Source organism: Bradyrhizobium sp. 604_D8_N2_3, from assembly GCF_051810765.1.
GTDB classification, from domain to species: Bacteria; Pseudomonadota; Alphaproteobacteria; order Rhizobiales; family Xanthobacteraceae; genus Bradyrhizobium; species Bradyrhizobium barranii.
The window spans coordinates 7387849-7503191 of the sequence record NZ_JBPWPM010000001.1 but is presented as its reverse complement, the minus strand read 5'-3'; the positions used below and the strand labels follow the sequence as shown (position 1 = coordinate 7503191).

The 115343-nt window shown below is 64.1% G+C and carries 98 protein-coding genes and 1 pseudogene (2 of these 99 only partly in view); 49 read left to right on the top strand and 50 right to left on the bottom strand.

Annotated features, from left to right (window positions below; translation table 11 throughout):
- The 4 genes in view from glgX to AB7245_RS35940 are tightly spaced (at most 10 nt apart) and all read right to left on the bottom strand, a layout consistent with a single transcriptional unit that may run on beyond the window.
- A protein-coding gene (gene glgX / locus AB7245_RS35955; protein WP_085405232.1) for a glycogen debranching protein GlgX crosses the window boundary here: on the bottom strand, nt 1-1764 show its 5' portion. The gene continues 315 nt to the left of window position 1, outside the view; only the first 1764 of its 2079 coding nucleotides appear in the window; its start codon is at nt 1762-1764; its stop codon lies beyond the left edge, outside the window.
- Nucleotides 1765-1767: 3 nt separating this feature from the next.
- Complete coding sequence (gene glgB / locus AB7245_RS35950; RefSeq protein ID WP_085405231.1) at nt 1768-3915, bottom strand: 1,4-alpha-glucan branching protein GlgB; 2148 nt, start codon at nt 3913-3915, stop codon at nt 1768-1770.
- Nucleotides 3908-7198 carry a maltose alpha-D-glucosyltransferase gene (gene treS, locus AB7245_RS35945; RefSeq protein WP_085405230.1) on the bottom strand — a complete coding sequence of 1097 codons (3291 nt, stop codon included), beginning with the start codon at nt 7196-7198 and terminating at the stop codon, nt 3908-3910. Before treS ends, glgB begins: the two co-directional genes overlap by 8 nt.
- A 10-nt stretch (nt 7199-7208) precedes the next feature.
- Nucleotides 7209-9155, bottom strand: coding sequence for a maltotransferase domain-containing protein (locus AB7245_RS35940; protein WP_085405229.1), 1947 nt, complete (start codon nt 9153-9155; stop codon nt 7209-7211).
- A 204-nt stretch (nt 9156-9359) separates the two neighbouring features.
- Between AB7245_RS35940 and malQ the strand changes: the two genes are divergently transcribed.
- On the top strand, nt 9360-11321 hold the full coding sequence (gene malQ / locus AB7245_RS35935; protein WP_439035491.1) for a 4-alpha-glucanotransferase: 1962 nt from the start codon (nt 9360-9362) through the stop codon (nt 11319-11321).
- A gap of 30 nt (nt 11322-11351) precedes the next feature.
- Nucleotides 11352-13154, top strand: a complete 1803-nt coding sequence (locus tag AB7245_RS35930) for a glycoside hydrolase family 15 protein (protein WP_135214831.1) — start codon at nt 11352-11354, stop codon at nt 13152-13154.
- A 56-nt stretch (nt 13155-13210) separates the two neighbouring features.
- Here the strand turns inward: AB7245_RS35930 and AB7245_RS35925 are convergent, their stop codons facing one another.
- Genes AB7245_RS35925 through AB7245_RS35900 form a run of 6 tightly spaced genes read right to left on the bottom strand, consistent with a single transcriptional unit; the run spans nt 13211 to nt 20727 of the window.
- The gene (locus AB7245_RS35925; RefSeq protein ID WP_085405226.1) at nt 13211-14023 is read right to left on the bottom strand and encodes a Cof-type HAD-IIB family hydrolase; all 813 of its coding nucleotides are present in this window, start codon (nt 14021-14023) and stop codon (nt 13211-13213) included.
- A gap of 25 nt (nt 14024-14048) precedes the next feature.
- Entirely contained in the window at nt 14049-14579 is a 531-nt protein-coding gene (locus tag AB7245_RS35920) for a gluconokinase (protein WP_014492792.1), read from the bottom strand.
- Nucleotides 14566-15315, bottom strand: a complete 750-nt coding sequence (gene pgl, locus AB7245_RS35915; RefSeq protein ID WP_085405225.1) for a 6-phosphogluconolactonase — start codon at nt 15313-15315, stop codon at nt 14566-14568. The genes AB7245_RS35920 and pgl overlap by 14 nt, the downstream gene beginning before the upstream one ends.
- On the bottom strand, nt 15315-16826 hold the full coding sequence (gene zwf, locus AB7245_RS35910) for a glucose-6-phosphate dehydrogenase (RefSeq protein WP_085405224.1): 1512 nt from the start codon (nt 16824-16826) through the stop codon (nt 15315-15317). The genes pgl and zwf overlap by 1 nt, the downstream gene beginning before the upstream one ends.
- Nucleotides 16827-16866: 40 nt before the next feature.
- On the bottom strand, nt 16867-17865 hold the full coding sequence (gnd, locus tag AB7245_RS35905) for a phosphogluconate dehydrogenase (NAD(+)-dependent, decarboxylating) (RefSeq protein ID WP_085405223.1): 999 nt from the start codon (nt 17863-17865) through the stop codon (nt 16867-16869).
- Between the two features lie 12 nt (nt 17866-17877).
- On the bottom strand, nt 17878-20727 hold the full coding sequence (locus tag AB7245_RS35900) for a bifunctional transaldolase/phosoglucose isomerase (protein WP_439035490.1): 2850 nt from the start codon (nt 20725-20727) through the stop codon (nt 17878-17880).
- A gap of 303 nt (nt 20728-21030) precedes the next feature.
- Between AB7245_RS35900 and AB7245_RS35895 the strand changes: the two genes are divergently transcribed.
- From AB7245_RS35895 to AB7245_RS35880, 4 genes are all read left to right on the top strand, one after another.
- Entirely contained in the window at nt 21031-21693 is a 663-nt protein-coding gene (locus tag AB7245_RS35895) for an STM3941 family protein (protein ID WP_085405221.1), read from the top strand.
- A gap of 299 nt (nt 21694-21992) precedes the next feature.
- Nucleotides 21993-23936 carry a PrkA family serine protein kinase gene (locus AB7245_RS35890; protein WP_063981411.1) on the top strand — a complete coding sequence of 648 codons (1944 nt, stop codon included), beginning with the start codon at nt 21993-21995 and terminating at the stop codon, nt 23934-23936.
- A gap of 28 nt (nt 23937-23964) precedes the next feature.
- Nucleotides 23965-25242 (top strand): YeaH/YhbH family protein, encoded by a 1278-nt coding sequence (locus tag AB7245_RS35885; protein ID WP_193560884.1) that lies wholly within the window; start codon nt 23965-23967, stop codon nt 25240-25242.
- Entirely contained in the window at nt 25239-26774 is a 1536-nt protein-coding gene (locus tag AB7245_RS35880) for a SpoVR family protein (protein WP_028147051.1), read from the top strand. The genes AB7245_RS35885 and AB7245_RS35880 overlap by 4 nt, the downstream gene beginning before the upstream one ends.
- Nucleotides 26775-27004: 230 nt before the next feature.
- Here the strand turns inward: AB7245_RS35880 and AB7245_RS35875 are convergent, their stop codons facing one another.
- The 5 genes from AB7245_RS35875 to AB7245_RS35855 all read right to left on the bottom strand — a co-directional run bounded on the left by AB7245_RS35875 (nt 27005) and on the right by AB7245_RS35855 (nt 29152).
- A complete protein-coding gene (locus AB7245_RS35875; protein WP_085405219.1) occupies nt 27005-27445 on the bottom strand; it encodes a DUF1801 domain-containing protein in 441 nt (146 codons plus the stop codon).
- Between the two features lie 2 nt (nt 27446-27447).
- Complete coding sequence (locus tag AB7245_RS35870; RefSeq protein WP_085405218.1) at nt 27448-27666, bottom strand: hypothetical protein; 219 nt, start codon at nt 27664-27666, stop codon at nt 27448-27450.
- Between the two features lie 44 nt (nt 27667-27710).
- On the bottom strand, nt 27711-28142 hold the full coding sequence (locus tag AB7245_RS35865) for an SRPBCC family protein (protein ID WP_085405217.1): 432 nt from the start codon (nt 28140-28142) through the stop codon (nt 27711-27713).
- Complete coding sequence (locus AB7245_RS35860) at nt 28139-28462, bottom strand: ArsR/SmtB family transcription factor (protein ID WP_028147048.1); 324 nt, start codon at nt 28460-28462, stop codon at nt 28139-28141. The genes AB7245_RS35865 and AB7245_RS35860 overlap by 4 nt, the downstream gene beginning before the upstream one ends.
- Before the next feature lie 255 nt (nt 28463-28717).
- Nucleotides 28718-29152: a DsrE family protein gene (locus AB7245_RS35855; protein WP_085405320.1), complete on the bottom strand. Its 435-nt coding sequence runs from the start codon at nt 29150-29152 to the stop codon at nt 28718-28720.
- Between the two features lie 226 nt (nt 29153-29378).
- Here AB7245_RS35855 and AB7245_RS35850 point away from each other — a divergent pair, with 226 nt between their 5' ends.
- The 3 genes from AB7245_RS35850 to AB7245_RS35840 all read left to right on the top strand — a co-directional run bounded on the left by AB7245_RS35850 (nt 29379) and on the right by AB7245_RS35840 (nt 32306).
- Nucleotides 29379-29963 (top strand): STM3941 family protein, encoded by a 585-nt coding sequence (locus AB7245_RS35850; protein ID WP_085405216.1) that lies wholly within the window; start codon nt 29379-29381, stop codon nt 29961-29963.
- Between the two features lie 262 nt (nt 29964-30225).
- Entirely contained in the window at nt 30226-31842 is a 1617-nt protein-coding gene (locus AB7245_RS35845; RefSeq protein WP_085405214.1) for an SUMF1/EgtB/PvdO family nonheme iron enzyme, read from the top strand.
- A 17-nt stretch (nt 31843-31859) separates the two neighbouring features.
- On the top strand, nt 31860-32306 hold the full coding sequence (locus tag AB7245_RS35840) for a DUF4399 domain-containing protein (protein WP_063981418.1): 447 nt from the start codon (nt 31860-31862) through the stop codon (nt 32304-32306).
- Here AB7245_RS35840 and AB7245_RS35835 read toward each other — a convergent pair whose 3' ends face one another.
- From AB7245_RS35835 to pqqA, 10 genes are all read right to left on the bottom strand, one after another.
- Nucleotides 32307-33362 (bottom strand): 2-oxoacid:ferredoxin oxidoreductase subunit beta, encoded by a 1056-nt coding sequence (locus AB7245_RS35835; RefSeq protein ID WP_063981419.1) that lies wholly within the window; start codon nt 33360-33362, stop codon nt 32307-32309.
- Nucleotides 33363-33492: 130 nt separating this feature from the next.
- Complete coding sequence (locus AB7245_RS35830) at nt 33493-35340, bottom strand: 2-oxoacid:acceptor oxidoreductase subunit alpha (protein WP_071910167.1); 1848 nt, start codon at nt 35338-35340, stop codon at nt 33493-33495.
- A complete protein-coding gene (locus AB7245_RS35825) occupies nt 35310-37109 on the bottom strand; it encodes an FAD-dependent oxidoreductase (RefSeq protein ID WP_085405212.1) in 1800 nt (599 codons plus the stop codon). The genes AB7245_RS35830 and AB7245_RS35825 overlap by 31 nt, the downstream gene beginning before the upstream one ends.
- Nucleotides 37110-37344: 235 nt before the next feature.
- A complete protein-coding gene (locus AB7245_RS35820; protein WP_135214843.1) occupies nt 37345-38022 on the bottom strand; it encodes a DUF4286 family protein in 678 nt (225 codons plus the stop codon).
- 143 nt (nt 38023-38165) lie between these two features.
- A complete protein-coding gene (gene pip, locus AB7245_RS35815) occupies nt 38166-39152 on the bottom strand; it encodes a prolyl aminopeptidase (RefSeq protein ID WP_085405210.1) in 987 nt (328 codons plus the stop codon).
- Nucleotides 39142-40335: a pyrroloquinoline quinone biosynthesis protein PqqE gene (gene pqqE, locus AB7245_RS35810; RefSeq protein ID WP_085405209.1), complete on the bottom strand. Its 1194-nt coding sequence runs from the start codon at nt 40333-40335 to the stop codon at nt 39142-39144. Before pqqE ends, pip begins: the two co-directional genes overlap by 11 nt.
- Nucleotides 40332-40643 (bottom strand): pyrroloquinoline quinone biosynthesis peptide chaperone PqqD, encoded by a 312-nt coding sequence (gene pqqD / locus AB7245_RS35805; RefSeq protein WP_085405208.1) that lies wholly within the window; start codon nt 40641-40643, stop codon nt 40332-40334. Before pqqD ends, pqqE begins: the two co-directional genes overlap by 4 nt.
- Before the next feature lie 12 nt (nt 40644-40655).
- On the bottom strand, nt 40656-41411 hold the full coding sequence (pqqC, locus tag AB7245_RS35800; protein ID WP_175618535.1) for a pyrroloquinoline-quinone synthase PqqC: 756 nt from the start codon (nt 41409-41411) through the stop codon (nt 40656-40658).
- 20 nt (nt 41412-41431) lie between these two features.
- Nucleotides 41432-42361: a pyrroloquinoline quinone biosynthesis protein PqqB gene (gene pqqB / locus AB7245_RS35795; RefSeq protein WP_085405207.1), complete on the bottom strand. Its 930-nt coding sequence runs from the start codon at nt 42359-42361 to the stop codon at nt 41432-41434.
- Nucleotides 42362-42485: 124 nt separating this feature from the next.
- Entirely contained in the window at nt 42486-42566 is an 81-nt protein-coding gene (gene pqqA / locus AB7245_RS35790) for a pyrroloquinoline quinone precursor peptide PqqA (RefSeq protein ID WP_007595659.1), read from the bottom strand.
- Nucleotides 42567-42814: 248 nt separating this feature from the next.
- Here pqqA and AB7245_RS35785 point away from each other — a divergent pair, with 248 nt between their 5' ends.
- The 6 genes from AB7245_RS35785 to AB7245_RS35760 all read left to right on the top strand — a co-directional run bounded on the left by AB7245_RS35785 (nt 42815) and on the right by AB7245_RS35760 (nt 47229).
- Nucleotides 42815-43072, top strand: a complete 258-nt coding sequence (locus AB7245_RS35785) for a DUF6894 family protein (protein WP_063981427.1) — start codon at nt 42815-42817, stop codon at nt 43070-43072.
- A gap of 212 nt (nt 43073-43284) precedes the next feature.
- Nucleotides 43285-44685, top strand: a complete 1401-nt coding sequence (locus AB7245_RS35780; protein ID WP_439035489.1) for an amidase family protein — start codon at nt 43285-43287, stop codon at nt 44683-44685.
- 2 nt (nt 44686-44687) lie between these two features.
- Entirely contained in the window at nt 44688-45164 is a 477-nt protein-coding gene (locus AB7245_RS35775; RefSeq protein WP_085405205.1) for a glutathione peroxidase, read from the top strand.
- On the top strand, nt 45161-45418 hold the full coding sequence (locus AB7245_RS35770) for a DUF3297 family protein (RefSeq protein WP_015684132.1): 258 nt from the start codon (nt 45161-45163) through the stop codon (nt 45416-45418). Before AB7245_RS35775 ends, AB7245_RS35770 begins: the two co-directional genes overlap by 4 nt.
- Before the next feature lie 138 nt (nt 45419-45556).
- Nucleotides 45557-46726, top strand: a complete 1170-nt coding sequence (gene tarD / locus AB7245_RS35765; RefSeq protein ID WP_071910182.1) for a D(-)-tartrate dehydratase — start codon at nt 45557-45559, stop codon at nt 46724-46726.
- A 215-nt stretch (nt 46727-46941) separates the two neighbouring features.
- Nucleotides 46942-47229: a GIY-YIG nuclease family protein gene (locus AB7245_RS35760; protein ID WP_085405204.1), complete on the top strand. Its 288-nt coding sequence runs from the start codon at nt 46942-46944 to the stop codon at nt 47227-47229.
- A gap of 148 nt (nt 47230-47377) precedes the next feature.
- Here AB7245_RS35760 and AB7245_RS35755 read toward each other — a convergent pair whose 3' ends face one another.
- The 4 genes from AB7245_RS35755 to AB7245_RS35740 all read right to left on the bottom strand — a co-directional run bounded on the left by AB7245_RS35755 (nt 47378) and on the right by AB7245_RS35740 (nt 52798).
- A complete protein-coding gene (locus tag AB7245_RS35755) occupies nt 47378-48523 on the bottom strand; it encodes a DUF418 domain-containing protein (RefSeq protein WP_085405202.1) in 1146 nt (381 codons plus the stop codon).
- A gap of 189 nt (nt 48524-48712) precedes the next feature.
- Entirely contained in the window at nt 48713-50161 is a 1449-nt protein-coding gene (locus tag AB7245_RS35750) for an MmgE/PrpD family protein (protein WP_135214825.1), read from the bottom strand.
- 220 nt (nt 50162-50381) lie between these two features.
- Nucleotides 50382-51734, bottom strand: coding sequence for a malonyl-CoA decarboxylase (locus tag AB7245_RS35745; RefSeq protein ID WP_085405200.1), 1353 nt, complete (start codon nt 51732-51734; stop codon nt 50382-50384).
- Nucleotides 51735-52000: 266 nt separating this feature from the next.
- Nucleotides 52001-52798 carry an AraC family transcriptional regulator gene (locus AB7245_RS35740; RefSeq protein ID WP_167768049.1) on the bottom strand — a complete coding sequence of 266 codons (798 nt, stop codon included), beginning with the start codon at nt 52796-52798 and terminating at the stop codon, nt 52001-52003.
- Nucleotides 52799-52858: 60 nt separating this feature from the next.
- Between AB7245_RS35740 and AB7245_RS35735 the strand changes: the two genes are divergently transcribed.
- Nucleotides 52859-54031 (top strand): MFS transporter, encoded by a 1173-nt coding sequence (locus tag AB7245_RS35735; RefSeq protein ID WP_085405199.1) that lies wholly within the window; start codon nt 52859-52861, stop codon nt 54029-54031.
- 280 nt (nt 54032-54311) lie between these two features.
- Here AB7245_RS35735 and AB7245_RS35730 read toward each other — a convergent pair whose 3' ends face one another.
- Complete coding sequence (locus AB7245_RS35730; protein WP_085405198.1) at nt 54312-57470, bottom strand: efflux RND transporter permease subunit; 3159 nt, start codon at nt 57468-57470, stop codon at nt 54312-54314.
- Nucleotides 57471-57483: 13 nt separating this feature from the next.
- Entirely contained in the window at nt 57484-58677 is a 1194-nt protein-coding gene (locus AB7245_RS35725) for an efflux RND transporter periplasmic adaptor subunit (protein ID WP_085405197.1), read from the bottom strand.
- 238 nt (nt 58678-58915) lie between these two features.
- Between AB7245_RS35725 and AB7245_RS35720 the strand changes: the two genes are divergently transcribed.
- Together AB7245_RS35720 and AB7245_RS35715 are read left to right on the top strand one after the other, a co-directional pair.
- Nucleotides 58916-59707, top strand: coding sequence for an ABC transporter substrate-binding protein (locus AB7245_RS35720; RefSeq protein WP_085405196.1), 792 nt, complete (start codon nt 58916-58918; stop codon nt 59705-59707).
- Nucleotides 59708-59720: 13 nt separating this feature from the next.
- The gene (locus tag AB7245_RS35715; protein ID WP_085405195.1) at nt 59721-60239 is read left to right on the top strand and encodes a GNAT family N-acetyltransferase; all 519 of its coding nucleotides are present in this window, start codon (nt 59721-59723) and stop codon (nt 60237-60239) included.
- Between the two features lie 38 nt (nt 60240-60277).
- On the opposite strand, the gene AB7245_RS35710 is transcribed toward AB7245_RS35715, so the two are convergent.
- Entirely contained in the window at nt 60278-61453 is a 1176-nt protein-coding gene (locus AB7245_RS35710; protein ID WP_085405194.1) for a mandelate racemase, read from the bottom strand.
- A gap of 268 nt (nt 61454-61721) precedes the next feature.
- Between AB7245_RS35710 and AB7245_RS35705 the strand changes: the two genes are divergently transcribed.
- Both AB7245_RS35705 and AB7245_RS35700 read left to right on the top strand, forming a co-directional pair.
- Nucleotides 61722-63461, top strand: coding sequence for a phospholipase C (locus AB7245_RS35705; protein WP_085405193.1), 1740 nt, complete (start codon nt 61722-61724; stop codon nt 63459-63461).
- A gap of 16 nt (nt 63462-63477) precedes the next feature.
- Nucleotides 63478-64821: a cytochrome-c peroxidase gene (locus tag AB7245_RS35700; RefSeq protein WP_439035488.1), complete on the top strand. Its 1344-nt coding sequence runs from the start codon at nt 63478-63480 to the stop codon at nt 64819-64821.
- A gap of 116 nt (nt 64822-64937) precedes the next feature.
- Here AB7245_RS35700 and AB7245_RS35695 read toward each other — a convergent pair whose 3' ends face one another.
- The 4 genes from AB7245_RS35695 to AB7245_RS35680 form a co-directional block, all read right to left on the bottom strand.
- A complete protein-coding gene (locus AB7245_RS35695; protein WP_085405191.1) occupies nt 64938-65720 on the bottom strand; it encodes a hypothetical protein in 783 nt (260 codons plus the stop codon).
- 319 nt (nt 65721-66039) lie between these two features.
- Nucleotides 66040-67113, bottom strand: coding sequence for a hypothetical protein (locus AB7245_RS35690; protein WP_085405190.1), 1074 nt, complete (start codon nt 67111-67113; stop codon nt 66040-66042).
- Between the two features lie 102 nt (nt 67114-67215).
- Complete coding sequence (locus AB7245_RS35685; protein WP_434057413.1) at nt 67216-68727, bottom strand: flavin-containing monooxygenase; 1512 nt, start codon at nt 68725-68727, stop codon at nt 67216-67218.
- Between the two features lie 89 nt (nt 68728-68816).
- Nucleotides 68817-69266: a cupin domain-containing protein gene (locus tag AB7245_RS35680; protein WP_085405188.1), complete on the bottom strand. Its 450-nt coding sequence runs from the start codon at nt 69264-69266 to the stop codon at nt 68817-68819.
- Nucleotides 69267-69452: 186 nt separating this feature from the next.
- Between AB7245_RS35680 and AB7245_RS35675 the strand changes: the two genes are divergently transcribed.
- Nucleotides 69453-70478, top strand: a complete 1026-nt coding sequence (locus tag AB7245_RS35675; protein ID WP_085405319.1) for an AraC family transcriptional regulator — start codon at nt 69453-69455, stop codon at nt 70476-70478.
- Nucleotides 70479-70489: 11 nt separating this feature from the next.
- Here AB7245_RS35675 and AB7245_RS35670 read toward each other — a convergent pair whose 3' ends face one another.
- Both AB7245_RS35670 and AB7245_RS35665 read right to left on the bottom strand, forming a co-directional pair.
- Nucleotides 70490-72346 carry an ATP-binding protein gene (locus AB7245_RS35670; RefSeq protein ID WP_135214824.1) on the bottom strand — a complete coding sequence of 619 codons (1857 nt, stop codon included), beginning with the start codon at nt 72344-72346 and terminating at the stop codon, nt 70490-70492.
- Nucleotides 72347-72480: 134 nt separating this feature from the next.
- Nucleotides 72481-73113 carry a cupin domain-containing protein gene (locus AB7245_RS35665; protein ID WP_085405186.1) on the bottom strand — a complete coding sequence of 211 codons (633 nt, stop codon included), beginning with the start codon at nt 73111-73113 and terminating at the stop codon, nt 72481-72483.
- 203 nt (nt 73114-73316) lie between these two features.
- Here AB7245_RS35665 and AB7245_RS35660 point away from each other — a divergent pair, with 203 nt between their 5' ends.
- The 10 genes from AB7245_RS35660 (at nt 73317) to AB7245_RS35615 (ending at nt 87205) form a co-directional block, all read left to right on the top strand.
- Complete coding sequence (locus AB7245_RS35660; RefSeq protein ID WP_085405185.1) at nt 73317-75008, top strand: peptide ABC transporter substrate-binding protein; 1692 nt, start codon at nt 73317-73319, stop codon at nt 75006-75008.
- 27 nt (nt 75009-75035) lie between these two features.
- A complete protein-coding gene (locus tag AB7245_RS35655; RefSeq protein WP_028147015.1) occupies nt 75036-75986 on the top strand; it encodes an ABC transporter permease in 951 nt (316 codons plus the stop codon).
- Nucleotides 75987-75988: 2 nt separating this feature from the next.
- Nucleotides 75989-76864 carry an ABC transporter permease gene (locus tag AB7245_RS35650; RefSeq protein WP_085405184.1) on the top strand — a complete coding sequence of 292 codons (876 nt, stop codon included), beginning with the start codon at nt 75989-75991 and terminating at the stop codon, nt 76862-76864.
- A 43-nt stretch (nt 76865-76907) separates the two neighbouring features.
- Nucleotides 76908-78236 (top strand): NAD(P)/FAD-dependent oxidoreductase, encoded by a 1329-nt coding sequence (locus AB7245_RS35645; protein WP_085405183.1) that lies wholly within the window; start codon nt 76908-76910, stop codon nt 78234-78236.
- Between the two features lie 13 nt (nt 78237-78249).
- Nucleotides 78250-79176 carry a 2-hydroxyacid dehydrogenase gene (locus AB7245_RS35640; RefSeq protein ID WP_085405182.1) on the top strand — a complete coding sequence of 309 codons (927 nt, stop codon included), beginning with the start codon at nt 78250-78252 and terminating at the stop codon, nt 79174-79176.
- Between the two features lie 9 nt (nt 79177-79185).
- The gene (locus AB7245_RS35635; protein WP_094184520.1) at nt 79186-81054 is read left to right on the top strand and encodes an ABC transporter ATP-binding protein; all 1869 of its coding nucleotides are present in this window, start codon (nt 79186-79188) and stop codon (nt 81052-81054) included.
- Between the two features lie 272 nt (nt 81055-81326).
- Nucleotides 81327-82250, top strand: coding sequence for a helix-turn-helix domain-containing protein (locus tag AB7245_RS35630; RefSeq protein WP_085405181.1), 924 nt, complete (start codon nt 81327-81329; stop codon nt 82248-82250).
- 160 nt (nt 82251-82410) lie between these two features.
- A complete protein-coding gene (locus tag AB7245_RS35625; protein ID WP_244623163.1) occupies nt 82411-82848 on the top strand; it encodes a hypothetical protein in 438 nt (145 codons plus the stop codon).
- Nucleotides 82849-83045: 197 nt separating this feature from the next.
- Entirely contained in the window at nt 83046-83561 is a 516-nt protein-coding gene (locus tag AB7245_RS35620; protein ID WP_063981455.1) for a hypothetical protein, read from the top strand.
- A 314-nt stretch (nt 83562-83875) separates the two neighbouring features.
- Nucleotides 83876-87205: an adenylate/guanylate cyclase domain-containing protein gene (locus tag AB7245_RS35615; RefSeq protein WP_085405180.1), complete on the top strand. Its 3330-nt coding sequence runs from the start codon at nt 83876-83878 to the stop codon at nt 87203-87205.
- 42 nt (nt 87206-87247) lie between these two features.
- On the opposite strand, the gene AB7245_RS35610 is transcribed toward AB7245_RS35615, so the two are convergent.
- Nucleotides 87248-88471, bottom strand: coding sequence for a polyhydroxyalkanoate depolymerase (locus tag AB7245_RS35610; RefSeq protein WP_094184518.1), 1224 nt, complete (start codon nt 88469-88471; stop codon nt 87248-87250).
- A 169-nt stretch (nt 88472-88640) separates the two neighbouring features.
- On the opposite strand from AB7245_RS35610, the gene AB7245_RS35605 reads away from it, so the two are divergent.
- The gene (locus AB7245_RS35605) at nt 88641-89297 is read left to right on the top strand and encodes a glutathione S-transferase family protein (protein ID WP_085405179.1); all 657 of its coding nucleotides are present in this window, start codon (nt 88641-88643) and stop codon (nt 89295-89297) included.
- 280 nt (nt 89298-89577) lie between these two features.
- Here AB7245_RS35605 and AB7245_RS35600 read toward each other — a convergent pair whose 3' ends face one another.
- Nucleotides 89578-89802: a hypothetical protein gene (locus AB7245_RS35600; RefSeq protein WP_041953164.1), complete on the bottom strand. Its 225-nt coding sequence runs from the start codon at nt 89800-89802 to the stop codon at nt 89578-89580.
- A 185-nt stretch (nt 89803-89987) separates the two neighbouring features.
- Between AB7245_RS35600 and AB7245_RS35595 the strand changes: the two genes are divergently transcribed.
- Nucleotides 89988-90344, top strand: coding sequence for a hypothetical protein (locus AB7245_RS35595; RefSeq protein ID WP_085405178.1), 357 nt, complete (start codon nt 89988-89990; stop codon nt 90342-90344).
- A 9-nt stretch (nt 90345-90353) separates the two neighbouring features.
- On the opposite strand, the gene AB7245_RS35590 is transcribed toward AB7245_RS35595, so the two are convergent.
- Nucleotides 90354-91457: a mandelate racemase/muconate lactonizing enzyme family protein gene (locus AB7245_RS35590; protein ID WP_085405177.1), complete on the bottom strand. Its 1104-nt coding sequence runs from the start codon at nt 91455-91457 to the stop codon at nt 90354-90356.
- A 170-nt stretch (nt 91458-91627) separates the two neighbouring features.
- Here AB7245_RS35590 and AB7245_RS35585 point away from each other — a divergent pair.
- The 5 genes and pseudogenes from AB7245_RS35585 (at nt 91628) to AB7245_RS35565 (ending at nt 99135) form a co-directional block, all read left to right on the top strand.
- Nucleotides 91628-92472: pseudogene (locus AB7245_RS35585) on the top strand (AraC family transcriptional regulator).
- A gap of 240 nt (nt 92473-92712) precedes the next feature.
- Nucleotides 92713-93639: an SMP-30/gluconolactonase/LRE family protein gene (locus AB7245_RS35580; protein WP_085405175.1), complete on the top strand. Its 927-nt coding sequence runs from the start codon at nt 92713-92715 to the stop codon at nt 93637-93639.
- A 157-nt stretch (nt 93640-93796) separates the two neighbouring features.
- Nucleotides 93797-94390 carry a GNAT family N-acetyltransferase gene (locus AB7245_RS35575; protein WP_028147003.1) on the top strand — a complete coding sequence of 198 codons (594 nt, stop codon included), beginning with the start codon at nt 93797-93799 and terminating at the stop codon, nt 94388-94390.
- Between the two features lie 14 nt (nt 94391-94404).
- On the top strand, nt 94405-96051 hold the full coding sequence (locus AB7245_RS35570; RefSeq protein WP_085405174.1) for a GMC family oxidoreductase: 1647 nt from the start codon (nt 94405-94407) through the stop codon (nt 96049-96051).
- Nucleotides 96052-97044: 993 nt separating this feature from the next.
- Nucleotides 97045-99135: a hypothetical protein gene (locus AB7245_RS35565; RefSeq protein WP_135214820.1), complete on the top strand. Its 2091-nt coding sequence runs from the start codon at nt 97045-97047 to the stop codon at nt 99133-99135.
- Nucleotides 99136-99201: 66 nt separating this feature from the next.
- Here AB7245_RS35565 and AB7245_RS35560 read toward each other — a convergent pair whose 3' ends face one another.
- Together AB7245_RS35560 and AB7245_RS35555 are read right to left on the bottom strand one after the other, a co-directional pair.
- Nucleotides 99202-100044 (bottom strand): AAA family ATPase, encoded by an 843-nt coding sequence (locus AB7245_RS35560; protein WP_085405171.1) that lies wholly within the window; start codon nt 100042-100044, stop codon nt 99202-99204.
- 92 nt (nt 100045-100136) lie between these two features.
- Nucleotides 100137-100382: a GlsB/YeaQ/YmgE family stress response membrane protein gene (locus AB7245_RS35555; protein WP_028152331.1), complete on the bottom strand. Its 246-nt coding sequence runs from the start codon at nt 100380-100382 to the stop codon at nt 100137-100139.
- Nucleotides 100383-100505: 123 nt separating this feature from the next.
- Between AB7245_RS35555 and AB7245_RS35550 the strand changes: the two genes are divergently transcribed.
- The 3 genes from AB7245_RS35550 (at nt 100506) to sseA (ending at nt 103192) form a co-directional block, all read left to right on the top strand.
- The gene (locus tag AB7245_RS35550; protein ID WP_028156289.1) at nt 100506-101681 is read left to right on the top strand and encodes a vWA domain-containing protein; all 1176 of its coding nucleotides are present in this window, start codon (nt 100506-100508) and stop codon (nt 101679-101681) included.
- A gap of 56 nt (nt 101682-101737) precedes the next feature.
- Nucleotides 101738-102151 carry a rhodanese-like domain-containing protein gene (locus tag AB7245_RS35545; RefSeq protein WP_085405170.1) on the top strand — a complete coding sequence of 138 codons (414 nt, stop codon included), beginning with the start codon at nt 101738-101740 and terminating at the stop codon, nt 102149-102151.
- Nucleotides 102152-102337: 186 nt separating this feature from the next.
- A complete protein-coding gene (sseA, locus tag AB7245_RS35540; RefSeq protein WP_085405169.1) occupies nt 102338-103192 on the top strand; it encodes a 3-mercaptopyruvate sulfurtransferase in 855 nt (284 codons plus the stop codon).
- A gap of 2 nt (nt 103193-103194) precedes the next feature.
- On the opposite strand, the gene AB7245_RS35535 is transcribed toward sseA, so the two are convergent.
- Nucleotides 103195-103965 carry a hypothetical protein gene (locus AB7245_RS35535; RefSeq protein ID WP_085405168.1) on the bottom strand — a complete coding sequence of 257 codons (771 nt, stop codon included), beginning with the start codon at nt 103963-103965 and terminating at the stop codon, nt 103195-103197.
- A gap of 362 nt (nt 103966-104327) precedes the next feature.
- Here AB7245_RS35535 and AB7245_RS35530 point away from each other — a divergent pair, with 362 nt between their 5' ends.
- Nucleotides 104328-105524 (top strand): L,D-transpeptidase family protein, encoded by a 1197-nt coding sequence (locus AB7245_RS35530; protein ID WP_071917197.1) that lies wholly within the window; start codon nt 104328-104330, stop codon nt 105522-105524.
- Between the two features lie 57 nt (nt 105525-105581).
- On the opposite strand, the gene AB7245_RS35525 is transcribed toward AB7245_RS35530, so the two are convergent.
- Nucleotides 105582-106544: a D-2-hydroxyacid dehydrogenase family protein gene (locus tag AB7245_RS35525; protein ID WP_085405167.1), complete on the bottom strand. Its 963-nt coding sequence runs from the start codon at nt 106542-106544 to the stop codon at nt 105582-105584.
- Between the two features lie 145 nt (nt 106545-106689).
- Nucleotides 106690-106905: a hypothetical protein gene (locus AB7245_RS35520; RefSeq protein ID WP_085405166.1), complete on the bottom strand. Its 216-nt coding sequence runs from the start codon at nt 106903-106905 to the stop codon at nt 106690-106692.
- A 236-nt stretch (nt 106906-107141) separates the two neighbouring features.
- Between AB7245_RS35520 and ettA the strand changes: the two genes are divergently transcribed.
- Both ettA and AB7245_RS35510 read left to right on the top strand, forming a co-directional pair.
- Entirely contained in the window at nt 107142-108791 is a 1650-nt protein-coding gene (gene ettA, locus AB7245_RS35515) for an energy-dependent translational throttle protein EttA (RefSeq protein ID WP_085405165.1), read from the top strand.
- Nucleotides 108792-108798: 7 nt separating this feature from the next.
- Entirely contained in the window at nt 108799-110025 is a 1227-nt protein-coding gene (locus AB7245_RS35510; RefSeq protein ID WP_085405164.1) for a lytic murein transglycosylase, read from the top strand.
- A 99-nt stretch (nt 110026-110124) separates the two neighbouring features.
- On the opposite strand, the gene AB7245_RS35505 is transcribed toward AB7245_RS35510, so the two are convergent.
- Nucleotides 110125-110406 (bottom strand): hypothetical protein, encoded by a 282-nt coding sequence (locus AB7245_RS35505; RefSeq protein ID WP_071910256.1) that lies wholly within the window; start codon nt 110404-110406, stop codon nt 110125-110127.
- A gap of 211 nt (nt 110407-110617) precedes the next feature.
- Nucleotides 110618-110944, bottom strand: a complete 327-nt coding sequence (locus tag AB7245_RS35500) for a hypothetical protein (RefSeq protein ID WP_063981473.1) — start codon at nt 110942-110944, stop codon at nt 110618-110620.
- 134 nt (nt 110945-111078) lie between these two features.
- On the opposite strand from AB7245_RS35500, the gene AB7245_RS35495 reads away from it, so the two are divergent.
- From AB7245_RS35495 to bfr, 3 genes are all read left to right on the top strand, one after another.
- Nucleotides 111079-111375 (top strand): hypothetical protein, encoded by a 297-nt coding sequence (locus AB7245_RS35495; protein WP_085405318.1) that lies wholly within the window; start codon nt 111079-111081, stop codon nt 111373-111375.
- Between the two features lie 161 nt (nt 111376-111536).
- A complete protein-coding gene (locus AB7245_RS35490) occupies nt 111537-111809 on the top strand; it encodes a (2Fe-2S)-binding protein (protein WP_063981474.1) in 273 nt (90 codons plus the stop codon).
- Nucleotides 111810-111940: 131 nt separating this feature from the next.
- Nucleotides 111941-112429 (top strand): bacterioferritin, encoded by a 489-nt coding sequence (gene bfr / locus AB7245_RS35485; protein WP_014492874.1) that lies wholly within the window; start codon nt 111941-111943, stop codon nt 112427-112429.
- 172 nt (nt 112430-112601) lie between these two features.
- On the opposite strand, the gene AB7245_RS35480 is transcribed toward bfr, so the two are convergent.
- Nucleotides 112602-113204, bottom strand: coding sequence for a pyridoxamine 5'-phosphate oxidase family protein (locus AB7245_RS35480; RefSeq protein WP_028156299.1), 603 nt, complete (start codon nt 113202-113204; stop codon nt 112602-112604).
- A 170-nt stretch (nt 113205-113374) separates the two neighbouring features.
- Here AB7245_RS35480 and AB7245_RS35475 point away from each other — a divergent pair, with 170 nt between their 5' ends.
- The gene (locus AB7245_RS35475; RefSeq protein WP_085405163.1) at nt 113375-114799 is read left to right on the top strand and encodes a S8 family peptidase; all 1425 of its coding nucleotides are present in this window, start codon (nt 113375-113377) and stop codon (nt 114797-114799) included.
- Between the two features lie 45 nt (nt 114800-114844).
- Nucleotides 114845-115087, top strand: a complete 243-nt coding sequence (locus AB7245_RS35470) for a hypothetical protein (RefSeq protein WP_085405162.1) — start codon at nt 114845-114847, stop codon at nt 115085-115087.
- Between the two features lie 5 nt (nt 115088-115092).
- Here the strand turns inward: AB7245_RS35470 and AB7245_RS35465 are convergent, their stop codons facing one another.
- Nucleotides 115093-115343, bottom strand: partial view of a hypothetical protein gene (locus tag AB7245_RS35465; RefSeq protein ID WP_028152315.1) — the 3' portion only. It continues 103 nt past the right edge of the window; 251 of the gene's 354 nt are visible here — the last part of the coding sequence; its start codon lies beyond the right edge, outside the window — the gene reads right to left on this strand; its stop codon occupies nt 115093-115095.

The following is a 115343-nucleotide window of genomic DNA, read 5'->3' as shown; positions in this document are numbered from 1 at the left end:
CTTGGGCCGGCCGTCGAGCCAGCGATGGCTGCGAAGCTGCGAGAACCGGCGGCGGATCTCGGCGAGCCCGGCGACGAAATCGATCATGTCGTCGCCATCCTTGCCGAGATTGTCCCAGCCGACCCAGCCGACCTCGTTGTCCTGGCAATAGGCGTTGTTGTTGCCGGACTGCGAATTGCCGACCTCGTCGCCTGCCAGGATCAGCGGAACGCCCTGCGCCAGCATCAGGCAGGCCAGCACGTTCTTGCGAAGCTGCCGCCGCAGCCCGAGAATCCCGGGATCGTCGGTCGGACCCTCGACACCGCAATTGTTGCTGTGGTTGTCGCTGGAGCCGTCGCGATTGTCCTCGCCATTGGCCTCGTTGTGCTTCTCGTTGTAGCTGAAGAGGTCGGCGAGCGTGAAGCCGTCATGCACGGTGATGTGGTTGATGCCGGCGCGCGGCCGCCGTCCGTCATGGTTGAACAGGTCGGATGACGCCGTCATGCGGCTCGAGATGTCGCCGATCAGGCTGCCTTCACCGCTCCAGTAGCGGCGCATGGCGCTGCGATACCGATCGTTCCACTCCGACCATTGGGAAGGGAATGCGCCAACCTGGTAGCCGCCGAGCCCGAGATCCCAGGGTTCGGCGACGAGCTTCACCGCCGCCAGCACCGGGTCCTGCCGGATCGCCGTCAGGAACGAGCTGCCGCGATCATAGCCGTTCGGTCCGCGCGCGAGCGTGGTGGCGAGGTCGAAGCGGAAGCCGTCGACATGGCAGACCTCGACCCAGTAGCGCAGCGAATCCATCACCATCTGGAGCACGCGCGGATGGGTGAGGTTCACCGACGAGCCGCAGCCGGTGAAGTCGTCGTAATAGCGCGGGTTCTCGCGGTTCAGCCAGTAATAGGAGGCATTGTCGATGCCGCGGTAGCACAGGGTCGGACCGAGATGATTGCCTTCGGCCGTGTGGTTGTAGACGACGTCGAGCATCACCTCGATGCCGGCATCGTGCAGGCGCGCGACCGTGGTGCGGAAGGAATCGAGCGCATTGTCCTGGGCGTAGCGCGGTTCGGGCGCGAAGAAGGACAGCGTGTTGTAGCCCCAGTAGTTGACGAGCTTCTTCTCGACCAGAATGCGGTCGTCGATGAAGCTGTGGATCGGAAGCAGCTCGACGGTGGTGACGCCGAGCGTTTTCAAATGCTCGATCATCGCCGGCGACGACAGGCCGCCATAGGTGCCGCGCAAATTCGGCGGCACGTCGTCGCGCTTCTGCGTCAGACCCTTGACGTGGGCCTCGTAGATGATGGTGTCTTCCCAGGGGATGTTCGGCCTGATCTCGCGGCGGCCCCAGTTGAAGGTCTCGTCGACGACGACCGCCTTGGGCATGCCGCGCGCGTTGTCGCGCCGGTCGAAGGAGAGGTCCTCGCGCGGCGAACCGGTGCGATAGGCGAAATGGGCATCGCTCCAGACCAGCCGCCCGGCGAGCCGTTTGGCGTAGGGGTCGAGCAGCAGCTTGTTGGCGTTGAAGCGGTGGCCGTGCTCGGGCTCGTAGGGGCCGTGCACGCGATAGCCGTAGAGCTGGCCCGGCGAGATGTCGTTGAGATAGCCGTGCCAGACGTCCTCGGTCCGCTCGGGCAGCTCGACACGCTCGAGTTCGCGCCTTCCCTGCGTGTCGAACAGGCACAGCTCGACTTTCTGCGCATTGGCGGAGAACAGCGCGAAATTGGTGCCGCGTCCGTCCCAGCTTGCGCCGAGGCGTGCGGGCGATCCGGCAGTCAGGCGCATCGGTCAGCTTTCCGGAACGAGGAAGATCGCGGCGAGCGGCGGAACGGTGAGGCGAAGCTCGGGCGCCTTGCCGCCAGCGGCATGAACCTCGCCGATGTTTCCGACATCGGTGCCGCCGTAATGGGCGGAGTCCGAATTGAACACCTCTTTCCACTTGCCGGCAAAGGGCACGGGGACGCGATAGTTGCGATAGACGTTGGGTGAGAAGTTGATGATCACGAGACACCGTGCGTGCTCGTCGAATCCCTTGCGCAGCCAGGCGAACACGTTGCGGTTGGCGTCATCCGTGATCAGCCATTCGAATCCGCCCTGTTCGCAATCCATCTGGTGCAGCGCCGGCACCGCGCGATAGAGCCGGTTGAGGTCGCGTATCAGCGCCTGGATGCCGGAATGATACTTGTATTCGAGCAGGTGCCAGTCGAGCGACTGGTCGTGATTCCATTCGCGGCTTTGCGCGATCTCCGCGCCCATGAACAGCAGCTTCTTGCCGGGATGGCCGAACATGAAGCTGTAATAGGCGCGCAAATTCGCAAAGCGCTGCCATTCGTCGCCGGGCATGCGGCCGAGGATCGAACGTTTGCCGTGCACGACCTCGTCATGTGACAGCGGCAGGATGAAGTTCTCCGAGAAAGCGTAGTGCAGGCCGAACAGGATATCGCCGTGATGATGCTTGCGGTGGATCGGATCCTTGCTGATGTAGTTCAGCGTGTCGTGCATCCAGCCCATGTTCCACTTGTAGCCGAAGCCGAGCCCGCCGAATTCGACCGGGCGCGAGACCTGCGGCCACGCGGTGGATTCCTCGGCCGCCGTGGTCGCCTGCGGGAAGCGCGCGAACAATTCTGTGTTGAAGCGGCGCAGGAAAGCGATCGCCTCGATGTTCTCGCGGCCGCCATACTGGTTCGGAATCCAGGCGCCCGGCGGGCGGCTGTAGTCGAGATAGAGCATGGAGGCGACCGCATCGACGCGCAGGCCGTCGATCGCGTAACGCTCGAGCCAGAACAGCGCGTTCGACACCAGGAAGTTCGTCACTTCGGTGCGGCCGTAATTGTAGATCAGCGTGCCCCAGTCGAGGTGGCGGCCCTGGAGCGGATTGGCATGCTCGTAGAGCGAGGTGCCGTCAAAGCTGCCGAGCCCGTGCGGATCGTCAGGGAAATGGCCGGGCACCCAGTCGAGCAGCACGCCGACGCCCTCGCGATGGCAGGCATCGACCAGCGCGGCGAAATCCTCAGGCCCGCCGAAGCGGCTGGTTGGCGCATAAAGGCCGGTCGGCTGATAGCCCCAGGAGCCGTCGAACGGATGCTCGCTGACGGGCAGGAATTCGAGATGGGTAAAGCCCATGTCGCGGGCATAGGCCGGCAGCTGCTCGGCCAGTTCGCGATAGGTGAGCCATTCGTCGCCGTTCTTGCGGCGCCAGGAGCCGAGATGGACCTCGTAGATCGACATCGGCGCCGAGAGCGCGTTGATGCCATCCGGCGCCGGGCGTGGGCGCGCGAGATGTGCCTCGTCGAACACGATGGAAGCCGTCTTCGGCCGCACCTCGCTCGCAAAGGCCATGGGATCGGACTTCAGCGGCAACTGGTGGCCGTGCGGCCCGATGATATCGAACTTGTAGTGGTCGCCGCCCTTGGCGTGCGGGATGAACAATTCCCAATAACCGGCACCGCGGACCCGCATCGGATGGCGCCGCGCGTCCCAGAAATTGAAATCGCCGACCACGGACACGCGCCGCGCATTCGGCGCCAGCACGACGAAGCCGATGCCGTCGATGCCTTCGAGCCGCATCGGATGCGCGCCGAGCTTGTCGTAGAGGCGCTGATGGGTGCCTTCGCCGAGCAGATAGAGATCGAAATCGGTCAGGATCGGCGGGAAGCGATAGGCGTCCTCGAACTCGACGATGTTGTCGCCGAACCTGGCGCGGAGCTGATAGCGCTTCGAGCCGTTCGGCAAGGCGCCGATGAACAGGCCCGAAGCGTGGACGCGATCGAGCTTCGCCACCTCGCCATGTTCGCCCACCGCCTCGACATTGGTGGCCTCGGGGAGGAACGCGCGCACCACGCTCGTGCCGCCCTCGGGATGCAACCCGAGATAATGGAAGGGGTCGGGGTGGCGGCCCTCGATGATCGCGTAGGCCTCGGCTGGCAGTTTAGGCATGGGCTTCGCTCTCATTGGACAGAATGCGAAGCAGTCCGGTCAGCGGCGCGCGGAGCCCCTCAGGCCGGTGGGACAGCTCGTACTCTACTTCGTCGAAGGCTTGATCAAGCAGGAAAAACCTTAACAGGCCTTCCGCGGATTGCCGATCTTCCGGCCACAGCCGGCGATCGGTCATGGCTTCGCGGTAAGCGCTAAGGAATGTCGCGGCGGCGCGTTCGCGCCATTCGCCGAGTGCGGTCGCGAGCCGGTCCTGCTCGTCGGATGCGCCCGTCAGCGCGCGGCTAAGCGCTGTGTTAACCGAAAGCTCGATCGAGCGGATCAGGCCGGCGACGTCGCGTGCGGCCGGTGCCTTGCGCCGCTTGTCGGCCAGCGCGAGATGCGGATTGCCGTCGAAGTCGATGATGAAGATATCGTCCTTCACGATCAGAATTTGCCCGAGGCGGAAGTCGCCATGATGACGGATGTTCAACCCGCCGATGCCGGATGGCAAGAGGGCGTCGAGGTGGTCGGGCAGGGTCGCACGCACCGCGACGAGCTGATCGATCAGCGGCCGGTCGGATTCCCGCAGGCCGTCGCGGCTGTCGGCGAGCCGTTCAAAAACCCGCTCGGCCCGTGCCTTGAGGTCGGAGGCCCAGCGTTCGACCTGTGCGGGGCCGATCGGCTCCGGCGCGAGATTGTCGGGCCTTGCGGCGGCGAGAGCCACGTGCAGCTCGGCGAGCCGCCGGCCGATCTGCGCCATGAAGTGCAGATAAGGCGCCTGCTCCTGGGTCTCTCGGGGCGCTTCGCTCATCGGCGCCAACCGCTGCTCGTCGATATAGCGGTCGAGATAACCCGTGGTGACGGCCCAGCCGTCGCCCTGGTTCTCGACATAGGCGTGCAGCACGCCGACCGCGCTGCTTCTGTCGCCTTCGACCAGCTCGACGCTGCCGAGCAGCGCCGGCGTATTGGCAAAGTGCGCGACGTCGGTGAGGTAGGAGCCGATCTCGATCTCGGGATTGATGCCGCCTTCGAGCTGGCGATAGATCTTGGCGACGTACTGGTTGTCGACCAGCGCCGTGCTGTTCGACTGCTCGATGGCGCGGATGCGTTCGGGCTCCTTGATGATGTAATCTGCGAACCGGCTGGTCGCCTTGAACTCCAGACGCAGATTGTTCTCTTCCACCACCAGGTTCTGCGACAGATTGCGCAGGAACAGGCCGATGAAGATCTGCTCGGTCGCGACGTCGAGCAACGTACCTTCGCGCGCGCCCTGACGCACGGCGGCGAGCGCCTTCGGGTTGAAGCGTTCGCGGTCGAAGCGCACCCATTCGATCTGCATCGGCAGCACGTAGCGCGCCGTGGCATCCTGTTGCGGGGTTTCGAAGACCGCGATCCAGGGCCTGTTGTCGCCGATGTCGCAGAACGGCACCGCCGAGGTCAGCGTCGGCTTGATCTGCTTGGGATCTTGCTCGGGATACCAGCGCGTGCGCGACAGGAAGCCTGGCAGCACCTCGTGCTCGAACACGCCGCGCTCGCGCGCCAGCGACACCCAGGTCGAATTGACCGGCACCACCAGCGTCTCGAATTCAGGCACCGCGCGCGGCGTCACCGGCTCGGACTTGTTGCGCTCGGTGAGCTGGAACCAGTAGAAGCCGTAAGGCCCCAGCGTGATCATGTAGGGCACCTCGCCGATCGGCGGAAAACGCGTGCGTCCGAGCATCTCCTGCGGAATGCGGTCCTTCCACGGCGACAGATCGAGCTCGGTCGCCTGGGCTGCGCGCGAGAGGTTGGCGACGCACAGAATCACCTCGTCGTTGTACTGCCGGACATAGGCCAGCACGGCGCGGTTGGCCGGGCGGATGAAGGTCATGGTGCCGCGGCCGAAGGCGAGGGTCGATTTGCGCACCGAGATCAGGCGCTTGGTGGCGCTGAGAAGCGAGGACAGGCTGCGCGACTGCGCCTCCACGTTGACCGACTCGTAGCCGTAGACGGGGTCCATGATCAGCGGCGCATAGAGGCGGGCCGGATCGCAGCGGGAGAAGCCGCCATTGCGATCCGGGCTCCACTGCATCGGCGTGCGTACGCCGTTGCGGTCGCCGAGATAGATGTTGTCGCCCATGCCGATCTCGTCGCCGTAATAGATGATCGGCGTGCCGGGAAAGGACAGCAGCAGCGAGTTCATCAGCTCGATCTTGCGGCGGTCATTGTCCATCAGCGGCGCCAGCCGCCGGCGGATGCCGACATTGATGCGGGCGCGGGGATCGTTGGCGTAGGTGGTCCAGAGATAGTCGCGCTCGACGTCGGTGACCATCTCCAGCGTCAGCTCGTCGTGGTTGCGCAGGAACAGCGCCCATTGGCAGCTTGCGGGAATGTCCGGCGTCTGGCGCAAGATGTCGGTGATCGGAAAGCGGTCTTCCTGCGCGATCGCCATGTAGATGCGCGGCATCAGCGGGAAGTGGTAGGCCATGTGGCACTCGTCGCCGCGGCCGAAATATTCCTGCACGTCCTCCGGCCATTGATTGGCCTCGGCCAGCAGCAGCTTGCCCTTGGAGTAGGAGTCCAGTTCCTGGCGCAGGCGCTTGATGATCGCATGCGTCTCGGGGAGGTTCTCGTTGTTGGTGCCGTCGCGTTCGCAGAGATAGGGGATGGCGTCGAGGCGGAATCCGTCGACGCCGGCATCCAGCCAGCGCTTCATCACCTGGATCAGGGCGCTGACCACGCGCGGATTGTCGAAATTGAGGTCCGGCTGGTGCGAGAAGAAGCGGTGCCAGTAGAACGCCCCGGCCTCGTGGTCCCAGGTCCAGTTCGACTTCTCGGTGTCGGTGAAGATGATCCGCGTGCCCTGGTATTTCTGGTCGGTGTCGCTCCAGACATACCAGTTGCGGGCGCTCGAGCCCGGATGGCTGCGGCGCGCGCGCTTGAACCATTTGTGCTGGTCGGAGGTGTGATTGACGACGAGCTCGGTGATGACGCGCAGGCCGCGCTTCTGCGCTTCCTGGATGAAGCGCTTGAAGTCCTTCATCGTCCCGAAATCGGGATTGACCGAGCCGTAGTCGGCGATGTCGTAGCCGTCGTCGCGCCCGGGCGATGGATAGAACGGCAGCAGCCACAGCGCGGTGACGCCGAGCTCCTGGAGATAGGGCAGCTTCTCGGTCAGTCCGGCGAAATCGCCGATGCCGTCATGGTTGCTGTCGGCAAACGCCTTGACGTGGAGCTGGTAGATGATTGCGTCCTTGTACCAGAGTTCATCCACGATCTCGGCTGCCTCGGCTTTTTGGGTGTCGACGGAAGACAAAACATTCATGGCGTGATCCTTACGCCAGGCAGCGGAACAGCAGCGCCGGGTCGCGGTCGGGATCGATATATAATCTGATCCCGCCCCATTCGATGCGGGACAGTTCGCCTGTGATGAGATTTTCGAGTGCGGTGACGTGGCGGCGTGCGCCGCCGGCGTCGATGGTGAGGTCGCCCAGCGGCAACCAGACTTCGCGGACATGGCCCGAGAGGGCGATGACCGCGACGACGGTGTTGGCTGGATCGGCCGCCTCCTTGGCAAAGGCGATCGTCTCGCCGTCCTCGACGCCGAGGAAGCGCAGATTCTCCGTTTGCTGAAGCGCGGCGTTATCGTTGCGGATGCGATTGAGCGCGGCGATGTAGGTCTTGATGTTGCCGGGCCGGTCCCAGTCGCGCGGCTTGATCTGGTATTTCTCGGAATCGAGATATTCTTCGCGGCCGGGAATCGCGTCATGCTCCAGCAGCTCGAACCCGCTGTAGATGCCGTAACTGCCGGACAGCGTCGCGGCCAGCGCGACCCGCGACTTGAACGCCCAGGGCTCGCCGCCCTGGAGATGATAGGGCAGCAGGTCGGGCGTGCTCACGAACAGATTCGCCCGATAGAAATCGCGCTCGGGATAGCGGGTCAGCTCGCCCAGATATTGCTCCAGCTCCCACTTCGCCGTGCGCCAGGGGAAATAGCTGAAGGACTGTGCAAAGCCGAGCTTGGCGAGGCCCTGCATCAGCTTCGGTCGTGCAAAGGTCTTGGAGAACAGGATCACCTCGGGATGGCGGCGGCGGATGTCGCTGATCAGCCACTCCCAGAACGGAAGCGGCGCGGTGTCGTGATTGTCGATGGCGAAGATGGTGACGCCGTGGTCGATCCAGAACAGCATGGCATCGCGAAACGCGTTCCACAGCCCGGCCCTGTCGACGGAGGCGAAATCGGGGATGACGATGTCCGAATAGGGATCATCCGCCGTCCGCACCGAGCGGTCCGGCCGCCATTTGAACCATTCCGGATGCTGCGTCAGCCAGGGATGGTCCGGCGAGCATTGCACGGCGAAGTCGAGCGCGAGCTCGAGGCCGTATTCGAGACAGGTCGCGACCAGCGCGCGGAAATCCTCGATCGTGCCGAGCTCGGGATGCAGTGCATCGTGCCCGCCCTCGGCCGTGCCGATCGCATAGGGCGAGCCGGGATCGCCTTCGGTCGCCACCGGCGCATTGTTGCGGCCCTTGCGGCGGGTGCGGCCAATGGGGTGGATGGGCGTGAAGTAGAGCACGTCAAAGCCCATCGCGGCGATGTCGGGCACGCGCGCGATGCAGTCACGCAGCGTGCCATGCCGGCCGGGACTCTGGCCCTGGCTGCGCGGCATCATCTGATACCAGGCGCCGAAGCGCGCTCTGTCGCGGTCGACGATCAGCGGGAAGTTCTGCGAGCGGGTCAGGTCGGGCCGCGACTGGCTCTCAGCCATGGCCGCGCCGAGATCGGCTGCCAGCAGCGAGCCGACATCGCCGGTCTGAAGATAGTCCTCGCATTGCTTCACGATGACCGCCGCGGCGTCCTGCCGGGCGCCATGTGCCTTGGTCAGCAGGCCGGCGCCCTCGATCGCATCGAGGTTGACGTCCGCGCCGGCGCGCCGCTTGCGCTCAACCCCGTGCGACCAGGTGGCGAACTCGTCGGTCCATGCCTCGATCGCATAGACATATTGGCCGGGCTCAACGGGGGTGAACGCGCCGGACCAGCGGTCATTGCCGTGATGGATCATCGGCTCGCTCCGCCATTCCCGGTCCTGCTCTCCTCGCCAGATCAGCGCGGCACCGATCACCGCGTCGCCGTCGCGATAGATGTCCGCCCAGACGTCGACCCGTTCACCCGCAATACGCTTCACGGCGAAACGGCCGCCGTCGATCGAGGGATAGATATCTTCGATGAGGAAAGCACCGCCGGCTGCGGCACTCTCGACAGTTTGAATTGTCTTGTTCACGGTGATGCCATTGACAAGAAAGCAGGAGCCCGTTTCCCTTGTCGGGAACCTACGCTTGATACCAATATAGAAAGCCGCTTGTGTGTCATTGGTTCCCTTGGGAACGGCAGGCACGGTCTGCGAGTTAGCCCTGACTAACCTCTTCCACGACCTCGTTAAATTCCCTGCCCCCGGCCGGATGACGGCCTGCAAGCTGCGTGCCGAATGGATCTTTTAGCTCAAGCCCGGATCAAGGGCGTTCAGTCCGAATTCGTCGATGCCCTCGGAAAGCTGCGGGTCACCGATCCCGTGGCCCTCAAATCCATCCTCGAGGCCCTGCCGGAGAAGCGGGTTTACCGCTTCGTCGGCGGGCCCGTGGTGGTGCGCGCCCTGGGACATCCGCGCACCGAATTGAGGACAATCGGCGCGCCGCCGCTGCAATGGACATTGCGCGCAAACGGCAATGTGATCGCGCAAGGCGAGACCCACGAGCCCGTGATCGCCTGGCCCGCCGGCCTGCCGCTCGGTTATCACCGGTTGACGCTGACCGACGCCAAGGGTGTTGCGGAAGAGGTGCCGATGATCGTGGCGCCCGAACGCGCCTTCGGCGGCGATTTCGCCCGTGGCTGGCTGCTTGCCGTGCAGCTCTACAGCGTCCGCTCGGACCGCAATTGGGGCATTGGCGATTTCACCGACCTCGCCGATCTCGTCCGGCTCGCCAGGCAGCTCGGCGCCGATGGCGTCGGGCTCAATCCGCTGCATGTCCTGTTCGACAACCACCCCGCCGATTGCAGCCCTTATTCGCCGAACAGCCGGCTGTTTCTCAACCCGCTCTATATCGACGTCGAGGCGATCCCGGAATTTTCCGCCGACCTCGTCCCCGACGCGGCTGCGACCGCCGCGCGGCTGCGCGAAGGCGATCGCGTGCCCTATGCGGACATGGCGGCGCTGAAATGGCTCGGCCTGCGCGCCGCCTACAACAGTTTCGTGACGAGCGCGAGCGAGGCGCGCCGCAAGGAATTCGACGCCTTCTGCGCGGACCGTGCGCCGCTGTTGTCCCGCTTTGCCTGCTTCGAGGTGCTGCGGCATCGCTTCTCCGGGCCTTGGTGGGAGTGGCCGCAAGACTGGCAGCAGCCGGATGAAGCCAAATGCGCCGAGCTCCGCAACGGCCCCGACAAGCGCGAGGTCGAGTTCGTCGAATTCGTGCAATGGACGGCCGATAGCCAATTGCATGCCGCCAAGGAATTGGCCGGCCAGCTCGGCATGCGCGTCGGGCTCTATCTCGACGTCGCCGTCGGCGTGCAGTCCAACGGCTTCGACGCCTGGAACGAGCAGATGGCGATTTCGCGCCATCTCGCCGTCGGCGCGCCGCCCGACGTGCTCAACACCGTCGGACAGGATTGGGGCCTTGCCGGCTTCAATGCCGGTGGTCTGGAGGCGCAATCCTTCGTGCCGTTCGCCGACATGCTGGCCGCCTCGATGCGCCATGCCGGCGCGATCCGGCTCGATCACGTGCTGGGGTTGAAGCGGCTGTATCTGGTGCCGCGCGGCTTCAAGCCGGACAACGGCGCCTATGTTCAGATGCCGTTCGAGGCGCTGCTCGGCGCCGTGGTGCGCGAGAGCGCGGCGCACAAATGCATCGTGATCGGCGAGGACCTCGGCACCGTGCCGGAAGGTTTCCGCGAGACCATGCAGGATTTCGGCATCTGGTCCTACCTCGTCATGATGTTCGAGCGCGACGATGCCGGCCGTTTCCGCAATGCCGACCATTACCGGCCCAACGCGCTGGTCACGCTGAACACGCATGATCTGTGCACCTATGCCGGCTGGCGCTCCTTCAGCGATCTCAAGATGAAGCGCTCGCTCGGGCTCGACCCCGGCGAGAACGACCAGGCGCGCTGGGATGCGCTCGGCAGGCTCGACGAGATCCTGCGCCAGAACGGCATCAACGCCAACGATCTCTATTCGGTGCTCGCCTTCCTGTCGCGGACGCCGTCGCGTCTTCTGGCGGTGTCGCTGGAGGATCTGCTCGGCGTGATTGACCAGCCCAACATTCCCGGTACGATCGATGAGCATCCGAACTGGCGCCAGCGCCTGCCGGTGGCGCTCGACAAGATCGCCGCCAAGGTCGATGTTACGGCCTTGAAGGCGGCGACGCGGGAACGCTCGTTGACCGGCGGGAGTTGAAACGGCGGATTTTCCGGGGCTCGTGACACATTGGCTCAGAGGATCGAGGACTATGCGCTGATCGGCGATTGCGAGACCGCAGCGCTGGTCGGGCGCGACGGCTCGATCGACTGGCTGTGCTGGCCGGCCTTCGATTCCGATGCCTGCTTTGCCGCGATCCTCGGCACGCACAAGAACGGCCGCTGGCTGATCGCGCCGGGCGAAGACATCACCGGTATCTCGCGCCGCTACCTCGGCAACACGCTCATCCTCGAAACGCGTTTCGAGACCAGGAGCGGCGCCGTTGCGCTGATCGACTTCATGCCGCCGCGCGGCAAGGCCTCCGACATCGTGCGGCTGGTCCGCGGCCTCACGGGCACGGTGAAGATGCGGATGGAGCTTGTCATCCGCTTCGGCTTCGGCGTCGACATTCCCTGGGTGCGACGCATCGACCATTCGCTGCTGGCGATCGCCGGCCAGGACATGACGGTGCTGCGCACCCCGGTGGAGACCCGCGGCGAGGATCTGACCACGGTCTCCGACTTCGATGTGAAGGCGGGTGAGACGGTGCCGTTCGTGCTGACCTACGGCCCCTCGCATCTCGATCCGCCCGCGCCGATCGATCCGGAGATCGCCTTCCGGGAGACCGAGAAATTCTGGAACGAATGGTGCAGCCGCTGCACCCGCGACGGCGAATATCACGATCTGATCGTACGCTCGCTGATCACGCTGAAGGCGCTGACCTTCGCCCCCACCGGCGGCATCGTCGCGGCGCCCACCACCTCGTTGCCGGAAAAGCTCGGCGGCGCCAGGAACTGGGATTACCGCTTCTGCTGGCTGCGCGATGCGACCTTCACGCTGCTGGCGCTGATGAACTCGGGTTACACCGAGGAAGCATTGGCCTGGCACAATTGGCTGCTGCGCGCGGCGGCAGGCTCGCCGGCGGACATGCAGATCATGTACGGCATCTGGGGCCAGCGGCGTCTGCTGGAATGGGAAGCGGGCTGGCTCGACGGTTATGAGGGCGCCCAACCGGTGCGCGTCGGCAACGCCGCGCATGCGCAGCTCCAGCTCGACGTCTACGGCGAACTGATCGACGCCTTCCACCAGTCGCGCATGGCGAAGCTGAAGCTCGACGACGAGACGACCTGGGCGCTGGAATGCGTCGTGCTCAACCATCTCGCCGAGGTCTGGGACCATCCCGACAACGGCATCTGGGAGCTGCGTGGACAGCCGAAGCACTACGTGTTCTCCAAGGTCATGACCTGGGTCGCCTTCGACCGCGGCATCAAGAGCGCCGAGACCTTTGGCTTCAAGGCGCCGCTGCTGCATTGGCGTGCCCTGCGCGAAGCCATTCATCGCGATGTCTGCAACAAGGGATTTGACGCGGAGGAGAATGCCTTCGTCGACTTCTATGGTTCAAAGCTGCTCGATGCCAGCGTGCTGCTGCTGCCGGCCGTCGGCTTCCTGCCGCCATCGGACCCGCGCATTCGGGGCACCATCGCCGCCGTCGAGAAACACATGATGCGCGACGGTTTTGTGCTGCGCCACGACCCCCGCGAAGTGTCCGAGGAGACGCAGCCGATCGAGGGCGCGTTCCTGGCGTGCAGCCTGTGGCTGGCCGACGCGCATGTGCTGGCGGGCGATCTCGACAAGGCGCAAGCCTTGCTCGACCGCGTGGTCGGCATCGCGAACGACGTCGGCCTCTTGGCCGAAGAATATGATTCAGGCGCCCAACGCCAGACCGGCAATTTCCCGCAGGCCTTGACCCACATCGCGCTGATCAACACCGCGCACAATCTCTCGGCCGCGAGGCAGGAGAGCGAGAAGCCGGCGGTTCAGCGGTCGAAGTAAGGGGGGAGGGAACGCACCTCCGTCGCGGCGTCAGTCGAGTCTCATCTCATCAGATCTCAGCCCACCCCGTTCCGCTTCAAAACCACCTCCATCGCCTCCGCAAAGCCGTCCTGCTCATTGGTCGCGGTGACGTGGGTGGCCTGGTCCTTGACGCTGTCGGTGGCATTGCCCATGGCGATCGAGGTGCCGCTGACGCGGAACATCGCAAGGTCGTTCTGCATGTCACCAATGGTGGCGACCGCGTCGGTGGAAATCCCAAGGCGCTTGGCCATGGCTTGCACGAAGGTGCCCTTGTCGAAGCCGGGCGGGGTGATGTCGAGATAATAGGTCTGCGAGCGCACCGCGGTGGCCGCGCTGCCCAGCGCTTCCTGCATCGCCTTCTCGCAGCGCTCAAGGCCGGCGGCATCGGCGCTGGCACCGACGATCTTGCAGGCGCTTGCAAGGTACGGCGAGAAATCCGTCACGATGGTGGGATCAGAACGGATCGTGTGCTGCTCGTGCGCGACGTATTTACCATCAGGGTTGTCGATCAGCCATTTGTCGGTGGTGAAGAGCCAGATGTCGGCGCCGAACTCCCGGAGGATCTGCAAGGACCGTTCGGCGGCGCTCGCCGGGATCAGGTGCTGCTCGACCGCATGCATCTCGGGATCGACGATCGAGGAGCCGTTGAACGGGCCGATCGGCAGCCAGAGCGCCAGCGGCTCGACCAGGAACCGCATGCCGATCGCGGGGCGGCTGGAGGTGATGGTGAAGCCGATCCCGGCCTTGTGCAGCCGCTGCACCGCGGACTGCGCGCGCTCCGTCAGCGTCTTGTCCTTGGTCAGCAGCGTGCCGTCGACGTCGGAGACGACCAGTGAGATTTTCGTCATGGCAGGACCTCAGGGTTTGTCGGCCTCAGCGTTTCGCCCCGCTCAGCTTTAATTGCCGGACCACGCCGTCAACGATCGCCTCGACGGATTCATCGATCGAGACGGTGACGACGTGCTCGCCAGCCTCGGGCGGCTCCAGCGTCGTGAATTGGCTCGTCAGCAGTTCGGGCGGCATGAAATGGCCCTTGCGTTGCGCGAGGCGGGCGGCGATCAGCTCCCTGGTGCCCCTCAGGAAGACGAAGCGGACGTCGTCGCGTCCGCGCAGCAGCACGTCGCGATAGGTGTGCTTCAGCGCCGAGCAGGCGATGATCACGTGCTCGCCTTTATCGCAAACCCGCGCAATCTCGTCGGCGATGGCGTTGAGCCAGGGCCAGCGGTCCTCGTCGGTGAGGGGGTGGCCGGCTCGCATCTTCTCGACATTGCTGGCTGGGTGAAAGCTGTCGCCGTCCTCGAAACGCCAGCCGAGCCGCTGCCCGAGCGCCTCCGCAACCGTACTCTTGCCTGAACCCGACACGCCCATCACGATCAACGCACAAGGTGCTTCAACGCCCGCCACGAATTCCCTCCGGAAGCGCGGCCTGGTCGACCAGCCAGACGGTCTCACCATTCGAGCGCGCGCGTACAGCCGGCAGAGTCTCGCCATTGAGCAGGCGCGTCAAGATCGGCTGCTTGTCGTGCCCGGCAATCTCGAACAGCATTTCGCGGCAGGAGGCCAAGGCGGGCAGGGTCAGCGAGACCCGTGGCACGAACGGCGCGACATTGGCCTTGGGGACGCCGACCACCCAGCGTGTGGTCTCCTCGATCGCGGGGTAGCCGGGGAAGAGCGAGGCGGTGTGGCCGTCCGGGCCCGCGCCCATCAGGACCATGTCGAACAGCGGCCGTGCCGGATCGAGGCTTTTGGCGCCGTAGAAGGACTGAAGCTCGCGCGCATAGGCCTCGGCACCCGCTTCGGGGCTTTCAGCCGTGGTGGGGATCGGGTGAATATGCCCGGACGGCGCATTGCGGTCGAGAAAGGTCGCGCGCGCGACTGCCATGTTGTTGAGGGGATCGCTCGAAGGCACGAAACGCTCGTCGCCGATGAACCAGTGCACGCGGTCCCACGGGATCTTGCCGCGATACGCGTCGCTGCCGAGCAATTGATAGAGCTTTTTCGGGCTGGAGCCGCCGGTGAGGCAGATCGCGATCCGCCCGGGATTGGCTGATATCCGCGCCATCACCCGTTCGGCTGCGGCCTGCGCCAGCGCCTCGGCGTCGGCCTCGACGATCAGCTTCGGCTGGTCGGCCGCTTCCATCACGTAAACTTCCGCCAGCTTCGCCCGTCGCGCCGGAGCAACTCATCGGCGCAGGCGGGGCCGTCGCTGCCGGCGGAGTAGGTCTCGATGCCGTTGGTGCCTTCACTTTTCCAGGCGTCCAGGAACGGCTGCACCGCCTGCCATCCGGCCTCGATGCCGTCGGCGCGCTGGAACAGGATGTTGTCGCCGATCATGCAGTCGTAGATCAGAGTCTCGTAGCCGGTCGAGGGATCGGCGCGGAAATAGTCGCCGTACTTGAACTTCATCTCGACGCCGTCGATGGTGATGCTCGGCCCCGGGATCTTGGCGTTGAACTGCAGCTCGATGGTTTCGGTCGGCGCGATGCCGATGGTGAGGAAGTTCTGCGACAGGCGGTCGACATCCGTGCCTGAGAACATCGACAGCGGCGCCTGCTTGAACTTGATCGCCACTTCCGTGCGCTTGTGGCCGAGCGCCTTGCCGGTGCGCAGATAGAACGGCACGCCGGCCCAGCGCCAATTGTCGATCATCAGCTTCAGCGCGACGAACGTCTCGGTGGTGCTGCCGGGCTTGACGTCCTCGGTCTTGCGATAGTCCGTGATCTCGTCGTCGCCGATGCGGCCGGCGAGATATTGCGCGCGCACCGAATTCTTCAGCGCCTCTTCCCGGGTCGGCTCCTGGATCGACGTCAGCACGTCGGCCTTTTCGGAGCGCACGGAATGCGCATCGAACCGCGCCGGCGGCTCCATCGCGACCAGCGACATCAGCTGGAACAGATGGTTCGGCACCATGTCGCGCAGTGCGCCGGTGGCATCGTAGAAGCCGCCGCGATGGCCGACGCCGAGCTTCTCCTCCACGGTGATCTGGATGTGGTCGATATGGTTGCGATTCCAGATCGGCTCGAACATGCCGTTGGCAAAGCGCAGCACCAGGATGTTCTGCACCGTCTCCTTGCCGAGATAATGATCGATCCGGTAGATCTGGTGCTCGTCCATGATCTTCAAGAGCTCGGCATTCAGCGCCTTGGCTGACGCGAGATCGGTGCCGAACGGCTTTTCGATTACGAGCCGACGCCAGGCGCCGTTCTCCTTCATCATGCCGGTGCGGCCGAGCTCGCGCGCAGTCGGCGCGAACGCGGCGGGCGGCGTTGCCAGATAGAACAGTCGGTTACCGCCGGTGTCCTGCGCGCATTCCAGCGAATCCAGATGCGCGCGCAAGCGGTCGAAGGACGGGGGATCCTTCGGATCGGCCTCGACGAAGGTCACGCATTCCAGCAGCTTCCGGGCGATGTCGTCGTCCACGGGACGGGTTGCGAACTGGCGCAGCCCCTTCAACAGGCTGTCGCGCAGCTCGTCATCCGACTGGCGGTTGCGGGCCACACCGACGACGCAGAACTTCTCCGGCAACAGGTGCTCGGCGGCCAGATTGTACAGCGACGGCATCACCAGCCGATGGGTGAGGTCACCGGTCGCGCCAAAGATGACGAAGGCGCAATTTTCGGGCTTGCGCTTGGCCTGCGGGTCTTTTGTCACGAATGATCGGCCTTCGCTCTGTTACTTGTTACTTCGGCTCTTATTTGGGTTTCGAAGCGCCCGGCTGCTTCGGCTCCTTGTGGCCGCCGAAACCCGCGCGCATTGCGGAGAGAATTTTTTCGGCGAAGGTGTGTTCCTTGCGGGAACGGAAACGTGTGTAGAGGGCCGCGGTCAAGACTTCGGCCGGCACGGCCTCGTCGATCGCCGCATTCACGGTCCAGCGGCCTTCGCCGGAATCCTCGACGAAGCCGGAATATTCCGCAAGCGCAGGGCTGTCGGCGAGCGCCGTCGAGGTGAGGTCGAGCAGCCAGGACGGGATCACGCTGCCGCGCCGCCACACCTCCGCGATATCGGCAAGGTCGAAATCGTAGCGATGATCCGCCGGCAAGGCCTCGATGTTGGCATTCTTGAGAATGTCGAAACCTTCGGCATAGGCCTGCATCAGGCCGTATTCGATGCCGTTGTGGATCATCTTGACGAAATGGCCGGCGCCCACGGGACCTGCATGGATGTAGCCCTGCTCGATGCGGGGATCGCGCCCCTCACGTCCCTCCGTGCGCGGAATGTCGCCGGCGCCGGGCGCAAGCGCCGCGAAGATCGGATCGAGCCGGTCGACCACCTGCTTCTCGCCGCCGATCATCATGCAATAGCCGCGGTCGAGCCCCCAGACGCCGCCTGAGGTGCCGACATCGACATAATGGATGCCGCGCTCCTTCAGCGCCTTGCCGCGGCGGACGTCGTCCTGCCAGAACGTGTTGCCGCCGTCGATGATGACGTCGCCGGCCTGCATCACGGCTGCAATCGTGTCGATCGTCGTCTCGGTGATGTGGCCGGCCGGCAGCATCACCCAGGCCGCGCGCGGCCGCTCCAGCTTGGCGACAAACTCTTCCAGCGTCGCCGAGCCCTGTGCGCCGTCTGCGGCGAGACCCGCGACGGCCTTGGTGTCCTTGTCGTAGACCACGGTCGTATGACCGTGGCGCATCAGGCGGCGAACGATGTTGCCGCCCATCCGGCCGAGGCCGATCATGCCGAGTTGCATCGAGAGATTCCCTTAGTTCAGCGCATCGTTAAGCGCCGCGTTGAGCGCCGCGAGACCTTTCTTGAGTCCGCCCTTGAGGTGGACCCGGAGCGCGCGCCGGCCGCGCTCGGTGAGCACGTCGAAGTCGCCGCGCGCCTGCGCGGCCTTGATCACGCCGAAGCTCGCCTTCTGGCCCGGCACCGACAAGTCCTTGGCATCGTCGGCCGTGATCTGGAGAAGCACGCCGCTGTCGGGCCCGCCCTTGTAGGCCTGCCCGGTCGAATGCAGGAAGCGCGGTCCGAACTCGGCGCAGGTCGCGACGTGACGCTTCTCGCGCACTTCGAGACGCATCGTCTGGAGTGCGTCGATCGTCGCCTTGTCGCGCGCGATGTAGCCGAGCAGGGCGACATAGTCGCCATGACCCGAGCGGGAGAGATGCGCTTTCAGCCACGAGGTGAGGTCGCCGTTGGCGCCGGCGGCGCGCAGCGCCGTGGCGTTGGCCTCGTCGGTGTAGAGATCGGCCTCGTCGGTGCTGACCACCGGCTGTTCGGCCGGTAATGCACCGGTCTTCTCGAACGACGCGGTGAGCTCGCGGGTCTTGATCTTGGCCGCTTCCACGTCCGGCTGGTCGAACGGGTTGATGCCGAGGATGCTGCCCGCGACCGCCGTCGCCATCTCGAAGCGGAAGAACTCCTGACCGAGATGGTCGATCGATTTCATCACGATGCGCACGACGGGATGGCCGGCGGCTTCGACCGCGGCGAGCTTGGAGTCATGCGCGGCGTCCGCTTCGCCTTCGGTGCGAATGTCGATGAAGAAACGGTCGTTGCCGTAGAGCGCGGGCTCGCCGAGCGGTTCGCCGGCGATCGGGATCAGGCCCTTGCCTTCCTTGCCGGTCGATTCCGCGATCAGCTGTTCGGCCCAGGCGCCGAAATCGGCGATCTTCTTCGACGACAGGATCGTCACCTTGTCGCGGCCTTCGAGGCCGGCGAGGCCCATGGCAAGGCCGAGCTGGACGCCCGGGTTCTCACCTGGCGGCACGTCGGGTCCGCAGGAGCGGGCCATGGAGAGCGCGTGTTTGACCAGCGTCTTGACGTCGATGCCCGCGGTTGCCGCCGGCACCAGGCCGAACGGCGAGAGCACCGAATAGCGGCCGCCGATCGAGGGTTCGCCATGGAAGATGCGGGCGTAGTTGAGGCTCTTCGCCGCCTTCTCCAGCGACGAGCCGGGATCGGTCACCGCGATGAAGCGATGGCCGGTCTTCACTTTCGGCCCGACCGCCTGTGCGACGCGTTCGTGGAAATAATCCTTCATCGCGTTCGGCTCGGTGGTCCCGCCGGATTTGCTGGACACGATGAACACGGTGTTGGCGATGTCGATCCTGGCCTCCATTGCCCGGACCTGTGCCGGGTCGGTGGAATCCAGCACGTGCAATTTCGGGAAGCCGGACTTCCGCGCAAAAGTCTCGGCCAGCACCTCGGGGCCAAGGCTCGATCCACCCATGCCGAGCACGACGGCATCGGAGAACTTTTGGCCCTTCACGCGGCTCGCATAGTCCTCGTAGTCGGCGACGTCGGCCTTCGCCGCGCTGTCGAGCCAGCCGAGCCATTTGTCCTCATCGGTGCCGGTCCAGACCGATTTGTCGCGCTGCCACAACCTGCGGATCTTTGCCGAGGCGCGCCATTCCTCGGTGCTCTTGGCCACCGCCTTGCCGAGGCCGTCGCCGAGCGAGAGAAGCTGGTGGTCGATCGCGGGCCCGAGCACGGTTGCCCGCTTGTGGGCGACGGCGCCATAGAGCTTGTCGGCGGCATCGGCGAACTGCTTGACGCCGTCCTTGACGAGCTCCTCGGTGATCGCCTCGAGCGAGACGCCGGAGCGTTCCAGTTCTTCCAGCACGCGGCGGGCGTCGTCGACGTTCTCTTCCAGGCTGTCGCGCGGCTTGCCGTGGTCGCGGAACGCGTCGAGCGTCGCCGGCGGCACGGTATTGATGGTGTCGGGACCGATCAGCTCCTCGACATAGAGGACGTCGCTGTAGTCCTTGTTCTTGGTGCCGGTGGAGGCCCACAGCATCCGCTGCGGCTTGGCGCCCTTGGCAGCGAGCTTGTCCCAGCGCGGGCCGGAAAACAGGCGCTTGTAATCCTGGTAGGCGACCTTGGCGTTGGCGATCGCGACCTTGCCCTTCAGCGCGGCGAGCCGCTCCTTCTCGGATGGATCGTTGGCGCGGGCGATCTTCTCGTCGAGCTGCTTGTCGACGACCGAGTCGATGCGGCTGACGAAGAAGCTCGCGACGCTCGCCACGTGCGACGGGTCGCCGCCGCCGGCGACGTATTTTTCCAGACCGGCGAGATAGGCCTCGGCGACCTGGAGGTAGACGTCCCTGGCGAACAACAGCGTGATGTTGATGCTGATGCCGTCGCCGATCAGCGTCTCGATCGCCGGCAGGCCCTCCGGCGTCGCCGGCACCTTCACCATCAGGTTCTTGCGGTCGACATCCTTCCAGAGCCGCCGCGCCTCGGCGACCGTGCCGGCGGTGTCCATCGCCAGATAGGGCGAAACTTCCAGGCTGACATAGCCGTCGCCGGCCCTCAGGCGGTCATAGACCGGGCGGAGCACGTCCGCGGCGTTCTGGATGTCCTCGATCGCGACGGCCTCGAACAGGTCGGCCACGGTCCGGTCGCCGCGCTTCAGCGCCTTGCCGATCGGCGCATCATACTCGTCCGAACTGCCGATCGCCTTCTCGAAGATCGACGGGTTGGAGGTGACGCCCTTGACGCCGTCGGTGTCGATCAGCCGCTTCAGGTCGCCCTTGGCGATGAAGCCACGGGCCAGGAAGTCCAGCCAGACGGCTTGTCCGTGCTTTTCCAGTTCTTTGACGGGATTCATGATGTTTATTTATCTCCAAGCCTGCGGGCGAGGGGTTTCCGCGCCGGTCCTGACGCGCTATCCTCTAGCCTACATGCTCCCGGGAGGGAACCAATCAAGGGGATAGGCGTCTTACCCTCCAGTGTAACTCCGTCGCGATCATGGCGATCCAGGCGGAAGTAGCCGTGTTGCGTAAAAAGTCGTCGGCCGGAGCAATGGCCAGGGGCTCGTTACCAACGTAGCCGCTTCGTCTCGTCAGCCCAGTCTGCGTGGAGTGTCATCAGCGGATTACGGTCCGCCTGATAGATCGTCGCTCGGCCGCGAATGGCCATGCTGGGGAAAAGCATGCACGCACATCATGACCGCCTGACGCTCGCCGTTGCCGACAGCCCGCAATCGGTCGCGCCGGCCGCATGCATCGATGCGACCCACGATCTCGAAATCAGTCCATGTACGACCCAGCTGCGGCTGCTGGTCGCGGCGGGTTTCGCATTGACCCTGTTCAGCGCGACCCTTGCCTTCGACTGGTGGGACGGTCTGGGCGACTACGATACGACGGTCGGCTATGCCGGCGTCGTGCTGTTCGGCCTGGTGACCGGCCGGCTGATCTGGCTGCTGCCCGCCGAGCGGGGACCCGTGGTGATCGTCACCCCCTATGGCATCCGCGACCTCCGCATCGGCAACGAATTTCTGCTGTGGGACTCGATTGCGGAGATTTCGGCTGAGGAAGGCCGCGGCCACAAGGCGATCGTGCTGACGCTGACGCCGGCCTTGCAGCGGCAGCTCTGCACCATCAGCACCTTGGTGCCCCGTGCGCAGAATGAACGGCAGAATGAACGGATTGTCATCCGCTCCGAGGGTTTGGCGACCGATTTTGATACACTGCTGCGCGCTTGCCGCGATTGTCATGCTGCGAGCGCTGCGCGCACCGCATTGCAGCAGGAAGATGAACGCGGCACGCAAGGCTTCGCCGTACAAGCGTCATAAGATTGCCGCTCGCAGATCGCTCCATGTTGCAGTGCCGGATGGGCTCATCCCCGGTAATGCCCGGATGTTGCGACCAAGTGACATTTTCTGGAAATGAGCGAAGATAGATACAGATTCGCACAAATTACAGGCATGTGCCTGTTCGTAACTCAACGAGTGCCTACGTTGTGCGTTGCGTCGTGTTGGCACCAGGGTGTCCAATGATCGTCATGTGCTCACGCTGATTCGAAATGGCCTGAGGAACGGTCCGGTAACTGCTTTCGTTTCAGCTTGTGGCGGAACTCACGCGGAGAGGGATCATGTATAACGATTCTCTATTCAACGCTTTCGCTAAGTCGTTCGAGGCGAGAAGCCAACACGACATGTCGATGGCGGAATATCTGGAATCGTGTCGAAGCGATCCCATGAAATACGCGAACGCGGCCGAACGACTGCTAGCAGCGATCGGTGAGCCTCAGACGATTGACACGGCCAAGGACCCACGCCTTGGCCGTATTTTTTTGAACCGCACCATCCGGACCTATCCGGCCTTCGCCGGCTTCTACGGCATGGAAGAAACCATCGAGCGCATCGTCGGTTTCTTCCGTCACGCGGCGCAGGGGCTCGAAGAGCGCAAGCAGATCCTCTATCTGCTCGGCCCGGTCGGCGGCGGCAAATCCTCGCTCGCCGAGCGGCTCAAGTCGCTGATGGAAGTGCAGCCGATCTACGTGCTCAAAGCCGGCGATGAATTGAGCCCGGTGTTTGAAAGCCCGCTCAGCCTGTTCGATCCCGATCATCTCGGACCGATGCTGGAAGAGAAGTACGGCATTCCGCGCCGGCGTCTCACCGGCCTGATGAGCCCGTGGTGCTACAAGCGGCTGGAAGCCTTCGGCGGCGACATTTCTCAGTTCAGAGTCGCAAAAATCCAGCCGTCGCGGCTGCGCCAGATCGCGGTCTCCAAGACCGAGCCTGGTGACGAGAACAACCAGGACATCTCCTCGCTGGTCGGCAAGGTCGATATCCGCAAGCTCGAGACCTACGCGCAGAACGATCCCGACGCCTACAGCTATTCGGGCGGCCTCAATCGCGCCAACCAGGGCATCCTTGAATTCGTCGAGATGTTCAAGGCGCCGATCAAGATGCTGCACCCGCTGCTCACCGCAACGCAGGAGGGCAACTACATCGGCACCGAGAATATCGGCGCGATCCCGTTCACCGGCGTGATCCTCGCGCACTCGAACGAAGCCGAGTGGTCGAGCTTCAAGGCCAACAAGAACAACGAGGCCTTCATCGACCGCATCTGCGTGATCAAGGTGCCGTACTGCCTCCGGGCCACCGAAGAGCAGAAGATCTACGAAAAGCTGATCCAGGGCTCGGAGCTGGCGGCCGCGCCGTGCGCACCCTCGACCCTGGAGACGTTGGCGCGGTTCTCGGTGATGTCGCGCCTGCGCAAGCATGAGAACTCCACGCTGTTCGGCAAGATGCGGGTCTATGACGGCGAGAGCCTGAAGGAATCCGATCCGAAGGCACGGAGCGTCCAGGAATATCGCGATGCCGCCGGCGTCGACGAGGGCATGGACGGCGTCTCCACCCGATTTGCCTTCAAGATCCTGGCTGCGACCTTCAACCACGATCCGCAGGAAGTCGCTGCCGACGCCGTGCATCTGATGTACGCGCTGGAGCAGTCGATCCGCCGCGAGCAGCTCCCGGAGGAAGTCGAGAAGCGCTATCTCGAATTCATCAAGGCGGACCTGGCGCCACGCTACGCCGAGTTCATCGGCAACGAGATCCAGAAGGCCTATCTCGAATCCTACTCGGATTACGGCCAGAATCTGTTCGATCGCTACGTCGACTACGCTGATGCCTGGATCGAGGATCAGGACTTCAAGGATGCCGACACCGGCCAGCTGCTCGATCGCGAGCTTTTGAACCAGGAACTGACCAAAATCGAGAAGCCGGCGGGTATCGCCAACCCGAAGGACTTCCGCAACGAGGTGGTCAAATTCTCGTTACGGTCGCGGGCCCAGAACGGAGGCAAGAATCCGACCTGGATTTCCTACGAGAAGATTCGCGACGTGATCGAAAAGCGGATATTCTCGCAGGTCGAGGACCTGCTTCCGGTCATCTCCTTCGGGTCGAAGAAGGACGGCGAGACGGAGAAGAAGCACGGCGAGTTCGTCGCACGCATGGTGGAGCGCGGCTACACCGAGCGTCAGGTTCGCCGGCTCGTCGAATGGTACATGCGTGTGAAGCAGGCCGGTTGAGGCGGATGGAGCGGATGGAAAAGTGCCCATTCACATTATTGACAGGCGCCTGAATCCAGGCGGCAAGAGTCTTGAGAACCGGCAGCGGTTCTTGCGTCGGGCCAAATCCCTGGTGCAGGGCGCCGTCAAGAAGACCTCGCAGGAACGCGACATCAAGGACGTCCTGGAGGGTGGTGAGGTCACGATACCGCTCGACGGCATGCACGAGCCGCGTTTCCGCCGTGAAGGCGGAACGCGCGACATGGTGTTGCCCGGGAACAAGAAGTTCATCGAGGGCGATTACCTCCAGCGATCCGGCCAGGGCAGCGCCAAGGATTCCGGTCCCGGCGAAGGCGACAGCGAGGACGCGTTCCGCTTCGTCCTCTCCCGCGACGAGTTCGTGGATCTGTTCCTCGACGACCTCGAGCTGCCGGATCTTGCCAAGCGCAAGATCGCGCAGACCGAGAGCGAGGGCATCCAGCGCGCCGGCTACACCACGTCCGGCTCGCCCGCCAACATCTCGGTCAGCCGGACGGTGAAGCTCGCGCTGGCGCGGCGCATCGCGCTCAAGCGTCCCCGCAAGGAGGAGATCGAGGAGCTGGAAGCCGCGATCGCGGCGTGCACCGACGAGGACGAGCGTGTGGTGCTGCTCGCCGAGCTCGAAAGGCTGAAGGCGAGGACCAAGCGCATTCCCTTCGTCGATCCGCTCGATATCCGCTACCGCCGCTACGAGAAGGTGCCGCGGCCGGTGGCGCAGGCGGTGATGTTCTGCCTGATGGACGTCTCCGGCTCGATGTCCGAGCACATGAAGGATCTCGCCAAGCGCTTCTACATGCTGCTCTACGTGTTCCTGAAGCGGCGCTACAAGCATGTCGAGATCGTCTTCATCCGCCACACCGACCGCGCCGAGGAGGTGGACGAGCAGACCTTCTTCTACGGTCCGGCCTCGGGCGGCACGCTGGTCTCCAGCGCGCTCCACGCCATGCATGAGATCGTGCGCGAGCGCTTCAACCCGGCGGACTGGAACATCTACGCCGCGCAAGCCTCCGACGGCGACAATTCCTATTCCGACGGCGAGCTCACGGGCATGCTGCTGACCGACAAGATCCTGCCGGTCTGCCAGTTCTTTGCCTATCTCGAGGTCGGGGAGTCCGGCGGCAGCGCCTTCGATCTCTCCGACTCCTCACTCTGGACCCTCTACGACCGCCTGCGCAACAGCGGCGCACCGCTCTCGATGCGCAAGGTCAGCGAGCGCAGCGAGATCTTCCCGGTGTTCCACGATCTGTTCCAGCGCCGCGAAAACTCCCAGGAGAAAGCCGCTCCATGACGGAACGCTTGTTCGAAGGCGCCGATTGGGATTTCCACACCTTGCAGCGCATCACCGATGCCTGCGAGGAGGTGGCGACGAAGGATCTCGGGCTCGACGTCTATCCGAACCAGATCGAGGTCATCACCGCCGAGCAGATGCTGGATGCCTACTCGTCCGTCGGCATGCCGCTGTTCTACAAGCACTGGTCGTTCGGCAAGCACTTCGCGTTCCACGAGGCCTCGTACCGCAAGGGCCTGATGGGGCTTGCCTATGAGATCGTGATCAACTCCTCGCCCTGCATCTCCTATCTGATGGAGGAGAACACGGCGACGATGCAGACGCTGGTGATCGCCCACGCCGCCTTCGGCCACAACCACTTCTTCAAGAACAACTATCTGTTCAAGCAGTGGACCGACGCCGACGGCATTCTGGACTATCTCGACTTTGCCAAGAACTACGTGATGACCTGCGAGGAGCGCTACGGCCGCGTCGAGGTCGAGCGCACGCTCGATGCCGCGCATGCGCTGATGTCGCACGGCATCGACCGCTATCCCGGCAAGAAGAAGCTGGATCTGCGCGCCGAGGAGAAGCGGGCAGGGCGCCGCCGTCAGCACGAGGAGGAAGTCTTCAACGACCTCTGGCGCACCGTGCCGAAGGGGGCGTCGAAGACCCGGTCCGCGCTCAGCATCGAACGCCGCCGCAAGCTGCTCGGCCTGCCGCAGGAAAACCTGCTCTACTTCCTGGAGAAGAGCGCGCCGCGGCTGGCGCCCTGGCAGCGCGAGCTTTTGCGCATCGTCCGCCACATCGCGCAATATTTCTATCCGCAGAGCCAGACCAAGGTGATGAACGAGGGGACGGCGACCTACGTCCACTATCGCATCATGACCAAGCTGCATCAGCAAGGCCGCATCTCCGACGGCAATTTCCTCGAATTCCTGCAGTCGCACACCAACGTGGTGTTCCAGCCCGAATTCGACGATCCGCGCTTCTCCGGCTTCAATCCCTATGCGCTCGGTTTTGCCGTGATGCAGGACATCGAGCGCATCGTCACCCGGCCGGAGGACGAGGACCGCGAGTGGTTCCCCGACATTGCCGGCAAGAACGACGTGATGGGCGTGCTGCGCGACGTCTGGGCCAACTACCGCGATGAAAGCTTCATCGCGCAGTTCCTGAGCCCGAAGCTGATGCGGCATTTCCGCATGTTCCACCTGCACGACGATCCCGAGGAGCGCGCCGGAATCCGGGTCGATGCCATTCACGACGATCGCGGCTTCCGCCGGGTGCGGCGCGAGCTGGCGCGGCAGCATGATGTCGGCTTCATCGACGCCAATATCGAAGTGGTCGACGTCGATCTCTCCGGCGACCGCCGGCTGATCCTGCATCACCACGTCATCAAGGGCTCGCAGCTCAACGAGACCGACGCCAAGCGCGTGCTCCAGCACCTTGCCGATCTCTGGACTTACGACGTCTCGCTGATCGAGGTCGACGCCAACGACAAGGTCCTGCGCGAATATGTCGTGAGCCCGCGCCCGATCCCGGCGGCGGCCTGAGACGGCTGGTAGCTGCTAGAACATCGACGTGGCGGTAGCTCGCCCGCGGCCCATCCTTCGAGACGCCCGCCTCTGGCGGGCCCTCAGGATGAGGACGGAGTGTGCGGGAGCTATGTCGACAGACAGCGCTTCTGCTTAGCCTCATCCTGAGGAGACCGCGGAGCGGTCGTCTCGAAGGACGAGGCGCTTGCTCAGGCCGTCACCAAGAATTTGCATCGACTTGACGTGGTCTAAGTCGATCGCTTCTTCGCCGGCTTCTTCTTGAACGCATTCAGCTCCACCCCCGCGCGGATCAGCGCCTTCAACGCCTTCTCGTTGATCTTTTCGCCTTCGCGAATGTCGATCGCGCGGCGCACGTTTCCGTCGAGGCTCGAATTGAACAGGCCGGCCGGGTCGTCCAGCGCCGCGCCCTTGGCAAAAGTCAGCTTCACGACGGCCTTGTAGGTCTCGCCGGTGCAGATGATGCCGTCGTGCTCCCACACGGGAACGCCGCGCCATTTCCATTCCTCGACGACGTCAGGATCGGCCTCCTTGATCAGGCCGCGGATGCGCCCAAGCATCTCGCCGCGCCAGTCGCCGAGCTCCTTGATCCTGCCGTCGATCATCCTGGAAGGCGAAGCGCCGTCCGTCTTGGTCGCGCTGCCTGTCTTCGCGGTCACAGCCTTCTTCATGATCACGCCTCTTGCCGCGCGCCGCTGCGACGGCTGACATAGGGCAGCGCGAACATGTAGAGCCCGGTCGCGAGCAACGGAATCAGCGGGACGAATGCCAGCAGCCCGATCCACGTGGCCTGGATTTGCAGCGTCAGGGCAACAATGTTCGCGATCACGGCGAGCGTGAAAGCAAGCGACAGCCAGCGATGGATTTGTCGAACCCACATATTCCCGGTCAATGAAACCTCCTCTTGAGATGATCGGATGAAGGCCGGCGACGGACCTAGTCAGCTCGCGCCAGCACCTCGTCCAGCTTGGCGAAAAACTGCTTCCAGCCGGCATGCGCGCCGCCATAGGCCTGCTTCTGCGTCGGGCTGAAGCCCGCCTGCTCGACGCGCAAATGCGTGCCCGCGTTCGTCGGCGTCAGCGTGAAGGTCACCACGCTTTTCAGATCGAACGCCGCGTCCTCATGCGAGAAATTCCAGGTATAGGCGAGCGCGCGCTGCGGCTCGAGGGTGAGCACCTCGCAGTCCAGCACGCCGCCCCATTCGCCGCGAAGATTGAAGCGATGACCGACGACCGGCTTGAAGTCGTTCTTCATCAGCCATTCCTCGATCAGATGCGGCTGCGTCAGCGCGCGCCAGATCCGCTCGGCCGGAAAGGCAAATTCGCGCTCGATCACCACGGAGCGCATCTCGGCGGCAGCTTCGGTCATTGGTCCATCCTCTTCAGGAGATCGTCGAGAGCATCGAGCCGGTTCTGCCAGAAGCCGGCCATCTGGCCGGTCCAGTCGATCAGCGGATTGAGCGCGCCGGGCTGCGCGCTGTAATGGGTCTGGCGTCCTGCATGGCGGTCGCGCACCAGCCCGGCCTGCTTCAGCGCGCCGAGATGTTTTGAGACCGCCGGCTGGGAAACGCCTGAAGTCGCGGTCAGTGCCCCGACCGTCTGCTCGCCCTCCCGGCACAGCCGCTCGAAGATCGCCCTCCGGGTCGGATCGGCGAGCGTCCTGAACAGAAGATCGTGCGCGGCGGACATGTGAAATCCATAACCCATAAGTTATGGATTAATTCATAACCGCAGAGTTATGGGTAAGTCAAGTGCGATGGAAGGATGTGGCGCTTCGCTGACGCACCCCTATCCGCCGTCATTGCGAGGAGCCCTTGCGACGAAGCAATCCAGTCTGCCTCCGAGGAGGGACTGGATTGCTTCGCGGAGCCTGTCATCGGGCCGCGCTCCGCGCGGACCCGGTGGCTCGCAATGACGGAGAATGTGGCGGCGCCGCGGGCAGCCCTAAGGCCGCAGGTAGAGATAACCCTGCGACTGGAGCTCGGCCAGGCGGACCACGCCGCCCTTCTCCGCGCTGACGAAGCCCGGCAGCAAACCCGTCAGCGTGACGTTCTGCGCCTTCATGGTGTTGGCGGACGCCGCGAGCTCGATACCGTCCCTGGAGAAATCGCCGACGCGCTTGCCGACGTCGGGGTTGGCCGGTGCCCGGCGAAACGCCTTCAGCGCCGGCCCGTGAATCACCAGCGCGATGATGACGTGTTGGGGGCCGCCGACGCCGTCAATGTGGTTCTGGATGTTGCCGAGCACGAAATTGACCTTCTCGGCGTCGCTGAGGTGATAGACGACCTTGAGCTTGTCGCCCGCGCCGGCTTCCGTCGCGGCCTTCGCGCTGGAGCCGCCAAGCGCCGCGCCCAGGGCCGAGACGGCGCTCCACAAGATGCTCCGGCGGTTTTCATGATCGCACCGGGCGCGTGAACCATTGACGGCCGCATCGGAGGGGGGTGAGAGCCGACTGGCGGTTAGTCGCAAGCCGAACGCCGCGCGTTCAAGTGCCGATGCCTTGCATTCCCGTGGGCAGCCTCGCGCAAGGTTCCAGTCCTAATAACTCGGGAGAAGGCGCGTTCGTAAACCCAGGGTTGCTGCAAAAGGCTGGTGGCGGTCGAACATGTCCGTAGGTCAGAACTTGCCCAACATTACGATCGGCTATTCCCGGGGACGGCTGCTGGTGTTTTTCGGCGCCGGTCTGCTGCTGACGCTGCTCTGCGCTGCGCTCGCATTCATGTGGCAGCAAGGCAAGAACATCACCACGTTCGAGGTCGCCGCCTGCTATGTCGGCGCGGTGTTTTTCGGCCTCGCCACCTTCAGGATGCTCTGGAGGTTGATCTCGGCCAGGTCGCCGGTCGTCTTCATCAGCCGTGTCGGCATTCGCGACCTCAGGCTCGCCGACGAGACCATCGCCTGGAGCTCCGTGCGGAAGATACAGATCTGGGAGCAGCGCCTGCAGAAGTTCGTGGTGCTCAAGCTCGATCCTCTTGTCGCCGGGCGGTTCTCCGGGGGCTTCCTGGGGCGTGCCTTGTCGCTGATGAACAAGACGCTTGGCGCTGACAGCGTGATCGTCAATGCGGGCGGCCTGACCATGGACGTCAAGACATTGCTCGAGACCTGCAAGCAATATTGGGGCGCCGGACGACCGGCCCCTTCGGACCACTCCGTGCCGGAGCCTGAACCGGCGCCCGAGGCTGTCAGCTGAAGCGGGCGAGGAATCGCCAGCATCGGGTAAGATGCCGCGCATCGCAGCGGCGGTCGAAGCAGGCATAGGCTGCGCTGCCGGGTCGTCGCGCGAGCCTTAGTCCGCCGTCGGTCCGCGAAGGTTCAATCCTTGCCGCGATTCCGCCCGGGAACTCGGCGCCGCTGATTTCTGCGAGATTGTCGCGGATCATCAATGTGATAGTCTTCACAGACAGCAGAAATTCGATGTCGTAAGCTCACCCGCGTTTGTGGAGTTCCCCGCAATGGGCGAGATTCGTAACTTCAGATCCGGAAATCATGACGAGCCGCCTCCACACGGCTCGATGCCTCGTCGTCTCGCCGCAATCATCGTCGGTGACATCGCTTCCTACAGCCGCTTGATGCAGGCCGACGAGGAAGGCACGCATGTTCGCGTCAAGCGGATCGAGCGGGATCTCATCGAGCCCAGCATCGTCGAACACCATGGAACGTTGGTGAAGACGACGGGAGACGGCTTCATCGCGATCTTCGACAGTCCGGTCGAGGCCGTTCGCTGCAGCATCGTCATTCAGCAGAATCTCGTCGGGCGCAACGCTTCGCTTCCGAAGGACTCCCGGATCGAATATCGGATTGGCGTCAATCTCGGTGACGTCATCGTGGAGCCGGACGACGTCTACGGCGACGGCGTCAACATCGCCACGCGCATCGAGGGGATCGCCGAGCCCGGTCAGGTCTACATCTCCGGCGCGATCTATGAGCAGATCAAGCACAAGGTGGTGTGCGGCTATGAGTCGCTCGGCGACCGCAAGGTCAAGAACATCACCGATCCGGTGCGCGTCTATCGCGTGCTGCCGGACGCAGATGCGGTCGGGAGGACGCGAGGCCGGCGCGAGAATACCCTGATCTTCCTTCTGGGCGTCACGCTCCTCGTGATCGCTTCCGGTGTGTTGTGGTATCTGCTGGCGCAGCCGTCGGGCAGGGTGAAGGAGCAGGCCGCCGCGCCAACTGCGGCTCCGGTCGCATCACCGAGCCCGCAACCTGCGCCGCGAGAAGCCGCGACACAAACGCCGCAGCCGTCTCCTTCATTGGCGGCATCGTCTCCATCGCCCGCTCCGGCGCCAAGTGCTTCAGCGCCAAGTGCTCCGGCGCCAAGTGCTTCCGCGCCAAGTGCTTCGGCGTCAAGTGCTTCGACGTCAAGTCCAGCACCAAGCCCATCGGCCACGCCGTTCCGCGAACCCGAGATGATCGCCATTCGCGGCGGCAGCTTCGCGATGGGAAGCAATGACGACCCGACCGAACGTCCGGTCCACCAGGTCACGGTCAAGCCGTTCTCGATCGGCAAATATCCGGTGACCGTGCAGGAATGGAACGAATGCGCGGCTGCAAAGGCGTGCGGCTTCACCGCCATTGGCAAGGACGATGCGCCGATCACCAATGTGAGCTGGACCGACGCGCAGCAATATGCGGCCTGGCTCGCGCGGACCACAAAGAAGTCGTATCGGCTTCCGAGCGAAGCCGAATGGGAATACGCCGCGCGCGGCGGGACGCAGACGAAATATTGGTGGGGCGACAAGCTCCAGCCGGGCGTGGCGGGATGCAAGGATTGCGGTGACCTCGCGGCCGAGCAGCCGGCGAAGGTCGGCAGCTTCAAGCCGAATCCGTTCGGCCTCCACGATATGGGTGGCGGTGTCGATCAGTGGGTCGAGGACTGCTGGCGCAGGACCTATCAGGGCGCACCCGGTGACGGCTCGGCATGGACCGGCGGGGACTGCTCGTCGCATGTCCTGCGCTCGGGTTCATGGAAGAACGATTCGAGATATGTGAGGCCGTCCAACCGCGATGGCTACGATACCAATGTTCGTTATCCGACGCATGGATTCCGCGTTGCGCTAAGTCCTTAAGTGGTGGAGTCATTTCGATGCAGATCATTCGTTGCGCCGCCCTGGCGGCGGCGCTCGCATTGCTTCCAGGCGTCGCCTATCCGCAGGGCAAGACCGCTCCTAAGGATGCCAAGCTCTATTTCATCACCCCGCGTGACGGGCAGAAGGTTCGGGGCGGGTTCTGGGTCCGGTTCGGCTTGCGCAACATGGGCGTGACGCACGCCGGCGACGAGTACCAGAACGCCGGCCATCATCATTTGCTGGTCGACGTCAACGATCCCATCGATCCCAAGGAGCCGATCCCGCAGGACAAGTCGCATCTGCACTTCGGGGCGGGGCAGACCGAAACCCTGCTCGAACTTCCACCCGGGATGCACACGCTGCAGCTGGTGCTGGGCGACGCGAAGCACTATCCGTTCGAGCCGCCTGTCGTATCGGAGAAGATCACCATACGTGTCAGGCAGCCGGTCGAGCGCGGTCGATGATCACCGCAGGCTGGCGTTGAACTTGTCCAGCGCAGCCGAGCCCGGGCACAGCGTGTCCGCCTCCAGCGTATTGAGCGGCGTCTCGACCGTGTTGAGATGCGTGTGCAGGTCTTCCGCATCGGGATCGACGTAGAGCAGACCGGTGACGATCTGGCCCTTGGCGGCGTGCTTCTGGAGGAAGGTCTGGGCGCCGAGGCGGTCGTGCGGGTCGTAATCCGCGTCGATCTTGCGCAGCGCGATCTTGCTGCCGTCGTGCTGCTCGACCACCTGCACCGTTCCCGGCGCATACTCGACGGCGATGGGATCGCGGCCGACCAGCACGTCGAGCCGGTTCACGGCGTCATTGTGCTCCCGCACATAGTCGAAGCTCTTGGTCGATCCGGCGTGGTTGTTGAAGGCGATGCAGGGGCTGATGACGTCGATGAAGGATGCGCCCTTGTGGCCGATCGCGGCGGCGATCAGCGGCACCAGCTGGCTCTTGTCGCCGGAGAACGAGCGCGCGACGAAGGTGGCCCCTAGCTGCAGCGCGATCGCGACGAGGTCGATCGCGTTGTCGGTGTTGGTCACGCCTTTCTTGGACTTCGAGCCGCGGTCGGCGGTCGCCGAGAACTGGCCCTTGGTCAGGCCGTAGACGCCGTTGTTCTCGACGATATAGGTCATGTTGACGCCGCGCCGGATCGAATGCGCGAACTGGCCGAAGCCGATCGAGGCGGAATCGCCGTCGCCGGAGACGCCGAGATAGATCAAATCGCGGTTGGCGAGGTTGGCGCCGGTCAAGACCGACGGCATGCGGCCGTGCACGGAGTTGAAGCCGTGCGAGTTGCCGAGGAAATAGTCCGGCGTCTTCGACGAGCACCCGATGCCCGAAATCTTCGCGACCCGATGCGGTTCGATCGAGAGCTCGTAGCAGGCTTCGATGATCGAGGCCGTGATCGAGTCGTGGCCGCAGCCGGCGCACAGGGTCGAGATCTTGCCCTCGTAGTCGCGGTGCGTGTAGCCGAGCTCGTTCTTCTTGAGGCCCGGATGATGAAATTTCGGCTTTGCAATGTAGGTCATGCGCGCACCTGCAGTCCCAGCATCGTCATGGCCGGGCTTGACCCGGCCATCCACGTCTTGGCCGGAGAGAAGGAAGGCGTGGATGCCCGGGTCAAGCCCGGGCATGACGGTGGAGAGAGCAAAGCGTAGGTCATGACACGGCCTTGCGGAGCGGGGTCACCTTGAGGTGATCCTGGTGGTCGCCAATGGCTTTCGCGATGTAGCGGGCGGTGATCGGGGTGCCGTCATAATGCACGATCGGCACGAGGCGCACCGGGTCGATGCCGTTCTCGTTGACGATGAGCTGGCGGAGCTGGGCGTCGCGGTTCTGTTCGACCACGTAGACGAAGTCGTGCTCGGCGAGGAAGCTCGCCACGCTCGAGTGGAACGGGAAGGCGCGGATGCGCAGGCGGTCGAGCTGATGTCCGCGCGCCTCCAGCAGGCCGATCGCCTCGTCCATCGCGGGCGAGGTCGAGCCGAAATAGATCACGCCATATTTGGTCGGCCGTTCCGCGTTGGCCTGGAGCGGGCGCGGGACCAGGTCCTGCGCGGTCTCGAACTTGCGCACCAGGCGCTGCATGTTGTCGGCATAGACCGAGCCTTCCTCGGAGTAACGCGCATAGCGGTCGCGCGAGGTGCCGCGGGTGAAATAGGAGCCCTTGGTCGGATGCGTGCCGGGATAGGTGCGGTAGGGAATGCCATCGCCGTCGACGTCGAGATAGCGGCCGAAGTCGCGGCCTTCCTCCAGCATCTCCGTGGTCATCACCTTGCCGCGGTCATACTGTTTCGCGTCGTCCCACTTTAGCGGGCGGCAAAGACGGTGGTTCATCCCGATGTCGAGGTCGAGCATCAGGAAGATCGTGGTCTGGAGCCGTTCGGCAAGATCGAATGCGGCCGCCGCGAACTCGAAGGCCTCAGCCGGATCTTCCGGGAACAGCAGCACGTGCTTGGTGTCGCCATGCGAAGCATAGGCGCAGGCGATGATGTCGCATTGCTGGGTGCGGGTCGGCATGCCGGTCGAGGGACCGGCGCGCTGGATGTTCATGATCACGGCCGGGATCTCTGCGAAATAGGAGAGGCCGATGAACTCGGTCATCAAGGAGATGCCGGGGCCGGAGGTCGCGGTGAAGGCGCGGGCGCCGTTCCAGGAGGCGCCGATGACGATACCGATCGAAGCCAGCTCGTCCTCGCCCTGCACGATGGCGTATTTCGCCTTGCCGGTCTCGGGATCATGCCGGTACTTCTTGCAGTGGGCGGTGAAGGCCTCCGCCACCGACGAGGACGGCGTGATCGGATACCAGGCGCACACGGTGGCGCCGCCATAGACCGCGCCGAGCGCTGCGGCGCTGTTGCCCTCGATGAAGATGCGGTCGCCGACCTTGTCGGTTTTCTTCACCCGCAGCCCGATCGGGCATTTCAAATTCTGCAGCGCCCAGTCGCGGCCGAGATGCAGCGCATGGACGTTGGAGGAGAGCAGCTTCTCCTTGCCCTTGTACTGCTCGCCGATCAGCTGCTCGATCAGCTTCGGGTCCATGTCGAGCAGCGCCGAGAGGCTGCCCAGATAGATGATGTTCTTGAACAGCTGGCGCTGGCGCGGATCGGTGTAGGTCGAGTTGGTGATCGCGGTGAGCGGCACGCCGATCACGGTGATGTCGTCGCGGAATTTGGTCGACGGCATCGGCTTGGTGGAATCGTAGAACAGATAGCCGCCGGGCTCGATGCCGGCGATGTCCTTGTCCCAGGTCTGCGGGTTCATCGCCACCATCATGTCGACGCCGCCACGGGCGCCGAGATGGCCGTCTTCCGTCACCCGCACCTCGTACCAGGTCGGCAGGCCCTGGATGTTGGAGGGGAAGATGTTGCGGGGGGAGACCGGAACGCCGTGACGCAGGATCGCGCGCGCGAACATCTCGTTGGCGCTGGCCGAGCCCGAGCCGTTGACGTTGGCGAAGCGGACGACGAAGTCGTTTACGCTGCTGAGCGGCTTTTTGTCGGACATGTCGAACCTGCGTAAGTCATCTCGATGAAATATTTCTGCATGTCCCAGGCTCCGGTGGGACAACGCTCGGCGCACAGCCCGCAATGCAGGCAGACGTCCTCGTCCTTAACCATCACGCGCCCGGTCTTGAGATCAGAGGACACGTAGAGGTCCTGGTCCGGATGCGGCGAGGGCGCCTTCAGGCGCTGGCGTAGGTCGCTTTCCTCGCCATTATCAGTGAAGGTGATGCAGTCCATCGGGCAGATGTCGACGCAGGCGTCGCACTCGATGCAGAGCGAGGTCGAGAACACGGTCTGGACGTCGCAGTTCAGGCAACGCTCGGCTTCGCCCAGCGCCAGCTTGACGTCATAGCCGAGCTCGACCTCGGTGCGGATGTCCTTCAGCGCAATCACCTTGTCGCGATGCGGAACCTTGAAGCGCTTGTCGTTGGAGATGTCGTTGTCATAGCTCCATTCGTGGATGCCCATCTTCTGCGAGGAGATCTGCACCTCCGGCAGCGGCCGTTCGGTGATGTCATCGCCCGAGAGCATCTTGTGGATCGACAGCGCGGCGTCATGGCCCTGCGCCACGGCCCAGATGATGTTCTTCGGGCCGAACGCGGCGTCACCACCGAAGAACACTTTCGGATTGGTCGAGACGAAGGTCTTCGGATCGACCTTGGGCATGTGCCATTTGTCGAACTCGATGCCGCAATCCTGCTCGATCCAGGGGAAGGCGTTCTCCTGGCCGACCGCGACCAGCACGTCGTCGCAGGGAATGGTCTGATCGGGGTCGCCCGAAGGCACCAGATTGCGGCGGCCTTTGGCGTCGTATTCGGCTTTGACGTGCTGGAAGGTGACGCCGATGAGCTTGCCGGCGACATGCTTGAATGCCACCGGCACCATATAGTTGAGGATCGGAATGTCCTCGTGGATCGCGTCTTCCTTCTCCCAGGGCGAGGCCTTCATCTCCTCGAAGCCGGAGCGCACAATGACTTTCACGTCTGCGCCGCCGAGGCGGCGCGCGGTGCGGCAGCAATCCATCGCCGTGTTGCCGCCGCCGAGCACGATCACGCGCTTGCCGATCTTGTCGATATGGCCGAACGACACCGAGGACAGCCAGTCGATGCCGATATGGATGTTGGCGGCAGCTTCTTTCCGGCCGGGAACGTCGAGCTCGCGTCCGCGCGGTGCGCCGGAGCCGACGAAGATCGCGTCGTATTTCTCCGCGAGCAGCGCCTTCATGCTCTCGATGCGATGACCGCCTTTGAACTCGACGCCGAGACCCAGGATGTAGCCGGTCTCCTCGTCGATGACCGAATTGGGCAGGCGGAATTTCGGGATCTGCGTGCGCATCATACCGCCGGCTTCGGGATCGCCGTCGAACACGGTGCAGTGATAGCCGAGCGGAGCAAGATCGCGCGCCACCGTCAGCGAGGCGGGGCCACCGCCGACGAACGCAACGCGCTTGCCGTTCTTCGGCGCGGGGCGCGGCAGGCGCTGCCTGATGTCGTCCTTGAAGTCGGCGGCGACGCGCTTGAGGCGGCAGATCGCCACCGGCGTTTCCTCGACGCGTCCGCGACGGCACGCCGGCTCGCATGGACGATCGCAGGTGCGTCCCAGAATTCCTGGGAACACGTTCGATTTCCAATTGATCATGTAGGCGTCGCTGTAGCGGCCTTGTGCGATCAGTCGGATGTATTCGGGAACCGGGGTGTGTGCAGGACAGGCCCACTGGCAATCGACCACTTTGTGAAAGTAGTCGGGGGCCGCGATGTCGGTCGGTTTCATTCCTACCCTGTCCGCACAGGCCCAAAGACCCGGCGGCCTTTTCTTGAGCTTGGCGAACGCTAATGCGCGTCGATCTGGTTTATGAATGACGTCATTGGGTTAGCTTATTAGAACCGTTCCGAAGTACAACGGCAAATTTACGCGATCACCTGCTTTCATAGGTGCTGCGCGCGCTCAGCATTAACGGCCGCGCGCAAGATGCGTGCGGTGCAATATGTTGCGTTGCGGATGGCCGCTAGCCGGGCGCGATATCGCTCTTCGCGAGATCCCACATCAGGCTGTAAGTGCCGACGGAGACAGGAAGCGGGAAGGGCGATGCGGCGGGGCCGGTAAAGCGTTCAGCAATGACGGCGGAGACCGCGCCGACATGCGTGCCGTCGATCAGCACGAACCAGTCGCGCGCGCCCTCATTGCGCACCGCTGGAATGTCGGCCGTCGCGCCCGACAATTCCGGCTCGCTTTCGAGCAGATGCATCGAGATGATGCCCTCGCGCTCCCCGGGCGTCAGCTTTTCGTGCAGTGCATCACGCCATGTCCCGGCATTGTCGGCGCTCGGCCGCAGCCGCACCAGCCCGAGTGCTGCGCCGCGACCAGTGCCCTTGCTGATGGTGATGCGCGCGACGACGCGCAGCATGTTCTTGAAATGCGCCATGGTCCGCCGCGACCATTCGGTCTGGTTGGCGAGGCGGGCCCGGTAGGCGGGACTGTCGAGCACGTCGAGCGTCGCGGTCGAGTACAGCGAGAGATATTTGGGATTGGCGGCATGCGCGACATAGCGCCGCGCCTCCAGGAAACCCTCGATCGCGACGCGCTCTTCCAGATGCTCGCGATCGTACCAGCGGTTGAAATCGGCCTCATCTGGAACGTCGATGTTCATCGACGTCAGCAGCATGCCTTGCCCGGCGAGCGGCATTGTTCTTGTCCTTCCCATTCAGACCCTCATGGCGGGGAGCCACGAAGTGGCATCTCGAACCATGAAGGCCCCGCTGCTAGATCCGGCCCTTATCCTTCGAGACGCGCTCCTTTTGGAGCGCTCCTCGGGATGAGGAGATCGATCTAGCCCGCGGCTTTCGACGCGAGATCGGCGATCGACTTCATGACCGCGTCCCGCACGCCGGCATCATAGAGCGAATGTCCGGCTTCTTCCACGATCCGAATCTCGGAACCCGGCCAAACTTTCGCAAGCCGCTCGGATATCTCAGGAGGGCACAACAGATCGTAGCGGCCCTGCACGATGATGCCGGGAATGCCGGCGAGCTTGCCCGCATTCCGCAACAGCTGGTTATCCGTCATGAAGCTGTCGTGGACGAAATAATGCGCCTCCATGAATGGCGTCGCGGGCAGCGTGCGCCACACGTTCAGCGATGCCAGGTCCAGCCGTGTCTTTGCCGCCTTGTGCTCAGACAGAGCGCGCTCGGTGTCGTGCCAGGCCCGCGACGCAGGACCGTGCACAGCCGGATCGGCATCGAGGATGCGGCGCCAATAGGCGTCCACCGGGTGTGCGCGCTCATCGACCGGCAGCACGCTCAGAAAATCCTCGAAGAGCGCCGGATAGAATTGTGACAGGCGCGATGTGAAAGCGGTTTCGACCTCGGCGCGGGTGCCCAGGAAGGTTGCGCGGAGCGCAATGCCGGAGACACGCTCGGGATGCGCCTCGGCATAAGCCAATGCCAGCGTCGCCCCCCAGGAGCCGCCGACCACCATCCAGCGGTCGAAGCCAAATTTCTCGCGGATATTCTCCATGTCCGCGATCAGATGCGCCGTCGTGTTGTGCTCGCGCGATCCCTTGGGCCGGCTGCGACCGCAGCCGCGCTGGTCGAACAGCACCGCGCAGAAGCGTTCGGGATCGAACAGCTTGCGATGGTCGGGTTGGCAGCCGCTGCCGGGCCCGCCATGCAGATAGATGGCGGGGACGCCGTCAGCACGACCGACGCTCTCGACATAGAGCTCGTGGCCGTCGCCGACGTCGAGCATGTCGGAGGTCAGCGGCGCAAAGGGATCGGCGCGTTTGGCGGATGCGGCCGCGTCGGCGTCAGGCATCATTCCCGGATTCCAGAGTGCCGCCGGCGAAATTGCGATAGAGGAAGCGGTTGGTCTCGCCCTCGGCCTCGCGCTCGGCCTGCTTGAAGATGGTCTCGTGCAGCGGCGACAGCGCGCAGGCGGGGTCGGTGTTGGCGGCATCGCCCGTCAGCGCAAAGGCCTGGCAGCGGCAGCCGCCGAAATCGATCTCGCGGAATTCGCAGGTCTTGCACGGCTCCTTCATCCAGCCGGTGCCGCGATAGCGGTTGAAGGCATCCGAGTTCTGCCAGATCCAGGCGATCGAATGGTTGGAGCGCACGGATTCGAACTCGAGCCCGGTGATGCTCTCGGCGGCGTGGCAGGGCAGCACCTTGCCGGCCGGCGAGATGTTGAAGAACTGCCGGCCCCAGCCGCCCATGCATTTCTTCGGCCGCAGCGCGTAATAATCGGGAACGACATAGTCGATGGCGAGCGTGCCCTTCAGCCGCTCGCGCGCCTCCTCGACGAGGCGGGTGCACTCGTCAAGCTGCGCCACGGTCGGCATCAAGGCAGCGCGGTTCTTCAGCGCCCAGCCGTAATACTGGACATTGGCGACCTCGAGCCGGTCGGCGTCGAGGTCAACAGACATCTGGATGATGTCGGGGAGCTGGTGCAAATTCTGCCGGTGCATCACCGCGTTCACGGTGAGCGGCAGATCGAGCTCGCGGGTCCATTTCGCCACTTCGAGCTTCTTGCGATGCCCGTTCTTGTAGCCGGCGACGCGGTCGGCGATGCCTTCCTCGACACCCTGGAAGCTGATCTGCACATGGCAGAGGCCGGCGTCCGCGAGCGCGCTGAGCCGCTCGCGCGTCAGCAGCACGGCCGAGGTGATCAGATTGGTGTAGAGGCCGGCATCGCTGGCATGTTTGACCAGCTCGACGAGGTCCTTCCGCGCCGTCGGCTCGCCGCCAGAGAAATGCACCTGGAGCACGCCGATCTCGGCGAGCTCGCTCAAGACCCTCTTCCACTCCTCGGTCGTCAGCTCCTTGCCGGAGCGATCGAGCTCGACCGGGTTGGAGCAATAGGGGCATTGCAGCGGGCAGCGATGGGTGATCTCGAGCAATACGGCGAGCGGAATGCCAAACGCCTCCGCCGTCGAGCGGCTCTTCTCCAGCACCGCGAGGCTGTCGCTGATGTCGGGCGGAAGATTGCCGAGCAGGTCGCTCATGACGTCTTCTCCCGGGCCTCGGTGAGGAAGCCCTTGTCGGCGAGATCCTGGAGCATGACGATGACGTCCGCCAGGATCGCTTCGCGCGGCGCGGCGTATTTCGCGGCCAGCTGGTCGGCGAAGTCGCCGACATTGCGCTCGCCGTCGCAGAGCTGCAAGACCTCGACCGCGATCTCGTCGGGCGCCAGCACCCGTTCCGGCGCCAGGATCACCCAGACCTTGCGCGTCTCGTCATATTTCAGCTTGGCATGCCGCGGCAGCACAGGGCGGCTTGCCTCGCTGACGCTGATGTTCCGCGGCCCGACCATTGCGCTTGTCCCTCAGCTCGCTTTGGGCACGAACGCGCCCGGTGGAATGTGGCCCTCGACATAGGCGTGCTGGAGCGCATCGAGCTGCACCCACAGCACGTTGGTCTTGAAGATCAGCGCGTTGCAGACGGAGGCGCGCTGCTCCGGCGTCGTGGCATGCGCCTTGACGTAGTCGAGCGCGAAGCCGGCATCGCGCGGCGCCTGCGCCAGCCGCCGCTTGAAGTAGCTCATGATATCAGGATTGACGAAGTCGTAGTGCTCCAGCATGCCGGAGATGCGCTCCTCGTGCAGGTTCGGCGCGAACAATTCGGTGAGCGAGGAGGCAATCGCCTCCAGCGGGCTCTTCTCGCGGCAGTAATGGACATAGGCTTCGACCGCGAAGCGCGTCGCCGGCAGGATGCCTTCGGTCGATTCCACATAGGCCGTGTCGAGGCCGAGGCCTTCGGTCAGCTTCAGCCAGCGCTCGATGCCGCCCTCGCTGCCGACGTCGCCGTCATGGTCCTCGATGCGGTGGCGCCATTCCAGCCGCGTAGCGCGGTCGCGGAAGCGCGAGATCACGACGGCGTCCTTGATCGGGATCGTGCTCTGGTAATAGTAGCGGTTGAGCGCCCAGGCCTGCACCTGGCCCTTGTTCAGCTTGCCGCCGTGCAGCAGCTTATGGAACGGATGCAGACTGTGATAGCGCGTCGCGCCGATATGGCGCAGCGTCGCCTCAAGCTCCTCGGCCGAGTTGAGCCTGATGTCCTTGCCAACAGAGAGCGCGGTCATTCCAGTCAGTGACGCGGCATTCACAGCACGATCTCCGTTCCGTCGGCGGGTATCCGCCAGCCCGCGGCTTCAAGCGCTTTGCGCTCGGGCGTATCGGGCAGCAGCGCCGGATTCGAGTTATTGATATGCAGAAACATCTTCCTGTCGAGAGTGAGGTCGGCGAGGCGCGCGATCGCGCCATCGTGACCGGACATCGCGACATGGCCCATGCTCTTGCCGGTCTTGTGGCCGAGCCCGGCCTTGATCATCTCGTCATCCTGCCAGACCGTGCCGTCAAAGAACACCAGTGCGGCGCCGTCGATCTCGGCCTTGAGCGCGTCGGTCACCTCGGCGCAGGCGGCGATGAAGTAGAAGCACTTGCCGGTTGATTTGTCCGTGATCTTGAGCCCCAGCGTATCGCCGTCGCCGCTCTCGCCGCCGGGATGCGCCTTGCCTTCCAGATACCAGGCCGACTTGCCGGGCACCGCGAAGGGCAGCACCTCAAGTCCTGAGCGCGCGCCATCAGGCAGCCGCGGCTCGAACGGCTCGTGGATGGAAATCGGCTGGCGCTGTACGTTCTTCTCGTTCAGGACGTTGAAGATGCTGTTGCTCTTCAGGATCGCCAGCACCTTCGTATGCGCATAGACCGTGAAGGGCGATCCCTCGCGCATCGACAGCAGGCCCGCGACCGCATCCACCTCGCTGTTGGTCAGGATCACGCCTGCAACAGGTGTATGGCGCAGCGCGCCGGCCTTGGGATGCAGCTGCGGCGTGGCGTTCAATTGCTGGCGAAGATCGGGGGAGGCGTTGATCAGGAACCAGTGCTCGCCGTCGCCACTGAAAGCGACCGAGGCCTGGGTTCTCTGAAGCTCCTGGCCATTTTCACGGGCCGCCCGGCAGCCCTCACACCCGCAGTTCCATTGCGGGACTCCGCCGCCGGCCCCGGCGCCCAGGACGACGACGCGAAGCATAATACGTCTCCTGGAGGGAACGTCGCGAGGTGGATCTCAGGCCGACACGGATGCCGACAAAGCTCGTGTCTTCCGGAAACCGATCGTGACCGAAAGATCCACCTGCGCAGAAACCACCAACCGCTTACTTGCGGGTGGCGCTCACATACATGTTGATTTCCATGCCACAGGGCACTTCGACGATCTTCGGGGCTTTCCAAGCCATTTTGGCTCTCCATTTTCACGAATTCGGACGTATCCGCCCAACGGTTAAAGTAATGCGAGCGGAAAACTTCGCTAGTGAAATCTTCCCGAGAAAGCCATGTTGCGCCGCGAAAATGATGTTGGAACATCACTTCCCGTGATGCTGCCTTGCGCGTGGCGCATTCGGTCGCGAACCCTGTCCTGATAAAGCAGTTGTGAGTGCAGTGCAGCTTTCAATCCGGTACAGGCCTCCCAATTTGGACCCTCGTGATGCCCAGATACTTCTTCAACACCCGCATCGGCGACGAATTGATCGTGGATCCCGACGGAGAGGACCTGCGTAACCCCGATCGCGCCTGGGAGGTCGCCCGCCAGATGATCCTGGAGGTGGTGAAGTCGGAGGGCGCCCAGCCGGCGCTCATGGAGGCCGTGATCGAGGTGACCGACGACGACGGGGAGATCGTGCTCGAATTCCCGTTCACCGAGGCCCTGCTGGACATCCCGGATCAGTCCGCGACCAGGCATTGAGGCCCCCGCGCTCTCCCCCGTCATTGCGAGGAGCCCTTGCGACGAAGCAATCCAGACTGTCTCCGCGGAGGGATTCTGGATTGCTTCGCTGCGCTCGCAATGACGGAGAATGAGGCGCCACCCGGCGCCAAACCCGCTCTTCCTCCCCGCGAAATCCGCATGGCTTTGCCGCGTTCCCGGCGCTAAAAGACGCCGGTTAAACGGAGCAAGCCATGCAAGATCTCTGGCGCCTGTCGGCCGCCGACCTCGCCACCCTCGTCAAGGCCAAAAAGGTGTCCGCCCGGGAGGCCGCCAAGGCCGGCCTCGCCCGCCTGGACGCCGTCAATCCCCAGCTCAACGCGGTGATCGACCACCGGCCGGAGGACGTGCTCAAGCAGGCTGACGCCGTCGATGCCGCCATCGCCCGGGGAGAAGACCCCGGTGTGCTCGCCGGCGTGCCCGTCACCATCAAGGCCAATGTCGACCAGGAAGGCTTTGCCACCACCAACGGCCTGAAACTCCAGCGCGACCTGATCGCGCACGAGGATAATCCGGTGGTCGCCAATTTCCGCAAAGCGGGCGCCATTCTGCTTGGCCGCACCAATTGCCCGGCCTTCTCCTATCGCTGGTTCACCACCAATCTGGTCCATGGCGACACCAAGAACCCCCGCGATGCCTCGCTGACCCCGGGCGGCTCGTCCGGCGGCGCCGGCTCGGCGGTCGCGGCCGGCATCGGCCATATCGCCCACGGCACCGACATCGCCGGCTCGATCCGCTATCCCGCCTATGCCTGCGGCGTGCACGGCCTGCGCCCGACGCTCGGCCGCATCCCCGCCTTCAACCCGGCGCTGCCGGAGCGTCCGATCGGGCCGCAGATCATGGCCGTCTCGGGCCCGCTGGCGCGCACGGTCAACGATCTCAGGATCTCGCTCGAAGCCATGTCGGCCCGCGACATCCGCGACCCCTGGTTCGTGCCGGCGCCGCTGGAGGGCCCCGCGCGGCCGAAGCGCGCCGGGCTCTGCCTCAATCCGGACGGGCTTGCGACCAAACCGGAGGTGAAGGCGGCCGTGACTGACGCCGGCAAGCGGCTGGAGCGCGCCGGCTGGACTGTCGAGGTCATCGAGAACACGCCGCCGATGCGCGAGGCGGTCGCGTGGCAGAGGAAACTCTGGCTTGGCGACGGCTATGAGGCGCAGCTGGAGATGGCTGAGCGCGAAGGCGATCCCGGTGCGCTGGCCTGCCTGCGCGGCAATCGCGCCAAGGTCACGCCGATGGACCAGGCGGACTACGCCAAGGCGCTCACGCGCCGCGCCGCACTGACCCGCGACTGGATGCTGTTCTTCGAGAAATATGCCGTCGTGCTCACGCCGGTGTCCGGCGAGTTGCCGTTCCCGGATCATCTCGACCGCAAGGACAGTGAGTCCTTCGAGCGTGTCTGGGAGGCGCAGATGCCGCAAATCGCGACCCCGTTCATGGGACTGCCGGGCCTGGTGGTCTCCACCGGTCTGGTCGGCAAGGCGCCTGTCGGCGTGCACATCGTGTCCGGCCGCTATCGCGAGGATCTGTGTCTGCTCGCAGGCGAAGCGATCGAGGCGGGCGGCGTGCCGCCGTCGCCGATCGATCCCGTGGGTTAGTGATGTCTGTGATCTACGACTTCAAGGCCAACTCGCTTCTCGGCGAGGAGGTGCCCATGCGCCGTTTCGAGGGGCAGGTGCTGCTGATCGTCAACACCGCGAGCAAATGCGGCTTCACGCCGCAATATCGCGGGCTCGAGGATCTCTATCGCGACCTCTCGCCGCGCGGCTTCTCGGTGCTCGGCTTTCCCTGCAACCAGTTCGGCGCGCAGGAGCCGGGGCCGGCGAGCGAGATCCAAGCCTTCTGCTCCACCAACTACGACGTCACCTTTCCCCTGTTCGAGAAAATCGACGTCAACGGCGCCCATGCGCACCCTCTGTATGACTACCTGAAACGCCAGCAATCCGGCCTGCTGGGCGCCTCCATCAAATGGAATTTCACCAAGTTCCTCGTGGACCGTGCCGGCAAGGTGATCGCGCGCTACGCGCCGACCGCACGGCCGGAAGGACTGCGGAATCAAATCGAGACCCTGTTATGAGCGAGACAATCATGAGCGACGAATTTCCGGACCGCCTGTCGGTCGACCCGAACAGCCCCTATTACAACGCGGATATTCTCTCGCGCGACGTCGGCATCCGCTTCAAGGGTGTCGAGAAGACCAATGTCGAGGAGTATTGCATCAGCGAAGGCTGGGTCCGCGTCACCGCCGGCAACGCCAAGGACCGCCACGGCAATCCGCTGACGATCAAGGTGCATGGTCCGGTCGAGCCGTATTTCAGGGATAAGAAGTAAGCGCGCGTATACTCTGTCCTCGTCATTGCGAGGAGCGCAGCGACGAAGCAATCCAGGGTCTTTCCGCGGTGACAGTCTGGATTGCTTCGCTCCGCTCGCAATGACGAACGTTTCTCACCGTTAGCGAAAGCCAATCCCATGTCCGTCCGCATCGTCGACGTCCGCGAGATCACGAAGCCGATCTCTTCGCCGATCCGCAACGCCTATATCGACTTCACCAAGATGACGACGAGCCTCGTCGCCGTCGTCACTGACGTCGTCCGCGACGGCAAGCGCGTCGTCGGCTACGGCTTCAATTCCAACGGTCGCTACGGGCAGGGCGGCCTGATCCGCGAGCGCTTTGCCTCGCGCATCCTGGAGGCCGATCCGAAGTCGCTGCTGAATGCGGCCGGTGACAATCTCGACCCCGACAAGGTCTGGGGCGCGATGATGACCAACGAGAAGCCGGGCGGCCATGGCGAGCGCTCGGTCGCGGTCGGCACCATCGACATGGCGGTGTGGGACGCGGTGGCGAAGATCGCAGGCAAGCCGCTGTTCCGGCTGCTCGCCGAGCGGCACGGCGTCAAAGCCAATCCGCGCGTGTTCGTCTACGCCGCCGGCGGCTACTACTATCCCGGCAAGGATCTCTCGATGCTGCGCGGCGAGATGCGCGGCTATCTCGATCGCGGTTACAACGTCGTGAAGATGAAGATCGGCGGCGCGTCGATCGAAGACGACCGCACCCGCATCGAGGCGGTGCTGAAGGAGATCGGCAAGGACGCGCAGCTCGCGGTCGATGCCAACGGCCGCTTCGATCTCGAGACCGGCATCGCCTACGCCAAGATGCTGCGGGACTATCCGCTGTTCTGGTACGAGGAGGTCGGCGATCCCCTCGACTACGCGCTGCAGGCCGCGCTCGCCGAATTCTATCCGGGCCCGATGGCCACGGGCGAAAACCTGTTCAGCCACCAGGACGCGCGCAACCTCATCCGCTACGGCGGCATGCGTCCCGACCGCGACTGGCTGCAATTCGACTGCGCGCTATCCTACGGCCTCTGCGAATACCAGCGCACGCTGGAGGTCCTGAAAACCTACGGCTGGTCGCCGAGCCGCTGCATCCCCCACGGCGGTCACCAGATGTCCCTCAACATCGCAGCCGGCCTCGGCCTCGGCGGCAACGAGAGCTATCCCGACCTGTTCCAGCCCTACGGCGGCTTCCCGGATGGCGTGCGCGTCGAGAACGGCCACATCACCATGCCCGACCTGCCGGGCATCGGCTTCGAAGGCAAGTCGGATCTCTACAAGGAAATGAAGGCGCTGGCGGAGTAGGATTGGGCTCGACGGCCGCGCCGACACTCTCCGTCATTGCGAGCGCAGCGAAGCAATCCAGAGTCTTTTCGCAGAGGCAGTCTGGATTGCTTCGTCGCTGCGCTCCTCGCAATGACGGCGGAGAGAGCTGCGTTCTGTCACGCCTATTGCAAATGCTGCTCGCGATCATCTCTTGGTTGTGATATCGTGAACGCTCTCGTTGATCGAGAATAATCATGAAGCAGCCCTGCGTGTACATGTTCGCCAATCGTCGCAATGGGACGATCTACGTCGGCGTCACCTCGAATCCGCCGCGCCGCGCGTTCGAGCATCATGAGGGCCTGGTGAAGGGCTTCTCGTCGAAATACGGCTGCAAGCTTCTCGTCTGGTACGAACTGCACGCGACAATGACCGATGCGATTGTACGTGAGAAGCAGATCAAGGGTGGCAGCAGAGCGAAGAAGCTTGCGCTGATCGAGAGCGCCAATCCGGACTGGACGGATCTCTACGAGACGCTGATCTGACTACAGGGGGAGTGGCGGTAGTAGGCGAGAGGGCGCCACTCATCCCGTCCATTGCGAGCGTAGCGAAGCAATCCAGAATCTTTCCGCGGAGGCAATCCGGATTGCTTCGTCGCAAGTGCTCCTCGCAATGACGGCGGAGGGACCTTGGTCACTGCACGCCCTCCACCCGTGACAACAACATCGGCTGCAGTGCACCATACATCAGCGTGCGCCACAGCCATTCGATCGGGCCGTGTCGGTAGTGGCGCAGCCACCATGCGCTGAACAGCACCTGTCCGACGTAGACGGCGATGCCGATAGCGAGGGCCTGGGTGATGCCGAGCCGTCCGAACAGGCCAAGGCCGTAGCCGTAGAAGATCCAGCCGAAGATGAGCGATTGTGCGATGTAGTTGGTGAATGCCATCCGGCCGAGCGGCGCGGCCCAGCCGAGCAGCCTCTTGCCGCGTCCGAAACTGGCGATGAAGAGGATGGCGGCACCATAGCCCAGCGCCAGCAGGATGTTGCCGAGCGGCTCGATGCCGACGTAAAGCAAGGCCGCGCCGAGACAGATAGCCGGAAGCGCGATGACGAGCAGGCCGCGGGCATTTTGCAGAATGCCGCTCCGCCAGGCCAGCGCTCCGACGAGAAACAGCCCGATCGTGCGCAAGAAGACGAACGCGTGCAGGGACGCGATGAGAGGAATTTCGCGGAGACGAAACGCCAGCACGTCGAGGAAGCCGCCCGTCGCATAGATGCGATTTGCATCCATGACGTCCCGCCAGATCGCGGTCCTGCCGGGAAACAACCCCGCGGGCGGAAAGGCCTGCATGGCCAGATACAGCGCGAGAGACGCCAGCGCGGCGAGCGTCAGCAACCAGCGCGGGCCAAACAGGAACGGCAGCACGATGAATCCCGCCAGTGCATATTCGGTGAGGATATCGCCGTTCCAGATCAGGCACAAATGAATGACGCCGAACACCAGCAGCACAGCGAGCCGCCGCAGGAGCAGGAAAGTGCGGCGCTCGCTGTTCGCGAGCCGGTCGAATTGAATGGCAAGGCCTGCGCCGAACAGCAGCGAGAACAGCGCAAACGCCTTGAGCTCCACGGCCTGCGTCAGGATCGTTTCGACAGCGCGATCAACCGGCGAAGCAAGCGTCCTGGCACCAAGAAACTGCTCGAAGATCGAAATGCGAAATTCCATGACCACGTTGATGGCCATGACGCCGAACAGGGCAATGCCCCGCAGCACGTCGATGGCGTCGATCCGGTCCGAGGGGCTTATTGCCCGAGGAGATGCGGCACCATCGGATGTCATGGAAGAATTCCAATTGTAGCTCGACGACGCGTGGCGCGGGGCGAGATGCCTGCCACACGCTCCGTCATTGCGAGCGCAGCGAAGCAATCCAGAATCTCTCTGTGGAGGCAGTCTGGATTGTTTCTTCGCAAGAGCTCCTCGCAATGACGATGTGGCGAAAGTCTGCCATCCCTTACGAAATTTCGCTCCTCACACGCGTTGCAGCAGCGGCCGCAAGCTGCGGATGTCGGTCACAGCCTCAATCTCATACACCGACTTGATCAACCGCTCGGCCTTCTCGCCGCCGACCACTGGGGCAATCAGATCGCGTGCCTTGTCGATGACCTCGTCGCGCGTCATCGGGTTGCGCGGCGTGCCGCGCACGGCGGTGACGCGCTCGGAGAGGCGGCTTCCATCAGTGAGCTCGATCTCGACGACGGCGACGCGCACCGGCAATAGTTTGGCCAGCTCCTCGTCGCGCACCAAATTCACTTTGGCGCGCTCCTTCAAAACCGCCGCGTCCTGCATGCGCGGCTTGTCGTGGGCGGCGTGGAAGGAGGCGGTCTTGTCGAGCAGCATCACGGCGACCATGTGCTGGAGACAGATGTCGGGGATGTCGCGGTTGTCCACGACCTCGGCGACGGACGGCGCGAGGCGCACGGTCACGCGCTTGACCTGATCGGCCTCGAACGCCTGCTTGCTGCGGATGGCGTAGACCGCATCGAGCGGTCCCTGGATCGGTGAACCCACCGTCCATTTCTTGATGTCGGTGCCTGCGATCTCGTAACGCTCGCCAAGCTTCTCCACGAGTTTGCCGGTCGCAGCCTTCGGCGCATAGGCCAGGAAGTAATTGTCTGGCCCTGAGAACACGTCGTCGACGCCGTTCCAGTCCGAACGCACCAGCAGTGCTGACGTCACGCCGTTGCGGGCCGGCATGCCGGCGAACACAAACCCTTTCTCGATATGGTCGACGTCGCGCCGCCACACGATGAAGCCGGAGGATTGCTGCGCGGCATAGTCGAGCACCCAGCGCATCCGGCGCGCATCGAAGCCGGCGACACAGGCGGCAGCAGCCGAGGCGCAGAACGTGCCGGCAATGCTGTGCGTGCTCAGCACGCTCTCATAGCTGAAATCGGCCCCGCCCATTGCCATCACCACGCGCGTGCCGACGTCGTAGCCCAGCGTCACCGCACGCAGAAAATGGGCGCCGTCGATTCCGAGGTGTTCGCCGAGCGCAAGTGCCGCGGGAACAGTCGAAGAGCCGGGATGCGAGCGCGACGGGCTGTGCGAATCGTCGGTCTCGTCGGCATGCGCCATGACGCCGTTGGCAAGCGCGGCCTCGACTGGCGACGCGGTGAGCGATGTGCCGGCAATGGTCGATGTCCCCTGCGCAGCATTGGCGCGAATGTAGCGCTGCGCCGCCTGACCGGGCGGCAGCTCCGATCCTGATACCATCGACGCCAGCGTATCGAGGATGTGGTGCTTTGCTTGTTCGACGACTTCGGGTGGCAGCGCGCGGGTTTTCGCAGCGCTCATGTAGTCGCACAGCGCCGTCATTTCTGGCCCGGAGCCAGATCCCTCCGCGAAACTCCGTGCGGGCGAAAGCGAGAGGCTGGTTGCCGCCGCTGCGGTCAGGCCGAGAAAGTCGCGTCGTTTCATGGTGTCCCGTCTTTGGTGCAGGAACTGATGAAACGTCTAGCGCTTAGGACAGCCGCGTGTCTAGTAGCCGACGCTGGCGCCAGAAGCGCCCTGGGTGCCACCACATCCTCCGTCATTGCGAGCGCAGCGAAGCAATCCAGTCTCTCTCCGCGGAGACAATCTGGATTGCTTCGTCGCAAGAGCTCCTCGCAATGACGATGGGGCGCGAGCAGGGCTGCCCCTACGACAGCCGCATATCCAGCAGCCTGCGCCCCTCGCCCTTCAGCAGCTTCTTCACCGCGCTCGACGCCACGACCTCACCGTCGTTGGCGTAGGCTTCGTGGTTCTTCTCGATGTCGTCGAGGCGGTAGAGGTAGTTGACCATCACGCCGGCGGACTCGCGTGCGCCTTTCGGCGAGAGGTCGCCGAGCCAGTTGATGCGCTCGAGCCGTGCGCCGTTGCCGAGATGGAAGCGGGCGACGGAATCGATCAGCTTGCCCTTCGGCGTGCGCGCCTTCAGGAAGTAATAGGCCGCGAGCGGCTCGATCACGGTGCGGAGCAGCGTCGTCGTCTCGGGGTTCTCGAACCATTTGGGATCGTCGAGGCGCTTCAGCACCTCGCGGTCCTCGTCCGAGAGCGGCAGGTCCCTGTCCTGCTTCACCCATTGCATGAAGCCCGGCACCGGCGACAGCGTCACGAAGGTGTCGAGTTTTGGCGTCTCGCGGCGCAGCTCTTCGACCACCTGTTTGATCAGGAAGCTGCCGAAGGAGATGCCGCCAAGCCCGCGCTGGGTGTTGGAGATCGAATAGAACACCGCGGTGCGCGCACGCTCGATCGGCAGATGCTGGCGGTCGACCGCCAGCAGCGGCGCGATCGCACCGGGGATCGTCTCGGTCAGCGCCACCTCGACGAAGATCAGGGGCTCGTCAACCATCGCGGGATGGAAGAAGGCGTAGCAGCGCCGGTCGACCGGATCGATGCGGCGGCGCAGGTCGTCCCAGTCGCTGATCTCGTGCACGGCTTCGTAACGGATGATCTTTTCGAGGATGTTGGCCGGGGTCGACCAGTCAATCCGGCGCAGCACGAGAAACCCCCTGTTGAACCACGACGAGAGAAGGTGCGAGACGTCGCGATCGAGCGCGGCGAGATCGGTGTGCCCGTTCATCATGCCGAGCAGATCGGCGCGCATGTTGACGAGATCGCCGGTGCCGCCCGGCGCGCGGTTGAGGCGGCGGATCAGCTCCTGCCGGCGCGGCTCGGAGGCGAAGTGCAGCGAGCTCGCGTCTTCGTCACTGGGCTTGGCGCGCCATTTTTCGATCGCCTTGGACAGGCGTTCGCGATCGGGGCCGAAATCGCGCACCAGGGCTTCGAAGAAGGCGCGGCGTCCTGCCGCATCCAGCTCCTGGTAGATGTCGAGCACCTCACGCGCCATGGCAGTGCCCGAAGCTTCGCCCCGGCCCGACAGCAGCGCACCGCAGAGCTCGATCAGCCCGTCGGCATCGTGCTTGGTGTCGTCGGAATCCCCGCGGCGCAGCAGCGTGCGGCCGCGATCGGAGATGGTGGCGAGCAGGTCTGAGAAGAAGGCGTTGGCCATCTGGTCGTTTCGATTCCGGTTTGTGCGCTGCGGAAGCTTACACGGGATTTAGGCGGAAGCCGATCACAATCAAGCAGGGGAATTTTGTATCTTTCGTGGTGCCATGCGCCACCAGGAAAGCTGTCATGCCCCGCGAGGGCGAGAGTGCCACCAAAGCTGTCATGCCCCGGCTTGACCGGGGCATCCAGTACGCCGCGGCCTCTCGGCTCAATCACGGCCGTCTGGAATACTGGGTCGCCCGGTCAAGCCGGGCGACGACACCGTGACTACTTCCCCGCAAACTCCGTCGGCGTCCGCCCCGTGACCTGACGGAATGCTGCCGAAAACGCCGGCACGCTGGCATAGCCGAGCTGGGTGGCGAGCTGCTTCACCGACACATTGGGGTCGGTCGACAGCCGCTGGATCGCTGCCGCAACCCTTGCGCGCTGGCACCAGCTCTTGAAGCTCAATTGCGTCTCGGTCGAAAACAGCCGCGACAACGTACGCACGGAGGTTCCGACCTCGCGCGCCAGCGTGTCGATGTCGTGCAGGCCGGTGGGATCGTCGAGCACGATCATCGCGGCGCGCCGGCAGCGCGGCTCATGCGGCAGCGGCACGAAGGTCGCGGAATCCTCCGCCTGGTGCAATTCCAGCATCACCAGGCGGACCAGCAGCTCGGTCCGCTCCTCGGTGTTGCGTGTGTCGAACAGCGCGAGGATCGCCTGGTTGAGCAGCGGCGATACTCGCACCACGAATTCCTTGGTCAGCCCCTCATAGCGTTGCTCGCGCTTGAGCCAGGGCAGGTCGAAATACAGCGTGCGCATCTCGATGTCGGCGAGCAGGTCGAGGGCATGCTCGAGCCCGGCCGGCACCCAGACGGCGCGGTCCGGCGGCACCAGCCAGCGCCCCGCGGGCGTCGTCACCTGCATCGTCCCCCTGGCCGCGTAGATGAGCTGTGACTCGCGGTGCATATGCGGATCGATCCGCATGCCCTTGGGATAGTCGCGTGCAACCAGGTGCACGCCCGCGGGCGAGAGATGGTTGCTCCGGACCTCCCGGAGGATTGGCGTTTCCAAGACATTCATTGGCGGCATCCCGTCATGGGTCCGACATATAACTCATTTCGGAGCAAGAGAGGATTCGGAATGAACAGCCCCAGCCGGGTGATCAGTTTCGTCAACGCAGGCCATTTCATCGACCATTATGCGATGCTGATTTTCGCCGCCGCCGTAATCATCATGGGGCCGGCGCTCGGCATGGCCTATTCGGAACTTCTGCCCTATGCGACGCCGGGCTTCGTCGCCTTCGGCGCGGGCTCGCTGCTCACCGGCTGGCTCGGGGACCGCTGGAGCCGCCGCCACATGATGCTGATCTTCTTCGTCGGCATCGGTGCTTCCATGATCTCGGTCGGCTTCGTGCAGACCCCGGCACAGCTTGGCGCGGCGCTGTTCGCGATCGGCATTTTTGCTTCGATCTATCACCCCGTCGGCACCGCGATGATCGTGTCCTATGCCGACCGGCTCGGCCGCGAGATGGGGATCAACGGCGTCTGGGGCAATCTCGGCGTTGCGTCGTCCGCGCTGGTTACCGGCGTGATCGGCCAGTATCTCGGCTGGCGTTTTGCCTTCATCGTGCCCGGTGTCGTCACCATCCTGATCGGCATCGCCTTTGCGATGATGGTCGTGCACGAGGACCGCAAGGGCTCGAAGCAGGCGGCAGCTCAAGCGCGCGTGGCGAAGAAAGACATGTGGCGCGTGATCCTGTCGCTGCTGATCGTGGTCATCGCGATCTCGACCACGTTCAATGCGGTCACCGTCGCGCTGCCAAAACTGTTCGCGGAACGGCTTGCGGACCTGACGAAAAGCCCGGCGCTGCTCGGCGTCATCGCCGCCTGCGTCTACGTGTTCGGCGCGATGACCCAGTACACGATCGGCCGGTTGCTCGACCGCTACTCGCTGAAGACGGTGGCGCTGCCGCTGTCCTTTATGCTGGCGCCGTTCCTTTATCTCGCCGCGAGCCTGTCCAATCTGCCGCTGATCCTGGTCTCGATCGGCATCGTCATGGGTGCGTTCGGGCAGGTCACGGTGAACGATGCCATGGTCGGCAAATACACCAGCGAGGAATGGCGCTCGCGCGCCTATGCGGTGCGCTATTTCATCGGCTTCACCGCCGCGGGCGCCTCCGTCGGCCTGGTCGCCTGGCTCTACGAACAGGGCGGCTTCGTCACCATGCTGCACGCCTTCGCCGCGCTCTGCCTTCTCGCGATCGCCGCCGCCATCATCCTGCCGCGCGAGATCAGGACGCCGGCGGCGGCGTGAGGCCGGGGCTCTCTCCGCTCGTCATTGCGAGGAGCGTAGCGACGAAGCAATCCAGACTGCCTCCGCGGAGGGACTCTGGATTGCTTCGCTGCGCTCGCAATGACGGGTGATGAGGAGGGAGGTCGCCCATACCCCCATCATGCCATTCTGCCGGTGTTTTGCCCGACGTGTCAAAGCACCGGAACGCTCAAAAAAGCCCAATGCCATCAACGCCGTTCTACTGTGCATGGGGTTGTTTTCGACTTTTTTGTTTGTCGGCAGCCCGCCCTCCGCGGAAAAACTACGGCTTCACCTCGGCCACCGTCTTTGCCTTCGGCGCCTTCTTCGACGTGCGCCAGTTCTCGAAGCGCTGCACCACCACGAAGAAGGCCGGAACGAACAGCACCGCAAGGCAGGTCGAGGCCAGCATGCCTGAGAATACGGTGATGCCGATCGACTTGCGGGCGCTGGCGCCGGCGCCGGTCGCGATCACCAGCGGCACCACGCCGAGGATGAAGGCGAACGACGTCATCAGGATCGGCCGGAAGCGGGCGCGCGCCGCCTCGATCGCGGATTCCAGCACCGGCTTGCCGTCGCGGTTATGCAGCTCGAGCCCGACCTCGACGATCAGGATCGCGTTCTTGGCCGACAGCGCGATCAGCAGGATCAGGCCGATCTGGCAATAGAGGTTGTTGTCGATCTTCAAGGCGTTGAGGACGAGCATGGGCCCGATCAGCGATAGCGGCACCGCGAGGATCACCGAGATCGGCGCGTACCAGCTCTCGTACTGGCCGGCGAGCACGAGATAGACCAGCAGCATGGCAAGGCCGAACACCCAGTAGATCTGGTTCGAGACGGCCTTCTCCTGATAGGACATCGCGGTCCACTCGTAGCCCGTGCCCGGCGGCAGCGTCTTGTCCGCGATCTCCTCCATCAGCTGCAGCGACTGGCCGGACGAGTAGCCCTGCGCCGGCAGGCCGACGATGGTCGAGGAAGGGTAGAGGTTGTAGAGGCTGATCAGCGACGGGCCGGTGGCCGGCGTGATCGTGGCGACGGTGCCGATCGGGATCATGTCGCCGTTCGAGTTGCGTACCTGCATGTTGGCGATGTCGCGCTCGGTGACGCGGAATGCCGGATCGGCCTGGGTATAGACCTGGAACACGCGTCCGAACTTGTTGAACTGATTGACGTAGGACGAGCCGAGATAGGTCGACAGCGCCGCGAACACCTGATCGGTGGTGACGTGCAGCGTCTGGGTCTTGATGCGGTCGATCTCGACGTTGAACTGCGGCACCGACGAGCGGAACGAGGACGATACGCGCTGCAGCGCGCTCTGGCTCTGGGCGTTGGAAACCATCGCGCCGGTGATGGCCTGGAGCTTTGCAAAATCGCTGTTGCCGTCGCGCAGTTCGATCTGCATCGAGAAGCCGGCCGCGTTGCCGATGCCCTGGATCGGCGGCGGCGGCAGCACCAGGGTGCGCGCCTCCATGATGGTCGCGAGCTTGTCATTCAGCCCGTAGACCAGCGAACGCAGATCCTCGCCGGGCCCTTTGCGCGCCGACCAGTCCTTCAGGATGATGTAGGCGACGCCGGCATTGGCAAGGCTGGCGCTGTTGTCGAGCGCGGAGATACCGGCGATGGTGATGACCTGCTGGACACCAGGCGTGTCCTTGATCAGCTCGCTCGCCCTGTCGAGCACCGTCTGGGTCCGCTCCAGCGCGGCGCCATCGGGCAGTTGCACGGCCGCTATCAGGTAGCCCTGGTCCTCGATCGGCAGGAAGCCGGTCGGCACCCGCGACAGGCCGTAGCCGCCGATCCCGATCAGCACCAGTGCGAATGCGACCGAGATCGTGCTGTTCCTGCACAGCACGCCGATGAGGCGCGTGTAGCCCCGCTCGACACGGTCATAGACGGCGTTGAAGCCGCGGTAGAAGAAATTGCGCTGCTCCGGCGGCACCGTGGGCCGCAGCCAGAGCGCGCATTGCGTCGGCTTCAGCGTCGCCGCGTTGATGGCGGACAGCAGCGCGGTCGCCGCGATCACCAGCGCGAATTGCGAATAGATGCGCCCGGTGAGGCCGGCGAGGAACGATGCCGGCAGGAACACCGAGATCAGCACCAGGGTGATGCCGACGATCGGCGCGAACAGCTGGTCCATTGCCCTGATCGCGGCGTCGTGGCCGTTCATGCCCTGCTCGATGTTGTGCGCGGCACCTTCGACCACGACGATGGCGTCGTCGACGACGATGCCGATCGCGAGCACGATCGCGAACAGCGTCGACATGTTGATGGTGAAGCCGAGCGCCGCCATCGCCGCGAAGGCGCCGATGATGGTGACGGGCACGGTGGTCGCCGGCACCAGCATTGCGCGCCAGTCCTGCAAGAACACCAGGATCACGACCAGCACCAGCAGGCCGGCCTCGATCAGCGTCATGTAGACCTCGTGCACCGAGGCTTCGACGAATTTGGTGGTGTCGAACGGCGTGTCGTATTTGATGCCTTCGGGGAATCGCTTTGCAAGCTCCGCCATCTTCTTCTCGACGGCCTGCTCGACCTGGAGCGCGTTGGCGCCCGGCGACTGGAACACGCCGATGCCGGTGGCCGGCTGATTGTTCAGCGAGAAGATCTGGCTGTAGGTCTGCGCGCCCAATTCGACCCAGCCGACGTCGCGCACGCGCGTGACGTCGCCACTGGTGCCGGTCTTGACGATGATGTTCTCGAACTGGGTGGTGTCGTCGAGCCGGCCGTTGACGTTGAGCGTGTACTGGAACGCCTGTCCCGGCGGCGTCGGCGGCGCGCCGACCTGGCCGGCCGAGACCTGCTGGCTCTGCTGCTGGATCGCCGTGACGACGTCCGACGGCATCAGTCCGCGGACCTGGAGCTTGTTCGGATCGAGCCACACCCGCATCGAATATTGGCCGGCGCCGAACACCGTGACGTTGCCGACGCCGGGCAGACGCGAAAGCTCGTCGCGGATGTTGATGGTGGCGTAGTTGCTCAGATAAAGGCTGTCGAACGTCCTGTCCGGCGAGGTCAGCGTCACGAACAGCAGGATCGAGGTCGACTTCTTCTGGACGGTGACGCCCTGGTTCTGCACGGAGGTTGGCAGCTGCGACAGCGCGCTGGAGACACGGTTCTGCACCAGCACCTGCGCGAAGTTGAGGTCGGTGCCGATCTTGAAGGTCACGGTCAGCGTATAGGTGCCGTCGGAGCCGCTGTAGGACTGCATGTAGAGCATGTCCTCGACGCCGTTGACCTGCTGCTCGATCGGCAGCGCGACGGTGTCGATCACGGTCTTGGCGCTGGCGCCGGGATAGCGCGTGGTGACCTGCACCGTTGGCGGCACCACGTCGGGATATTGCGCGACCGCGAGGTTGAACAGCGCGACGCCGCCGATCAGGATCATCAGAAGCGCGATGACATTCGAGAGGACCGGCCGTTCGATGAAGAATTTCGAGATCATGGCTGGCGACCCCTCACTTGGCCGACGCCTGCGGCTGGTCGATCTTCGTCGGTTGCGGATCGATCTTCTGGCCCGGGATCACGCGCAGTAGCCCCGCGATCACCACGCGATCGTCCGGCTTCAAGCCGCTTTCGATCACGCGCAGGCCGTTGTCGACCTGACCGATCTGCACCTTGCGCTGCTCGACAATGTTGTCGCTATTGACCACCAGAAGATAGCGGCCGCCCTGGTCGCTGCCGAGCGCGGTGTCGGGGACGAGGAGGGCGTTCTTGTCCTGGTCGAAGGGCACCCGGACCCGGACGAAATAGCCGGGCAGCAGCGCTCGCTTGCCGTTGGGCAAGACGCCGCGTACCGCGAGCGTGCCCGTTGATGTATTGAGGGTCGGCGAGACGTAGTCGAGGTGGCCTTCATGCGGATAGCCGGTCTCGGTCTGGAGGCCCACCTGGATCGGCAACTGTTTGAGGTCGGCCACGGTCAGCCCGCGACGGGCCGCTTCGGCGCGGATGCGAAGGACGTCCTGCTCGCTGACCGTGAAGTTCACCCAGATCGGATCCAGCGCGACGATGGTTGCGAGCTGGGTCGGGGAGGAGACGCCGACGAGCTCGCCGATCGAGACCAGGTGCGCGCTGACGATGCCGTCGAACGGCGCGCTCACCTTGGTGTAGCCGTAATTGACCTCGGCGAGCCTCGTATTGACCTGGGCCTGCTGGAGACTGGCCTGGGCGTTGTCGCGGGTGGATGTCGAGGTGTCGAGAGTCGCCTGCGAGACAGCCTGGCGCTGCACGAGGTCGACCTGCCGCTTGAAATCGGCCTCGGCCTGCTTGAGCGTGGCCTGCGCACCGACCTCGGCCGCCTGCGCCTGCTCGAGCTTGAGCTTGTAGGTCTCAGGCTCGATTAAGAAAAGCTGGGTGCCCTGCTTGACGAAGCTGCCGTCCTGATAGTCGATCGATTGCAGGAAGCCCTGCACGCGCGCCACCAGATCGACGCTCTTGACCGGCGCGGTGTTGCCGGTGGCTTCGACATAGCGCGTCACCGCGCGCTGCACGGGCGCCGCGACGTCCACCTTCGGCGGCGGCGGTGCCACGAACGTGTTCTTGTCCTCGCAGCCGGCGAGCGCCACCACGGCCGCTGCGGCAACGAGTGCCCGCCCGACATGTCTCCACGCTCCGTTCCGTTGTGCGAGATCAGCGGGATTCGCGCAGGTCATTCGGTGGCCCCCGATTATTGTCTGTCGGTGTGGCAGGCTACCAACAAATGCCCGGCCGTGGAACACCATAGCCATGGCGGTCACCAGCCTTGCATTGCAAATGGCGCAGTGGCCTTTGACACGTTTGTCATGGCAAACCGCTTTTCATCGTGCATGATCGACCAGAATTGTGTCAAAGGCCGAGTGACGGAAACGAAGCGGTCGAGAAGCAGAGAAGAAAAGGTGAGGAGAACATGACATGCCCACGTCCCTCCAGGCGGCCCTTGCCGGCCTCGTTTTCGCAGCGGCAGTCGCCATGCCCGCGCTAGCCGATGGCCTGAAGGACGAGATCGCCCCGACCGGCAAGCTGCGGGTCGCGATCGCGATCAGCCCGGCGGGCGGCGCGTTCTGGTCGACCAAGACCGAAGCCGGCTATGCCGGCGTGCCGGTCGACCTCGGCAAGGAGATGGCCGGCCAACTCGGCGTGCCCGTCGAATATGTCGTGCACCAGAATTCCGGGCAGATCACCGACGCGGCCGGCAAGGGGACCTGGGACGTCACCTGGCTGCCAAAAGATCCCGAGCGTGAGACCAAGATGATGTTCGGCCCGATCTACGAGGTCGCGGATGCCACCTACATCGTCAAGCCCGGCTCAGCCGTCACCAACTTCGCCAGCCTCGACCAGCCCGGCATCAAGGTCGCGGCCGTCAATGCCACCACGACCATGCGCGGCGCGATCGCGCATCTGAAGAATGCGAAAGTCACGGGCTATCAGACCTATGACGAGATATTCGGCTTCCTGAAGAGCGGCGAGATCGACGCCTTCGCGCTGTCGCGCGACCAGCTCAACAAGATGGCGCAGAAGATCCCGGGCACGAAGGTGCTGGACGAGACCTTCAAGAAAACGGTGACGGCCGTCGCCGTCCCGCTCGGTCATCCCCAGGCGCTGACGTTCGTTTCCAGGTTCATGACGGAAGCCACGACGAACGGCACCTTGCGCAAGGCCTATGACAACAACGGCCTGAAGGACACGCCGATCCGGACGGAATAGCGGCGCCGCCTCCATGGCAAGCGAGATTCGGATCCGCGCTTTCTTGCCCGCCGATGCAGCCGCCGTGCGCGAGCTGTTCATCCAGGTCAATCGCCTGTTGGCGCCGGTGCATTTGGCGGAGGCGTTTGAAGGATACATCACCCGCTCCCTCGCGGAGGAGATAGATCGTCTCGCCGATTATTATTCGGGTCGGAGCGGCGGTTTCTGGGTCGCCGTCGATGACGATGAAATCGTCGGCATGTTTGGACTGGAGGCCTCTGGCGAACACGCGATGGAGTTACGGCGCATGTACGTTGCTCCCGGCGCGCGGCGCCGGGGTATCGCGCGAAAGATGCTGGCGTTTGCGGAAGGGGAGTGCCGCCGCCGCAATCGTCCAGAATTGCAGCTGAGCACGTCCGAGCTTCAGCAGGATGCGCTGACGCTGTATCGAAACGCGGGATACGAGAATGTGCGCGAAGAGATCGCCGATGCCGCCAGCAACAAGACGCTAGGTGGTGGCATTCGTCGCTACCATTTCACCAAGCGGCTCTGACGGCATCTCGGGGCGCTTCGCCCGTTATTAGGGCTGACTCACGGCTCCGCGGTGCGAATGCCTGCGGGGCTCACCTGCAGCTTGAGCGTCGACGTCCTGGTCAGCGCCTTGCCGTCGAACGAGAATGCGATCAGCTCGTTCTCGACCATGCACTGCGCCACGACATGTTTTGAGTCCTTTGACCACACCATGCCCTGGCACCAATGGCCGATCTTGGCCTCCGCCACCGGCGTGAGGTCGGTGCCCGAGATCTTGTAGACTTTGAGCAGGCCGAAATCGTTGAAGAAGGGCGAGGCCGAGGGCTTGTTCGAGCCGTTCATGACGGTGACGGCGACATGGCTGCCGTCCGGCGACATCTTCACGGCCTCAGGTGTCTGTCCAACGGTAACCGTCGTGACGACGCGGATCGGCTTGGCGGTCATGTCGATCAGACTGATCGTGTCACTGTCGCCGCTGCTGGCACCGACATTGCCGACGACGGCCACCGCGCTGCCGGTGAGGTCGATGTCGTAGGGGCGGATGCCGGCGGAGAGGTCGCGCTTGGTGTATTCGACCTTGGTCCCGTCCACGCTCAGAAGCGAGATCTTGCTGTCGCCGTCGCGGGTGACCAGCGCGGTGGCTCCGTCGCGGGAGAACACTACATGGCTGGGGCCCGACTTGGCATCGCCGAGTTGAATCTTCCCGCCTGCGGTCAGCGTATTGCCGCTGATCGCGAAGACCGAGACGGTGCCCTCGCTGCGGTTGGCAACCAGCGCCAGCGTGCCGGCACGGTTGATCGAGACGCCGGCGGCGCCTGGTCCGGCCTGCAATGTCGCAAGCACCTTTGGCGGGGTGGATTTGAGGTCGATCACCGAGAGCTTGTCGTCGGGGACCGTCTTGGTCGTATCCGCGGGATCGAGCTTCATCGCCCCCGTGACCAGCGCAAGCGAGCCGTCCGGCGCAATCGCGACGCTCGGCGGCGGCCCGACTACGCTGGCGGGTGCCGGCACCTCGCCCAAAAGCTTCAGCGCGCCATCGGTGAGATCGATGACGCTGACCGTGTCCGGCAACGGCTGCTTGCGCACCACGGCATTGCCGTTCTCCAGCATCATCTTGCCGTCATTGGCGGTGACGACGATCTCGGCATGAGCGGCGAAATTTGCAAAGCCGGCAAAGGACGTTGCGACCAGAGCAGACGCGACATCGCGCGTGCGCCTGTGAACAGCGGCTTTCATGTTTCCCCCTGAGACTTTGTTCTTGTCCGGCAAAGCTAAATGCAACCCGGTGCATCACGCAACAACCTGCCCGTGATCATTTTTGTCTTCGCCCTTGGAATAAAACGGCAAGACGCGCCCCGGTGAAGCGAAGCGGGTGGCTGCATAAAAAATTATGCCTCGACCACTGCGCAAAGTGTCTCGTGCGTCAAACTGACACGGCTCTGTCACTCGCGATGTTTAGAACGTTTCTGATCGTAAACATCCTCATTTCCGGGGCGTCAAAAAAATGAAATCGAGACTACTGACGACGGCTGCGATTGTCGCGGCCGCGAGCGCGCTCGCGTGCACTCTTCCCGTCCTTGCGGACGACTTCGGCCGTGACCGCGATCACGGGCATGATCAAGGTCGCGACAACGATCACGACCGTGATCATCACCGTCATCCGCATGACATCCACACCGAGACGCCGATCAAGCATCTCGTGATCATCTTCAACGAGAACCGCTCGTTCGACCATTACTTCGCGACCTATCCGAACGCGGCCAATCCGTCCGGCTCGATCCCCTTCGTGCCGAAGCCGCATACGCCGAAGGTCAACAATCTCGCCAACGCGCATTTGCTGGTGAACAATCCGAACAACAGCGCGGCCAACGGCACCGGCGCGACGGATCCGTTCCGCCTCGACCGCACCCAGGCCAACACGCGCTCGCAGAACCACTCCTACACGCCCGAGCAACAGGCCGTGGACAACGGCAAGGAAGACTTGTTTCCGAAATTCACCGGCCGCGGCACCGCCGGCGGCGCCGGTGCGTTCGGCACCAACGGTCAGGTCATGGGCTATTTCGACGGCAACACCACCACCGCCTTCTGGAATTACGCCCAGCACTTCGCCATGAGCGACAATGCCTGGACCGACACTTTCGGTCCGTCGACGCAGGGCGCGCTCGCGGTGATTTCTGGCCAGACCAATGGCGCGCAGAACATCGTCGGCACCTCGGCGTCGATCGCCGACGGCCAGGGCGGCCTGACGCTGATCGGCGACACCGACCCGGCCTACGATTCCTGCTCGAGCACGAGCAGCACCGTGCTGATGACAGGCAAGAACATCGGCGACCTGCTCAACGACGGGCGCATCAGCTGGGGCAGCTTCATGGGCGGCTTTGACCTGACGCTCAAGAATGCCAACGGCACCACCGGCTGCGCGCGCACCACCTTCTCCAGCAACGTGAACGGCACGATCGTGGACTACAGCCCGCACCACGCCTGGTTCCAGTACTACAAGTCGACCGCCAACCCGACCCATGCGCGGCCGAGTTCGGTCGATGCGATCGGCCACACCTACGAGAAGGGCGGCAAGACCGTCGATCCGGCCAACCACGCCTACGACCTCGAGGACTTCTACGCCGCCGTGAAGGCCGGCAATTTCCCGGCCGTCTCCTACATCAAGATGTCGGCCTACCAGGACGGTCACGCCGGCAACTCCGATCCGCTCGACGAGCAGGTCGGCAACGTCGAGCTGATCAACTTCCTCCAGAAGCAGCCGGAGTGGCGCGAAACCGCGGTCATCATCACCTATGACGACTCCGACGGATGGTACGACCACCAGTACGTTGCGCCGAAGACCGCCTCCTACGATCCGACCGCCGATCAGGTCAACGGTCCGGGCCTGTGCGGCCTCGGCCCGCAGAAGCAGCCGGCACCGAAGGGTCTCTCCGGCAAACCGGTGAACGGCCGCTGCGGTCCGGGCACGCGCATTCCGTTCATCGTGGTCTCGCCCTACGCCAGGACCAACCACGTGAGCAGCACCTACATCTCGCAGGCGTCCGTGGTGCGGTTCATCGAGGACAACTGGCTGCGCGGCCAGCGTATCGGTGGCGGCTCGTTCGACGCCAGCTCCGGCTCGATCATGGACCTGTTCGACTTCGATCAGGATCACAGCCATGACTACCGGACCGACGCGCTGTTCCTCGATCCGACCTCCGGCACGGCGATCACCAGCCCGCCGGACGAGCATCACCACCACTAGTCCAACGGGACGCTTGATGAACAGCCGCACCATGTGGCTCCTCGGCGCCGGCCTGCTTTGTCTGGCCGGCGCCGTCTTTGCAGCCGGGACGCAAGGACTTGCGGAGACGAGCCAGCTCGGCGCGAACCCGAATCCGGTTCGCCTCATGCGCCCGCCCGTCGCGCCATTGTCCGCGATGGCGCAGCTCGGCAAGGAGATCTTCTACGACGCGTCGCTGTCGTCGTCCGGCGTGCTGTCCTGCGCATCCTGCCACAGCCCGGATCACGCCTACGGCCCGCCCAACGACGGGCCGGTGATGCTCGGCGGCGCCGCCCTGTCGCGGCAAGGCGCACGCGCGGTGCCGTCGCTGACCTATCTCGATCGCCATCCCAATTTCAGCATCGGCCCCGACAAGGGCGACGACGACAACGTCATCGATCTCGCGCAGATGGCTGCAATCGGCCAGCAGGCCGCGCGTACGACGAAGACCGCCGGCGGCAGCGGCGCATCGGCGAACATCGTGCCGCAAGGCGGCCTGTTCTGGGACGGCCGCGCCGACACGCTCCAGGACCAGGCGCTGTTCCCGCTGCTCGACCCCAACGAGATGGACGGCGGCAGTGCCGAGATCGTCGCGGACAAGCTGCGCCGTGCGCCTTACGCCTATCGCTTCGTCGAGCTGTTCGGCGCCGGCGTGCTCAGAAATCAGCGGCTCCTGATCGCGGAGGCGATGTTCGCGGTGGCGCGTTATCAGGTGGAGGAGCCGAGCTTCCATCCCTACACCAGCAAGTATGACTACTGGCTCGAGGGCAAGGCGCGGCTCACCGAGACCGAACTGCGCGGCCTGCAAGCGTTCAACGATCCTGACAGGGCCAATTGCGCCGGCTGTCACACCTCGGCGCCGACCCGCGACGGCCTGCCGCCGCTGTTCACCGATCACCAATACGAGGCGCTCGGCGCGCCGCGCAATGCCGCGCTCGCCGGCAATCGCGATCCCAACCATTTTGATCTCGGCGTCTGCGGCCCGCAGCGCACCGACATTCCCGAGCAGACGCAATATTGCGGCATGTTCCTGACGCCGACGCTACGCAACACGGCGACGCGCCGCGCCTTCTTCCATAATGGCGTTTTCAGTACCCTCGAGCAGGCTCTGGATTTCTACAATCTTCGCGACACCAATCCGGAAAAGGTTTTTCCGCGCGGCGCCGACGGCGCGGTGCGGAAATACGACGACCTGCCGCAAAAATATCATGCCAATGTCGACGTCACCGATCCGCCCTTCGATCGCCACCCCGGCGACAAGCCGGCGATGACGGAGCTGGACGAAGCCGACATCATCGCGTTTCTGAAGACACTGACGGACGGCTACAAGCCGGAGAATTAGAGTGCCGACGAATTAGAGTGTCGACGCATGATTCCGGGATGCGGATGCGGCGAAAAAGTCAGTCATCGCCTGCATGAACACTCCTGCCGCCGCCGTGTCGGATCGCGTGGCCGTATTCAAAAGAACTCAAGCGAAGGAAAGTGATTGACCAGTCTGTCCCAGAGCGAGGACGGCGGCCGTGGCTGCCTTTTGGCCTCCTGGAGGGACAGGCACCGCGGTGCCAGTCTCATTCCATAATAGAGGTTCGCTCCAGAGAGGCTCTGACCGCCCTGTATGCTGACAGTCGGATCGAAATTATTCTTTATCAAGTCCGTCGTTTGCTCCACGGAGCCCGCCGCTGAATTGTCATAGGCCGCGACGTATTTCGTCGATGCCTTGAGAACCCGCTGTCCCTGGCAAACGTATTCCCCGTTTTCCAGATAACGTTTCACTTCCCGATCGCAGGACTCGCGGCGGAACAGCTCCTCCGCGATGATTGATAGATCTTCAAGTGAGATTTCCAACACTTGAACGTCATCAAGCTCGAGCTTTACAGCTTCTGCCAATTTTGCATCGGTATGTGACTGAATCGAACGCACGACTTTTGAGTCGAGCGAATACTGTGTCTTTCGTAGCTCCGAAGTGACCTGGGTCGCTGAAGATGAAGTACGAGTGACGCCGACCAGCCGATCCGGCGAGACTTCGCACAGCATGTCGTAATCCTGGCCGTTCGGAGAGACATGATAGATGGAGCCTGGAGCGCGCAGGAGGACCGGTGGCGTTATCGGGTGAAAGCCGATAGCGGTGATTGCTTCGTTGAGCTTATTTGGGGGTGTGCGTAGATGTATCGCGGCCACGGATGCCAGTGGTGCGATGCTCACGATCGCGACTAATGCCCCCCACTTGACCAATGGGCGCATTGGAATTCTCCGCCGATTATCCGCAACAATAGTGTCCGCAGGGGCGCGCGCACGCGTTGGCCGAATCTGCAGGAACAGTCGTCGTGAGTGCGGCGAGAGTGAAGACAAAAAGCAGTGCTGCGAACTTCATGGCCTGTCCTCCTATGGATTGACAGATGTTCGCTCGGCTTGACGTCCGGAAACCCGCAACGCTTTGGCGCCGGGACGCGAGACATCTCCTTGCAAAACTACGCCCGGCATGGGGTCGCTGATATGAACTAGCTCACACTCTATCTATAATTGTGCTGAGTCTCGCGGGGCGTCGCCCTTCTGTATGTCCTCAGCGCCCCTTGATCTCCGAATATTTCACCATCGCGCGCTCGAACTTCCGGTTGAACAGCCACATCGCAGCGAGGATCTCGCGGAAGCTGGCCGAGGTCCGCGCCCGGTCGGCCTGTCCAAACGCGAAGATGCTGTTGTTGCGCAGGTGCTTCATAATCGTTGGACTGGACACCCTGTAATTCAGGAGATCGCCGGACTTGAGCGCGGACCGCGTCGGGGTGGGAACGATCTGGATCAGTTCGAACAACTTCATCTGGTCGATCGGATCGGGAAGCGTCTTCACGATTCCCGGGATCTCCCGAAACACCTCCGCGTGCGCGTTCATCAGGCCGTCGCGCACGTTGGTCCAGTGGTTGAAGCGATAGTCCGTGCCGCGGGCGCGTGCCTCTTCCTTGTCGTCGCGCGCGCTCAGCTCTGGGTCGGCTGCCGCGATGTCTCCCTTGATGGCTTCCCACTTCCGGCGGCCGTTGCGGTCCTCGGACGGGCCGGTCTGGAAGCTGCCCATATAGGTGTTCGAGCGCCCGTTGCGGACATTCTGCTTGCCGTTGGTCTCGGCGAAGAACAGCCCGAGGCTGATCCGGCCCGCAGCTTCGGCGTGAGCCGGTGCAAGCCCCTTGGCGCGTGCGATAGCTGTGGCGAGATCGACGACGTCCTTGAACGGCGTCGCCGAGTTCTGCGCGCCGGCGGGCGGCGCCTCCATGACGTCGAACAGCTTTGAATATTCGTCGATCAGCGGCTCGATGTCGGCGTCGAAATAGGCCGGTGGTATCTCGAACTTGTTGGGCTTGCCGATTCGCGACGGCATGGCGTCGGTGAGATCCTTGTAAGCACTGATGACCGCGACGCGCGCCAGATAGAGCGCCTGTCCCGGCAGGTTCGGCAGCGGCTCCTTCGCCTCGATCTGTCGGCGCCGCTCGGCAAGGATGGATTTGAAATCGCCGAGCGCGCGATCGTAGGTAGCGAGCGCCTCCGATTGCTTTGCGTTAAGCGTTTGTGCCCGGCTGACTGTGAACGTCGTGAGGATCAGCCCAAGCACCGCCAGGGCCGTGGCGGCATGACATCGTCGTCCCATGGCGGGTTCCCATGTGCCGTAGATTCGTCGGTCACGGGATCGTAAACATCAAACGCGCGGACTGGCGAGTTGCAAATCACGCACAGCCCGGGTTCTCCGACCTTACGCTGTGGCCCGGTAATCCGGCGCCGTCGCCAGGAATTTCGCGTAGGCATCCGCATCCGGCGGCTGGAAGTGTCCGGCGAGCCCGCCGCGCTTCTGATTCCTGGCGCCGATGTCCGCCATCAGCTCGTCGAAATGGCGGTAGTGATAGGGCGCGACGCAGAGGCCGCCATAGACGCCGGCAGCCGGCCGTTCGACCCGCTTGAAGTGCAGCATCATCTCGACATTGTCGCGCATCGCTTGTGCCGTCGGCTGGTTCGCGAGCTGTCCGTCGGCATAGCGCACCAGCCAGTTCGCCGCCAGATCAGCACAGAGAACGGTGCAGAACGACGAGTTGAAGCCGACGAAGCCCATCTCCGGCAGATCAGGGTTGGCGATCAGGCGGTAGAGCCGGTACTGCCCGTCCGCATCGACAAGTTTCTGCCGATAGGCCTCGGGCAGGAACGGCACGCCGAGCTTGTAGCCGATCGCGAGCACGGCGACGTCGGTCGCGACGCGCTCGCCGCCGCTCATCACGATGCTGTCGCCTTCATAGTGGTCGAAGCTGCCGAACACCGCCTTGATGCGGCCGTCGGCGACCATCGGGTAGAAGTCCGGCGTTGCGATCGGCACCGAGCAGTTGACGCCGTCCTCGATCCGCTCCTTCGGCACCATCTTGCACCGGTTCAGCTTGAGCTGCGCCTTCAGCAGGCTCTCCAGCCCGCGCCAGTTCGCCCAGATCAGCGGCGCGGCGATGCGGTGCGCGAGCCGTGCCATGGAGCTCGCGCCCCAGCCCGGAAACATCTCCTCCTGCGCGCGGATGTAGAGGATGCGCTTGAAGTTCACGAGCCCGCCAATGAAATAGGGGATGCGCCACACCGGCTCGCGCATCACGATGGTAACCTCGCGCGCGCCCGATTTCACCGCGTTCACGGCGATGTCGGTCGCGGACTTCGAGCCGCCGAGCACGACGACGCGCCGCCCTTTCGCCAGCGTCGGATCGCTGTATGTCGACGAATGCAGGATCTGGCCGCCCTGCGCCAGAAAGCCGTCCTCGCCCGGGCAATGCAGCTCGCGCGGCTCGTTGAACTGCCCGGTGCAGACCGCGACGAAATCGAAATTCTCGTTCGTGGTCGCGCCGTCCTTGCTTGATAGCGTGAGCGTCCAGCCCGGTTTGCCATCGGCGCGGCGCTCCATGCCGGCGACCCCAGTGTTGAGGCGCAGCATGCGGTCGAGGCCAAAGTTTTTCGCATAGTCGCAGAGATAAGCATGGACCTGCGGCCCGGTCGGCCATTCCGGATAACTGTCCGGCATGGCGCGATCGGTGTAGCGGTAGAGCTCCTTCGGGCTCTGGGTCTGCACGTCAGGATAGGAGCGCGCCGGCTCCCAGACGCCGCCGAGATCGGCACTGCGCTCGACGATGGTGACGCGGTGGCCGTGGCTGGAAAACGCCTTTGCGGCGGCGAGGCCGGAGACGCCGGCGCCGATCACGCAGACATGCTTGGGACTGACCATGGGATTCCTCGCAATCAATGTGTTTCGGGCGCAAGCGACCACGCTCGGCCGCGATGCGCGCCCGGCGGACCTGCAGGCAGATGAAACTGGACGAGAAGGCTGGCCGCCTAATCGTTGGCCTCGGGCGGCAGGAAGTCGACCTCGTGCAGCGCCGAGATGCGCACGACTTCGGCGGGGTCCGTCAGATTGTGGAGCTGGTTGAACAGCGCCTCCAGCTTCTGCATCGGCGAGACCCAGAACAGCGCGCGGCACGGCTTGTCGGACTTGTTGAAATAGCCGTGCGGGATGCCGCGCGGCATGCGCACGAGATCCCCGGCATGGGCCTTGACCCATTGGCCGTCGAGCTTGAGGTCGAGCGTGCCTTCCTGCACCAAGATGAACTCGTCCTGGGTCGGATGAATGTGCACGGGCACGAACTGGCCGGGCTCGCTGTTGGTCTCGAACGCGAAGGTGGAATCTGTGATGGCCTTGGGAAAATAGACCTGGCCAAGGATGTTCCAGCTCTTTCCGCCATAGCCCGTGCCAACAGCGGTTATGCCCTTTTCGAGTGCAGTCATGGCTCACTCCTCATGGATTCCGGCGAGGATGGAGCTTCGGCCCGTCGACGGTCGCTGTCTATCCGCTAAACGAATCCGGATGCGGCTGTTGCCATGCAGCACGACGATTTTGCGACGCGGCTCTTTTCGCATCCCGGGAACTATTATAGGCTTAAAGCAACTCCGTGGCCCGAGGCGTGGTCGACGATGTCCGCAGCCGAGCTGGAAATGAGCACGCGGCGGTCCGAAGCCGAACGGCTTGCGGACTTCGCCCGCGTCACCACGGACGATGTCGACGAAGCGGCAGAGCAGATCGGACGCATCTTCTGCCCGCACGATCTCAAGCCGGTACGGCCGCGCGGACCGGGGTTCTCAGCCCGGCACAATTGCGCGGCGTTCGACGGCTTCTCGATCAACTATGTCGCCTATGGCGGGTCGGTGAGCATCGATCCCGGCTGCCTCGAGCGCTTCTTCCTGGTACAGGTCCCGCTCACCGGCACCGCCCGCATTCGTGCCGGCGTCAGCGAAATCGATGCTGCGCCGGGCCGGACGGCGTCGCTGCTGTCGCCGACCATCCCGACCCGGATGATGTGGAGCGACTGTGCGCAGGCGATCCTGCTGCTCGACCGTCGCATGGTCGAGCAACGCGCTGCGTCGCTGTCGGGCAGGGCGGCCGGCCCAGTCGAGTTTGATGCCGCGATCGACCTCGACGCACCGGCGGGGCAGGCCCTGCAGACCAGCCTTGCCGAGCTGATGCTGCTCGCCGAGCGTCTCGGGCCGTCCGGCAGGCTTTCACCGGTCGCGATGGCCGATTGGCGCGAGGTGCTGCTCGATCATCTCCTCAACGGCCGGCGGCATGGCCTGTCGGATGCCATCAGGAGGTTCTCGGGGCAAGCCGAGCGTTTGCCGCGTGCACTGCGCGCCGCGCGGGACCATCTTGCGGAAAATGCCGGTGAGCCGCTCGACCTCGCGCAGCTCGCCTGCGCGTCCGGGATCGGCGTCCGCGCGCTCCAGCTCGGCTTCCGCCGCCACTTCGGCGTATCGATCTCGGAGATGCTGCTCGACATGCGCCTCGCTGCTCTGCACGCCCGGCTCGCGCAGGCTTCGCCGGATGTCTCCATCACCGAGATCGCCTTCGATCTCGGCTTCACCCATCTCGGCCGCATGGCGGGTGCCTACCGCGAAAAATTCGGCGAGACGCCGTCGGCAACGCTGCGGCGAAGGATGAGCTAGGCGGCAGGCATCTATTTTCGCGATCGCGTCGTGCCGCTGTCTTCAGCCGCCTGCCTGCGTAAAAAGCCCTCGACATCCGCCTGCACCGAGTACGGCGTCGGGATCGGATCGCCCGCGGCGTCGACGGCGGTGTCGAGGGAGCGGCGCAGCATGCGCGCGAGCTCGGCCTTTCGGTACGGCTTCGCCAGAAGCGGCGCGCCCATGGTGGCGCGTCCCTGCGCGTGCAGCGAATCGTAGGCATAACCCGACGTGAACAGCACCCGCAGCGAGGGCCGCGCAGCCACCATCTGTTCGGCGAGCTCGCGTCCGTTGACGCCGCCAGTCATCACGATGTCGGTGAAGAGCAGATCAAACGGCGTGCCTTCGGCCACGATGGCGAGCGCTTCGGTCGCATTGGCGGCGGAAATGACCTGGTAACCGAGGCTTTTTAGCTGGACGGTGACATATTGGCGGACGTCGCGATCGTCCTCGACGCAGAGGATTGTCTCCGTGCCGCCCACCACCTTGCGCTCGTCATAGCCAGCCGGACGGAGCGTGCTGGTCTCGGCCTTCGGCAGGTAGATCGTGAAAATCGTGCCGCGGCCTTCTTCGGAAGTGACCTTGATGCCGCCGCCGGACTGCTTGACGAAACCGAACACCATGCTGAGACCGAGCCCGGTGCCCTTGCCGACATCCTTGGTCGAGAAGAACGGATCGAAGATGCGTTCGAGAATGGCTTGCGAAATACCCGTGCCGGTATCGGCGACCTCGATCTCGACATAGTCGCCGGCATAGCCGGCGCCCACCGCCACGGCCTCGCGCACGCCGAATACCACGTTGCGCGTCGTGAGCGTGAGCTTGCCGCCATCCAGCATCGCGTCGCGGGCGTTGATCGCGAGGTTGAGCAGCGCCGCGCTCAGTTGGCCGCGGTCGGCGAAAGCCAGCCAGACGTTGCGGTCAAGCCTGGACACGATCTCGATCTTCTTGTCGAAGGTCGCCAGCAGCAGCTTTGCGACCTCTTCGAGCAGCTCGTTGACGTCGATCTCGGCCGGCTGGAGCGCCTGCTTGCGGGCAAAGGACAACAGGCTCGACGTCAGCGCGGCGCCGCGATCGGCCGCTTCGCTGATCAGCTTGGTGATGGTCGCAAGCGGCGGGTCGTCCTTCACGGCGTCGGCGAGGATCTCGATCGTGCCCGTGATCACGGTGAGCATGTTGTTGAATTCGTGCGCGATGCCGCCGGTGAGCTGGCCGACCGCCTCCATCTTCTGGGCCTGGATCAGTTGCTCCTCGGCGGCGCGCTTCTGGGTGACGTCCTTGACGAAATTGTTGATGATGGTGCGCCCGCCGAGCTGGAGCGCCGTGCTCGACGCCTCGATCAGGATCTGGTCGCCGTTCCGGTGCAGCAGCGTCGCTTCGAACCGGATGCCGATCGGCGTATCCGACAGTTCCGGCAAAAGCCGCATCATGCGTTGCCTGAAGCCGTCGCGGAGCGGCTCGGCGATGAGGAGGTTGACGACGTCGGCGCCGAGCGCCTCCTTGCGGGTCCATCCGGTCAGGGCCTCGGCCTGGACACTCCACTCCAGGACGATGCCGTTCGCATCGGTCTGAACGAAGGCGTCGAGCGCGGTCTTGATGACGGCCTGGGTCATCTGTGCGCCGGCCTGGGCCTGCTCGGCCAGTTGCGCGGCGGCGCGTTTGTCCTGCGCCGTTTCGATCGCGCGCGTGCACAGCCGTGCGAGCAGCACCGCAACGGCGCCGCTTGCCAGCAAAGCGATGATCTGGGCCAAGCCGAACCCGGTCCCGGTCGCGGCATAGGAGGCGAGGAGGGCCGCGGCGGTCACGGCGACCTGCGCGGCCAGCGCGAGTGTCAGAAGCGGTCTGAGTTTCATGGTCTCACACCAGCGACGTCAATCGCGGGACCCTCGCGTTCGCGCTGTAGATTGCTCCGGCTTCACGTCAGCTACAGGCTCCGCGAGCCTGCGTCGAGGGGCAATTTCCGGCGGGGCGCCGGCGTTCCTCGCGCTCAACCTGCCGGCGAATCGGTCTGGCGCAGCGTCGTGACCCAGATCACACGCGCGGCCTGCTGGGTCGGGTTGTCGAACATGTGCGGCACGATGCTCGGAAAGCGGAAGCTGTCGCCGGCCTCGAGCAGATGAGCCTGGTTGTCGAGCCACAGCCGCAGGCTGCCGGACAGGATGTACCCGGCCTTCTCGCCGGTGTGCTGCAAGAAGTCGGTGCCGGACGAGGCGCCGGGGTTGAGCGTGAGCTCATAGAGTTCGAGCTGGCCCTCGTCTGCCGGCGTCAGCGCTTCCTTGACGACGCCGCTGGCGGTGAGCCGCAACAGGCGCCGGCTGTTCTTGCGCACGATGTAGCGCTGTACGTCGGCGGGATCGGTGGTCTCGAAGAAATAGGAGATGGGAACGTCGAGCGCGATGCTGAGCAGGCGCAGCGTCCGTATCGACGGCATGGCACGCGCGCGTTCGAGCTGGCTGATCATGCCGTTGGAGAGCCCGGTCTTGGTGGCGACGTCCTGGATCGAGAGGCCGGCGCGCTGCCGCAGCAGCCGCACGGTTTCGCCGAGCCGCTGGTCGACCGCATCGTCAGCCTCGATCGCCGGGGCATCCTTCGGGCCGTTGGTCTCGCCGCGACCATCCATGTCGCTCTCCCATGCATTGCCTCGCCGCCGGAATGGCCGGCGGCGTGAAAAGGTCGCGCATCCTAGCAATGTGATTGACAGCTGTATTTAGTCATGATGAACTTTTGACTGAAAAATTTAGAAGCACTAAAGCCCACTCCTGTCCCTTTGCCGGGTCTCGGGGGCGCGGGAGACGGTGCCGTGTGCGGGAACGGAGACTGGTCATGGCAGACAGCACCGGCAAGTTCGGCGTTGGCGGACTGCATCATCTCGGCATTCCGAATCGCCGACAATTCTTCCAGCTCGGCGCGGGCGCCGCGGCGGGATGGACCCTTGCAGGCAACGCCTTTGCGCAGAGCGAACGCCCGACCAATCCGCCGGACAAGCCGCGCGGGCAGGTGATCGCGGCGCTGTCGCAGGAGCCGACCGTCTTCCATCCGCTGATGCCGGGGATCGAGGTCGATCAGGGCATCTGGTGGCAGGTGTTCTCGCCGTTGTGGTTCATCGAACCCGACGGCAAGTTCGTCCCTGATCTCGCGCGCGAAGTCCCGACCGTCGAGAATGGCGGCCTGTCGGCCGACGGCCTGACCTGGAAGATCAAGCTGCGCAGCGACGTGAAATGGCACGACGGCACGCCGTTCACGGCCGAGGACGTGAAATTCTCGCTGGACCTGATCAACAATCCCGACTTCCGCGTCCGCAACCGCGTCGGCCACAACCTCGTCAAGGACATCAAGGTCGTCGCGCCCGACGAGATCCACTGGCGGATGGAAGCTCCCTATTCGCCCTACATGTCGATCCTGTCGCTCACCTTCATCGTGCCGAAGCACATCCTGGAGAAGCTGTCGGATCCGAACGCCTCGCCGTTCCACAATGCGCCAGTCGGCACCGGGCCGTTCCGCTGGGGCGAGCGCGTGCCCGGCGACCACATTCAATTGAATGCCCATACCGGCTACCACGGCAAAGGACCGTACGTCGAACGCGTGGTCTTCAAATACATTCCTGATCTCACCGTCCTCTACACCCAGTTCCGCACGGGGCAGGTCGACTACACCGGCCTGCAAGGCATCTTGCCGAACTTCGTGCAGGAGGCGAAGACGCTGAAGGGCCGCAAGATCTTCGTCTCGGCGACGTCCTCGGTGGAGCACGTCGCGCCCAACCTGGAATTCGGGCCCTTCGCCGATCGCACGGTGCGTGAGGCGCTTTACCTTGCCATCAACAAGCAGGCGATCATCGATGCGCTGAACTACGGCCTGCCGACGCAGACCGAGAGTTTCGTGCCGCAACAGGCCTGGTCGTTCCAGCAGGGCCTGCCGCAGCACAAATACGATCCGGCCAAGGCCAACGCGCTGCTCGACGCGGCCGGATGGACCCGCGGCTCCGGCGGCATCCGCGAGAAGGGTGGCGTCAAGCTCGAATTCACCAACTCGACGACGTCGGGCAATGCGGTGCGCGAGCAGACCCAGCAGCTCCTGATCCAGGACTGGCGCGCGATCGGCGCGGCGATGCGGGTCAACAACATGCCGGCCGCCGTGATCTGGGGCGATTTCTGGCAGCAGTCGAAATTCAATTCGGTGCTGGTGTCCGTGAACTTCATGCTCGGCAGCGACCCCGATGTGACGCCGCGCTTCGGCTCCGGCGCTATCCCTGCCAAGGGCGGCCGTGGCTTCAACACCTATCAGTACAACAGCGCCGAGGCCGATCGTCTGCTCGCCGAGGGCGCCAGACAGTTCGATCTCGCCCAGCGCAAGACGACCTATGGCGATCTGCAAAAGCTGATCCGCAACGACCTCGCCATCCTGCCGCTGTTCCAGGGTTTTATTGCCGAAGGCGTGAAGGAGGGGCTGCAAGGCTTCCGTCCCAACATCAACACCTCGATCAATTGCTGGAACATCCGCGAATGGTACTGGGCCTGATGCGTCTGGCGCACTGGATCGCCTGAGATGGCCCGTTACGTCGCCAACCGCCTGGCGCAGGCGATCATGCTGCTGGTGATCGTCTCCGCGATCGGATTTGCCATCCTGCATCTGGCCCCCGGCGGTCCGCTGTCGCAATACGCGGCGTCCGCGCAGATGACGCAGGAGGACCTCGACCGCGTCACCAGGCAGCTCGGCCTCGATCGCCCGTTGCCGATCCAGTATCTCGACTGGTTCGGCCGCATGCTGAAAGGCGATTGGGGCAAGTCCTATCGCGACGGCGAGGCGGTGCTGTCGGTGATCTCCTCCCATCTCGGCGCCACGCTGGAGCTGATGGCGACGGCGACCATCATCGCGGTTTTGCTCGGCTGCTGGATCGGCGTGCTGGGCGCGCTGCGCCGCTATTCGCTGTTCGATACGCTGGCGACCGTCGGCGCCATGATCGCGCTGTCGATCCCGACCTTCTGGTTCGGCCTCGTCACCATCTACGTGTTCTCGGTGAAGCTCGGCTGGCTGCCGGCCGGCAATCGCCAAACCGTCGGCGATGGCTCCTTCCTCGACCTGCTGCATCATCTGATTGCGCCGGCGCTGGTGCTGGCGCTGGTCGAGACCGCGATGTGGGGCCGCTTCATGCGCTCCTCCATGCTCGAGGTGATCAACCAGGACTACATCCGCACCGCGCGCGCCAAGGGCATGCCGGAATGGCGCATCCTCACCGTACACGCGCTGCGCAACGCCCTGCTGCCGATGATCACGGTGGCCGGCCTCCAGTTTCCGACGCTGCTCGGCGGCGCGCTGGTCGCCGAGACCGTGTTCACCTGGCCCGGCATGGGCCGGCTGTTCCTGGATTCCATCGGCTACCGCGACTATCCCGTGGTGATGGGCATCCTGATGTTCTCGGCGACCATGGTGCTGATCGGCTCGCTGCTCGCCGACATCCTCTATGCCGTCGTCGATCCGCGTATCCGGGTGGGCTAGGAATGACGGCTGCGACCCTCTCGACCGCTCAGCTCGCGCCCGGCCAGGCCGCATGGCGGCGCTTTCGCCGACATCGCCTTGCGCTTGCGGGTGCTGTCATTATTCTGGTTCTCGTCCTCGGATCGGCGTTGGGTCCCTATCTGCTGCCGTTCGACGACACCTATATCGACATCATGAAGCGGTTCGCGCCGCCGTTGTCGGGCGCGCACATCCTCGGCACCGACGAGCTTGGCCGCGACGTGCTGGCGCGGCTGATGATGGGCGGGCGGATCTCGCTCTCGATCGGCATCGTCGCGATGGTGATCGCGATGGCGGTCGGAATCGCCGTCGGCGCCTTCGCCGGCTTCTATGGCGGCGTGGTCGGCGCGGTCCTGATGCGGCTGGTCGACGCCGTGCTGTGCTTTCCGACGATCTTCCTCCTGCTTGCGCTGGCCGCCCTCACCGAACCTGGCCTGATCACCACGACGGTGCTGATCGCGGCGACCGCCTGGATGAGCGTTGCCCGCGTCGTCGAGGCCCAGGTGCGTTCGCTGCGCGAGCGCGAATTCGCGGTCGCCGCGCTCGCCTTCGGCTCGTCGAACCTGCGGATCATGTTTCGCGAGCTCGTGCCCAACGCGATCGCGCCGATCGTGGTGGCGGCGACGCTGAACGTCGCCAAGGCGATCCTGCTCGAATCCTATGTCAGCTATCTCGGCTACGGCATCCAGCCGCCGGCCGCGAGCTGGGGCAACATGCTCAACAACGCGCAGATCTATCTCACCAGCGCGCCGTGGCTTGCGATCGTGCCGGGCGTCGCCATCACTCTCGCGGTGACGAGCTTCAATTTCCTCGGTGACGGCCTGCGCGATGCGCTCGATCCGCGAACGAATATCCCATGACGAGCCGACTTGCTTCGATCGAACTGAATAGCTGGAGTGTCCCATGTCCCCGCCGCTCACCCGTATAAACAGCGACGAACGCCTGCCGGCGCAGGTGGACGTCGTCGTCATCGGCGGCGGCGTCATCGGCGTGTCCGCGGCCTATCATCTGGCGAAGAAGGGTCTCTCCGTTGCACTGGTCGAGAAAGGCCATGTCGGCGGCGAGCAGTCGAGCCGCAATTGGGGCTGGTGCCGCCAGCAGGGCCGCGCCCGTGAGGAGATCCCGCTGGCCCGCGAGGCGCTCCGGCTGTGGGAGGACATGCAGGACGACGCCGGTGTCGATGCCGGCTTCCGCCGCACCGGCGTGCTGTTCCTGACCAAAAGCAAGGACGAGCTGGCCAGTTGGGAGCGATGGGCCGCAACGGCGCGCGAGATGCAGGTCCACTCGACCGTCCTGACGCCGGCGGAAGTCGCCGAGCGCCTGCCCGGCAATTCCGAGAAATGGGTCGGCGGCCTGCACACGCCGAGCGACGGGCGCGCCGAGCCGTCGATGGCCGTGCCGGCGCTCGCCACCGCTGCACGCAAGCATGGCGTGACCATCCACCAGGGCTGCGCTGCACGCGGGCTGGAAACGCAGGGCGGACGGGTCAGCGCCGTCGTCACCGAGAAGGGCACCATTCGCACCCAGTCCGTGCTGCTGTCGGGCGGCGCGTGGTCGTCGCTGTTCTGCCGCCGTCACGGCATCGAGCTCCCGATCGGCCTCGTCAACGCCACCGCATGCCGAACCACGCCGGGACCTGAGATCACGTCCGGCGCGCTCGGCACCGACTTCTACTGTATCCGCCGCCGTCTCGACGGCGGTTTTACACTGGCGCTACGCGGCCGCGGGACTGTCGAACTGTCGCCAGACCTGTTCCGCTACGCGCGCACCTTCTGGCCGACCTACCTGCATCGCAAGAACGGGCTGAAACTGTCGTTCGGCAAGTCGTTCTTCGACCAGATCGTGCGCGGCACGAGCTGGAGTTTTGACAAGCCGTCGCCGTTCGAGACCGAGCGGGTGCGCGATCCGGCACCCGACATGTCGCTGGTCAACGCGGCGCTGGCTTCGCTGATCAAGTCGAATCCCGAATTGAAGGACATCGAGATCGCGGAAGCCTGGGGCGGCACGATCGACTGCACGCCGGACACCATTCCCGTGATCTCGCCGGTCGATGCCTTGCCCGGCTTCTTCCTCGCGACCGGCTTCTCCGGCCACGGTTTTGGCATCGGTCCTGCGGCCGGCAAGCTCGCCGCCGACATCGTGACCGGCGCGACGCCGCTGGTCGATCCCGCGGCCTACAGCCACAAGCGCATGATCGACGGCCGGCGTCTCGCGCCGGTCAGCCCGTTCTGAGAGTGCTGGTGGCATGACGGTTCTCTACAAGGCCAACATGGTTCGCGGCGCCGAATGGGCGCGCTTCTTCGCGGAACGCGCGCCCGATGTGCCGTTCCGGCTCTGGCCCGACATCGGCGATCCCGCAGAGGTGCGCTACCTGGTGGCGTGGGTGCCGCCGGACGATATCGCGACGACCTTTCCCAATCTCGAGCTGGTCTTTTCGGTCGGTGCTGGCGTGGATCAGTTCGATGCCACAAAACTTCCGCCGCACCTACCGCTCGTCCGCATGCTGGAGCCCGGCATCGCCGAGACCATGGTGGAATACGTCACCATGGCCGTGCTCGCCCTGCATCGCGATCTCCTGCACTTCATCAGCCAACAGAAGGAGCAGGTCTGGCGCGAGATCCGGATCACGCCGGCCAAACGTCGTCGTGTCGGCGTGATGGGGCTGGGCCAGCTCGGCCAGGCCGTGCTCGACCGGCTCAAGGCGTTCGACTTTCCGCTTCTCGGCTGGAATCGTTCGCCGCGCGAGGTTGAAGGCGTCACCTGCTACGCCGGTACGGACACCTTGCCAGAGTTTCTCGCGCAGGCCGACATTCTCGTCTGCCTGCTGCCGCTGACCGACGAGACCCGCGGCATCCTCAATGCCGATCTGTTCGCGCGCCTGCCGCGCGGAGCAGGGCTCGTCAATGTCGGGCGTGGTCCGCATCTCGTCCAAGCCGATTTTCTCGCGGCGCTCGACAGCGGCGCGCTGTCCGGTGCGGTGCTCGACGTTGCCGATCCCGAGCCGCTGCCCGCCGGCCATCCGTTCTGGAGCCATCCGCGCATCCTGCTGACGCCGCACAATGCCAGCATGACGACGCCTGATACGGCCGTCGATTTCGTGCTCGACGTCATCGCACGCCACCGCCGCGGCGAAGATCTGCCGGGGCGCGTCGATCGCAGTCGCGGCTATTAGGGCAATCGCATGAGCACCGGCGCAAGCAGGCCTGATCCGATCGTTGCCGAAGCGCAGGCGCCCGTGTTGTCGGTCGCGGGCCTGACCACGTCCTTTCTGCGCGAGCGGCAATGGATTCCCGTCGTCCGCGACGTGTCGTTCGATATCGCGGCCAAGGAAACCGTGGCGATCGTCGGCGAGTCCGGTTCGGGCAAGAGCGTCACCGCGCTTTCCATCATGCGGCTCATTCCGAAGGAGAGCGGCCGCGTCGAGGGGCGCGTCACGCTCGCGGGCCGCGATCTGCTGACGCTGTCCGAAGCGAGCATGACGGATGTTCGTGGCAACGATGTCGCCATGATCTTCCAGGAGCCGATGACGAGCCTCAATCCGGTGCTCACCATCGGCTTCCAGATCGCCGAGGCGCTGATCCAGCATCGCGGCCTGTCGCGCGCGGCGGCGGAGGCCGAGACCATCCGTCTGCTCGATCGTGTCCGCATTCCCGCGGCGGCGTCACGCTTCCACGAGCATCCGCATCGTTTCTCCGGCGGCATGCGCCAGCGCGTGATGATCGCGATGGCGCTCGCCTGCAAGCCGAAGCTGCTGATCGCCGACGAGCCGACGACGGCACTCGACGTCACGATCCAGGCCCAGATCCTGGAGCTTCTGAAGGAGCTCCAGCAGGAGGAGGGGATGTCGATCCTCTTCATCACCCACGACATGGGCGTGGTCGCCGAGATCGCGGACCGTACCGTGGTGATGTATGGCGGGCAGGCGGTCGAGACCGATGCGACCGCGCGCATCTTCGCTGCGCCCTCGCATCCCTATACGAGCGCGCTGCTCGCGGCCGTACCGCGTCTCGGCTCGATGGGCGGGCGGACGCGGCCGATGCGTTTTCCGATCGTCGACAAGGTGACGGGCACCTCGGACGAGCCAACGGAGACACCTGAGACGGTCTCAACCGCGGAGCGGCCGCTGCTCGAAGTCTCCAACCTCACCACACGCTTTCCGATCCGCTCCGGCTTGTTCGGCAAGGTTTCGGGCCGCGTCCACGCGGTCGAGAACATCTCCTTCACCCTGCGCGCCGGCGAGACGCTGGCGCTGGTCGGCGAGTCCGGTTGCGGCAAATCCACGACAGGCCGTTCCATCCTCAAGCTGACGGAGCCCGACAGCGGCACCGTCCTGGTCGACGGCCAGGACGTCCTCGCCATGAACGCCCGGACCTTGCGCGACTTCCGCAAGCAGATGCAGATCGTATTCCAGGATCCGTTCGCGAGTCTCAATCCGCGCATGTCGGTGGGGACGGCGATCGCAGCGCCGCTGCTCGCCAACGGGCTCGCCACGGCATCGCAGGCGCGCGACAAGGTCGCCGACCTCCTCGTGCGCGTCGGCCTGACCGCGGATATGGCCGCGCGCTTTCCGCACGAATTCTCCGGCGGCCAGCGCCAGCGCATCTGCATTGCGCGCGCGCTCGCGCTCGGGCCGAAGCTGATCGTTGCGGACGAAGCGGTCTCCGCCCTCGACGTCTCGGTCAAGGCGCAGGTCGTCAACCTGATGCTCGACCTCCAGGCCAGCATGGGCCTTGCCTATCTCTTCATTTCCCACGACATCGCGGTGGTCGAGCGCATGAGCCATCGCGTCGCCGTGATGTATCTCGGCGAGATCGTCGAGACCGGCCCGCGCGCAGCCTTGTTCGGCAATCCGCAGCATCCCTACACGAAGAAGCTGATGGCCGCGGTCCCGGTGCCCGATCCATCGCGCCGCGGCACGAAGCGCGAGACCTCGAACGACGAGATCAGAAGCCCGGTGCGCGCACCGGATTATCAGCCGCCAGTCCGGCAGTATCGCGAAGTTTCGCCCGGCCACGTCGTCCAGGTCTGGGGCGAGGAATGGTCGGCCTAGCGCGCGAAGGCGCTCAGCGGATGCTTTCGAGAACGCACGATAAAATCGCGCCATGATCTGCCGCACACGTTAACGGTGTTGTCCTTCGCGATGCCAAGCCTGTGAAATCGTGCTGAAATCACAATGAATTCACCTCGTCGCGGCGGAGTGCGACCGGCTGCCACAATCTATATGCTAATCCGGCGAAGCTGGACCGTCTGCCGTCGATCTCCGATAATGCATCGACTCGGAAAGGCCGTCGCAGACGTGCCTTTCACGGATGGAATATTGAAATGACACAAGCAGGCGTCTACGGGCAGAGGCTCGGGCGGGGCCTTCACGTGAAGGAAGCTCCGGTTCTGATCACGCGCTCGCTGCGCAGCGCGGAGCTCGCGGTCACCGAAGTCCGCAATGACAAGCCGACGTCCGAACTTTCCGGCTCGTTGCCGGCTGAAGATGCTTACCTTGTCAGCCTGAAGCTCCGCGACTATCCCGCTTGCGAATGTTGGGAGGAAGGCCGCTACGTCACCAGGGAGGATATTCGTGCGGGCGCGACCTATCTGTACGACCTCAAGCGCGACCCGCGCTATGTGATCGACAAGCCGTTTCACTCGCTCTTCTTCTATTTGCCGCGCTCGGCCCTTCACGACATGGCGAGGCAACCCGGCGCGCCGCGCATTGGCGAGCTCAATTACGAGCCCGGTGTGGGGCATGACGACGGGGTCATCCGTCATATCGGCGCCAGCTTGCAGGAAGCACTGCGTCGGCCTGACGAGACCAACCAGCTTTTCGTCGATCACATGATGCTCGCGCTCACCGCCCACGTCGCCCAGACCTATGGCGGGCTGAAGCCTGTCGCTGAGCCTAACCGCGGCGGGCTCGCGCCATGGCAGGTGAAGCGCGCGTGCGACCGGCTCGACTCCGATCTCTCAGGCAAGGTCGCGCTGGAGCAGATCGCGACCGAACTCGGCCTCTCGGTCAGCCACTTTTCACGCGCATTCCGGATCTCCACCGGCCTGCCGCCGCATCAATGGCTGCTGCGCCAGCGCGTGAAGGCGGCCACGCAGCTGATGACGGTCCGCAACCTGCCGTTGTCCGAGATTGCGATCTCGGCCGGATTTGCCAATCAAAGCCATTTCACGCGGGTGTTCACCCAGATGGTTGGCGTCAGTCCGGGCGCATGGCGCCGCGAAACCCATGGCGGGCGGGACGAGTAGAGCGTTTTCGCGTCAAAATCAGAATCCAAATCAGTGCCGCTTCGCCAGCGAGATCGCGCGCTTCGTGCCCGTGAATTCGTGAGGCGCTGCGCTTCAGGGCAAGCATCCCGGCCATTCCTTCAGCAGGCGGCGACATCGCGCGAGGGAGGACGAAGCCAGGGTGAAGTCCGCCGATTTCCTGCACGAGGATTTCGCGCGGCGCATCCCAGCCGGCGATATCCACCTCAACGGGATGGCCCTGCTCGACCGTCCCGGCGATCGCACCATGGACGCGACCAGCGATGGCCGGACGAGGACAATCGCGACAATCTCGCCGACGGCATCGGCCATCCGCCTGACGAGATTTTTGCGGCGCGCCGCGGCCTACACGGCGCGAATCGATCTGGCGTGGCGCAACGCGGGACAGCTTGCGAACTCACGGCGCCTGTCAGTTCGCGCTTCTGCGCTCCCGCGTATGCAACGATGCAAACTTAGTCCTCCTGAGATCGTGACTGGATGGAGCGACAGGGAACAGGAGTATGTGAACAGTCTCATAGTCCATCACTCTCTTTTCGAGCTAACTCTCCCCCAAGAAATTGCTGCACCCGGAGCTGACTGACAGACACGGGTGAGATGCAATGCCTGCGAAGCCGCGAGCTCGCAGCTTTGGACTGGCTCTCGTCTTGGTTACGAGCAAGCCAGCCCCATCACTCAGCCACATCTTTTGGAAATTGGAATCAAGGGCATCGCGAAGCGCGTCCACGCAGCTTCTAATCGGGGTCGGCCGGTAGGCTGCTACTTATTGAGGAGCCCCCAATGAAGATAGGCAACGCAGTTTTCAGCGCATTTTCCCTAACGAGGTACGCCGGTAATCTTGGGATCGCCCGTTCCAGTCTTATCAAGTCGGCCCATCTCCTCGAAAGAATTGGGCTAGCAGCCGTTGGGGCCTCTTGCGGCCTCTATGTGGGTGCGACCCTGTTGCGTCAGAAAGGCGGGCTTTTTGAAAGCGGCTGGATCGTGCTGCTAACAATGCTCTACGGAGCTCTCAGCTATTATGTTGGAATTGATTTGTCCCGGTCTGTCGCTCGGAGGTCGATTTCGAGCACCTCGGAAGAATACAACGGCTCTGAGGTTGCTGAGATCATGAGTGCGGCCGGTACGTTCGGCGCGGCGATTGCAGCAACTCTGTCCGTCAGCATCCTTGTCCTTGATCAAAGCCTACCCAATGCGCTGATAGCGTTTCTCGCCGGCTGTTGGGTCGTTGGGTCTTCGCTTCAAGTTGCGGCGGGAACGATGGCGCGCAACTACGTAGTGCCCAAGGACGAAGAATGAAGACAATTGTGCTCACGGAAAAACGTCTGCTTGGCGTCGTGATGTGGGCACCAGTGCCAGTGCTGACGTCAGGTCTGAAGGCGAGTGGTTGACGGCTCATCGCAACTTCTGTCGTTCAACGCTGCGTGCAGACGATTTTTAGTAGCGCGACCGTTTGCATCGAGCAATGTCCTTGCTTGGAAGCGGCATCGGTACTGAGCAACCTAAGTTATCGCGCAACAAACAAGACGTGCCATCATGGTGGCGTTGGGATATTGTCCCCGCGCCGTGGTCCAAAATTCTGCTAACCGCCAACCGCACGATCGGTGGAGCCAATGCAGATTGCGGAGTGGCTCGAGAAGCTGGGGCTTGGACAATACGCAGAGCGTTTTGTCCAAAATGGGATCGACATGGGCGTCCTTCCCGAACTGATGGCCGAGGACTTCGATAAGCTCGGAGTCCTGCTTGGCCATCGCCGCAAAATGCTGCGTGCCATTGCCGACCTCGATCCAGCCGCGTTGATCGCATCGCCGGCTCCTCCTCACGACGCCGAGCGGCGTCACCTGACCGTTATGTTTTGCGACCTGGTCGGCTCGACTGCGCTCTCCGCGCGTCTCGATCCCGAGGATATGTGGGAAGTGATCCGGGCCTACCGCGCCGCTTGTGCGGGCGTCATCGCTGCTTATGACGGCAGGATCGCCAGGTTCGTCGGTGACGGAATACTGGTCTATTTCGGCTATCCCCGCGCCCACGAGGACGATGCGGAGCGCGCAGTGCGCGCGGGCCTCGACACCATCGCTGCGGTCGGGCGACTGAGGACGGGCGCGACCGAACGGGTTGAACTGCGGATCGCAATCGCGACCGGGCTTGTGGTGATCGGCGACCTCATCAGCGGCGATGCGTCGGAGGAGCACGCAACGGTCGGCGATACACCAAACCTTGCTGCCAGGCTTCAGAGCCTGGCCGAACCGGGAGTGGTCGTCGTCGCCTCGTCGACGCGCCGGCTGCTTGGCGATCTCTTCACTTTTCGCAATCTCGGCCGCCGCGAGGTCAAGGGGATAGCCGAACCCATCGCGGTCTGGGCGGTCGAGGGGGCGGCCGCATCGGAAAGTCGCTTCGAGGCGGTCCGCGCAGCGCGTTCGATCGGCTTTGTCGGTCGCAAGGAGGAGATCGAATTCACGCTCTCGCGCCAGCGGTTGGCATGGCAGGGGCAGGGCCAGATGGTGTTGATCTCCGGCGAAGCAGGCATCGGCAAGTCGCGCATTGTCGCAACGCTGTCCGAAAACCCCGCGTTGGGGGCGCATCGCCGGGTGCGATATCAGTGTTCGCCCTACCACACCAACAGCGCGCTTCATCCCTTTGTCGCGCAGCTGGAGCGCGCAGCCGGTATCCGCTCGCACGACACGCCGGGGCAAAAGCTCGACAAGCTTGAGGCAATGCTGGCGCTTGGAACGCAACAGGTCGCCCGGGCGACACCGCTCATTGCGGCTCTCCTTTCGATTCCAACCGGCGACCATTATCCGCCGCTTGGTTTGAGCCCGGCGCAGCAGCGGCGACAGACATTTGCCTCGCTTCTCGATCAGCTCGAGGGGTTGGCGCGAGAGCAGCCCCTGCTGGTTATCTGCGAGGATATGCATTGGGCCGATGCCACGACACTTGAACTGTTCGATCTCGGGGTCGACCGGATCAGGGGACTGCCGATACTCATGCTCATGACAGCCCGACCAGAGTTCGAGCCCTCCTGGTCGGGCCTCGCCAACGTCAGCCTGTTGCGGCTCGACCGGCTCGACCGGCAGGACACGCGTGCGCTGGTCGAGCAGGTGACCGTTGGCCGCCAGCTGCCGCGCGAGATGATGGAGCAGATCATCGACAAGACGGACGGCATCCCGCTATTCGTTGAGGAACTGACCAAGATGGTGCTGGAGTCCGGACTGCTCGTCGAAGATTCCGGACGCTACCGCCTCGATAGTCCGCTCCCGCCGCTCGCTATTCCCGCGACGCTGCAGGATTCGCTGATGGCGCGGCTCGACCGGCTGGCGCCCGTCAAGGAGGTGGCGCAGATAGGCGCCGCCATCGGCCGCGACTTTTCATACGCGCTGCTAAGATATGTGACGGGACGCGATGATCTGACGTTGAGCGCTGCGCTGGGGCAACTCGAAGAGGCGGAACTGCTGGTGCGTCGCGGGACACCGCCCGACGCAAACTATAGCTTCAGGCACGCTCTCGTTCAGGAAGCGGCCTATGAAGGCCTGCTCAAGAGCAAACGGCAGATGCTTCACAAGCGCATCGGCGATGTTCTGCGCGAGAAGTTTCCAGTCGTTGCCGAGACTGAGCCGGAAGTTCTGGCACACCACTTCACCGAGGCGGGGCTGAGCGAGATCGCCCTCGAATGGTGGCGCAAGGCGGGCCAGCAAGCACTGAAGCGCTCGGCCTATTCCGAGGCGATCGCGCATCTCGGCAAGGCGATTGCGTCCGCCGACGAGGTGCCGGATGATCCCCGCCGGATGATGAGCAGGCTGCATCTTCAAATCGAGTATGGCCGTGCATTGCGAGGCAGCCTCGGCCATAGCGCTCCCGAAACGGTAGCCGCATGGACGCGTGCCCGACAGTTCGCTGCCGACATCAATGATCCCGTTGAACTCGCGCCGGTCCATTCGGGTCTCTTCAATGCTTGCCTGACACACGGCGAACTCGCTCCGATGCTGGAGCTGGCGGATGCCATCAGGAGCGCCGCTGACCGACGACCGGACTCACCGGTGGCCGCTGTCGTTGCACATTGGACGGGCGGGGTTACCTGCTGGTTCGGCGGTGATTACTTGAACGCGAGGATGCATCTCGAGCAGGCACTCGAGATCTATGGTGCCGAGCCGGATCCCGCGACGTTCAGGGCTTCGGCACTGGATCTCCCGTTCGTGATCATGAGGTTTCTTGCCCTGGTGCTTTGGCCGCTTGGCAAGATCGCGCGCGCACGCCGCCTCGCCGCCGAAGCGGTGAGTGCTTCGGGAGAAAAACGGGCGCTGTCCCAGGCCAACGCGCTGGTTCATCGCGCCGTGTTCGACGGACTATGCGGAGGCGTGTTGCAGCAAACGGAGACGATCTTGGCGCTCGGTCTCGCGCGCGACCACACGATGCCGTTGTATGTGGCCGCCGGCACCTATCTGAATGGCCTCGCCAAGTGGCGTGCAGGCGACCAAATGACCGGACTGACGGAAATGCGTCGCGGCTGGACTTTGCTGCACGAGAATGACTGCTATCTCTGTGAGCCGTTTTGGGGGATGCACGTCGCCTTGGCGAACGCAGCGTCGGGCCAACTCGAAACCGGGCTGGAAATCTTGAGCGAATTGATCGCGTGGACCGGGCAATCCGGCCAGCATTGGCTTGATGCCGAGCTGCATCGCGCCCGCGGCGAGCTTTTGTCGCGTCTTGATCCTTCGGACGAAGCCAGTGCCGAAGCTTCCCTCAACCGAGCGCTTGAGATCGCACGACACCAGCAGACGAAGACTTTCGAGCTGCGCAGCGCCCTTGGACTTGCTCGCCTGCACAAGAGAAATGGCCGAGCAGGCGGGGTATCCGAAATGCTCGCTCCCGTGCTGGCCGAATTCGATGTGGAGCGAAATCTTTCTGAAGTCGTGGAAGCGAAAGAGCTGCTGGAGCAAGTGCATTAGGCACGTGCCGTTTTCCCCCAGTCGATGGGCGGGGAATGACAGTCAGGAATTCACGTGCACGAAATCCCGCAGCAGCGGATAGATCTCGTTATTCCACCGCTTGCCCGAGAACACGCCGTAGTGGCCGACGCCGGCCTGCATGTGGTGGACGCGGCGATAGGCGCGCACACCGGTGCAGAGGTCTTGCGCGGCGAGCGTCTGGCCGATCGAGCAGATGTCGTCCTTCTCGCCTTCGACCGTCATCAGTCCCATGCGGCTGACGGCCTTGGTGTTCACGGGACGGCCACGGTGCATCAACTTGCCTTGCGGCAACAGGTGCTCCTGGAACACGTCACGCACGGTCTCGATGTAGAACTCGGCCGGCAGGTCCATCACGGCGAAATATTCGTCGTAGAAGGTCTTGATGCTGGCGGCCTTCTCCTTCTCGCCCTTGGCGATATGGTTGGCGAGATCCATGTGCTGCTTGATATGGCGCTCGAGATTCATCGAGACGAACGCCGTGAGCTGGACGAAGCCGGGATAGACCTTGCGGAGCGCGCCGCGGCATTGCACCGGCACGTAGTTGATCAGGTTCTGCTCGAACCAGTCGATCGGCCTGCTCTTGGCGAACTCGTTGACCCTGGTCGGCTGGATGCGCGTGTCGATCGGACCCGCCATCAGCGTCAGCGTCGCAGGCCGCGAGGGGTGGTTGCCCTCGCACATGACCGCGGCGGCCGCCAGGGCCGAGACCGAGGGCTGGCAGATCGCGACCATGTGCGGACGCGGGCCCAATTGGCCGAGGAAGTCGATGAGATGATCGGTGTAGTCGTCGAGCCCGAAGCGGCCTTCGCGGCGTGGAATGTCGCGCGGATTGTGCCAGTCGGTGATGTAGACGTCGTGATCCTGCAGCAGCGTTTTCACGGTGCCGCGCAGCAGCGTGGCGAAATGGCCCGACATCGGCGCCACCAGCAGCATGCGCGGCTGCTCCGGCACGCCGTCCTTCCTGAAGTGCAGCAGCGAGCCGAACGGCGTCGCGTAGGCGACCTCCTCGGTGACGCCGACCTCGCGGTTGCCCACCATCACGCTGTCGATGCCGTAGGCCGGACGGTGATAGGTGAGGGTGGAGCGCGAGATCAGCTCCAGCGCGGCCGAGAGCCGGCCGACGACCTGATCCGATAGGCCCTGCGGCACCAGATGGAGGAATCTGAGCGCGGACGAAGCTCCCGCCCGCCACGGCGCGGTGAGGTCCATATGGTTCTGAAAGGCCTGATAATACATCGACATCATACTGAAACGCCCACCTTCCCGTGCTGTCATGCAATATCGAAGCCAAACGGGAGCCCTGCCGCCCTCAAAACTGGCACATCGCTTGCTCCTCTTTTTGCGGGAAGCACAGGTCATGAGCACTCCCGCGGGCCGGGCGGCGTGCAAGTCACAGGCGTAGGGAATGGGCCATATGGCGAAGGCGACACTGACCATCAGCAGCAAGAACTATTCGTCCTGGTCGCTGCGCGGCTGGCTGCTGACGAAATTTTCCGGGCTCGATTTCGAGGAGATCGTCACCGCGCCGGACGACGCGTCGGCACGCGCCGAAATCCTGCTGCTGTCGTCGTCGATCCTGGTGCCATGCCTGCGCCACGACGGCGCCGTGGTCTGGGATACGCTGGCGATCGCCGAATATCTCAACGAGGCGATGCCGGAAGCCGGTCTATTGCCTGATGACCGCGTCCAGCGGGCGCATTGCCGCTCGATCTGCGGCGAAATCCATTCCGGCTTCACAACGTTGCGCGCTTCGCTGCCGGTCAATCTGAAGGGGCACTTCCCCGGCTTCAAGATCTGGTCGCGCGCGCAGGCCGATATCGACCGCGTCTGTTCCATCTGGCGCGACTGCCTGGAGAAATCAGGCGGACCCTTCCTGTTCGGCGCGAGGCGCACCATGGCGGATGCGATGTATGCCCCCGTGGTGACGCGCTTCGTGACCTATGACGTCAAGCTCGAGCCGCTGCTGAAGGCCTATGCCGATACCATCATGGCCATGCCCGAGATGAAGGAATGGATCGCGGCGGCCAAGGATGAGCCGGCCGAGATCGAGGAGCTCGAGGTCGAATATTAGGCAGGCCTGGCGCCCGCCTGCCTGTTTTGGGAGCGAGACCAGGGCTGCCGCAGCCGGCTGCCATGTCTTTGAAGCCGTTAACTTTTAGCACCCGCAGCCGGCTCGGGCCGGCCCACGTGCTGCGCAGATATTGTATACGCGTGCGGGCTTGTTGCGACATCTAGCCGTGAACAGCTGCGTACACGGCGTTCCGGCTGATTCGGACGTGATTCGTTCGGGCCGCGTTCCGTTCGTTAAGGCAGAGCGCGGCCCCGTTGCATTTTGAGACAGACGCCGCTCGTTAGGCGAAGCCCGAGTGCTTGGCGCGCGGCACGCGCCAGCCGATCACAGTGGCTTCCACCGGGACGCCGGCCGCGTCGTTCTGCCAGCGGCCCTCGACATAGCGGCAGGCGAACGGCAGTTGATACGTTCCGCTGTGGTCCTCGCACAGCACCTCCACCGGCAGGCCAGGTGGCGGTTCGCCGGCGCCATCGAATTCCGCCAGACGTCTATCGCGCGTTGCCATTCCAAAAATCTCCCCTAATCAAAGTCGCGGAAAGAGCGCCCACTTTCTTCCGCGCACGGTTCACTGCTCCCCGTCCAAGGGAACAAGCCAAGCTCAACGCGAGAATGCGGTACGAGTGTGGTAGCCTCCGGCGTCGGCGAGCAAAAAGCGCACATTGCCGTGATTGATTTGGACGAGGAACCTGCATGTCGCTTCGAAGTGCCGGCGTTTGTTTCGCGATGTTGTTGCTCGCCACGCTGGCGATTGCGCCGGTCCGCGCGCAAGACGTGCCCGGCATCGAGATCTGTACCGTCGAGAAGACCATGGAGCGGCGCACGAGCTGCCTGCAGAGCAACGTCGACTTCCTGCAGAAGACGATCACCAAGCTGACGCTCGATCATCAGCAGAAGCTCGATGCCGCCAACCGCCAGATCGACGCGCTGAAGACGACTGTGGCCGGCCTGCAGAAGACGCTGGGCGATCTCCAGGCTGCACAGGTGAAGATCGCGGACGATCTGAAGAAGAAGCAGGACGCGCCGCCACCGAAGGATGCGGCGAAATAGGCGTCGCCGTCACGCCACGCGGTAGCGCTCCATCACGCCGCGATCGGGCTCATAGCCGAGCCCGGGTCCCGAGGGCACCGCGACGTGGCCGGTGGTATCGACATCGGCGCGGCCGCCCCACAGACACGCTTCGCGTTTCAGATAGAACATCTCGACCAACCCGTCGTCACGCGTCGCCAGCAGGTGCAATGTCGCCAGCAGGCCCGGACCGAAATACGGGGAGTGCGGAACGATCTTGACGCCGAGCTGATCGGCGAGTGCGGCGACCTTCAAAAATTCCGTGATGCCGCCGACCTTGGTCACCGACGGCTGGGCGTGGCTCACCGCGCCTGCATTCATCATCTGGCGGAATTGATACTCCGTGCAGGCGTTCTCGCCGGCGGCGACGCCGAGCCCGCCCTTGCGGCGGACCTCGGCGAGCGTGGTAAAATCCTCCGGCGGCCAGACCGGCTCTTCCAGAAACATCGGCTGCGCGTCCTCGCACGCCTTCGCGAATGCGATCGCCTGCTCGCCTGTGAGCGGGCAGTTCATGTCGACCATCAGCGGGATGCCGGGCCCAATGGCCTCGCGCGCGGCAAACACCGCCGGCGTCGTGGTCTCGTGCAGCTTGATGGCGCCATAGCCGAGCGCGAGCGCCTTCTTGCATTCGCCCGTGATGTTCTCAGGCGAGCCGATCCGCAGCAGGCTCGCATAGGCGGGGATGTTCGAGCGCTTGCTTGCTCCGAGCAGGCGATGCAGCGGCGCGCCCTCGATCTTCGCAGCCAGGTCCCACAGCGCGATGTCGAGCCCTGATATCGCGAACATGGTGATGCCGTAGCGGCCGAACAGATGCAGGTTGCGCTGGATCTGTTCCATCACCGCGGGAATGCCGGCGGCATCGGGAACCTTCAGCCCGCGGGCCTGCGGCGCGATCATCTCCTCGACGGCGCTTCGCGTGGTGCGGGGGGAGACATAGGCAAAGGCATCGCCCCAGCCGGTCAGTCCGGCATCGGTCGTGACCTCGACCAGCACCATGTCGAGCGCGGAGATTGCGGACGCGCCCTGGCGAAAGCTCGCGACACCGGCGTCATAGGGGATGCGGATATGGTGCGCCCGCACATCGGTGATTTCCATGACGCGGTTCCTCTTTCTGGTGAGCGGTTGCGATGAGTGTAGCTGCGAATGCCGGGGCGTTGCCAGTGGCTATTCCGGAACTATTCTCATGCAAGGACAGCAATGCCGATCAAGCGAGGCGGTGGCCGTCAGCGCATCATCGCCAGGCTTCGAACGAGGGCCCTTGACGCATGAACCCAGCCCAGCGCGCGCTCTGGTATATCGAGAGCCATCTGCCGAGCCGATGACGCCCGACGAGATTGCTGCGATATCTGGCGTGTCGCGGTTCCACATCGTGCGGGCGTTTGCCGCAGCCACCGGACTTCCTGTGATGCGCTACGTGCGCGCGCGGCGGTTGACGGAAGCGGCGCGCAGTCTTGCGAACGGCGCGCCGGACATCCTGTCGCTGGCGCTGGAGGCGGATTACGGCTCGCACGAAGCGTTCACCCGCGCGTTCCGCGACCAGTTTGGCACCACACCCGAAGCGGTGCGGGCGGCAACGCGCCTCGACAAACTCAAGCTTCAGGAGCCGATCCTCATGGACTCCACCATGCTCGACCACCTCGTCCCGCCGCGTTTCGAAACCGCGAAGGCCTTCCTCGTCGCCGGCCCCGCCGAGCGCATCTCCTGCGACAACGGCGCCGCCATTCCGGGGCTGTGGCACCGCTTCCATCAGGAGGTCGCCGACGTTCCCGCGCGCGTCGGCCAGGGAAAATCTCAAGTCGCCTATGGCGTCTGCTGCAACGGCGATGATTCCGGCAATTTCGACTACATCGCCGGCGTCGAGGTCGCCGATTTCTCCGACCTGCCGCGCCGCTTCGGTCGCATCCGCATTCCCGAGCAGCGCTACGCGGTGTTCACCCACACCGAGCACGTCGCCTCGATCCGCCGCACCGTCAACACGATCTGGAATCAGTGGCTGCCGGCGTCCGGCCTGAAGGCCGCGGATGCGCCGAACTTCGAGCGCTATGACGAGAAATTCGATCCCGCGACCGGCAATGGCGGCTTCGAGATTTGGATACCAGTGCGGGAGTAAGCACGATCCGGACCCGAAGGGCCGCGTTCGCGCAAAGTGCGCAGCGGTTTTCCGAAGAGATCATGCTCAAGCAAGACCTAAAGCGCGATATGTCATCGCGCTTTACGTTGCAACGCTGGCATACCATCCCGCTTGCTTGGCAAGCCCCGGCGACTTTGTCATAACCGCAGGCAAATCTTGCGTGTGGGGCCCGTGCCGGACATCCCGTGCAAGCCATAACAAGCAGCCGGGAGGGTCCCCATGTCCAACGTTCGCATTCTCGCCACCGACCTCGAATTTCCCGAAGGGCCGGTGGTGATGCCGGACGGCTCGGTCGTGCTGGTGGAAATTCGCGGCCAGCGCCTGACCCGAATCCATCCCGACGGCCGCAAGGAGGTCGTCGCCAAGGTGCCGGGCGGCCCGAACGGCGCAGCCCTCGGCCCCGACGGCAAGATCTACATCTGCAACAATGGCGGCTTCTCCTGGATTCCGACCGGCAAGATGATCATGCCCGGCCCGCAGCCGGACAGCTATCTCGGTGGCTCGATCCAGCGCGTCGATCTGCAATCGGGCAAGGTCGAGACCGTCGTGACCAAATGCGGCGAGCACGATCTGCGCGGGCCGAACGACCTCGTCTTCGACAAGCATGGCGGCCTCTGGTTCTCCGATCTCGGCAAGCGCCGCGCCCGCGAGATGGATGTCGGCGGCATGTATTATCTCAAGCCCGGCATGACCGAGATCGTCGAGGTCGTGCATGGCGTGCTGCCGGCCAACGGCATCGGCCTGTCGCCGGACGAGAACACCGTCTACATCGCGGAGACCCCGACGGGGCGGCTCTGGGCCTATGAGCTGTCCGCGCCCGGCACGCTTAAGCCGCGCGAGGTGATCTACCGTGGCGAGCGCGGCAAGCCGATCTGCGGCCTCGGCGGCTACCAGATGTTCGACTCGCTCGCGGTGGAGGCGAACGGCAATGTCTGCGTCGCCACCCTGGTCTCCGGCTGCATCTCGGTGATCGCGCCTGACGGGACCCTGGTCGAGCAGGTCCCGACCGGCGATCGCGTCACCACCAACATCGCCTTCGGCGGTCCCGAGCTCAAGACCGCCTACATCACGCTCTCAGGCAAGGGCGAACTGATCGCCATGGACTGGCCGCGCTGCGGTTTGCCGTTGAACTTTCTGAATAAGTGAATGTATCTGAGCAGCCGTGCCGATGCGTCGGTCGTCATTCCGGGATGCGTGCGCCAGCACGCAGGCCCGGAATCCATAACCCCGAGCGGTGATTATGGATTCCGGGCTCGCGACGTCGTCGCGCCTCGGAAGGACGGCAGTCATTATGGAGAGAGAAATGCCCTGGCCTGATCCCGTCACCCTGCGTGGGCAGCACGCCCGTCTCGAGCCGCTGTCGAAAGAGCATCGCGAGGGGCTGGTGGAGGCCGTGAAGGACGGCGAGCTCTACACGATCTGGTACACCGCGATCCCGACGCCGGAGAACGTGGCCAAGGAGATCGACCGCCGCTTGGGCCTCCAGGCCGCAGGCTCGATGCTGCCGTTCACCGTGTTCGATGCCGGCGGCAAGATCGTCGGCCAGACCACCTATATGAACATCGATGCCGCCAACCGCCGCGTCGAGATCGGCTCGACCTGGTATGCGAAGAGCGCGCAGCGCGGGCCGCTCAACACGCAGTGCAAGATTCTGCTGCTGACCCACGCCTTCGAGACGCTGAACTGCATCGCGGTCGAATTCCGCACGCATTTCTTCAACCACCAGAGCCGCCGCGCCATCGAGCGCCTGGGCGCCAAGCAGGACGGCATTCTGCGCAGCCACCAGGTCACGCCGAACGGCACGCTGCGGGACACCGTGGTTTACAGCATCACCGCCGCCGAATGGCCGACGGTGCGGACGCATTTGAACTATCAACTCAACGACAAGCCGCGCTGAGCGGCCGAGGCACCATGGACAGATTCGATTATGTGATCGTCGGCGCGGGCTCCGCCGGCTGCGTACTGACCAGCCGGCTCAGCGAAGATCCGAACGTGAGCGTCTGCGTGCTCGAGGCGGGCCCGAGCGACTGGCATCCCTACATCCATCTGCCGGCGGGCTTCATCAAGACCTTCCACATGAAGAGCATCAACTGGGCCTACCAGCAGGAGCCGGGGCCCTACACCGGCGGGCGCAGCATCTATGCGCCGCGCGGCAAGACGCTCGGCGGCTCGTCCTCGATCAACGGCCACATCTACAATCGCGGCCAGCGGATGGATTTCGACACCTGGGCGCAGATGGGCAATCGCGGCTGGGGTTATGCCGACGTGCTGCCTTACTTCAAGCGGCTGGAAAAGCGGGTCGGCGAGGGCGAGGACACCTATCGCGGCCGCGACGGCAACCTCACCGTCACCACCATGGACTGGCGCGATCCGCTCTGCGAGGCCTTCATGGAAGGCGCGGTCTCGCTCGGCATTCCCCGCAACCCCGATTACAACGGCGCTAAGCAGGAAGGCGTCTCCTACTGCCAGCGCACCATCGACAAGGGCCTGCGCGTCTCCGGCTCGACCGCGTTCCTCAAGCCCGCGATGAAGCGCCCGAACGTGCATGTGCACACCCACGCGCACGCGACCGAGATCATTTTTGAAGGCAAGCGCGCCGTCGGCGTGCGCTACAGCAAGGGCGGCCGCGGCGGCACGCCGGTCGAAGTGCGCGCCAACAAGGAAGTGATCCTGTCCGGCGGCACCTATAATTCGCCGCAGCTGCTTCAGCTCTCCGGAATCGGCTCACCCGATCTGCTCGGCGCGCAAGGGATCGCGGTGCGCCATGCGCTGCCGGTCGGCGAAGGTCTGCAGGATCATTACGCCCCGCGCACCGTAGCGCGCGTGAAGGACATCAAGACCATCAACGAGCTCCGCCGCGGCTTCTCGTTGTGGATCGAGGCTCTGAAATGGGCGACCGCGCGCCGCGGCCTGCTCTCGCTGTCGCCGACCATGGTCTATTGCTTCTGGCACTCCGGCGAGAGCGCGGACTCGTCCGACTTGCAACTCACCTTCACGCCGGCGAGCTACAAGGAAGGCGTGCAGGGCCAGCTCGAGGACGAGCCCGGCATGACGGTGGCGTCCTGGCAGCAGCGCCCGGAGAGCCGCGGCTATGTCCGCATCCGCTCCAACGATCCGTTCGCGCCGCCGATCATCCAGACCAACTATCTCGACGCCGAGCTCGACCGCCGCGTCATCGTCGGCGGCATGAAGCTCGCGCGCAGGCTTTTGAAGAGTGCGCCGCTGTCGCCCTATTACGCCTACGAGGATTTCCCCGGCCCCAACATCAACACCGACGACGAATTCCTCGCCGCCGCCACCGAACGCGGCACCACCACTTTCCACCCCGGCTGCACCTGCCGCATGGGCCCGGCGGACAGCACGTGGGCGGTGGTCGACGACCAGCTCCGCGTCCACGGGTTGGAGGGCCTCCGCGTCATCGACGCCTCCGTGATGCCGCGCATGATCTCAGCGAATCTCAACGCCTCCACCATGATGATCGCGGATCGTGCCTCGGACCTGATCCGCGGCAAGCAGCCGATAGAAGCCGCGCGGATTCCGGACGCCGCAGTGGCGTAGGGTGGCGTAGGAAGGTCTCATGCCCCGGACGCTGCGCAGCGCTCCCGGCGATGCGAAGCATCGTCCGATGCGGTGCACTGCAGAGCCGGGGCCCATGTGACCGAGAGCGCGATCGTACGCGTGGGTCCCGGCTCTGCGCAGCAGCGTTGCACGCTGCAGCGCGTCCGGGACACCGAGAGCGTTGCATGTCGCGGTGGTTTAGCCCGTCGGGCAAAACACCCCGTCACCCGTCAATCCCTTCCCACAAAAATATTCCACTTTACCGAAATTCGGAATTGCGGCATAGATCGAAACAGCCCGGTCCGAGGAAGAGGGGCGGTTCGCGAGTCGTTCGAAACGCGGGCCGGGTTGCGGTGGACGCGGCAGCGTCGGGCGCGAGAGGCTAAGGGCAGGGCGGATTGCTCTCCGTGAGCCCTGAGGCTTCGTGCGGACGAGCGGCGCTGTGTGCGTACGGCAAAATCGTGTGGTCCTGGCCGTCGTTGCTACGGTCAAGCTCTTGCGGATGCGGCATTTGCGTCAACCGGCGCGGTGTCGGCGACTTTCGCAGGGGTGAGGGAGGCCAGAACGAACTCGGCTCCCGGGAGAGCACGGCATACGCCGTCCGACCACTGCGCAGGGAAGGCCGTGTGTTTGGCTTCACCTGTATGCCGCTGTGCAGTTCTTCTGCGTGTGCTTTCGCACAGCGGACCGTGGGTGCCAGCCGGCACCCGGCCTTCCCTGCGCCCTCTTTCCTGGAGGGCGTAACGGAGACAGCAAAGCTCGGGCGAAATGCGCCGCGAGGATGCTGCGGCGCGTCTGCGCTCGCAATGACGATGTGGAGAGTGTGCGCTTTCCCTCTTTCCTCGAGCGCGGGCTCCTCGGGACATTCACCCTTAAATTGCGGGATGCGCCTTGACGTAGTAGAAACAGCAGATGCGCTTCATCTCAATACTCTGCCTCTTGATTCTCACGATCTCTCCCTGCTTTGCCCAGTCTCCCCGGGCTTCCGCAGAGGTGACGACCCTGATCAGCCAGGGGCCTCTGCTCGCGGTGCTCGATCATGACAATTCATCCGCGCTTTCGCTGGTGACCCTGTTCAGGAAAATTCACGCCGCGCAAAAGCTGCCGCAGCCGGCGGTCGCGGACGGCCCGACGCGGGCGAGCGATTTGTCTCAATTCAGTGGGACCTACGCGCAGTTTGCTGCCGTGATGTCCGCCGACATCACGCGTATCACAGCGGGACTCGGCATCGATTGGGAAAAGGAGATCCTGAAAACCTACGACCCGAAGTCGGCCAAAACGGACGCTGGCAAGACGCTGCGGCTGAATGGCAATGTTGCGCGCGTGTTTAACGAGAGATGGCTCGGTTCCAGCGACGGATTGTTCCTCCTGTCGGGCGTAGTCAATCGGATGGACCGCCGCGATTTCAATTCCGCGCATTGCGGCGAATTGCGTTTCATCTACCGGCTCGGCTACGAAGTGAGGATGAACGGCAAGACTTACGCGTCGCGCATGCCGTTCACCGTGAACATGGTGTTCAGTTACGCGGATGACGGCAGGAATTGCCAGAACGTCGCCTCGCTCTGGCGCGTCGCCGGGATCGATACTGACGATCCGGCAGTGGTTGCCCAACGCCTGCTGCAGGGGCCGCTGGATTTTTCGCGACTAATCTTCAAGCAGATGGAGATCAATGCGCAGGTGGTGCGCTTCCCATCAGACCTCGAAAACATGGAGAACCGCAAATTCGCCGGACAGGCGATCTACTGGATGCGGATCTTCGCGCTGAGGGATGGCAAGTTTCAGCCGACACGGCTGGAAAATACGCCCGATGTGCAGGCAATCCTGAAGGATCCCGCCAAACAGAAGCAGTTGCAGGACTATCTCGCAGGCCACATCGCCGAGATCGACAACGGCACCTTCAGGATACCGGAGAGCCTGGAGGCCGATATCGCGCTGAGTTTTTCCACTGCCGGCAGCGCGCGCATGGCCAATCGTCCCTTCGATCTCGCAATCGGCAGCGAGCAGGCGGCACGGATCGTCGCGGCGGCGGGTGTCCCCGGGAGGTCACCAAAATTCGTGCAATCCGGCGCGGGTCTGCTCGAACGCCTGAACACGTCGTCCTGCATGGGCTGCCATCAATCATCCTCGACCGCCGGATTCCATTTTCTCGGCGTGGACCGGTTCGATTTCGGCCGCGACGCGGACGCCATCAGAAACGCCCTTGACGGTAACGAGTTGCAATTGCCGTTCTCGCCCCATGTCTACGCGGAACTTGTTCGCCGCAAGGACTATGTCGAGCGGGTTTCGCTCGGTCAGGCGCCGAACAGTTTTCGCCCGCATCCTTCGGCGCCCCCGGCGGCCTGGGAGAGCGGAAATCCGGCCTATGTTGTCGCCGGCGACAACATGCCGTGCCCTTTGAATGCGGATCTGGCGCAGGCCGCGAAATGGAGCTGCAATGCCACGCGTAACCTCACTTGTCAGGCGTTGGTGACGAACGCTGCGACTTCCTCCAATCTCGGCCAATGCGTGGCCGCGGCACAGAATGTCGCCGCCGGTTTGAGCTGCCGCTCAAACGTCATCGAGGACTCCACAGCGAAGACCGCCGCCAACAACCCGCTCGGCTTCAACCTGCGCGCGTTCAGCGACCGCGTCAGCAAGGAAGAACTCGTCTACAAGCTGTCGGAAGGAAAATTGAGCGGCTACGGCTACAACTGCCGTCCAACGAAGATCGGCGTGCCGCTGGGCCGCGTCACGCGTCCCTGCAAGCCCGAGGAGGCGTCGCTGGCGGTGATCCGGCCGGGCAGCGTGCCCGAGGAAATCTGCGCGATCGTCGGAGGCAAGGGCTTTGAGCAGATGGCCAAGGGATATTTCGACAGCGGCATTTTCGCCGCTGGCGTCGGCCGCGGCCTCCTGAACACATGCTCGCCGTCGCGGTTTTGCCGCGAGGACTATATTTGCCAGCAGATGCCGGATTTTGTCTCGAGTGTAAGGTTCAACGTCAGTGCCCCGGCGTTGAATAACTTGAGAAGCCGAAAGATCGGGTTCTGTACCCCAACCTATTTCGTTTATCAGCTCCGCCTTGACGGTCATCCGAATCCGAGATGACGCGGGGAAGCGCGGCCCAGAGTAGCGGTAGGAATTGCGGTCAGGTTGTCTCTGCGCGCTTGCAGATCAAACCTCCCTCCGGCTCAAAAACGCCAGCCGCTCGAACAGGTGCACGTCCTGCTCGTTCTTGAGCAGCGCGCCGTGCAGCGGCGGGATCAGCTTGCGCGGGTCGCGTTCGCGCAGTTGCTCGACGCTCATGTCCTCGTTGAGCAGCAGCTTGAGCCAGTCGAGCAGCTCGGAGGTTGAGGGCTTCTTCTTCAGACCTGGCACCTCGCGCACCTCGAAGAAGATGCGCAGCGCTTCCTCGACCAGGCGCTTCTTGATGCCGGGGAAATGGACGTCGACGATGCGGCCCATCGTGTCGGCGTCGGGAAACTTGATGTAGTGGAAGAAGCAGCGGCGCAGGAAGGCGTCCGGCAGCTCCTTCTCGTTGTTGGAGGTGATCATCATGATCGGGCGCTGCTTCGCCTTGATCGTCTCGCCGGTCTCGTAGACATGGAATTCCATGCGGTCGAGCTCGAGCAGCAGGTCGTTCGGGAATTCGATGTCGGCCTTGTCGATCTCGTCGATCAGGAGCACCGGGCGCTGCTCGGCGGTGAAGGCGTCCCACAGCTTGCCGCGCTTGATGTAGTTCTTGATGTCGGAGACACGGGCATCGCCGAGCTGGCTGTCGCGCAGGCGCGACACCGCATCGTATTCATAGAGGCCCTGCTGCGCCTTGGTGGTGGACTTGATGTGCCAGGTCAAAAGCGGCGCGTTCAGCGCCTTCGCCACTTCCTCCGCCAGCACGGTCTTGCCGGTGCCGGGCTCGCCCTTGATGAGCAGCGGCCGCTCCAGCACGATTGAGGCATTGACGGCGACCTTGAGATCGTCGGTCGCAACATAGTCCTTGGTGCCGGTAAATTTCATCGCGCGTCCTTGTTGGTCGTCGGCCGGGCATCGCCCTGGTCCAACAAACGGAACGGCCGCTCATGGCGGCCGTTCCTGGTTCGGTCAGGCTTTCAGACCCGTTTTATCAGCGAAAGGATGACGAGCACAATCACCGCGCCGATGGTGGCGTCCACGATCGCGCCGATCGTGCCGGTGGCCAGCGCAATATGCAGTTGCGGCAGCACCCAGCTCGCCACCAGCGCGCCGATGATGCCGACCACCATGTTGCCGATCAGCCCAAATCCCGCCCCATGGACAATCTTGCCGGCAAGCCAGCCGGCGATCGCGCCAATGATGAGCGCCGCGAGAATTCCCATTGCAAACGTCCCCAAAACAACCCCGTGAGACGGTCAATTCTAGAGCAAAAAGCCGACCGGTCCAGCGTCCCGCGCCGGGCTGCGCCCCTTGACGTTCGCCCCCCGACGGGCAATCTGTCACCCATGTTCCTGCAATTCTTCACTTCTCTGCGCGATGCGCAGGTCCCCGTGACACTGCGCGAATACCTCACGCTGATGGAGGCGCTCGACGCTGATCTGTCGGACTACTCGGTCGAGAATTTCTACTATCTGTCGCGCACCTCGCTGGTGAAGGACGAGCGTAACCTCGACAAGTTCGACCGCGTCTTCGGCACGGTGTTCAAGGGGCTGGAAAGCCTGCTCGACGCCATGGAGAAGGCGGAGATCCCCGAGGAGTGGCTGAAGAAGCTCGCCGAGAAATACCTCAGCGAGGAGGAGAAAAAGCAGATCGAGGCCATGGGCTGGGACAAGCTCATGGAGACGCTGAAGAAGCGCCTCGAGGAGCAGAAGGGCCGGCACCAGGGCGGCTCGAAGTGGATTGGCACTGCCGGCACCTCGCCGTTCGGCGCCCACGGCTACAATCCCGAAGGCGTCCGCATCGGCCAGGAGAAGAACCGCAACAACCGTGCCGTGAAGGTGTGGGACAAGCGCGAGTTCAAGGATCTCGACGGCAATGTCGAGCTCGGCATCCGCAACATCAAGGTGGCGCTGCGGCGCCTGCGCAAGTTCGCGCGCACCGGCGCGCCTGACGAACTCGATCTCGACACCACCATCCGCGAGACTGCCAATCACGGCTATCTCGACGTCCACATGCGGCCCGAGCGGCGCAATGCGGTGAAGCTGCTGGTGTTCTTCGACATCGGCGGCTCGATGGATTCGCATATCGAGCAGGTCGAGGAGCTGTTCTCGGCGGCGAAGAGCGAGTTCAAGCACATGGAGTATTTCTACTTCCACAATTGCCTCTATGAGGGCGTGTGGAAGCAGAACAAGCGCCGCTTCACCGACCGCACGCCGACCTGGGACGTGCTGCACAAATACCCGCACGACTACAAGGTCGTGTTCGTCGGCGACGCATCGATGTCGCCTTACGAGATCATGGTGCCGGGCGGCTCGGTCGAGCATGTCAACGAGGAGCCGGGCTCGGTCTGGCTCGACCGCATCATCCGCACCTATCCGCATACGGTGTGGCTCAATCCGGTGCAGCAGAAGCACTGGGACTATTCGGAATCGACCACCATCATCAAACGCATCTTTGCCAACCGCATGTACCCGATCACGATCGAGGGTCTTGAGGGTGCGATGAAGGAATTGACGCACTAGCTGCACGCGCCGTCAGTCCGGACGGCCGCGCAGAGGCCGACAAGAGGGAGAACCACATGCCCCAGACCATCACCCGCGGCATCAAGGCGCTGATCGACGAGGCCAATGCCGAGATCGAGACGCTCAACGCCAAGGAGGCCATCGAGATCTCCAAGAACGGTGACGTCGTCATCGTCGACATCCGCGACCCCCGTGAGATCGAGCGCGACGGTCGCATCCCCGGCGCGTTCGCCTGCACCCGCGGCATGCTCGAATTCTGGATCGATCCGCAGAGCCCCTATGCGAAGCCGATCTTCCAGCAGGACAAGAAATTCGTCTTCCATTGCGCCGGCGGCATGCGCTCCGCGCTCGCGGCGAAGACCGCCAAGGACATGGGCCTGAAGCCCGTCGCCCACATCGCCGGCGGCTATGCCGCCTGGCGCGATGCCGGCGGTCCGGTGGAGCAGTGGGAGCCGAAGAAGAAGGGGTGAGAAGTGCTGCGCTGTCGCGCCAATCTCCGCTGTCATTCCCCGCGAAAGCGGGGAATCCAGTACGCCGCAGCTTCTCGACTCAATCACAACCGCCTCTGGAATACTGGATCGCCCGGTCAAGCCGGGCGATGACAGCGGAGTTTGATGCGCATTGCTTCAACTTCGGAATGACAAGAAAGACCTCGCATGACCGCCACCGACCCCCTCGTCTCCACCGAATGGCTCGCCGCCCACATTGACGACGCCAACGTCAAGATCCTCGACGCCAGCTTCAAGCTGCCGGGCGTGCTGCCGCTGCCGAAGGACGACTATCTCGCCGCGCATCTGCCGGGCGCCGTGTTCTTCGACGTCGACGCGGTGTCGGATCATTCAAACCCGCTGCCGCACATGTATCCGAGCGCCGAGCAGTTCGGCCGTGACGCGGGCAATCTCGGCATCTCCAATGCCGACACCGTCGTGCTCTACGATGCCGGCGGCTGGGTCGCTGCTCCCCGCGCCTGGTGGATGTTCCTGGCCTTCGGCCACAGCAATGTGCGCATCCTCAATGGCGGGCTGAAGAAGTGGCGCGCCGAGGGGCGTCCGGTCGAGAGCGGCGAGGTGAGGCCGAAGCCCGCGACGTTTAGGGCGAGCTACGATTCAAAACGCGTACGCAGCATGCAGCAGCTGATCGCCAACGTCGAAAGCAGCAAGGAGCAGGTGATCGACGCACGCGCCGCCGACCGCTTCGAGGGCCGCGCGCCCGAGCCGCGCGCGGGCATCCGCTCCGGCCACATCCCGGGCGCGCGCAACGTGCCCTACAATCAGCTGTTCGATGCCGCGACCGGCACCATGAAGCCGCTCGACGATCTCCGCGCTGCCTTCGCGAACGCCGGCGTCAAGCTCGATGCGCCGATCGTGACGAGCTGCGGATCGGGCGTGTCCGCCGGCGTGTTGACGCTCGCACTCTATCGCCTCGGCATCACCGACACCGCGCTCTATGACGGCTCGTGGTCGGAATGGGGCCAGGCCGGCGGCCCGCCGGTCGCGACCGGGCCGGCGTAGCCTTACTGGCGCGTGCGCGTGGCCGTTGTCGCCAGCATCTGCTGCTGGCCGAACAGATCATAGCTCTGCCGCAACTGCTGGGGCGGAGGACGCTGCACCATGCGGTGCCGCTTCTTCGCCTTCGCCTGGCGCTTGGCCGCCTTGCTGTCCGGGGCGCTGCTGTCCGTCTTCGCGTCTCCCTTGGCCTTCGCCGGCGCATCCTTCAAGGCCGGCGCCGCCGGATCGTTCAGCGCGGCCACCTTGGCCGGGGCAATGTCGGGCGCCGGGGAGGCAAGGCCCTCACCGGGATCAGCCGGCGCCGGTTCGCTGGCGGTCACGGCAGGCGTGGCCTCGGGGATCGATGCCGTGGTGTCGGCCCGGGTGAGTGTGTCGGCAGGAGCCGGCGCGATGGCTTCCGTCGTGGCCTCGGCCTGCACCGGCTCGGCGACCGGAGGCGCGGCCTCAGGGACCTGCGGCGGCACGTCGGGCTCGGTCGTCAGGGCGGCCACCTGTTCGGGCTCGTTCGCCGGCAAGCCGATGGTCGGCACCCGGTCGCGCAGCGATGGCGTGGGCTCGGCGGCCGCCTCAGGCTCGGCGCGGAGCGCCGCGAGCACCGGCTGGGCCGGCTCGGAAACCTGCGCAAACACCTTCTCCTGTGGGCCGTTCCGCCAGGAGGGGTTGCTGACATACTGCTCGTGGGTGGCCCGCAGCAGCGCGGCGACACCTAGGCCGAACACCAGGATGGAGGTTGACAGCAGGATCGCGGCAAACAGGAAGCGAAAGCCGGGAAGCATCGGACGGGTTACGAATTTCCGCCCCGGCGGGTGGCGGCCGGGACCCAAGAGCCATCTGAACGCGGTGACGGTACTGATTGCCGTTCGCCAGGGACAGAAGCTCAGAGCGGAGGCGAATCAGGCTGATTCGAACATATCGCAACGCCTCCGCGCCGTTCCCTTAAATTCGGGGCCGGAGACTCCGGCAATCTGCGGCCCGATGCGATTTCCGCCCCCTGATGCAACGAGGCAACTGTGTGTGCCTGCATCACAAATCGCTAACTCAGGCACAAATCAGCCTGTAATGTCTTGAATGTGCCGCTATCTTCGGTCATCTGGCCGTTAACGGTCCGGATGGGCTCGGGGACTATACAAGAGCGATGATGATCAAACATTTTCTGACGATATGCGCTGCCGCAACAGTCGCTGCGGCGGGAACCTCGCTCGCACAGGCTCAGAGCTATCCGGTCCAGCAGGCGCCGAGCTATGGCGCTCCGGCCGAATATCGCCCCGGCGACCGCACGCCGAATTTCGACTCGCTGGACGATGAAGACGACGCGATGCCGCAGGCGTCGCTGCCGCCGCCTGGTCCGGCCGACGATCCGCGATACGGCCGCCCGGCTGGCCCTCCGCCGGTCTATTCCGCCGCCCCGCCGCAGGGGCCGGTGATGTCGCCCGATGATCCGCGCTATGGCCGTCCGGCTGGCGCTCCGCCGGTCTATTCGGCGGCGCCGCCGCAGGGCCCCGTGATGTCGCCCGACGATCCCCGCTATGGCCGCCCCGCCGGCCCGCCCGCGGTGATCTATGCCGATCGCCCGGGTCAGGCACCCGGCAGGGACGGCCTGCGTCCGCCGGAGGCCGTCGGTGGTCCCGCCGCGACCGGAACGGTTCAGTCCGGCCAGCCGCCCGTGGGCAACGATGGCCGGCCGATGGCGATCGCTTCGCTGCCGCCCGAGGAGCAGCCCGACGCTGCTCCCGCGCAGTTGTCGCCGAACCTGCGCCGCCAGGAAGTCTCGCTGGCGACCAAGGAGCCGGCTGGAACGCTCATCGTCGATACCCCGAACACCTACCTCTATTACGTGCTCGGAGGCGGCCGTGCGATCCGCTACGGCGTCCGCGTCGGCCGCGACGGCTTCACCTGGACCGGCGTGCAGAAGATCACCCGCAAGGCCGAGTGGCCGGATTGGCATCCGCCAACCGAGATGATCGAGCGTCAGCCCTATCTGCCGCGCTTCATGGCCGGCGGCCCCGGCAATCCGCTCGGCGCACGCGCGATGTATCTCGGCTCGACCGTCTACCGCATCCACGGCACCAACCAGCCTTCGACCATCGGCAAGTTCGTGTCGTCGGGCTGCATCGGCATGCTGAACGAGGACGTCTCCGACCTGTTCGACCGCGTCAAAGTCGGCACCCGCGTGGTGGTGATGCCGGGTGGCCCGCCGCCAGGAACGGCGACCGCCTCCGCTGCGCCGACGTCGGGCGCTGCCGGTCCGGCTCCGATGGCTGCCCAGGCTGGCCCCGTCCCAGGCACCCAGCCGACGGTGGTGCCGCCGCTGCCCGCGCCGGTCACCGTGCGCTAAGCGCTACGAGACAATTCAGATCAGTGAAGGGCGTGCCGTCGGCACGCCCTTTTCGTTTCAGGCCAGCTTGCGCGGCAGCTCGCGACCCCCGGTGAAGGCGTCGATCGCCTCGACCATCTGCCCGTAATGGATGCGCAAGCCGTCCTCGGTGGCGTAGCCGAGATGCGGCGTCAGCACGAGATTGTCGAGCTTGCGGAAGGGATGGTCGACCGGCAGCGGCTCGACCGAGAATACGTCGATGCCGGCGCCCGCGATCTTCCGCTGCTGCAAGGCCTCGAGCAGCGCCTGCTCGTCCACGATCGGACCGCGCGCGGTGTTGACGAGGAAGGCCGTCGGCTTCATCCGCGCGAGATCGGCAGCCCCGACCAGTCCGCGCGAACGATCGCTCAGCACCACATGGATGGTGATGATATCGGCCTTGGCGAACAGCTCCTCCTTGGTGGCGTAGCCGACGCCGGCCGCCGCGCATTTCTCCGGCGTGAGGTTCGGGCTCCAGGCGATCACGTTCATGCCGAATGCTTTCGCGATGCCCGCCATCTTGCTGCCGAGCTTGCCGAGCCCGACGACGCCGAGCGTCAGTCCCTCGATCTCGACACCGGCAAAGCTCTGCCAGGGCTCGCCGGCATGCATGCGCGCGTTCTCGCGGCCGATGCCGCGGGTCAGTTCGAGGATCAGGCCCATGGTCAGCGGCGCGGTCGGATCGCGGGAGTATTGCGTGCCGCCGATGGCAACGCCTTGCGCCTTCGCAGCCTCCATGTCGATCGAGGCGTTGCGCATGCCGGAGGTCAAAAGCAGCTTCAGCTTCGGCAGCGACGCGAACAGGCTCTTGGGGAACGCCGTGCGCTCGCGCATCGCGCAGATGATCTCGAAATCGGCCAGCGCGCTCGCCGCGGCCTGCTCCGAGGCAAAGGGATGGCTGAACACGGTGACGTCGACGCGATCGGACAGTTTTTGCCAGTCGGCGACGTCGAGGGCGAGGTTGAAATAGTCGTCGAGAATTGCACAGCGCAGCCGCGTCATCAGCTTTCATCCATGGCGAGAGGTGACGGCGCCAGGCGGGGAGCGCCATCGTCGGAACCTGGCCATGGTTGCGCGCAATCACGCCTGCGCGCAAGCAGCTGACGTGTTCAAAAATCCGATAGGAGATCCGATAGGGGGGAAGGGTTCAGAGGTCGCGTTGCTTGAGGCGGAACGGCGTATCAATGCCGTGCTTGGCGCGCCAGGCGGGACCGGGACCACGCATGTAGTGCAGCTCGGGGCGGTAAGGGTTGAAAGCGGTAGCGAAGAAACGCTTCCAGAAGCCCTTGATCTCCGTGACGAGTCCGGAAGCGCTACCGGCTCGTGCCGGAACGGCGATGGAATTGGTCTCGATCAGAGCCATGATGTGGCCTCGCTGTTCTCCCCGTCGCTTCTGCCGCGGGTGGCGTCTTTTTCGGCGCCATGACGAGCTTTGGCCCACTTTATTAAAAAATGGTTTCAATTGTCCGGATCGGCGGCCGGATGGTGTCCATCCCGTATTCAACCGTGGTGAACGGAGGGAAAACATTGCCCTTTGGGGGCGGGATCGTTACATCGGCGGCAAGCAAATTTCCTCAAATCGAAGGTTTCACGGGACCGATGGCGCGCCAGTTCATCTATTTCATGCAGGGCCTGACCAAGAGCTACCCGACCCGGAAGGTGCTCGATAACATTCATCTGTCGTTCTACCCGGACGCCAAGATCGGCGTGCTCGGCGTCAACGGCTCGGGCAAGTCGACGCTGCTCAAGATCATGGCTGGCCTCGACAAGGAGTATAACGGCGAGGCCTGGGTCGCCCAGGGCGCCCGCGTCGGCTATCTCGAGCAGGAACCGCATCTCGATCCGGCGCTCTCCGTGCGCGAGAACGTCATGCTGGGTGTCGCCAAGCAGAAGGCCATTCTCGATCGCTACAACGAGCTGGCGATGAACTATTCGGAAGAAACCGCCGACGAGATGACCAAGCTGCAGGACGAGATCGAGGCCCAGGGCCTCTGGGATCTCGACAGCAAGGTCGACCAGGCGATGGACGCGCTGCGCTGTCCGCCCGACGATGCCGATGTGACGAAACTCTCCGGCGGTGAGCGCCGCCGCGTCGCGCTGTGCAAACTGCTGCTCGATCAGCCGGAATTGTTGCTGCTCGACGAACCGACCAACCATCTCGACGCCGAGTCCGTGTCGTGGCTGGAAGGTCATCTGCGCAACTATCCCGGCGCGATCCTGATCGTCACCCACGACCGCTACTTCCTCGACAACGTCACGAGCTGGATTCTCGAGCTCGACCGCGGCAAGGGAATTCCCTACGAGGGCAACTACTCGTCCTGGCTGGTGCAGAAGCAGAAGCGGCTCGAGCAGGAAGGCCGTGAAGACGCTGCGCATCAGAAGACGATCGCCCGCGAGCAGGAATGGGTCGCGTCCTCGCCGAAGGCGCGTCAGGCCAAATCCAAGGCGCGCTACCAGCGCTACGAGGATCTGCTCAAGCAGGCGAGCGAGAAGCAGACCCAGACCGCGCAGATCATCATCCCAGTTGCCGAGCGGCTCGGCGCCAACGTCGTCGATTTCGAAACGCTCAGCAAAGGCTATGGCGATCGCCTGCTGATCGACGATCTTACCTTCAAGCTGCCGCCTGGCGGCATCGTCGGCGTGATCGGCGCCAACGGCGCGGGCAAGACCACGCTGTTCAGGATGATCACCAAGCAGGAAACGCCGGACAAGGGCACCATCACGGTCGGCGAGACCGTGCATCTCGGTTATGTCGACCAGTCGCGCGACGCGCTCGACGGCAACAAGAACGTGTGGGAGGAGATTTCCGGCGGCAACGAGCTGATCCTGCTCGGCAAGAAGGAAGTGAACTCGCGCGGCTATTGCTCGTCGTTCAACTTCAAGGGCGCCGACCAGCAGAAGAAGGTCGGCGCGCTCTCCGGCGGTGAGCGCAACCGCGTGCATCTCGCCAAGATGCTGAAGTCCGGCGCCAACGTGCTGCTGCTCGACGAACCGACCAACGATCTCGACGTCGATACGCTGCGCGCGCTCGAAGAGGCACTGGAAGATTTCGCCGGCTGCGCCGTCATCATCAGCCATGACCGATGGTTCCTCGACCGCATCGCAACCCACATCCTGGCCTTCGAAGGCGAGAGCCACGTCGAATGGTTCGAAGGCAACTTCCAGGACTACGAGAAGGACAAGATGCGCCGTCTCGGCCAGGACAGCATCATTCCGCACCGCGTGAAGTACAAGAAGCTGACGCGGTGATTTCGGCATGATGCGGCGGGCGCTCATAGCTGCGGTGATCGCTATCATCTGCGGCCTGTCGCCCGCCCGCGCCGCCGACGCCGCCTTCACGCAGTTCATCGCCTCGCTCTGGCCGGAGGCGCAGGCCGCCGGCGTGTCGCGCGCGACATTCGATGAGCAGACGCGCGGGCTCGAGCCTGATTACAAGCTGCCCGATTTGATCCTGCCCGGACGGCCCGCGACCGGCGCACCGTCGCAGGCCGAGTTCGTGCAGGTGCCGGCCGACTACGTCAAGGAAGCCTCGATCGCGCGGCTTGCGGGCGAGGGGCAGCGGCTGCTGCAAAAATATCGTCCGGCGCTGAGCGAGATCGAGAAGAAATCCGGCGTGCCGGCCACCATCATGCTCGCGATCTGGGGCCGCGAGACCGATTACGGCCGCTACACGCTGCCTTACGATCTCGTGCGCGTGCTGGCGACGCAGGCCTATGTCGGGCGACGCAAGGACACCTATCGGAACGAGTTCATCCTGTCGCTGAAGATCCTCGGCGAGGGCGTGGTGACGCGCAAGGACATGCGCTCGTCCTGGGCGGGTGCCACCGGGCTCACGCAATTCCTGCCGTCCGAATATTACAAGCACGGTGTCGACTTCGACGGCGACGGCCGCATCGACATCTGGCATTCGGTGCCGGATGCGCTGGCCTCGGCCGCGCAGCAGCTCGTCAACAAGGGCTGGCAGAGCGGCGTGCGCTGGGCTTACGAGGTGCAGGCGCCGGCCAAGGTCGATTGCACCAGCGGCGTGCCCGAGGTGACGAAGCCGATCGGCCAGTGGCTGCGCGAAGGTTTTGTGCCGGTGCGTGGCGAGAAGCTGAGCGCTGCCGAGCAGGCGCAGCCGGCCTCGCTGCTGCAGCCGGAAGGCATTTACGGCCCATCGTTCCTGACGACGAAGAACTACTTCGTCATCAAGGAGTACAATTTCTCCGACCTCTACGTGCTGTTCGTCGGCCATCTCGGCGACCGCATGACGAGCCCGCTGCCGTTCGCGACACAATGGGTGGCCTCCAAGCAGTTGCGCACCAAGGACGTCGAGACCATGCAGCGCGGGCTCACGCGCGTTGGGCTCTACAAGGACAAGATCGACGGCAAGGCCGGGATGCAGACGCGCGCGGCGCTCGGCGCCTACCAGAAGTCGGCAGGCCTCAAGGTCGATTGCTGGCCGAGCGAAGAGGTGCTGCGCTCGATCCAGGCGGCGCGGTAGCGGCCTTAACTCTTCGCCAAAGAAAAAGCCCGGCCGAGGTGCTCGGCCGGGCTTCGATCGCGGCGCGGATGCGCCATGCGATCGGATCTTGCGATCAGATCAGTAGCAAACGCGAACCGGGCGGACGACCCAGCCGTAACCGTCCCAATAGCGCTGGCGCTGCCAGTAGCAGGGCGCGGGCGGCGGGGGCTCGGCAATGTAGACCGGTCCGCCATAGGCGGGACGGCTCGACGCGATGGCGCCGCCGACGATGGCGCCACCGATCAGGCCGGCTGCGATGCCGGCGCCGACGCCGTCATGGGCCTTCGCGGACGGAGTGGCGGTCACCAGCGAACCGGCGATCGTCGCAACCGTGAGGGCGGCAACAAAAGTCTTCTTCATGCTCTTGGCTCTCCTGGGAGATGGACGTCCCTTGTTAGGAGCGCCCGGGTTTCAAAGGTTCACGCACACTCTGATGAAATCGACCGTGCAGCTAGGAAGCGCGCAATTGGTCAATCCACGGTAAACGCGCACGGAGCTGTGACGAGAAAAAGCGGTCTTTTTCAGGCCCGGAGATGAACGGCGCGTCCGTAGTGAACCGGTTCAGCGCGCCTCAGCCACAGACTCTGACGCGGCGGGTGCGCCAGGCGTAGCCATCCCAGAAGCGCTGCCTCTGCCAGACGCAGCCGTCACCGTAGTAGTCGTCCGCGACATAGCCGGGACCCGGCGCGTAGTAGCGGGGCGGGTAGTAGCCGGGGCCATAGGAGTAGCCCGGACCGGGTCCGTAATAATACGGAGAAGCCAGCGCGCCGCCGACAATGGCGCCACCGATGATCCCGGCGGCCACGCCGGCGGCGACACCACGCTGAGCGTGGGCCGGTGTCCCGGCCGTGAGGGCCAGGGTGGCGACGGCGGCGACCGTCAGTAAGAACTTCTTCATTGGCGTGACCTTTCGCACAAACAGGCGGGAACTCTTTGGGGGTAAAGTTCCATACTTCGTTTGAATGATCAATGAACGGCACCTTCGCCGAGGACGACCAATTAATGGATCGCAGGTCCGCGAGGGAGACGACGATGGGCAACGCGATGATGAATACTTTGATCGCTGCCGGGGTCATTTTCGCGATTGGCTATGGCTGGTTCGCCCATCTCCAGAACCGCGGCCGGCGCTCGCGCGCGGGTGCTGGTAGTGACGGAGGGAGTAGCGGCGACGGCTATTCAGCGGCCAGCGACGGCTTCTCGCTGGGGAGCTGGTTTTCCAGCGACAGCTCGGGGAGCTCGAGCGACAGCTGTTCCAGCAGCGATAGCGGTAGCAGTGGCGGGGATTGCGGAGGTGGCGGCGATGGTGGTGGAGGCGGTGGCGGTGACTAGGTCCGCCAAGATCTTGATCCAGTGCAACTCCCTATTTTAGAGCCGTTCTAGGCTGTTTCCGGGCTAGTTTGGAATAGCTTCAAATACCGGTTTTTCCCTTTGCATCCGGACGGCCCCTTAAATATCGATGATGACGCATCACCGAAGGGCCTGCCGCTTCCATGATCGTTTGTTCCTGTAACGTGCTGAGCGATGACGACATCCGCGCCGCGGTCGCCGAGTCCGACGACGCCGTACGTCATGCCAAGCAGGTCTATGGATGCCTCGGCTGTAGCGCCGAATGCGGCCGCTGCGCCCGTACCATCAAGACCATCATCGACGAAACTCTTGGCCCCTGCGCCAAGTCCTGCTGCTCGGGCTGCCCGCACAGCCACACCGTGGCCGCCAATGACGAGACGGCGGAACTCCCCCGGTTCGCCCTCGCGGCCTGCTGAAAACTTCCGCAATTTCGGCTGAGCTTTTCCCCGGCTGCGTCCCCGTGGCCGGTTGCTCTCGTCCTTAAACTGATTTAGAAGCGTTCTAAAGTCGGTTAGGGCCGATTTGGACGCAAGATTTGGAGTGCATCATGCAGGGCGACGCAAAAGTCATCGACTATCTCAACAAGGCGCTGCGCCACGAGCTGACTGCAATCAACCAATACTGGCTGCACTACCGCTTCCTCGACAATTGGGGCCTGCGGGACATGGCCAAGGTCTGGCGCAAGGAGTCCATCGAGGAGATGGAGCACGCCGACAAGCTCACCGAGCGGATTCTGTTCTTCGACGGCTTCCCGAACATGCAGGTGCTCGACCCCCTGCGCATCGGCCAGAACGTCAAGGAGATCATCGAGTGCGATCTCGCCGCCGAGATGAGCGCGCGGGCGCTCTACCAGGAGGCCGCCGGCTATTGCAACGGCGCCAAGGACTACGTCACCCGTGACCTGTTCGAGAAGCTGATGAGCGACGAGGAACACCATATCGATTTCCTCGAAACCCAGCTCGACCTGATCGGCCGCATCGGCCTCGAACTCTACACGCAGAAGCACGTCGGCGGGCTCGAGGGCGAGGGCCACTAAGCTCCGGCACCGGCTCTCTCCTTCGTCATGGCCGGGCTTGTCCCGGCCATCCACGTTTGGCCGCGCGACGAAGACGTGGATGCCCGGGCCTTCGCCTCGCCGAAGCGACTTCGGCCGCGCAGGCGGGTCTAGCCCGGGCATGACGGTTCTTTCGAGCGGCGAACGCTCTCACCTACAACTGCGTCTTGTAGCGCTCTTCCACGATCTCCTGGCTCTCCGGCTCCCCCAGGCCCGTCTGGTCGTGAATGACCTGGCCGATGCTGGGCATCACCGAGCGCTGCACCTTCTCCGGTGACCACAGCTTCGAGCGCATCAGCGCCTTGCCGCAGTGGAAATAGACTTCGCTGACCGCGACGTTCAGGACCGCGCGCGGCGGCTTGCCGAATTCCACCATCGATGCGAGCAGGTCCGGATCGGCCGAGAGCGTGCCGCGTCCGCCGACACGCAGCGTCTCGTCGATGCCGGGGACGAAGAACAGCAGATGCACGAAGCCCGAGCCTTCGACGACGTTGCGAAAACTGTCGATCCGGTTGTTGCCGGCACGGTCAGGCATCAGCACCTGGTTGGGGCCGGCGACATGGACGAAGCCAACCCCTCCGCCGCGCGGCGATGCATCGACGCTGCCGTCGACGCCTGACGTAGCGAGCACGCAGAACGGCGACATCTCGATGAATTTCTTCGCATGCGCATCGATCGCGGGACGCGCCTTTGCGATCACGCGCGGGCTCGGCTTGGCATAGATGGTGGCGAGGTCTTCGGCGCAGAGATCGGTCACGAAGGTCTCCCTGATTGAGGGGCACAGGATAGCATTCTCCGGCTCGACCGCTATCCCCGAAATAGCAGGTGCGGCCCGGTGTAGCCACGGCATGACGCAGGTGGCGTAGACCAGAAATTTCGCTTATAACGGGTGTCGTACTTTGTTGCTTTTCAAGCGAGGAATTCGTCATGGCCCCAACGCAGGCAATGCGGGTCGCGGGCGATCGGCCACGCCGTCGCAAGCATGTCCCGGGACAATTGATCGTTCGGTTGAAGCCGGCCGCTGCCCGGCAGATCGCGGCAGCCTCGCTTCAGGCGACAACGTCACGCGCGCTGATGGCTGCGATGCCCGATGACGTCAGAGGTCCGATCGATTTCCTGCGCGACAATTTCGGGCTTCAGTCGATGAAGCCGCTGTTCGTGGTCGGCGACGATGAGGCGCCCGCGCAGCCCCAGGCGATGGCTTTGGCCGCGGTCCATCGCTCGATAGCACGCTCCGCAACGGCGCCGCCGCGGGAGGCTCTGGCCGGATTTCAGATCGTGCAGTTGAAGGACGGGAAGGTCGATGCAGGCATCCTGAAGCGCCTGCGCGCCTCCAGGGCGGTGGATCTGGTCGAACCCGTTCCCAACCGGTGGCTCAGTGCCGCCGCCGATCCCATGAAGATCCGGCAGTGGGGCCTTCGCGCCATCAGATGGTTCGATCGACCGCGGCCAGGTGCGGGGCGGGTTCATGTCGCTGTGCTCGATAGCGGCGTCGACGCCGGACATCCCGATCTCGTGGACGCGATCGAGGACTACAGGCACGACGGCAACGGACCGCGTGATTTTCTCGGTCATGGCACCCATGTCAGCGGCACGATCGCGGCCGTGGTCAATAACTCGGTCGGTATCGCAGGCCTGGCCAATTGCCGGTTGCACTGCTGGAAGGTGTTCGACGATCCCAAGCGCGCATGCGACGACGAGAATTTCAACTTCGATTTCTACAGCAAGGCGCTTGCGGCCGCGCTCGATTCCAACATCAAGGTCATCAACCTCAGCATTGGCGGCGAGGACCATTCAAAGACGGAAGCGACGGCCTTCGCCGAACTGATCGAGGCCGGTGTCATCATCTCCACCGCGATGGGGAACGAGTTCGAGGACGGCAATCCGAAGGAATACCCGGCGGGCTACCCGGACACGATCGGAGTCGGCGCCGTCGACGAGTCCCATCGGCGCGCCTCGTTCTCCAATTCGGGGAAGCATATCAAGCTGGTGGCGCCGGGCGTCAACATCCTGTCGACGGTGCCCCGGGTGAAGGCAAGCTTCGCCGACCATACCAGCTACGATTCCTGGCCCGGGACATCGATGGCAACACCGCATGTGACGGGCGCCGCCGCGCTCGTCTACATCAACAAGCCGAAATCCAGGGCGTCCGGGCTTGCGGTCGCCAGGCGCCTGATCGCGACAGCGATCAAATTGCCGGCGATGCGAGGCAAGGATTTTACGCCGGAATACGGCGCCGGCCTGCTGGATGTTGCCGCTGCACTCGGCCGCGCGAAAGCGGCCAAGAAATCGGGCAGGAAAACTGCCAAGAAAACTGCAAAGGCGAAGCCGGCGCGAAAGAGGCAAAAATAGATTCTGCGACCTTGAATGGGTGCGGCGAACGGCTAGCTTCTGAGCATGTCCGTGCAATTCAAATTCCACGACCATGTCGATCAGCGCCGGCGGCGCAAGATCATCAAGACCCTAGGCGATGCCGGCTACGCCGCCGAGAGCCTGTTTCCGGGACAGAAGCGGCAAAACCTGGCCGCGATCTTCACCGTCGCCGAGGCCGACGCCAAATCCGTTCGTGCCGCGCTCGACGATTTCGGCGATGACATCGAATATGTCGAGGCCTCGCCCAGGCGAGACCTCAAGGCCTGAGCGGCCTACACCGCATCGGCCGGCACGAAGCAACTGATGATGATCGCGCCGCGATGGTGGACGTACCACACCACGGCCTGGCCGACCGGATTGCCGCGATCGCGGATGATGGCGCGCTCGGGCACCTCCATCCACTGTCCCTCGATCGGTACCCAATAGGTGCCGCCTCGCACATCGTAGTCGGTGCGATGGCCGTCGGAGATGTCGCAGCAGGGCACGCCGTTCGGCGCGATCACGCTCTTGAACCAGGCGCGGA

Excerpts from the sequence above, each read along its gene's own strand:
- glgB (WP_085405231.1), bottom strand. The coding sequence starts at position 3,915 with ATGCCTAAACTGCCAGCCGAGGCCTACGCGATCATCGAGGGCCGCCAC.
- treS (WP_085405230.1), bottom strand. The coding sequence starts at position 7,198 with ATGAATGTTTTGTCTTCCGTCGACACCCAAAAAGCCGAGGCAGCCGAG.
- malQ (WP_439035491.1), top strand. The coding sequence starts at position 9,360 with ATGGATCTTTTAGCTCAAGCCCGGATCAAGGGCGTTCAGTCCGAATTC.
- AB7245_RS35925 (WP_085405226.1), bottom strand. The coding sequence starts at position 14,023 with ATGACGAAAATCTCACTGGTCGTCTCCGACGTCGACGGCACGCTGCTG.
- pgl (WP_085405225.1), bottom strand. The coding sequence starts at position 15,315 with ATGGAAGCGGCCGACCAGCCGAAGCTGATCGTCGAGGCCGACGCCGAG.
- gnd (WP_085405223.1), bottom strand. The coding sequence starts at position 17,865 with ATGCAACTCGGCATGATCGGCCTCGGCCGGATGGGCGGCAACATCGTT.
- AB7245_RS35900 (WP_439035490.1), bottom strand. The coding sequence starts at position 20,727 with ATGAATCCCGTCAAAGAACTGGAAAAGCACGGACAAGCCGTCTGGCTG.
- AB7245_RS35895 (WP_085405221.1), top strand. The coding sequence starts at position 21,031 with ATGGCCATGCTGGGGAAAAGCATGCACGCACATCATGACCGCCTGACG.
- AB7245_RS35890 (WP_063981411.1), top strand. The coding sequence starts at position 21,993 with ATGTATAACGATTCTCTATTCAACGCTTTCGCTAAGTCGTTCGAGGCG.
- AB7245_RS35880 (WP_028147051.1), top strand. The coding sequence starts at position 25,239 with ATGACGGAACGCTTGTTCGAAGGCGCCGATTGGGATTTCCACACCTTG.
- AB7245_RS35875 (WP_085405219.1), bottom strand. The coding sequence starts at position 27,445 with ATGAAGAAGGCTGTGACCGCGAAGACAGGCAGCGCGACCAAGACGGAC.
- AB7245_RS35865 (WP_085405217.1), bottom strand. The coding sequence starts at position 28,142 with ATGACCGAAGCTGCCGCCGAGATGCGCTCCGTGGTGATCGAGCGCGAA.
- AB7245_RS35860 (WP_028147048.1), bottom strand. The coding sequence starts at position 28,462 with ATGTCCGCCGCGCACGATCTTCTGTTCAGGACGCTCGCCGATCCGACC.
- AB7245_RS35850 (WP_085405216.1), top strand. The coding sequence starts at position 29,379 with ATGTCCGTAGGTCAGAACTTGCCCAACATTACGATCGGCTATTCCCGG.
- AB7245_RS35845 (WP_085405214.1), top strand. The coding sequence starts at position 30,226 with ATGGGCGAGATTCGTAACTTCAGATCCGGAAATCATGACGAGCCGCCT.
- AB7245_RS35840 (WP_063981418.1), top strand. The coding sequence starts at position 31,860 with ATGCAGATCATTCGTTGCGCCGCCCTGGCGGCGGCGCTCGCATTGCTT.
- AB7245_RS35835 (WP_063981419.1), bottom strand. The coding sequence starts at position 33,362 with ATGACCTACATTGCAAAGCCGAAATTTCATCATCCGGGCCTCAAGAAG.
- AB7245_RS35830 (WP_071910167.1), bottom strand. The coding sequence starts at position 35,340 with ATGTCCGACAAAAAGCCGCTCAGCAGCGTAAACGACTTCGTCGTCCGC.
- AB7245_RS35825 (WP_085405212.1), bottom strand. The coding sequence starts at position 37,109 with ATGAAACCGACCGACATCGCGGCCCCCGACTACTTTCACAAAGTGGTC.
- AB7245_RS35820 (WP_135214843.1), bottom strand. The coding sequence starts at position 38,022 with ATGCCGCTCGCCGGGCAAGGCATGCTGCTGACGTCGATGAACATCGAC.
- pip (WP_085405210.1), bottom strand. The coding sequence starts at position 39,152 with ATGATGCCTGACGCCGACGCGGCCGCATCCGCCAAACGCGCCGATCCC.
- pqqE (WP_085405209.1), bottom strand. The coding sequence starts at position 40,335 with ATGAGCGACCTGCTCGGCAATCTTCCGCCCGACATCAGCGACAGCCTC.
- pqqD (WP_085405208.1), bottom strand. The coding sequence starts at position 40,643 with ATGGTCGGGCCGCGGAACATCAGCGTCAGCGAGGCAAGCCGCCCTGTG.
- pqqC (WP_175618535.1), bottom strand. The coding sequence starts at position 41,411 with ATGACCGCGCTCTCTGTTGGCAAGGACATCAGGCTCAACTCGGCCGAG.
- pqqB (WP_085405207.1), bottom strand. The coding sequence starts at position 42,361 with ATGCTTCGCGTCGTCGTCCTGGGCGCCGGGGCCGGCGGCGGAGTCCCG.
- pqqA (WP_007595659.1), bottom strand. The coding sequence starts at position 42,566 with ATGGCTTGGAAAGCCCCGAAGATCGTCGAAGTGCCCTGTGGCATGGAA.
- AB7245_RS35785 (WP_063981427.1), top strand. The coding sequence starts at position 42,815 with ATGCCCAGATACTTCTTCAACACCCGCATCGGCGACGAATTGATCGTG.
- AB7245_RS35780 (WP_439035489.1), top strand. The coding sequence starts at position 43,285 with ATGCAAGATCTCTGGCGCCTGTCGGCCGCCGACCTCGCCACCCTCGTC.
- AB7245_RS35775 (WP_085405205.1), top strand. The coding sequence starts at position 44,688 with ATGTCTGTGATCTACGACTTCAAGGCCAACTCGCTTCTCGGCGAGGAG.
- AB7245_RS35770 (WP_015684132.1), top strand. The coding sequence starts at position 45,161 with ATGAGCGAGACAATCATGAGCGACGAATTTCCGGACCGCCTGTCGGTC.
- tarD (WP_071910182.1), top strand. The coding sequence starts at position 45,557 with ATGTCCGTCCGCATCGTCGACGTCCGCGAGATCACGAAGCCGATCTCT.
- AB7245_RS35760 (WP_085405204.1), top strand. The coding sequence starts at position 46,942 with ATGAAGCAGCCCTGCGTGTACATGTTCGCCAATCGTCGCAATGGGACG.
- AB7245_RS35755 (WP_085405202.1), bottom strand. The coding sequence starts at position 48,523 with ATGACATCCGATGGTGCCGCATCTCCTCGGGCAATAAGCCCCTCGGAC.
- AB7245_RS35750 (WP_135214825.1), bottom strand. The coding sequence starts at position 50,161 with ATGAAACGACGCGACTTTCTCGGCCTGACCGCAGCGGCGGCAACCAGC.
- AB7245_RS35745 (WP_085405200.1), bottom strand. The coding sequence starts at position 51,734 with ATGGCCAACGCCTTCTTCTCAGACCTGCTCGCCACCATCTCCGATCGC.
- AB7245_RS35740 (WP_167768049.1), bottom strand. The coding sequence starts at position 52,798 with ATGAATGTCTTGGAAACGCCAATCCTCCGGGAGGTCCGGAGCAACCAT.
- AB7245_RS35735 (WP_085405199.1), top strand. The coding sequence starts at position 52,859 with ATGAACAGCCCCAGCCGGGTGATCAGTTTCGTCAACGCAGGCCATTTC.
- AB7245_RS35730 (WP_085405198.1), bottom strand. The coding sequence starts at position 57,470 with ATGATCTCGAAATTCTTCATCGAACGGCCGGTCCTCTCGAATGTCATC.
- AB7245_RS35725 (WP_085405197.1), bottom strand. The coding sequence starts at position 58,677 with ATGACCTGCGCGAATCCCGCTGATCTCGCACAACGGAACGGAGCGTGG.
- AB7245_RS35720 (WP_085405196.1), top strand. The coding sequence starts at position 58,916 with ATGCCCACGTCCCTCCAGGCGGCCCTTGCCGGCCTCGTTTTCGCAGCG.
- AB7245_RS35715 (WP_085405195.1), top strand. The coding sequence starts at position 59,721 with ATGGCAAGCGAGATTCGGATCCGCGCTTTCTTGCCCGCCGATGCAGCC.
- AB7245_RS35710 (WP_085405194.1), bottom strand. The coding sequence starts at position 61,453 with ATGAAAGCCGCTGTTCACAGGCGCACGCGCGATGTCGCGTCTGCTCTG.
- AB7245_RS35705 (WP_085405193.1), top strand. The coding sequence starts at position 61,722 with ATGAAATCGAGACTACTGACGACGGCTGCGATTGTCGCGGCCGCGAGC.
- AB7245_RS35700 (WP_439035488.1), top strand. The coding sequence starts at position 63,478 with ATGAACAGCCGCACCATGTGGCTCCTCGGCGCCGGCCTGCTTTGTCTG.
- AB7245_RS35695 (WP_085405191.1), bottom strand. The coding sequence starts at position 65,720 with ATGCGCCCATTGGTCAAGTGGGGGGCATTAGTCGCGATCGTGAGCATC.
- AB7245_RS35690 (WP_085405190.1), bottom strand. The coding sequence starts at position 67,113 with ATGGGACGACGATGTCATGCCGCCACGGCCCTGGCGGTGCTTGGGCTG.
- AB7245_RS35680 (WP_085405188.1), bottom strand. The coding sequence starts at position 69,266 with ATGACTGCACTCGAAAAGGGCATAACCGCTGTTGGCACGGGCTATGGC.
- AB7245_RS35675 (WP_085405319.1), top strand. The coding sequence starts at position 69,453 with ATGTCCGCAGCCGAGCTGGAAATGAGCACGCGGCGGTCCGAAGCCGAA.
- AB7245_RS35670 (WP_135214824.1), bottom strand. The coding sequence starts at position 72,346 with ATGAAACTCAGACCGCTTCTGACACTCGCGCTGGCCGCGCAGGTCGCC.
- AB7245_RS35665 (WP_085405186.1), bottom strand. The coding sequence starts at position 73,113 with ATGGATGGTCGCGGCGAGACCAACGGCCCGAAGGATGCCCCGGCGATC.
- AB7245_RS35660 (WP_085405185.1), top strand. The coding sequence starts at position 73,317 with ATGGCAGACAGCACCGGCAAGTTCGGCGTTGGCGGACTGCATCATCTC.
- AB7245_RS35655 (WP_028147015.1), top strand. The coding sequence starts at position 75,036 with ATGGCCCGTTACGTCGCCAACCGCCTGGCGCAGGCGATCATGCTGCTG.
- AB7245_RS35650 (WP_085405184.1), top strand. The coding sequence starts at position 75,989 with ATGACGGCTGCGACCCTCTCGACCGCTCAGCTCGCGCCCGGCCAGGCC.
- AB7245_RS35645 (WP_085405183.1), top strand. The coding sequence starts at position 76,908 with ATGTCCCCGCCGCTCACCCGTATAAACAGCGACGAACGCCTGCCGGCG.
- AB7245_RS35640 (WP_085405182.1), top strand. The coding sequence starts at position 78,250 with ATGACGGTTCTCTACAAGGCCAACATGGTTCGCGGCGCCGAATGGGCG.
- AB7245_RS35635 (WP_094184520.1), top strand. The coding sequence starts at position 79,186 with ATGAGCACCGGCGCAAGCAGGCCTGATCCGATCGTTGCCGAAGCGCAG.
- AB7245_RS35630 (WP_085405181.1), top strand. The coding sequence starts at position 81,327 with ATGACACAAGCAGGCGTCTACGGGCAGAGGCTCGGGCGGGGCCTTCAC.
- AB7245_RS35620 (WP_063981455.1), top strand. The coding sequence starts at position 83,046 with ATGAAGATAGGCAACGCAGTTTTCAGCGCATTTTCCCTAACGAGGTAC.
- AB7245_RS35615 (WP_085405180.1), top strand. The coding sequence starts at position 83,876 with ATGCAGATTGCGGAGTGGCTCGAGAAGCTGGGGCTTGGACAATACGCA.
- AB7245_RS35610 (WP_094184518.1), bottom strand. The coding sequence starts at position 88,471 with ATGATGTCGATGTATTATCAGGCCTTTCAGAACCATATGGACCTCACC.
- AB7245_RS35605 (WP_085405179.1), top strand. The coding sequence starts at position 88,641 with ATGGCGAAGGCGACACTGACCATCAGCAGCAAGAACTATTCGTCCTGG.
- AB7245_RS35600 (WP_041953164.1), bottom strand. The coding sequence starts at position 89,802 with ATGGCAACGCGCGATAGACGTCTGGCGGAATTCGATGGCGCCGGCGAA.
- AB7245_RS35595 (WP_085405178.1), top strand. The coding sequence starts at position 89,988 with ATGTCGCTTCGAAGTGCCGGCGTTTGTTTCGCGATGTTGTTGCTCGCC.
- AB7245_RS35590 (WP_085405177.1), bottom strand. The coding sequence starts at position 91,457 with ATGGAAATCACCGATGTGCGGGCGCACCATATCCGCATCCCCTATGAC.
- AB7245_RS35580 (WP_085405175.1), top strand. The coding sequence starts at position 92,713 with ATGTCCAACGTTCGCATTCTCGCCACCGACCTCGAATTTCCCGAAGGG.
- AB7245_RS35575 (WP_028147003.1), top strand. The coding sequence starts at position 93,797 with ATGCCCTGGCCTGATCCCGTCACCCTGCGTGGGCAGCACGCCCGTCTC.
- AB7245_RS35570 (WP_085405174.1), top strand. The coding sequence starts at position 94,405 with ATGGACAGATTCGATTATGTGATCGTCGGCGCGGGCTCCGCCGGCTGC.
- AB7245_RS35560 (WP_085405171.1), bottom strand. The coding sequence starts at position 100,044 with ATGAAATTTACCGGCACCAAGGACTATGTTGCGACCGACGATCTCAAG.
- AB7245_RS35555 (WP_028152331.1), bottom strand. The coding sequence starts at position 100,382 with ATGGGAATTCTCGCGGCGCTCATCATTGGCGCGATCGCCGGCTGGCTT.
- AB7245_RS35550 (WP_028156289.1), top strand. The coding sequence starts at position 100,506 with ATGTTCCTGCAATTCTTCACTTCTCTGCGCGATGCGCAGGTCCCCGTG.
- AB7245_RS35545 (WP_085405170.1), top strand. The coding sequence starts at position 101,738 with ATGCCCCAGACCATCACCCGCGGCATCAAGGCGCTGATCGACGAGGCC.
- sseA (WP_085405169.1), top strand. The coding sequence starts at position 102,338 with ATGACCGCCACCGACCCCCTCGTCTCCACCGAATGGCTCGCCGCCCAC.
- AB7245_RS35535 (WP_085405168.1), bottom strand. The coding sequence starts at position 103,965 with ATGCTTCCCGGCTTTCGCTTCCTGTTTGCCGCGATCCTGCTGTCAACC.
- AB7245_RS35530 (WP_071917197.1), top strand. The coding sequence starts at position 104,328 with ATGATCAAACATTTTCTGACGATATGCGCTGCCGCAACAGTCGCTGCG.
- AB7245_RS35525 (WP_085405167.1), bottom strand. The coding sequence starts at position 106,544 with ATGACGCGGCTGCGCTGTGCAATTCTCGACGACTATTTCAACCTCGCC.
- AB7245_RS35520 (WP_085405166.1), bottom strand. The coding sequence starts at position 106,905 with ATGGCTCTGATCGAGACCAATTCCATCGCCGTTCCGGCACGAGCCGGT.
- ettA (WP_085405165.1), top strand. The coding sequence starts at position 107,142 with ATGGCGCGCCAGTTCATCTATTTCATGCAGGGCCTGACCAAGAGCTAC.
- AB7245_RS35510 (WP_085405164.1), top strand. The coding sequence starts at position 108,799 with ATGATGCGGCGGGCGCTCATAGCTGCGGTGATCGCTATCATCTGCGGC.
- AB7245_RS35505 (WP_071910256.1), bottom strand. The coding sequence starts at position 110,406 with ATGAAGAAGACTTTTGTTGCCGCCCTCACGGTTGCGACGATCGCCGGT.
- AB7245_RS35500 (WP_063981473.1), bottom strand. The coding sequence starts at position 110,944 with ATGAAGAAGTTCTTACTGACGGTCGCCGCCGTCGCCACCCTGGCCCTC.
- AB7245_RS35495 (WP_085405318.1), top strand. The coding sequence starts at position 111,079 with ATGGGCAACGCGATGATGAATACTTTGATCGCTGCCGGGGTCATTTTC.
- AB7245_RS35490 (WP_063981474.1), top strand. The coding sequence starts at position 111,537 with ATGATCGTTTGTTCCTGTAACGTGCTGAGCGATGACGACATCCGCGCC.
- bfr (WP_014492874.1), top strand. The coding sequence starts at position 111,941 with ATGCAGGGCGACGCAAAAGTCATCGACTATCTCAACAAGGCGCTGCGC.
- AB7245_RS35475 (WP_085405163.1), top strand. The coding sequence starts at position 113,375 with ATGGCCCCAACGCAGGCAATGCGGGTCGCGGGCGATCGGCCACGCCGT.
- AB7245_RS35470 (WP_085405162.1), top strand. The coding sequence starts at position 114,845 with ATGTCCGTGCAATTCAAATTCCACGACCATGTCGATCAGCGCCGGCGG.